This window comes from Parabacteroides sp. PH5-46 (assembly GCF_029892785.1).
Lineage (GTDB): Bacteria > Bacteroidota > Bacteroidia > Bacteroidales > Tannerellaceae > DFXE01.
In genome coordinates, this window is record NZ_JARXXA010000005.1 from 114,744 (window position 1) to 230,086 (window position 115,343).

Annotated in this window: 90 protein-coding genes, 1 other RNA gene and 5 pseudogenes (2 of these 96 cut by a window edge); 26 read left to right on the top strand and 70 right to left on the bottom strand. The window is 43.2% G+C overall.

Annotated features, from left to right (window positions below; all coding sequences use genetic code 11):
- From M2470_RS06890 to M2470_RS06920, 7 genes are all read right to left on the bottom strand, one after another.
- Positions 1 to 1,990, bottom strand: partial view of an alpha-glucuronidase gene (locus tag M2470_RS06890; protein ID WP_280744307.1) — the 5' portion only. Its footprint begins 71 nt before the window's first position; only the first 1,990 of its 2,061 coding nucleotides appear in the window; its start codon is at positions 1,988 to 1,990; its stop codon lies off the left edge, out of view.
- A 1-nt stretch (position 1,991) separates the two neighbouring features.
- Entirely contained in the window at positions 1,992 to 2,960 is a 969-nt protein-coding gene (locus M2470_RS06895) for a glycoside hydrolase family 43 protein (RefSeq protein WP_280744308.1), read from the bottom strand.
- Positions 2,961 to 2,976: 16 nt separating this feature from the next.
- Positions 2,977 to 4,110: an endo-1,4-beta-xylanase gene (locus tag M2470_RS06900; protein WP_280744309.1), complete on the bottom strand. Its 1,134-nt coding sequence runs from the start codon at positions 4,108 to 4,110 to the stop codon at positions 2,977 to 2,979.
- Positions 4,111 to 4,122: 12 nt separating this feature from the next.
- The gene (locus M2470_RS06905) at positions 4,123 to 5,607 is read right to left on the bottom strand and encodes an MFS transporter (RefSeq protein ID WP_280744310.1); all 1,485 of its coding nucleotides are present in this window, start codon (positions 5,605 to 5,607) and stop codon (positions 4,123 to 4,125) included.
- A gap of 29 nt (positions 5,608 to 5,636) precedes the next feature.
- Entirely contained in the window at positions 5,637 to 7,553 is a 1,917-nt protein-coding gene (locus tag M2470_RS06910) for a sialate O-acetylesterase (RefSeq protein ID WP_280744311.1), read from the bottom strand.
- Between the two features lie 135 nt (positions 7,554 to 7,688).
- Positions 7,689 to 9,593: a RagB/SusD family nutrient uptake outer membrane protein gene (locus tag M2470_RS06915; protein WP_280744312.1), complete on the bottom strand. Its 1,905-nt coding sequence runs from the start codon at positions 9,591 to 9,593 to the stop codon at positions 7,689 to 7,691.
- Positions 9,594 to 9,613: 20 nt separating this feature from the next.
- A complete protein-coding gene (locus tag M2470_RS06920) occupies positions 9,614 to 12,889 on the bottom strand; it encodes a TonB-dependent receptor (RefSeq protein ID WP_280744313.1) in 3,276 nt (1,091 codons plus the stop codon).
- 556 nt (positions 12,890 to 13,445) lie between these two features.
- Between M2470_RS06920 and M2470_RS06925 the strand changes: the two genes are divergently transcribed.
- Entirely contained in the window at positions 13,446 to 14,666 is a 1,221-nt protein-coding gene (locus M2470_RS06925) for a hypothetical protein (protein ID WP_280744314.1), read from the top strand.
- 5 nt (positions 14,667 to 14,671) lie between these two features.
- Here M2470_RS06925 and M2470_RS06930 read toward each other — a convergent pair whose 3' ends face one another.
- Complete coding sequence (locus M2470_RS06930) at positions 14,672 to 16,141, bottom strand: hypothetical protein (protein ID WP_280744315.1); 1,470 nt, start codon at positions 16,139 to 16,141, stop codon at positions 14,672 to 14,674.
- A gap of 14 nt (positions 16,142 to 16,155) precedes the next feature.
- Positions 16,156 to 17,889: a DUF6057 family protein gene (locus M2470_RS06935; protein ID WP_280744316.1), complete on the bottom strand. Its 1,734-nt coding sequence runs from the start codon at positions 17,887 to 17,889 to the stop codon at positions 16,156 to 16,158.
- 241 nt (positions 17,890 to 18,130) lie between these two features.
- On the opposite strand from M2470_RS06935, the gene M2470_RS06940 reads away from it, so the two are divergent.
- From M2470_RS06940 to M2470_RS06960, 5 genes are read left to right on the top strand one after another with little or no spacing between them, the layout of a single operon-like run.
- Complete coding sequence (locus M2470_RS06940; RefSeq protein WP_280744317.1) at positions 18,131 to 19,258, top strand: esterase; 1,128 nt, start codon at positions 18,131 to 18,133, stop codon at positions 19,256 to 19,258.
- A 58-nt stretch (positions 19,259 to 19,316) separates the two neighbouring features.
- Positions 19,317 to 21,836, top strand: coding sequence for a glycosyl hydrolase family 8 (locus M2470_RS06945; RefSeq protein ID WP_280744318.1), 2,520 nt, complete (start codon positions 19,317 to 19,319; stop codon positions 21,834 to 21,836).
- A 6-nt stretch (positions 21,837 to 21,842) separates the two neighbouring features.
- Positions 21,843 to 23,789 (top strand): sialate O-acetylesterase, encoded by a 1,947-nt coding sequence (locus M2470_RS06950; protein ID WP_280744319.1) that lies wholly within the window; start codon positions 21,843 to 21,845, stop codon positions 23,787 to 23,789.
- A gap of 12 nt (positions 23,790 to 23,801) precedes the next feature.
- Entirely contained in the window at positions 23,802 to 24,926 is a 1,125-nt protein-coding gene (locus M2470_RS06955; protein WP_280744320.1) for an alpha/beta hydrolase-fold protein, read from the top strand.
- Between the two features lie 22 nt (positions 24,927 to 24,948).
- The gene (locus M2470_RS06960; protein WP_280744321.1) at positions 24,949 to 26,505 is read left to right on the top strand and encodes a glycoside hydrolase 43 family protein; all 1,557 of its coding nucleotides are present in this window, start codon (positions 24,949 to 24,951) and stop codon (positions 26,503 to 26,505) included.
- 68 nt (positions 26,506 to 26,573) lie between these two features.
- On the opposite strand, the gene M2470_RS06965 is transcribed toward M2470_RS06960, so the two are convergent.
- The 5 genes from M2470_RS06965 to M2470_RS06985 form a co-directional block, all read right to left on the bottom strand.
- Positions 26,574 to 27,731 carry an MFS transporter gene (locus tag M2470_RS06965; RefSeq protein ID WP_280744322.1) on the bottom strand — a complete coding sequence of 386 codons (1,158 nt, stop codon included), beginning with the start codon at positions 27,729 to 27,731 and terminating at the stop codon, positions 26,574 to 26,576.
- Positions 27,732 to 27,798: 67 nt separating this feature from the next.
- Positions 27,799 to 28,284 (bottom strand): Cys-tRNA(Pro) deacylase, encoded by a 486-nt coding sequence (gene ybaK, locus M2470_RS06970; RefSeq protein ID WP_280744323.1) that lies wholly within the window; start codon positions 28,282 to 28,284, stop codon positions 27,799 to 27,801.
- 1 nt (position 28,285) lies between these two features.
- Positions 28,286 to 30,412: a Tex family protein gene (locus M2470_RS06975; protein WP_280744324.1), complete on the bottom strand. Its 2,127-nt coding sequence runs from the start codon at positions 30,410 to 30,412 to the stop codon at positions 28,286 to 28,288.
- Positions 30,413 to 30,445: 33 nt separating this feature from the next.
- Complete coding sequence (locus tag M2470_RS06980; protein ID WP_280744325.1) at positions 30,446 to 31,813, bottom strand: ATP-binding cassette domain-containing protein; 1,368 nt, start codon at positions 31,811 to 31,813, stop codon at positions 30,446 to 30,448.
- Positions 31,810 to 32,727: an ABC transporter substrate-binding protein gene (locus M2470_RS06985; RefSeq protein ID WP_280744326.1), complete on the bottom strand. Its 918-nt coding sequence runs from the start codon at positions 32,725 to 32,727 to the stop codon at positions 31,810 to 31,812. The genes M2470_RS06980 and M2470_RS06985 overlap by 4 nt, the downstream gene beginning before the upstream one ends.
- 320 nt (positions 32,728 to 33,047) lie before the next feature.
- On the opposite strand from M2470_RS06985, the pseudogene M2470_RS06990 reads away from it, so the two are divergent.
- Positions 33,048 to 33,925, top strand: a pseudogene (locus M2470_RS06990) (alpha/beta hydrolase-fold protein).
- 6 nt (positions 33,926 to 33,931) lie between these two features.
- Here the strand turns inward: M2470_RS06990 and M2470_RS06995 are convergent.
- Together M2470_RS06995 and M2470_RS07000 are read right to left on the bottom strand one after the other, a co-directional pair.
- Entirely contained in the window at positions 33,932 to 34,858 is a 927-nt protein-coding gene (locus tag M2470_RS06995; protein WP_280744327.1) for a cation diffusion facilitator family transporter, read from the bottom strand.
- A 43-nt stretch (positions 34,859 to 34,901) separates the two neighbouring features.
- Positions 34,902 to 35,804: a sugar phosphate isomerase/epimerase gene (locus tag M2470_RS07000; RefSeq protein ID WP_280744328.1), complete on the bottom strand. Its 903-nt coding sequence runs from the start codon at positions 35,802 to 35,804 to the stop codon at positions 34,902 to 34,904.
- Between the two features lie 144 nt (positions 35,805 to 35,948).
- Here M2470_RS07000 and M2470_RS07005 point away from each other — a divergent pair, with 144 nt between their 5' ends.
- From M2470_RS07005 to M2470_RS07015, 3 genes are all read left to right on the top strand, one after another.
- The gene (locus M2470_RS07005) at positions 35,949 to 37,016 is read left to right on the top strand and encodes a DUF4831 family protein (protein WP_280744329.1); all 1,068 of its coding nucleotides are present in this window, start codon (positions 35,949 to 35,951) and stop codon (positions 37,014 to 37,016) included.
- A gap of 29 nt (positions 37,017 to 37,045) precedes the next feature.
- A complete protein-coding gene (locus M2470_RS07010) occupies positions 37,046 to 38,587 on the top strand; it encodes a peptide MFS transporter (RefSeq protein ID WP_280744330.1) in 1,542 nt (513 codons plus the stop codon).
- 81 nt (positions 38,588 to 38,668) lie between these two features.
- The gene (locus tag M2470_RS07015) at positions 38,669 to 39,547 is read left to right on the top strand and encodes a creatininase family protein (RefSeq protein ID WP_280744331.1); all 879 of its coding nucleotides are present in this window, start codon (positions 38,669 to 38,671) and stop codon (positions 39,545 to 39,547) included.
- An 85-nt stretch (positions 39,548 to 39,632) separates the two neighbouring features.
- On the opposite strand, the gene M2470_RS07020 is transcribed toward M2470_RS07015, so the two are convergent.
- Both M2470_RS07020 and M2470_RS07025 read right to left on the bottom strand, forming a co-directional pair.
- A complete protein-coding gene (locus M2470_RS07020) occupies positions 39,633 to 41,192 on the bottom strand; it encodes a RagB/SusD family nutrient uptake outer membrane protein (protein ID WP_280744332.1) in 1,560 nt (519 codons plus the stop codon).
- A gap of 18 nt (positions 41,193 to 41,210) precedes the next feature.
- Entirely contained in the window at positions 41,211 to 44,168 is a 2,958-nt protein-coding gene (locus M2470_RS07025; protein WP_280744333.1) for a TonB-dependent receptor, read from the bottom strand.
- A 1,035-nt stretch (positions 44,169 to 45,203) separates the two neighbouring features.
- Between M2470_RS07025 and M2470_RS07030 the strand changes: the two are divergent.
- Positions 45,204 to 46,066: pseudogene (locus M2470_RS07030) on the top strand (DUF6377 domain-containing protein).
- Between the two features lie 125 nt (positions 46,067 to 46,191).
- Here the strand turns inward: M2470_RS07030 and glmM are convergent.
- From glmM to M2470_RS07075, 9 genes are all read right to left on the bottom strand, one after another.
- The gene (glmM, locus tag M2470_RS07035) at positions 46,192 to 47,580 is read right to left on the bottom strand and encodes a phosphoglucosamine mutase (RefSeq protein ID WP_280744334.1); all 1,389 of its coding nucleotides are present in this window, start codon (positions 47,578 to 47,580) and stop codon (positions 46,192 to 46,194) included.
- Between the two features lie 9 nt (positions 47,581 to 47,589).
- Positions 47,590 to 48,141, bottom strand: a complete 552-nt coding sequence (locus tag M2470_RS07040) for a DUF4827 domain-containing protein (protein WP_280744335.1) — start codon at positions 48,139 to 48,141, stop codon at positions 47,590 to 47,592.
- A gap of 53 nt (positions 48,142 to 48,194) precedes the next feature.
- Positions 48,195 to 49,244: a bifunctional oligoribonuclease/PAP phosphatase NrnA gene (locus M2470_RS07045; RefSeq protein ID WP_280744336.1), complete on the bottom strand. Its 1,050-nt coding sequence runs from the start codon at positions 49,242 to 49,244 to the stop codon at positions 48,195 to 48,197.
- A gap of 37 nt (positions 49,245 to 49,281) precedes the next feature.
- Positions 49,282 to 50,532: a ComEC/Rec2 family competence protein gene (locus tag M2470_RS07050; protein ID WP_280744337.1), complete on the bottom strand. Its 1,251-nt coding sequence runs from the start codon at positions 50,530 to 50,532 to the stop codon at positions 49,282 to 49,284.
- A gap of 43 nt (positions 50,533 to 50,575) precedes the next feature.
- Positions 50,576 to 51,229: a ribulose-phosphate 3-epimerase gene (gene rpe, locus M2470_RS07055; RefSeq protein ID WP_280744338.1), complete on the bottom strand. Its 654-nt coding sequence runs from the start codon at positions 51,227 to 51,229 to the stop codon at positions 50,576 to 50,578.
- Positions 51,230 to 51,344: 115 nt separating this feature from the next.
- Complete coding sequence (locus M2470_RS07060) at positions 51,345 to 51,518, bottom strand: hypothetical protein (RefSeq protein ID WP_280744339.1); 174 nt, start codon at positions 51,516 to 51,518, stop codon at positions 51,345 to 51,347.
- Between the two features lie 79 nt (positions 51,519 to 51,597).
- On the bottom strand, positions 51,598 to 52,191 hold the full coding sequence (locus M2470_RS07065; protein WP_280744340.1) for a sigma-70 family RNA polymerase sigma factor: 594 nt from the start codon (positions 52,189 to 52,191) through the stop codon (positions 51,598 to 51,600).
- Between the two features lie 199 nt (positions 52,192 to 52,390).
- Positions 52,391 to 53,971 carry an outer membrane protein transport protein gene (locus M2470_RS07070; protein WP_280744341.1) on the bottom strand — a complete coding sequence of 527 codons (1,581 nt, stop codon included), beginning with the start codon at positions 53,969 to 53,971 and terminating at the stop codon, positions 52,391 to 52,393.
- Between the two features lie 57 nt (positions 53,972 to 54,028).
- Positions 54,029 to 55,378, bottom strand: coding sequence for a hypothetical protein (locus M2470_RS07075; RefSeq protein WP_280744342.1), 1,350 nt, complete (start codon positions 55,376 to 55,378; stop codon positions 54,029 to 54,031).
- Positions 55,379 to 55,655: 277 nt separating this feature from the next.
- Between M2470_RS07075 and M2470_RS07080 the strand changes: the two genes are divergently transcribed.
- On the top strand, positions 55,656 to 56,618 hold the full coding sequence (locus tag M2470_RS07080; RefSeq protein WP_280744343.1) for a hypothetical protein: 963 nt from the start codon (positions 55,656 to 55,658) through the stop codon (positions 56,616 to 56,618).
- A gap of 54 nt (positions 56,619 to 56,672) precedes the next feature.
- Here M2470_RS07080 and M2470_RS07085 read toward each other — a convergent pair whose 3' ends face one another.
- The 10 genes from M2470_RS07085 to M2470_RS07130 all read right to left on the bottom strand — a co-directional run bounded on the left by M2470_RS07085 (position 56,673) and on the right by M2470_RS07130 (position 68,685).
- The gene (locus tag M2470_RS07085) at positions 56,673 to 57,602 is read right to left on the bottom strand and encodes a hypothetical protein (protein ID WP_280744344.1); all 930 of its coding nucleotides are present in this window, start codon (positions 57,600 to 57,602) and stop codon (positions 56,673 to 56,675) included.
- Between the two features lie 14 nt (positions 57,603 to 57,616).
- Complete coding sequence (locus tag M2470_RS07090) at positions 57,617 to 59,614, bottom strand: FISUMP domain-containing protein (protein ID WP_280744345.1); 1,998 nt, start codon at positions 59,612 to 59,614, stop codon at positions 57,617 to 57,619.
- Between the two features lie 345 nt (positions 59,615 to 59,959).
- Positions 59,960 to 60,820 carry a helix-turn-helix domain-containing protein gene (locus M2470_RS07095; protein WP_280744346.1) on the bottom strand — a complete coding sequence of 287 codons (861 nt, stop codon included), beginning with the start codon at positions 60,818 to 60,820 and terminating at the stop codon, positions 59,960 to 59,962.
- A 314-nt stretch (positions 60,821 to 61,134) separates the two neighbouring features.
- The gene (locus tag M2470_RS07100) at positions 61,135 to 61,596 is read right to left on the bottom strand and encodes an ATPase (RefSeq protein ID WP_280744347.1); all 462 of its coding nucleotides are present in this window, start codon (positions 61,594 to 61,596) and stop codon (positions 61,135 to 61,137) included.
- A gap of 39 nt (positions 61,597 to 61,635) precedes the next feature.
- Complete coding sequence (locus M2470_RS07105; RefSeq protein ID WP_280744348.1) at positions 61,636 to 63,456, bottom strand: V-type ATPase 116kDa subunit family protein; 1,821 nt, start codon at positions 63,454 to 63,456, stop codon at positions 61,636 to 61,638.
- Positions 63,453 to 64,067, bottom strand: coding sequence for a V-type ATP synthase subunit D (locus M2470_RS07110; protein ID WP_280744349.1), 615 nt, complete (start codon positions 64,065 to 64,067; stop codon positions 63,453 to 63,455). The genes M2470_RS07105 and M2470_RS07110 overlap by 4 nt, the downstream gene beginning before the upstream one ends.
- Before the next feature lie 70 nt (positions 64,068 to 64,137).
- Complete coding sequence (locus tag M2470_RS07115) at positions 64,138 to 65,457, bottom strand: V-type ATP synthase subunit B (protein WP_280744350.1); 1,320 nt, start codon at positions 65,455 to 65,457, stop codon at positions 64,138 to 64,140.
- A 6-nt stretch (positions 65,458 to 65,463) separates the two neighbouring features.
- A complete protein-coding gene (locus M2470_RS07120; protein ID WP_280744351.1) occupies positions 65,464 to 67,221 on the bottom strand; it encodes a V-type ATP synthase subunit A in 1,758 nt (585 codons plus the stop codon).
- Between the two features lie 2 nt (positions 67,222 to 67,223).
- Positions 67,224 to 68,093, bottom strand: a complete 870-nt coding sequence (locus M2470_RS07125) for a DUF2764 domain-containing protein (RefSeq protein WP_280744352.1) — start codon at positions 68,091 to 68,093, stop codon at positions 67,224 to 67,226.
- A gap of 1 nt (position 68,094) precedes the next feature.
- Positions 68,095 to 68,685: a hypothetical protein gene (locus M2470_RS07130; RefSeq protein ID WP_280744353.1), complete on the bottom strand. Its 591-nt coding sequence runs from the start codon at positions 68,683 to 68,685 to the stop codon at positions 68,095 to 68,097.
- Positions 68,686 to 69,038: 353 nt separating this feature from the next.
- Here M2470_RS07130 and M2470_RS07135 point away from each other — a divergent pair, with 353 nt between their 5' ends.
- The gene (locus tag M2470_RS07135; RefSeq protein WP_280744354.1) at positions 69,039 to 69,893 is read left to right on the top strand and encodes an AraC family transcriptional regulator; all 855 of its coding nucleotides are present in this window, start codon (positions 69,039 to 69,041) and stop codon (positions 69,891 to 69,893) included.
- Position 69,894: 1 nt separating this feature from the next.
- Here M2470_RS07135 and M2470_RS07140 read toward each other — a convergent pair whose 3' ends face one another.
- The 7 genes and pseudogenes from M2470_RS07140 to M2470_RS07170 all read right to left on the bottom strand — a co-directional run bounded on the left by M2470_RS07140 (position 69,895) and on the right by M2470_RS07170 (position 79,729).
- The gene (locus M2470_RS07140; protein ID WP_280744355.1) at positions 69,895 to 71,283 is read right to left on the bottom strand and encodes an MFS transporter; all 1,389 of its coding nucleotides are present in this window, start codon (positions 71,281 to 71,283) and stop codon (positions 69,895 to 69,897) included.
- A gap of 1 nt (position 71,284) precedes the next feature.
- Complete coding sequence (locus tag M2470_RS07145; protein ID WP_280744356.1) at positions 71,285 to 71,809, bottom strand: TlpA disulfide reductase family protein; 525 nt, start codon at positions 71,807 to 71,809, stop codon at positions 71,285 to 71,287.
- Positions 71,810 to 71,969: 160 nt separating this feature from the next.
- A pseudogene (locus tag M2470_RS07150) lies at positions 71,970 to 72,578 on the bottom strand (DUF1080 domain-containing protein); the annotation flags it as partial.
- Positions 72,579 to 72,735: 157 nt separating this feature from the next.
- Positions 72,736 to 74,502 (bottom strand): RagB/SusD family nutrient uptake outer membrane protein, encoded by a 1,767-nt coding sequence (locus M2470_RS07155; RefSeq protein ID WP_280744357.1) that lies wholly within the window; start codon positions 74,500 to 74,502, stop codon positions 72,736 to 72,738.
- A 20-nt stretch (positions 74,503 to 74,522) separates the two neighbouring features.
- Complete coding sequence (locus tag M2470_RS07160) at positions 74,523 to 78,002, bottom strand: SusC/RagA family TonB-linked outer membrane protein (protein WP_280744358.1); 3,480 nt, start codon at positions 78,000 to 78,002, stop codon at positions 74,523 to 74,525.
- Between the two features lie 152 nt (positions 78,003 to 78,154).
- On the bottom strand, positions 78,155 to 79,108 hold the full coding sequence (locus M2470_RS07165; protein ID WP_280744359.1) for a FecR family protein: 954 nt from the start codon (positions 79,106 to 79,108) through the stop codon (positions 78,155 to 78,157).
- Between the two features lie 9 nt (positions 79,109 to 79,117).
- On the bottom strand, positions 79,118 to 79,729 hold the full coding sequence (locus M2470_RS07170; RefSeq protein WP_280744360.1) for a sigma-70 family RNA polymerase sigma factor: 612 nt from the start codon (positions 79,727 to 79,729) through the stop codon (positions 79,118 to 79,120).
- A gap of 281 nt (positions 79,730 to 80,010) precedes the next feature.
- Here M2470_RS07170 and M2470_RS07175 point away from each other — a divergent pair, with 281 nt between their 5' ends.
- Entirely contained in the window at positions 80,011 to 80,910 is a 900-nt protein-coding gene (locus M2470_RS07175; protein ID WP_280744361.1) for a tetratricopeptide repeat protein, read from the top strand.
- 4 nt (positions 80,911 to 80,914) lie between these two features.
- Here M2470_RS07175 and M2470_RS07180 read toward each other — a convergent pair whose 3' ends face one another.
- The 6 genes from M2470_RS07180 to M2470_RS07205 all read right to left on the bottom strand — a co-directional run bounded on the left by M2470_RS07180 (position 80,915) and on the right by M2470_RS07205 (position 90,403).
- Positions 80,915 to 82,708: a hypothetical protein gene (locus tag M2470_RS07180; protein WP_348524213.1), complete on the bottom strand. Its 1,794-nt coding sequence runs from the start codon at positions 82,706 to 82,708 to the stop codon at positions 80,915 to 80,917.
- 41 nt (positions 82,709 to 82,749) lie between these two features.
- Positions 82,750 to 82,914 (bottom strand): hypothetical protein, encoded by a 165-nt coding sequence (locus M2470_RS07185; RefSeq protein ID WP_280744362.1) that lies wholly within the window; start codon positions 82,912 to 82,914, stop codon positions 82,750 to 82,752.
- Between the two features lie 721 nt (positions 82,915 to 83,635).
- Positions 83,636 to 84,532: a helix-turn-helix transcriptional regulator gene (locus tag M2470_RS07190; protein ID WP_280744363.1), complete on the bottom strand. Its 897-nt coding sequence runs from the start codon at positions 84,530 to 84,532 to the stop codon at positions 83,636 to 83,638.
- A 60-nt stretch (positions 84,533 to 84,592) separates the two neighbouring features.
- Positions 84,593 to 86,002, bottom strand: a complete 1,410-nt coding sequence (locus tag M2470_RS07195) for an efflux transporter outer membrane subunit (RefSeq protein ID WP_280744364.1) — start codon at positions 86,000 to 86,002, stop codon at positions 84,593 to 84,595.
- 2 nt (positions 86,003 to 86,004) lie between these two features.
- On the bottom strand, positions 86,005 to 89,172 hold the full coding sequence (locus tag M2470_RS07200) for an efflux RND transporter permease subunit (protein ID WP_280744365.1): 3,168 nt from the start codon (positions 89,170 to 89,172) through the stop codon (positions 86,005 to 86,007).
- Positions 89,173 to 89,272: 100 nt separating this feature from the next.
- Positions 89,273 to 90,403, bottom strand: coding sequence for an efflux RND transporter periplasmic adaptor subunit (locus M2470_RS07205; protein WP_280744366.1), 1,131 nt, complete (start codon positions 90,401 to 90,403; stop codon positions 89,273 to 89,275).
- A 273-nt stretch (positions 90,404 to 90,676) separates the two neighbouring features.
- Between M2470_RS07205 and M2470_RS07210 the strand changes: the two genes are divergently transcribed.
- Genes M2470_RS07210 through M2470_RS07220 form a run of 3 tightly spaced genes read left to right on the top strand, consistent with a single transcriptional unit; the run spans position 90,677 to position 93,334 of the window.
- Positions 90,677 to 91,789, top strand: a complete 1,113-nt coding sequence (locus M2470_RS07210) for a histidine kinase (RefSeq protein WP_280744367.1) — start codon at positions 90,677 to 90,679, stop codon at positions 91,787 to 91,789.
- Positions 91,758 to 92,489, top strand: a complete 732-nt coding sequence (locus M2470_RS07215; protein WP_280744368.1) for a LytTR family DNA-binding domain-containing protein — start codon at positions 91,758 to 91,760, stop codon at positions 92,487 to 92,489. The genes M2470_RS07210 and M2470_RS07215 overlap by 32 nt, the downstream gene beginning before the upstream one ends.
- Before the next feature lie 56 nt (positions 92,490 to 92,545).
- Complete coding sequence (locus M2470_RS07220) at positions 92,546 to 93,334, top strand: aspartate dehydrogenase domain-containing protein (protein WP_280744369.1); 789 nt, start codon at positions 92,546 to 92,548, stop codon at positions 93,332 to 93,334.
- Here the strand turns inward: M2470_RS07220 and M2470_RS07225 are convergent.
- The 20 genes from M2470_RS07225 to nrfH form a co-directional block, all read right to left on the bottom strand.
- Positions 93,317 to 94,201, bottom strand: a complete 885-nt coding sequence (locus M2470_RS07225) for a D-isomer specific 2-hydroxyacid dehydrogenase family protein (RefSeq protein WP_280744370.1) — start codon at positions 94,199 to 94,201, stop codon at positions 93,317 to 93,319. The genes M2470_RS07220 and M2470_RS07225 overlap by 18 nt on opposite strands.
- Before the next feature lie 56 nt (positions 94,202 to 94,257).
- Positions 94,258 to 94,563, bottom strand: a complete 306-nt coding sequence (locus M2470_RS07230) for a type II toxin-antitoxin system RelE/ParE family toxin (RefSeq protein WP_280744371.1) — start codon at positions 94,561 to 94,563, stop codon at positions 94,258 to 94,260.
- On the bottom strand, positions 94,545 to 94,781 hold the full coding sequence (locus tag M2470_RS07235; RefSeq protein WP_280744372.1) for a hypothetical protein: 237 nt from the start codon (positions 94,779 to 94,781) through the stop codon (positions 94,545 to 94,547). Before M2470_RS07235 ends, M2470_RS07230 begins: the two co-directional genes overlap by 19 nt.
- Before the next feature lie 128 nt (positions 94,782 to 94,909).
- The gene (gene atpG, locus M2470_RS07240; protein WP_280744373.1) at positions 94,910 to 95,770 is read right to left on the bottom strand and encodes an ATP synthase F1 subunit gamma; all 861 of its coding nucleotides are present in this window, start codon (positions 95,768 to 95,770) and stop codon (positions 94,910 to 94,912) included.
- 1 nt (position 95,771) lies between these two features.
- Positions 95,772 to 97,370, bottom strand: coding sequence for a F0F1 ATP synthase subunit alpha (gene atpA / locus M2470_RS07245; protein ID WP_280744374.1), 1,599 nt, complete (start codon positions 97,368 to 97,370; stop codon positions 95,772 to 95,774).
- Positions 97,371 to 97,378: 8 nt separating this feature from the next.
- Positions 97,379 to 97,927 (bottom strand): F0F1 ATP synthase subunit delta, encoded by a 549-nt coding sequence (locus M2470_RS07250; protein WP_280744375.1) that lies wholly within the window; start codon positions 97,925 to 97,927, stop codon positions 97,379 to 97,381.
- A gap of 20 nt (positions 97,928 to 97,947) precedes the next feature.
- Positions 97,948 to 98,448 carry a F0F1 ATP synthase subunit B gene (gene atpF, locus M2470_RS07255; RefSeq protein ID WP_280744376.1) on the bottom strand — a complete coding sequence of 167 codons (501 nt, stop codon included), beginning with the start codon at positions 98,446 to 98,448 and terminating at the stop codon, positions 97,948 to 97,950.
- Positions 98,449 to 98,452: 4 nt separating this feature from the next.
- On the bottom strand, positions 98,453 to 98,698 hold the full coding sequence (gene atpE, locus M2470_RS07260) for an ATP synthase F0 subunit C (protein WP_280744377.1): 246 nt from the start codon (positions 98,696 to 98,698) through the stop codon (positions 98,453 to 98,455).
- Positions 98,699 to 98,731: 33 nt separating this feature from the next.
- On the bottom strand, positions 98,732 to 99,787 hold the full coding sequence (gene atpB, locus M2470_RS07265; RefSeq protein WP_280744378.1) for a F0F1 ATP synthase subunit A: 1,056 nt from the start codon (positions 99,785 to 99,787) through the stop codon (positions 98,732 to 98,734).
- Positions 99,771 to 100,181 carry a hypothetical protein gene (locus M2470_RS07270; RefSeq protein WP_280744379.1) on the bottom strand — a complete coding sequence of 137 codons (411 nt, stop codon included), beginning with the start codon at positions 100,179 to 100,181 and terminating at the stop codon, positions 99,771 to 99,773. Before M2470_RS07270 ends, atpB begins: the two co-directional genes overlap by 17 nt.
- A gap of 29 nt (positions 100,182 to 100,210) precedes the next feature.
- The gene (atpC, locus tag M2470_RS07275) at positions 100,211 to 100,444 is read right to left on the bottom strand and encodes an ATP synthase F1 subunit epsilon (protein WP_280744380.1); all 234 of its coding nucleotides are present in this window, start codon (positions 100,442 to 100,444) and stop codon (positions 100,211 to 100,213) included.
- Between the two features lie 7 nt (positions 100,445 to 100,451).
- On the bottom strand, positions 100,452 to 101,972 hold the full coding sequence (gene atpD / locus M2470_RS07280; RefSeq protein WP_280744457.1) for a F0F1 ATP synthase subunit beta: 1,521 nt from the start codon (positions 101,970 to 101,972) through the stop codon (positions 100,452 to 100,454).
- A gap of 239 nt (positions 101,973 to 102,211) precedes the next feature.
- Positions 102,212 to 102,611, bottom strand: a transfer-messenger RNA (tmRNA) gene (gene ssrA, locus M2470_RS07285).
- A gap of 118 nt (positions 102,612 to 102,729) precedes the next feature.
- Positions 102,730 to 103,611 (bottom strand): alpha/beta hydrolase, encoded by an 882-nt coding sequence (locus tag M2470_RS07290; RefSeq protein WP_280744381.1) that lies wholly within the window; start codon positions 103,609 to 103,611, stop codon positions 102,730 to 102,732.
- A gap of 51 nt (positions 103,612 to 103,662) precedes the next feature.
- On the bottom strand, positions 103,663 to 104,340 hold the full coding sequence (locus tag M2470_RS07295) for a Crp/Fnr family transcriptional regulator (protein ID WP_280744382.1): 678 nt from the start codon (positions 104,338 to 104,340) through the stop codon (positions 103,663 to 103,665).
- A 51-nt stretch (positions 104,341 to 104,391) separates the two neighbouring features.
- Positions 104,392 to 105,687: an alginate export family protein gene (locus M2470_RS07300; protein ID WP_280744383.1), complete on the bottom strand. Its 1,296-nt coding sequence runs from the start codon at positions 105,685 to 105,687 to the stop codon at positions 104,392 to 104,394.
- A gap of 30 nt (positions 105,688 to 105,717) precedes the next feature.
- The gene (ccsA, locus tag M2470_RS07305) at positions 105,718 to 106,503 is read right to left on the bottom strand and encodes a cytochrome c biogenesis protein CcsA (protein ID WP_280744384.1); all 786 of its coding nucleotides are present in this window, start codon (positions 106,501 to 106,503) and stop codon (positions 105,718 to 105,720) included.
- 1 nt (position 106,504) lies between these two features.
- On the bottom strand, positions 106,505 to 107,527 hold the full coding sequence (locus M2470_RS07310; protein WP_280744385.1) for a cytochrome c biogenesis protein ResB: 1,023 nt from the start codon (positions 107,525 to 107,527) through the stop codon (positions 106,505 to 106,507).
- Between the two features lie 5 nt (positions 107,528 to 107,532).
- Complete coding sequence (gene nrfA, locus M2470_RS07315) at positions 107,533 to 109,017, bottom strand: ammonia-forming cytochrome c nitrite reductase (protein WP_280744386.1); 1,485 nt, start codon at positions 109,015 to 109,017, stop codon at positions 107,533 to 107,535.
- Positions 109,018 to 109,039: 22 nt separating this feature from the next.
- Complete coding sequence (gene nrfH, locus M2470_RS07320; RefSeq protein ID WP_280744387.1) at positions 109,040 to 109,624, bottom strand: cytochrome c nitrite reductase small subunit; 585 nt, start codon at positions 109,622 to 109,624, stop codon at positions 109,040 to 109,042.
- 159 nt (positions 109,625 to 109,783) lie between these two features.
- Here nrfH and M2470_RS07325 point away from each other — a divergent pair.
- The 9 genes and pseudogenes from M2470_RS07325 to M2470_RS07365 all read left to right on the top strand — a co-directional run.
- A pseudogene (locus M2470_RS07325) lies at positions 109,784 to 110,351 on the top strand (ORF6N domain-containing protein).
- Positions 110,352 to 110,365: 14 nt separating this feature from the next.
- Positions 110,366 to 110,938 carry an ORF6N domain-containing protein gene (locus tag M2470_RS07330; protein ID WP_280744388.1) on the top strand — a complete coding sequence of 191 codons (573 nt, stop codon included), beginning with the start codon at positions 110,366 to 110,368 and terminating at the stop codon, positions 110,936 to 110,938.
- Between the two features lie 14 nt (positions 110,939 to 110,952).
- Positions 110,953 to 111,524, top strand: a pseudogene (locus tag M2470_RS07335) (ORF6N domain-containing protein).
- Positions 111,525 to 111,756: 232 nt separating this feature from the next.
- Complete coding sequence (locus M2470_RS07340) at positions 111,757 to 112,254, top strand: YhcH/YjgK/YiaL family protein (RefSeq protein WP_280744389.1); 498 nt, start codon at positions 111,757 to 111,759, stop codon at positions 112,252 to 112,254.
- Positions 112,255 to 112,302: 48 nt separating this feature from the next.
- Entirely contained in the window at positions 112,303 to 112,605 is a 303-nt protein-coding gene (locus tag M2470_RS07345; protein WP_280744390.1) for an STAS domain-containing protein, read from the top strand.
- A 47-nt stretch (positions 112,606 to 112,652) separates the two neighbouring features.
- The gene (locus M2470_RS07350) at positions 112,653 to 113,033 is read left to right on the top strand and encodes an ATP-binding protein (RefSeq protein WP_280744391.1); all 381 of its coding nucleotides are present in this window, start codon (positions 112,653 to 112,655) and stop codon (positions 113,031 to 113,033) included.
- A gap of 2 nt (positions 113,034 to 113,035) precedes the next feature.
- Positions 113,036 to 114,154 carry a HAMP domain-containing sensor histidine kinase gene (locus M2470_RS07355; protein ID WP_280744392.1) on the top strand — a complete coding sequence of 373 codons (1,119 nt, stop codon included), beginning with the start codon at positions 113,036 to 113,038 and terminating at the stop codon, positions 114,152 to 114,154.
- On the top strand, positions 114,147 to 114,980 hold the full coding sequence (locus M2470_RS07360; protein ID WP_280744393.1) for a HAMP domain-containing sensor histidine kinase: 834 nt from the start codon (positions 114,147 to 114,149) through the stop codon (positions 114,978 to 114,980). Before M2470_RS07355 ends, M2470_RS07360 begins: the two co-directional genes overlap by 8 nt.
- A 12-nt stretch (positions 114,981 to 114,992) precedes the next feature.
- Positions 114,993 to 115,343, top strand: the 5' portion of a protein-coding gene (locus M2470_RS07365) for a SpoIIE family protein phosphatase (RefSeq protein WP_280744394.1). 810 nt of this gene lie beyond the right edge of the window; only the first 351 of its 1,161 coding nucleotides appear in the window; the start codon lies at positions 114,993 to 114,995; its stop codon lies off the right edge, out of view.

Sequence of the window (115,343 nt, forward strand, 5' to 3'; positions counted from 1 at the left end):
CGTAAGGGATCGGCATTTGAGAGAACGTCTGGAAATAAAGCAGGCAGGCATCATGCCACCATACGGCATCACGCGCCTGTATCTTTAGCTTAGACTGCACTTCGGAAAAACGTTGTTTGTCTACATATGGCTCCATCCGGTCCCATATCTGCTGAAACTCCCGGGTCTTCTTCATGCCCCGGTCATAGCTGTAGCAAAGATTATCCCAAAGTGTTTTATTATTCCGCATCCGGTAGTCCCAAGGTAGGTGATGAAACCAAAGTAAGTATTTATCAGGGCAGCTTGCCGGATCGGCATAGATTTCTTTTAAGGGGCTGTAATACTGGCTTACCGCATGACTGCCGGAAGCAGTCCTGTTAAAGCCTATTCCCGAAGTGTCTGCTTTGTGGTAATACACACAAGTCCAGTCCGGGCGTGGAGCCTTGTCGTACCAGGGCTGAGGTCCGTAGTGATGCCCCTCGGCAAAGATATGATGTAAGCCCAAAGGCATCATGTAATTAACGGCTGCTTCGTGTGATTCAAGCATCATTTGTTTGATCGGCTGGACAAATTCAGGCTCAGAAGTAAAAGTCATCCGAATCCACTCATCAGCAATCTGATCGGAGGATAGTTTGTTGTTCCATGCCAGACGGCCAAAAGCATACCAGTTGGCCTGTGCAAAATGATGTCCGTTCCAGTTGACATCTTCACCGATATTCGCAACACCCGCAATAGCACTCAGTTTGTGTTTGAAAAGCGTTCCGTCTGTTGTAGCTGCCACGGTAGACCCTTCCCCTTTGCAATAGGTATCAGTATTCAGGAACTCCTCCCATAAGGAGGCTAAGAATACCAGATGGTTTGAGAAGCCCAGATACTCCTGCGTAATCTGAAGCTCGGCCATCACCGGTGTTTTCTGCATAGCGCCGAAAAGCGGAGTAAAGGGCTCCCTTGGCTGGAAGTCTACCGGCCCGTTTTTAACCTGTATGATTACATTATCACGGAATTGCCCATCGAAGGGTGTAAATTCAAGATACGCCTGTTTCGCCCGATCGTCACTGGATGGGTTATACACAAACGCCCTCCACATCACAATCCCACCATAAGGCTTCAGGGCATCTGCCAGCATATTAGCGCCATCTACATGCGTACGCCCATAGTCGTGCGGCCCGGGCTGCCCTTCGGAATTGGCTTTGACTAGGAAACCTCCAAAGTCGGGAATATATTGATAAATCTCTTTCGCTTTATTCTTCCACCATTTTTGCACTTCCGGGTTTAAGGGATCCGAATCGGCTAAACCACTCAATACCTTAGGCGAAGAAAAGTTTACAGATAAATAAACCTTGATACCATACGGACGGAAGATATCGGCCAAGACCTTTACTTTCAGCAGATAATCTTCCTTTAATATGTCAGGCGAAGCATTTACGTTATTCAATACTGTAGCGTTGATCCCTATGGATGCATTTGCACGAGCATATGCCTCATAGCGGGGAGATACCTCATCGGGCAGTTGTTCCCATTGCCAGAGGGAATAGCCGGCATAGCCCCGTTCTATTGTACGGTTCAGGTTGTCCCAGTGGTTCAGTATCCGGATATCATAGTCAGGTGACTCTTCCACGAGGATCTTTCCATTGGCTTTCCCTGTTTCCTGCAAGCGGAGCAGATGATAGGCGGCATAGAGCAAACCCTGTTCACGAGAGGCACGGATAGTCACCCCGTTCCAGTTGCCTTCTATGCGGAAACCATCATTCCCCAACTTACGGATATCATCAGAGGAGGCAAGCTGTAGTTTCACCTCCCCTCCTTTCCAATGGATTTGCAGTTCTTTTTGAGCTATACCCCCCGGCCCCCTAAAGGGGGGGCTAACATTGCGGACATTGCTCTTCTCCCCCCCTTTAGGGGGTTGGGGGGTGGGTTGGTGTTTTGGCAGCCAAAGGCGGCTACCATCTTCCTGTTGAGCATAGGCCGTTCCTATGATCAAAGCTGAAAGTATGAATAAAAAATACTTCATTTCACTTTTGCTGTCCTTCTATTGTCTTTATTGTTCCATCCGGATTGTATTCCAACTCTATGACTTTCAGGCTACGAAGCCAGGTTCTTCCTCCGGAAGGTACACTGTCGTGATGGAAAAGATACCATTTGCCTTTGAATTCTGCAATCGCATGGTGAGTAGTCCATCCTACAACAGGGGTAAGAATCACTCCCTGATAGGTAAACGGGCCATAGGGATTATCGCCAATCGCGTAACACAGCAGGTGGGTATCTCCCGTTGAATAAGAGAAATAATACTTGCCGTTGTATTTATGTACCCAGGAAGCTTCGAAGAAGCGGCGTTCGGTATCACCGGCTGTCAGAGGCTTTCCGTTTTCATCCAGGATCACAACATCCCGGGGTTCTTCGGCAAACTCCAGCATATCATCCCGTAATTTGGCGATTTTCCCGCAAAGTGCAAGTTCATCTCCTTCAGGAAGAATGGCGCATTCAAGAGCCTTGTTGTTGCGGTAGCGCTGAAGCTGTCCTCCCCAAAGGCCGCCAAAATACATGTAATATTCGCCATTTTCTTCCAGGATAGCAGGGTCCATGCTGTAGCTTCCTTTTATCGGATCGGGTTGCGGAATGAAAGGTCCTTCGGGCTTATCGCTGATAGCTACCCCTATGCGGAAAATGTCATTTTTATCTTTCAATGGAAAATACATATAGTATTTCCCGTCTTTACAAGCTACGTCACAATCCCACAACTGACGACCTGCCCAGGGGATATCCTTTGTATCCAGTACCACGCCATGATCTACTACTTCTCCTTCTATATCTTCCATAGAGAATACATGGTAGTCTTTCATATTGAAGTGATCCCCATTATCGTTTTCTTCGATACCGCTTTCCCAGTCATGTGAGGGATAGATAAACAATTTACCGTTGAATACATGTACCGCCGGATCTGCCATATAATCGCCCGGCACTAAATATCTTGCCTTTTTCATGTTTGTATCTGTTTTATTATTTATTCATTTCTGTTGCTTCATCTATAATCATCTGAACCACCGCTTTAGACTGATGGTTACGGTCGAATAATAAGGGGTAATCGGTACGTCCTCTAACCGGGAAATTATTCTTCCAGGAGTCGCTGTCGGATATCCCCCACAAGGTAACACGTGATACAACATCAGAGTGTTTGAGGAATAGTTTGAAGAAATCATTCATCCGGTTGTCCCAGGCAGCCATGACCTCTTTGGGAACACCTTCGGTATAGGGGTTCAACTCTTTCTGATAGTCGAAATTAGTAGATAAATCGGCACCTACATCCTGACGGGGAGAAGGTAAGATAGACAGATCCAACTCTGTCACCATCACTTTTACCCCTTCGGCGGCATATTCCAGAATGGTTTCCTCGTATTCCTGAATGGATGGGCTATCCATGTTGAAATGCCCCTGCATCCCGATACCGTCGATACGGATGCCCCTTTCTTTCAGGGTTCTTATCAAGCGAACCACGGTCTTACGTTTCTCCGGATACCATTCGTTGTAGTCGTTGTAATACAGTTCGGCTTCAGGGTCTGCTTCCTGTGCATATTGGAACGCCAGGGGGATAAACTCTTCGCTCAGTATCTCATAAAACTTACTATTCCGGTAAGAGCCGTCTTCCATGATCGCCTCATTTACTACATCCCAGCCTTTAACGCGTCCTTTATAGCGGTTGATGAAAGTAGTGATATGCTCTTTCATCCGGCTTTTCAACACTTCCGCAGAAACGTTCTCGCCTTGTTCATCCACATAAAACCAAGCGGGTAACTGAGAGTGCCAGATCAGGGTATGTCCGGTAATAAACATATTGTATTTTTCTCCCAGTGCCACAAACTGATCCGGGTAGGTAAAGTCATACCGATCCTCTTCGGGATGTATTTCCATACTTTTCATGCAGTTTTCGGCTACAATGGCATTAAAGTGTTTTTCAAGGACAGCCACACCTTGACGGTCTTTCCCTGTAATCTGATCCAGATTCAGGGCTGTCCCAATATAAAACGCACCTTTTAATCCCTCTTTCAACGTTTTTTTCTCCTCTATAACTGGAGACGTACAGGCAAATTGCGCTACAGTCAGAGAAGCCAATAAGATTCTAATAACGATTTTCATATACTTCTACTTTTACTCATTTATTACATTGCGACGTTCGGTTAGTTCTGCTTGTATTTGTTCATTCTTTTTCTTGGATATCGGATAGAATAATAAGGTTATAGCCCCTATAAAGAAAGTAATGGCAGGTATAATACCGGAAGTAAGCCGGATTCCTTCTATAGCTGCCGACGACTGTACGGCATTTGCCACGAAACCAAAGGAGTCTATAATACCGCCACAGATAGCACCTCCGAGGCCTAATCCCGTTTTCAGAGCAAATACAATACCGGCAAACACAAAGCCTGTTGCCCGTCTATGATTCACCCATTCGGAATGATCTGCCACATCTCCCATCATAGCCCACAATAAAGGAACAGTCGGAGCATACGACAAACTTTTCAGTATATTAAGAATAAATATTCCGGTGATATTATCCGGTGAAACCACATAAAACAAACCTGTAAAGATAGCAGTCAGCGCCAGGCAGATGACAAAGACATTCCGTTTGCCGAATATACCCGACAGGAAGCCGGATAAAAGGATAACTCCCAACAGCTGGATGACAGAGCCAATCATATTAAACAAACTGAATCCGACAGCAAATACGTTTTCAGCATCATATACAATCAAACCGAAAGCATCCAGAATGCTTCCCCAGAAGCCCAGGTTGCCGGCATTTCCTGTCAGCCCCATATTCCCGAGGAATGCAAACAGGGCGTCTTTATCTACCACATAATTAAAGTAATAAGACATACTACTGCCCCACATGGCTAGTGTAGTGAAAAGAAATAAAGTAAGGATAAACATCGCCAACCATGGACGGCTGGAAAGAATGTCTTTAAAATCCTGCTTAACGGACGTTTTCTGATTGGGCGGTGGAGCAATACGTTCTTTTGTAGAAAAGAAGGTAATGACCATTAAAACGAGCCCTATAGCTGCAAACAAGGTAATTGTCCATAACCAGCCGGATGAAGAAGTGGTGCTGCCTCCAAACTTCGTAACCAAAGGCAATGTAAGCCCCTGTACAACGAAAGTAGCGATCGTAGCCGTAACAAAACGTATGGAAGAAATACTTGTTCTTTCTTTTATATCACTGGTCATTACCCCTCCTAAAGAGGAATAAGGGGTATTGTTGAATGAATAGATCGACATCAAAAGCGTATACGTAATCCCGGCATAAATGATCTTCCCCCTTTCAGACAAGTCGGGAGTAGTAAATGCCAACACGAAAAATACGGCAAACGGAAGAGCTGTCCATATCAGCCAGGGACGGTATTTTCCCCATTTGGTATTTGTCCGGTCGGAAAGTATACCTACCAGCGGATCAACAAATGCGTCAAAAAAACGGGCGAATAAGAGGATCATTCCTGCTGCTGTTGCTTTTATACCAAATACGTCGGTATAGAAGAAAAGCTGGAACATCATCATCATCTGGAAGATCAGGTTCGCCGAACCATCACCTAAGCTATAGCCTACCTTTTCTCCGAAGGATACTTTCTGTGAATTTGCTTTCATATTCATATTTTTTATTTGTTTTTCATGTATTATTCTGTCCGGAAAGGTGAGGCCGGAAGCCTCGTTCTATTCCGCAAGTTGGCCTCTTCCGGATTGTTCGCCCAGGCATATCTTACCTGAACAGGGTCAGCTATTCCGTCGTTCCAAACTATTATTTTTCCATTTTCTATCCGGGCTTTTGCTTCCTGGAATTCACCATCCCTTCCAGCAATAGCAAAGCCTTTTAACTCTTCCATTGGCATAAAGTCGTCAGTCCCTTTGCGGAACGTCAGAATTATTTTATTTCCTGCAATTTCTTTCGACTCATATAGAGGTCCGTCGACTATAATCGTATTCTCACCATACACCAAACGCCGTGCCTGCAATGACAGCCTGTATCCTACATCTTTCTTATTCAGCGGATGAATATCATTCCATTCGCCGACATCTATCGTTACGGCCAAGCCGGTATTCGGTGTATTCATACAAAGCTCCCGTTGTACATTCCGAAGTTCGGCCCATTCGCTCTCTCCCGGATAATTCCGCTGGAAGTTGGGTAATTGCACCAGCAAAAAGGGTAAATCCGGCTGCTTCCACAGCTCACGCCAATTATTGATCAGGGCAGAGAGAAGTGCGTTATATTCTTTATAACGGCTGGTGTTTGATTCGCCCTGATACCAAACGACTCCTTTTATCACATAATTTTGCAGAGGCGCAATCATCGCATTATATAATCCAACCGGTTTATACTGAAAAGATATACCTTCCGACATAGACGGCATGCGGTTAGCAAGCCGGTATTTCCACTCTCCTTCCAGGCTTATTTCTTCTTCCTCAAAGACTATTTTATACGGTTTTTCTTCTACAAAATGAGGAGTATCGCTATGGCTGATTAAGCGGATTGTGATTGTATTTTTTCCTTCTTTCAACAAGGTTTCGGGTATCGGGTATTTCCGGGGCGGATATTGATAGGAAGTAGCTCCTATAAAAACACCGTTTACAAATACAGAGTCGGCATCAACGATACAGCCCAGTCTCAGAGTTGCTTTCTTTCCTGCCAGGCGGACAGGTATATCCACGGCTTTACGAAACCAAAAAGAGCCGTTGATGGGTGATTGTTTTTCATCTCTTCCCCAGGAGTCAAACAGATCAGTCGTATCCCAGTTGCTGTCATTATAAGCCGGATCAATCCATTTTTCCAGCAATCCGCTGTCTCCTTCATTCAATACCTGATACCACAGCTTTCTGTTTGTATCCTGAAGTTGTTGGGCTTGCCGGATGTACTCGTCTGATTCGGCTATTTTCTTATCATTGAGGTAATAAGGAAATTCCCGAAGGTTTTCCTCATTCACCCAGGCTTCGGCGGGTGAACCTCCTACACTGGCGTTTATTAATCCTATGGGAACTTGGATCGTTTCATACAGGAAACGAGCAAAGAAATAAGGTACGGCTGCATAAGTCATTATTCCTTCAGGAGTTACAGGCATCCATGCTGCCGGACGTATATCGTCTTGCGGGCCATGAAAGTTATAACTCAGCGGAATCTTGATATGGCGGATATGTGTGTTAGTGTATGAACGTATTTCTTTTTCATATAGGTCCATCACCCGGGAGACGGGTGTTTCCATATTCGATTGTCCCGAACAGAGCCAGACATCGCCGAACAGGACATCTTTCAATACGATATCATTAATTGTGATTGTATAAGGGCCACCGGCTTTCGTAGGTGGAAGTTGTATCTGCCACTTTCCATCCATGCCGGTCTGTGTATGATACTTCTTTTTAAGGAATTGGATTTTTATTTCTTCTCCGGGATCGGCAAAACCCCAGATCAGAACAGGTTGTTCGCGTTGCAGAACCATTCCGTCGGAAACCAATACCGGTAGCTTCACCTTTGCTCCGGCATTAATTGCAAAGCAAAGGATACATCCCAATATAAGTATTACATATACGATTCTTTTTCTCATGGTTTCCTGTATTTTGAGAATGCAACACAACAACGATTCGTAAAAGAAGGCCATACCAGAAGGGTACCTTTTGATATGGCCTTGCCAAATAACTATTATATCAACAAAAAAATATACTATTTACAAATACGCACATTATCTATATGCCTCATTCTGATCGCAAAGCGGGTTCTTAATCAACTCGTCTGACGGAATTGGCATATCCATTCTGCGTTCATCAAATTCAAAGGTACGTACGGTTTGCCAGTCACTTTCCGGATCACCTGTTTGACTGTGTTTCGGATAGTTTACAGCCACGTGTTCTGCCATGAATCCAGACTTCAACATATCAGGACATAAGCACCATTCAGCACTGAACTCTTTACGACGTTCCATGTTTATAGCCACTTTCCATGCGGGAGAAGAGAAGCCCTTTGTTGATTTCAATTGACCGTAATAAGTTTGAGCATCAGGCACTTTTGCAGCTTCTGTGGCAAACGGAATAGGATAATAGTCACTAATAGAAACATAATAACCGAAACCACCATCTTGATAGAAAGAAGCCATATTGTCGCTGTAGTATTTTGAATACATACTAGTCAGAGATGTGGCATTACCTACTTCAAGGTTACCAAAAGCACGTTCACGTAGTTTATTGATTTGAGCCCAACCTTCAGCATCACCCTCTCCGTAAAGAATGAAACGGCATTCTGCATAGTCTAACATTACATTTGGCAGACGTTTTCTATAGATTTGAGCAGGAGCATGTTGGTCATTATTCCAGTGGCAACGACCCAAACGCCAGTATTTTGTAGTGTACACTGCCGGAGCATATTCACCACCGGTATCAAACTTATAGTTGTCATAAGCCACATATTCCTGAACAAACGGATTGAATCCATTAGGAGAAGCCAATGTTTTTTCAACATATCCTGCATTTTCAGGAGCATCCAACCATGCTTGTGGCACAGGGATTGTGCTCTTCCATTCGGGTTTTGCCAATTTATTTTCCGGAACGCTGGCAGTAACCAAAGAGCCGTCACGACGTTTGTCACCCGGTTCGAAAGAATCGTAAAGTTCCCATGATAAAGCGATAGTACCCCAACCTCCGTTGGCAGGAGCTGCAGAATAGTAGATAGTCCAACCATTAGCACCACTCAAAGCGTTGCCATCCCAGCTACCCCATTTGTCACCTTCATTCAATACTTGTTCGTAGATGGTTTCTTTGCTCCAAACGCCTGTAGCATCCCACAAAGTAGTAAATGATTTGTTCAATTCATATTCACCTGAATCCAGTACTTGCTTCAAAGCTGTTTCTGCTTTCTTGTAGCATTCGTTGGCCTGGTCGGGGCAACGATAGGCTTTCCACATATAAGCGTCACCCAGATAAGCCAACGCCATACCTTTGGTGCAACGTCCATACTGTCCGTTATAAGGCTTCCAGCTCAGCAAAGCAGCTGCTGCTTCCAGGTCTTCAATAATGAAATCCCACATTTCTTCATACGATTCTGCTCTTGCTTTGTAAGGAGTATTCACATATGTTTCACCGGTAGCCAACATTGGTACACGACCAAAGGTTGTTGCCAACCAGAAGTAGTGGAACGCACGAATTACACGGGCTTCACCTTCTGCCGTAGCAGCCACTTCGCTTGAGAAGTTCGCGGTATTCCCTGATAAATTCTGCAAAAAGTCATTACAGCGGGTAATACCATTATAAGCATGGTTCCAACCACTTTTCAACTCGTCTTTGTCAGCTGTCCAGCTCTGTGTCATAAAGTCCTTATCCCAACCGGTAGCTTGTGTATCCATCGTAGGATGGCAACCTGTGAAAATATAAGGTTTGAATGGGTCTTCATTTAACTTGTTATCCTCAGACGGAAGCATAGAGTCGTAGCATCCGTTCAAGCTTCTGAGTGCATGTTCGTCATTATCGTATCCTGAATTCAAATCCAAAATAGAATAATGGTCTACTGTCAGGAATTTGTCATTGTCACAAGAGGTAGTTCCTGCCAAGAGAACCGTACCTGCCAACAAACTGTATAATATATTTTTGACTTTCATATTATTTTTCATTTAAATTGTTAGAATTGTACATTCAGACCGAATGAATAAGTACGGGGAGAAGGATAACGACCTGTATCCAGACCTGTTACGAGTACACTACCCTGACCAACCTCGGGATCACCATATTTGTTATACGGAGAAATGGTTGCTAAATTAGCTACAGATAAGTAAAGACGTACATTCTCAATCAACAGTTTGCTTGCGATCGATTTCGGCAATGTATATCCTACCTGAATATTGCTAATTTTCAAGAAATTACCATTCTTTACCCACATATCAGAAGCACGCATATTGTAGTTGGCATCCAGTAAAGAAAGACGGGATAATGAACCATTGGTATTTTCCGGTGACCAAGCGTTTTTGGCAGCCTCTCTCAAGATGTTAGGAGTAGGGTCGTCAGCTGTAAACATGTTAGACAAGCGCATAGCTGAATAAGAGAATATATCCTGTCCCAATACACCGTAAGTGTAAAGAGAGAAATCCCAGTTCTTATAAGTCGCACCTAAATTCAAACCGAAGTTCAGATCAGGGAAACCATCTCCCAATACTTCCATATCGTTTTCGTCGATGAAACCATTACCGTCCAAATCTTTGAACTTGTAGTCACCGGCTTGTGTCTTATCATTCTGATAGTAACCACTATTACTTCCATTGGTAGCAGCATTAGCAGCGTCTACTTCGGCTTGATTTTTGAACACACCTTCCACACGGTAGCCATAGAAAGAACCTACAGCAGCTCCTTCTTTGGATACAGAGTGATTACCCCAGTGGTAACCGGCAGCTGCACCCACAGCTCCTGTGTTAGAACCATCGTCTGTTCCTTTACCGCTAGCATCGGAGTTGGTATAATAAACAGGTTCACCCATCTTCTTGATTTTGTTCTTCAAGGTAGAACCGGTCAAAGTAGCATTAATGCTCCAGTCTTTGTTCAAACGTTTGTTATAGCTGATGCTCATTTCAAACCCTTTGTTTTCAATCTCACCATAGTTTGTATAAACTTGTTGGTAACCGGTAGAAGGACGTACCTGGCGATAAAGCAATAAGTCTTTAGACTTACGGATAAAGTAGTCAGCCGTAATATTCAGTTCGCCTTGCAGCAAGCCGAAGTCAAGACCGATATTGGTCTGTTCGTTGGTTTCCCATTTCAGGTTGCTATCTACCAGTCCTTGGTATGTACCACCGGTAGCAGAAGGAGTAGAGCCCAAGCCCATATTTCCATTTTGGCTATAGAAGTTGTACTTTATACCTGCTAGAGTTAATGCAGCTACAGACAAGTCTGTGGCACCACCTGAGTTACCGGTCTGTCCCCAACCAACACGCAGTTTCAGGTTAGAAAAGATGTCCTGATCTTGCATGAAAGCTTCTTCAGAAATACGCCATGCAGCAGCGGCTGAAGGGAAAGTACCCCAACGGTTGCCAGCACCGAAATTAGAAGAACCGTCACGACGTATAGTACCGGTAAGGATATAACGATCCATGAGGCTATAAGATGCACGGGCAAAATAAGAGATAGCGCGTGATTCAAGATTCAAGGCGCCATTTGCACTTAATGTACTGATATCGGAAGTCAAAGAAACCTCTCTGATATTGTCACCAGGGAAGCTCTTAGCACCGGCATTTACCCACTGACCATAGTAGCGAGAAACTTCATTACCTGCCATAAGAGTAACATTGTGCATGTCATTCTTCCAGTTATATGTAAAATAGTTGGAGATAGAGAGTGTCTGACCTTCGTTGTTGCTCAGGTTGAACGTATTGGTGTAATCCAGCTTGTTCAAAGTAACTTCCACCATCTCACCGTTTATACTATTGAAACGTCGGTTGTTGTCACTTCCTACAAAGTTCTGGTGTGAACCTGAACTGTAATTATACGAAGCCAATGTTTTGAAACTCAGCCCTTCGAAGAAGGTTATATCTAAATAGGCACTAGCCAAAACACGGTTGTTACGATTACGTGAACGGTTGTTCATCTGGCTTGCATAGATATTATTGTATGCATCCAGAACCGCTTCGTTGGCATTTTTACCTAAAGCGGCACTACCGTATGTACCGTCAGGGTTCTCTACGTTGGGAGAAACATGTACTCCTTCAGCAGTAACATAGTCCAAAGTAGGAGAAAAAGTCTCCAAGTCACGGAAAGAAGACATGTTACCAAAGTTACCTACCGTGTTGTTTGAACCGTGAGAGTCTGTGTGAACATAGCTCAGGTCACCACCAAACTCCAAATACTTGTTAACTTTAGTCTTCACATTAGCACGAGCTGTAATACGTTGATACTGTGAGTTAACAATCAAACCTTTATTATCCAAATAACCGGCAGAGAAGTTAAACTGGCTCTTGTCGTTACCTCCGGAAGTAGAAAGGTTATAGTTTTGACGCAAGGCTGGGTTGGTCATTTGATCCATCCAGTCGATAGTTTTACGTTTGCCATCGTATTTTGCATCCCAAATCTGGTTGTAAAGACCGGAAGCATCGTTGATGTGCGCCTGGCGAATGTTGGCTGCATATTGGTCTAGGCTACCTACATCCATACGGCTTGAAATCGTTTGAATACCGAAATCGGCAGTCAGGTTCACTGTAGAACGGCCTTTGATCCCGTGCTTAGTGGTAATCATGATTACCCCGTTAGCACCTGCAGAACCGTAGATAGCAGTAGCAGAAGCATCCTTCAGGATCTCCATGCTTTCGATATCCGATGGGTTCAGGTGGTTAACATTGGTACCTACCTGCACACCGTCTACTACGTAAAGAGGATCGGCAGTACCGTTGATGGTGGCAACACCACGAATACGGATAGCTGCCTTGGCTTCCGGAGAACCGTCTTGTGAGGTTACCATCACCCCTGCAGCAGCACCTTGCAAACCTTGTGCAATGTTTATAGGAGTCTTACGCATCATGGCTTCACGATCGACAGATGCTACAGAACCAGAGATATCACTCTTTTTCATCGCACCATAACCTACTACCACAACTTCATCCAACGCCTGTGTGTCATCATTCAATATAACGTTGATTGTTGATTTACCAGCTACAGGTATAGTTTGAGTAATATAGCCGATAAAAGAAAACGATAACGTAGCATTAGAAGGGACATTAATCTGATAATTACCGTCAATGTCCGTAATAATACCGTTTGTCGTTCCTACTTGCAGAACGTTTACACCCGGTATACCATCACCGAAGGAATCCTTGACGGTTCCTTTTACTGTCACATTTTGGGCACATACCCAAACAGGTATCATCAACAATAGTGACAATAGCCCGATACTTTTCTTTAGATTAGTGATTTTCATATAAAAATATTAATAGGTAATATAAAAATGAATTCTACTTTCAAAGACGTAAATACTATGTCTTACATCTTTATAGGGGAAAAGGATACAATTTTTTATGTTTTCATTGCTGTATTTGATTTTTGGGGTTAAATAATTTATTCAGTTATTTATCTACTTTTAATGAATACAAAACTACTGTTTAAATGTTAATTGTTGCAAAAATATGATACATTTTGTTTTGCAAACGTTACATCATTGCTTACAAATGTTACAAAAACTATCACGCACGTTACATAATAACCGCAACACCATGTGTTATACGCTGTTAGATAATACCAAATGATGTTATAGAATGTTACAACAGCCCCCTGAATAAAAGACATCTGATAAGCAGGACGTTGAAAAGTTTCACTTATTTTTACCTAGTGAAACTAAAAGTTTCACCTAGGTGAGACTTTTTTCTCACCCGCATGAGAATTTTTTCTCATCGGCATGAGAATCTTTTCTCAACCGGATGAAATTTTCTCATTTTGGGTGAATTCTTAATCTTTGTTCCAGATAATTACAATGAGATATGAAACAAACAACAAGGCTATGGATGGGAATATATATTTTGCTTCTTTGTCTGACTGCATGCGGACAGAAGCAAATCCCTTTGGTTTACAATCATGAGAATACAGCCAATAGCTATTCGCGGCTGGACATGCTTCCGATGGATGAATTGCCCGAAATATATACACTGCCCGATCCTTTTGCATGGGCAGATGGTAGTGGCAAGTCTACAAGCTTTAAGGATTGGGAACGGCATCGTTCTGAGATTATTCAACAGTTGCAGCATTATGAGTTAGGAATAAAGCCTGTAGTATCGAAAGACAGTATAGAAGCTGTTCTGACAGATGATACATTACGGGTTACAGTGCATGAAAAGGGAGAAAGCCTGGTGTTGGTTGCACCGATCAAATATCCTGAAGGCGATGGGCCATTTCCTGCTGTTATCGGAATAGGGTTTCCTACAGGCTCTCTTCCTACTGAGTTGTTTGATACAAGGGGGATCGCACAAATTGCATTTGATTTTAGCCAGGTTATGTCGCATACGCAGACGCGTGGCAGCGAACCGATCAATCGTTTATATCCCGAACATACAGCCATAGGTGCCTATAGTGCCTGGCCATGGGGAGTAAGCCGTTTGATTGATGGATTGGAGATTATCGGCAAGAAATCGAATATTGATCTTTCCCACCTGGCAATAACCGGATGTTCGTTTGCCGGAAAAATGGCTTTATATGCAGGCGCTTTTGATGAGCGTATTGCACTGACCATTGCTCAGGAACCGGGCGGTGGCGGAGTGGATGCCTGGAGGGTTTCTGAAACGCTGGGGCATGTGGAGACTTTAGGCAATACCAGCCGTGCCTGGTTTCTGGAGAGTATGTTTCAGTTTGCCGGAGAGAACGTGAGTCGCCTGCCTGTCGATCATCATGAGCTGGCGGCATTGGTTGCTCCCCGTGCGTTGCTAGTGTTGGGAAATACAGACTATGAATGGTTGGCAGAGGAGTCTAATTACGTTTCCTGTCAGGCTGCCAGAATGGTGTGGAAAGTATTTGGCATAGAGGATCGTATGGGGTTTTCTATTCAGGGCGGGCATCAGCATTGCGCACTTCCTGAGAGCCAATATCCGGAAGTAGAGGCTTTTATAGACAAGTTCTTATTAGGTAAGCAAGAGGTCAACACCTCTGTTACGAAAGCAGAAATATTCAGGGATGTGGATTACCTGAAGTGGATGCCTTGGGCTGAATAACAGCTTTATTGAGGGGAGTAAGTGATGTCTGTTCCCCTCTCCTCTTTTGCTATCCGGCTAATCTCGTAGGCACTTGCGTTTACTTTTCCTGAGATAAACTCAGGGATGTTGTACGATTTCATCAGAAAATCATAATAATCTGTCTTCTTTTGCAGCAACAGGAAAGGCTTGTGTGCTTTTCCTGCTTCATCTACATAGGCTATGAAGGGGCGGGTATATAATCCGTCTATCCGGCGGCTGCTGAACACTACCCAACGGCTGTTACTGCTCCATGAATGGTAACTATCTACATCATCACTATTTAATACGGATAAGGGCTGCGTCTCGCTTGTTTGCAGGTTGGTTAGGTATAAGTCCGCATCTTTATGCCAGATAGAGAAATTGCCATAGGCGGAAAGGGTGAACATGAGGAATTTGCCGTCAGGTGATACGCGGGGGAAAGATACGCTTTTCCCCTCCTGGCAGGCATTGTACAAGGTATCTACCCGGTTACCGAACGAACGGGTGCTTGCGTCATAATTGATGGCGCAGAGGCTATATCGTACCTGGTCGTATTGGGCGGGTATATCCACACTGTCTGCCGAACAGAAATAGAGTGTTTTCCCGTCGGGAGAGAAGGTGGGGAATGTTTCAAAGGCTGTTGCCGAGGATAAAAGGGGGGAACTGACAATCTGTTCCCGCTTTACGTCATAGACCACTACATCCGACTTATAGTCCATGACCTCCACTCTGTTTCTGTCTGTAGTATGAAACATCTGCTTGGTATCGTTTACCGAGAAGGCCACAAAGTCGCCGGAAGGATGCCATGAGGGGTAAACTAATGCAGAGATGGTTTGTGGTGTTTTGGTATTCAGTTTCTGTATCTGTCCCTCTTGTATCAGATAGGTTCCTCCGTAATCGGAACGAAGATGGAACAGCATTTTATCCGGGTTTTGCTGACAGAAGGAATGACAATTCATACAACCATATCCCGTCATTTTATTGGTGATAATAGCTGTTTCTTCGTAGTTCTCCAGACAGCGTTGGTAGATACCCATTTCGTTCCAGGTTTCATATCCCGGTTCTATTAAGCGGTAGGCAATATAAGGATCTATTTTCTCTTCGGCAATGTAGAGATGGAAGGGGACATATTCTTCCCATTTCCCTCCCCTCCTGGCTTGTAGACAGACACTGATAGGTGACGAAGTGCTTACAAGTTTCTTCCATTGAGACGGGGAAATGCTTATCTGTCCATTTCGGGCTTTAATGAGGATTTCCTCATTGCCGGCCTTGCATATCGCGCGCAGCTCGGAAACCTGGCAGCTATCCGGCATACTGAAGCTGGGCGGAGCGATATTTGGAGGGAGCGTAACTTCTGTATAGTCGGGCCATATAGGAGGTAGCTGCCCTATGTGACGCTCAATCTGTACATCTTTTGAGCATCCTACCCATAATAGACAGCTGATTAGAAGCGATATATATCTTAAGATTCTCATTTTAGTTTCTGCTTTTATTTTCTGTATTTCAGGAAATGCCATAGGTTGCGGGTGTTTTTGGATGGCTCTTGCTTAAAGGCCTCGAAGCGCTGTACGGCAGATGCTTGTATGTTGTATTGCTTTATGACTTCCTGGTCTCCATCGGCAAAGACAAGTACCCCTTCCTGAAAACAGACAGGCAATACAGCGGGTAATGCAGCTGTATCATAGAAGGTTTCGAGAGTTGCCTTAAAACGTGGAATGTCTTTAGACAGCAAATACAATGAACCCAGGTATTGGATAGTAGCCTTGTGTTCAGGATTTTGAAGAACGATCTGTTTCAAATCATCATCCAGTCCTTTGATGCCCGAGAAGCGGTTATCAGGGAAGAGGCATCTTCGTTTGGCTCCTAAGACAGGATCGGCCTCTACAGCCGGATCATTCCACAGGAAAGGCTTGTGAGATGCCGCCCAATCTTTGTAGAAAAGACTCTCTTCAAGTATGTTAAGATACTTCTGCGCTGTTCCATACTGACCGTAAATGAGGTTGGTTTGAACCAGGCGCTGAAGCATACGCGGAGAGAAGTTGTTCATGGCTTCATTGGCCTCAAAGGCGTACCGCTGGGAAAAAGCGATGTGCCCCATCGAAAAGTATATATCACTGAGTAATGCAGAGATATAGGGCGTCTTGTTTGCTACCACATAAATGGTTTGTATATCTATGCAAGGCTGTTCAAACAGTTGATCTGCCAGCCTTCCTTTTTCGGCCAGTGCAAGGTTCAGATTGTTCTGAAAGAGCAGGTTATTCATAGGTAGTTGCTTGCATTTCCCGATGATATTTTCCCATTGACTGAGCCTTGCGTAATAGCTTAGTTCCTTGAAGCTTTCATTGTTTGCGTCTATATACCAGGATGCACCGATGAACGTGAATGCAATTGCACCTATAAGCAAGATTGCACAACAGCTTCTTTCTATCCATTCCTTCTTGATACGAAGCAACTTATATATCCCACCGATTGTAAAAACAGACAGTATCAGCCCCCAGGGTAAGTAAATGATGGATCCTGCCTGTAGCCTTAATGTAAAATAGCCATCAGGCAACAGAAGGTGTTTCCATTCACCGGAAAGTCCCAGCAACAAGCAAACCCAGGCAGCCAAACACACCATGAGTGGAAGCGAAATAAACCAAAGTGCCTGCCGTTTAAGACTGAACAACTCTATAATCAACAAGAGGCAACTATACAAAAAGGCAATCGGCCCGGCTACAACAAATAACAAAAAAGCACTTATCAGAGAATAAGTAAGTCGGGCAATAAGCTTATGCCATAAAAAATACAAGCGAAGACAAACCAGCATCAGCCAAAAGGCAATGGTTCCGGCATATAGATAATTGGTATTGTAGTGCAGAAACATCAATGCAGCAATAGGGAAAAGAGCTAAAGGGAAGATGAATCGACTACCTGTCCAACAGTATAGAATATCGGTAATCAGCAAAGCGATCCATGTAAGGAGCAAGGCTGTTATCAATATGCCGGTTATGGGATAAATAAAGAACTGAGTCAGAAAGCTGGAAGCAAGCTGTACACACCCACCGGGTTGTGCCAGGACATTGCTGATGTAGTTGGCATCATAAATGAAAGTATTCCATTGTTCCAGATAGCAAAAGTTGTAATAGCCCATTGTGTAGAGCAAAAAAGCAAGTAAGGCGAATAAGATGCTTCCCCCAATGGCGTATAAGGCTTTGCTATTATGGAATATCGTCTTGCTCATGTTATATAGATTTACTTACAAAAGTAAATAGAATAAGCGATAACAGAAAATTACTGTCTCTGATTTATTGAGCACTTGCAGCTGGATGTAACATGGACGAAAGCTTTTGTAACACCGGATACACCCGGGTAATGATAACAACATTTTGTGTTACAAAATTGTACCAACCACAAGAAGTGAATCTTTTACATTTGTAATAGAGATGTCTATTGATTTTGTTAACTAATATAATATCAAAAAAATGATTGGAATTATTAAAAAATTATCTACTGTTGCTTACTTTGCTTTTCTATTTTGTGCAATAACACAGGCACAGGGCAATCCCTGGAATAACCCGGTAGTTTCTCCTGAAGTATCCTCTGATGGTAATGTAACCTTTTCTATTCAGGCACCACTGGCTAAAGCAGTGGAACTGGAAGGACAGTTTATGGCTGAAAAAAAAGCACTCATCAAAGATGAAAAGGGTATTTGGCGTATCACTGTTAAAATAGAAAAACCGGATATCTATCCTTATTCTTTCTTTGTAGATGGAGTGCAGGTTTCGGATCCGAGCAATATACTCCTTTTCCCTAACGAACGTTTCAAAGCCAGTTTGCTCGAAATGCCGGATGCTGCTGCACTTTACACAGTGAACGATGTGCCCCATGGACGAGTGACTTATTGCACCTATTCGTCTGATGTATTGGGTATGAATCGCCCATTATTAGTCTATACCCCTGCGGGATACGAAAAGGAAAACAAATCGTATCCGGTATTATACTTGGTGAGCGGTACTACTGACACAGAAGAAACATGGTTTAAAGTAGGCCGTGTGAACACAATTCTAGACAACCTGATAGCAAGCGGAAAAGCCGAACCAATGATTGTAGTGATGCCCTACGGCTATATGATGAACGGTACACCCATGCCGTCATCCCCTTCGGCTGCTGATATGTATGCTGTGTTTGCAAAAGAATTGACAGGCTGTATTATTCCTTTCGTGGAAGCTAACTACCGGGTGAAGGCGGAGGCCGAAAGCCGTGCGATTGCCGGATTTTCAAGAGGAGGAGGACAATCGCTGTTTACAGCTTTCTCACATCTGGACAAGTTTGCCTGGCTGGCTTCATATAGCGCCCACCTCACCCCTCAGGTAATGGATACTCATTTTAGTGAATACATGAACAATCCCTCGTTACTGAAACAGCGTCTGAACCTGTTATGGTTCGGGATAGGAAAAGATGATTTTCTTTATCAAGACGTAGTGCGTAACCTGAACTATTTTGACGAAAAGAAAATTCAGTATAAGAGTCTACTGACAGAAGGTGGACATACCTGGATGAACGCCCGAACGTATCTAGCTGAAACTTTGCAGCTTTTCTTTAAGAAATAGTGATTATCTATTAGCAATCTATTCTAGAATCTTTGTAAAATCTATAAATAAATATGGTATGAAGAAATTAGTTTTATTCTCTGTCTTTCTTTGTTTTATTACCGGTGTAATACACGCACAAAACCCTATTATCCGCGACCAGTTCACGGCTGACCCTACGGCCAGAGTCTTTGACGGTAAGATGTATGTCTACTCCTCTCACGACATACCAAGCCCTATCGAACGGCTGAAAGAGTGGTTCTGTATGGCTGATTATCATGTATTCTCTTCCGACAACCTGACAGACTGGAAAGACCACGGGGTCATTCTCAGCCAGGAACGTGTACCCTGGGTACAACCGGACTCCTACTCTATGTGGGCACCCGATTGTGTTTATAAAGATGGTACGTATTATTTTTATTTCCCTTCCGCTCCTCGTGGCGTAGAGAAGGGCTTTGCCATTGGAGTAGCTACCTCAGACAAGCCTGAAGGCCCCTTTATGCCGCAAATGCGTGCCATAGAAGGTGTGCAAGGTATTGATCCCTGTGTATTAATCGATAGGGACGGACAAGCCTATATCTACTGGTCGGGACGTGGCATGTTTATGGCAAAGCTAAAAGATAATATGCTGGAACTGGCTTCCGAGCCTGTGTCTGTAACTGGACTGCCAGAAGGATTCAAGGAAGGTCCTTTTGTCTTCGAACGGAAAGGAAAGTACTATTACACCTTCCCTTGGGTGGAAGATAAGACCGAAACCTTGGCTTATGCTATGGGAGATAGTCCAATGGGGCCTTTTGAGTTTAAAGGACTCATCATGGATCAGTGGCCTTCGGAATGTTGGACGAACCATCATTCGATTGTAGAGTACCAGGGGCAATGGTATCTTTTCTACCACCACAACGATTATTCGCCTCAATTCGACAAGAATCGCTCTGTACGCATCGACTCTCTCTTTTTCAATGCCGACGGTACGATCCGCAAGGTAACCCCTACCCTACGTGGAGTGGGCATTACGGATGCACGTACACGCATTCAGATAGACCGCTATAGCAGCATCGACGCTTCGGGAGCTTCCATTGCTTTCCTAGACGAGAATGATACGTTCCAAGGCTGGAAAACCATCTTCGGTAAAAAGAATGCCTGGGTACAATACAATCAGGTAGACTTTGGCAAGGAAAAAGTAGAGGAAATAACAGTACGCGCCCGTTCTACATCCGGCGGAACGCTGCAAGTTCGTACAGGCGGAAAGAACGGCACACTGATAGCAACCGTCAACATACCCGCCAGCAAAGACTGGACGGAGAAACGTGTGCAGGTTACATCGGCTCCGGTAGGTGTACAAGACTTGTATATTTCGCTTCAGAAAGGCTCGAAGGTAGAGGTAGACTGGATCGGTTTTGATGCCCTTCCGTGGGAAGCAGGCGCTTTCCAAACCGATAAATACCGTAACATGTTCGCTGAGATGGGCTATAAGCAAGCTGACATTGATGCCAAATTGAAAGAAATATTCGACGGCTTATTCTACGGGCCTGACAAGGTTTACTTTGAAGTAGGAGACTCTATGGCATATATCAGTGATATTAAGAATAATGATGTACGCACCGAGGGTGTCTCTTACGGAATGATGATTGCTGTGCAGTTCGACCGGAAAGACATCTTCGACCGCTTGTGGCGTTGGGGGAAAAAGTACATGCAACATCAGGACGGCCCGTTAAAAGGCTACTTTGCCTGGAGCTGTAAGACGGATGGCACACGCAACTCTCAGGGAGCCGCTTCGGATGGAGAACTATACTACGTTACTTCTCTGATCTTCGCTTCCAACCGCTGGGGCAATGATACAGATATCAATTACCTGGCTGAGGCTCAACATATCTTAAATTGCTCTATGCAGAAGTCAGGAATGGATCGTTCGGCTCCTTTCATTAATCTGGAGCACAAACTGATAACATTTACACCTGACCCTTGGGGAGGACGCTTTACCGACCCTTCTTATCATTTACCTGCCTTCTACGAGGTATGGGCAAGATGGGCAGATGATGGCAGAACCGGCTTCTGGAGAGAATGTGCCAAAGAGAGTAGAGAGTATTTACATCGCAGTATCCATCCGGTAACAGGACTTAATCCGGATTACAACAACTACGATGGAACGTTACTTGGCAGTAACCGGATTATCGGTGACGCTTTCCGCTATGATTCCTGGCGTGTGCCTATGAACATGGCTTTGGATTATTCCTGGGCCTGCGAAGATGCCAAATGGCAGCAGAATTACGGAAATACAATACAGAACTTCCTGTACAACCAGGGCATAGATACCTTCGTAGATCAGTACAATGTAGACGGCACACAGGTGAAGGAAATTCTGGATGCCGGAGGCTATAGAAAACTTCGCCACTCCCTGGGACTGGTGTCTACTGCTGCGGCAGCATCTCTTATCTCTACGCATTGCAAGAACCGCGAGTTTATCGACCGGCTCTGGAATGCAAAGCATGTTCCTTACGAAGACGGGTATTTTGATGCGTATTACGACGGACTGCTTTACTTGTTTGCTTTTATGCACCTAAGCGGAAATTATCAGATTATTTTCCCTCAAAAAAATTAAACTACCATGAAACGATTTTTATCTTTAGGATTCGTATTATTGAGTTTGCTGCTGTTGAACATAACAGCTTTTGCACAGGATCCTAATTTCCATATTTATTTATGTTTAGGGCAATCCAATATGGAAGGAAATGCCCCTTATGAAGCACAAGATACGATAGTGAATCCACGCTTCCAAGTGCTATCTGCTGTTGATAACAAAGCGCTGGGCAGGGTAAAGGGTGAATGGTATCCGGCTCGTGCTCCGCTGTGCCGCCCCAACACGGGGCTAACGCCTGCGGACTATTTTGGGCGGACCATGATAGAGAACCTGCCGGAAAACGTACGGGTGGGAGTAGTACACGTAGCTATAGGAGGTTGCAAAATAGAACTGTTTCAGAAAGACAAACGCGAAGAATACGTTAAAACCGCTCCCCAGTGGATGCTCGGCATGCTGAAAGAGTATGACAACGACCCTTATGCACGTTTGGTAGAGATGGCGCGGATAGCACAGAAAGAGGGCGTGATAAAAGGTATCCTACTTCATCAGGGCGAATCAAACACCGGTGAAGAAGATTGGCCACTAAAGGTGAAAAACGTATACGAAAGCCTGTTGGCCGACCTGAACCTGAAAGCCGAAGACGTAACCTTGCTGGCCGGAGAGGTAGTGAATGCAGATCACGGTGGCACCTGTGCAAGTATGAACCCGATCATCGCCACACTGCCAAAGGTGATAGAAAATTCTGCTGTCGTGTCGTCTGCCGGACTGAGCTGTGCGAACGATCATCTGCACTTCGATGCTGCGGGCTATCGCGTATTAGGCCGTCGCTATGCCGAACAGATGCTCAACCGGATGGGTATAAAACTTCCTACAACGGAAGATGTATTGAAGCATACGGTTGAGGCATCGTCCAACATGCATGGCAGCAATTTCCCCCGATTGGATAAAGAAAACCGGGCGTACTTCCGGATCTATTCGCCGGATGTAAAGCGTCTTCAGGTGGATGTATGCGGCAAGAAATATGACATGAGCAAAGACGAAAACGGCTGGTGGACAGCAAAGACTGACCCGCTGGTGGTAGGCTTCCACTACTACTTTTTGTTAGTAGACGGATTTTCAGTTATTGATCCTATGAGCTGTACATTCTTTGGATGCAGTCGCATGGCCAGTGGCATTGAAGTGCCCGAAGGTAAGGAAGGAGATTATTATCGTACGCAGAACGTGCCTCACGGACAAGTACGTACTTGCACTTACTACTCCGAGAGTCAGCAGCGCTTCCGTCGTTGCCTGGTTTACACACCCGCAGAGTATGAAACAAACACGAAAAAGCGTTATCCGGTACTCTATCTGCAACACGGCATGGGTGAAGATGAAACAGGTTGGAGCACACAGGGCTTTATGTATAACATTCTTGATAATCAGATAGCCGCAGGCAAGTGCGAGCCGATGATTGTCGTAATGGAAAGCGGAGATATAGAAGTAGGCTTCCGCCCTCGTCCCGGAAAAGATGTGAATGCAGAGCGCGAATTGTATGGCGCTTCTTTCGCTACGCTGATGGTAAACGATCTCATCCCCATGATAGACAAAACATTCCGCACGTATACCGACCGGGAACATCGTGCCATGGCGGGATTGTCATGGGGTGGCAAACAGACATTCGACATTACACTTACCAATCTGGATAAGTTTTCATATATTGGAGGTTTCAGCGGAGCTATCTTTGGGCTGGATGTGAAAGATGCTTTCAATGGGGTATTTACAGATGCAGCCGCCTTCAACAAGAAAGTGCATTACCTGTTCCTGGGTAGCGGCACAGAAGAAAACATGGGTACTGAGCAACTGATTAAAAACCTTCGGGATATGGGCATCCGTGTTGCTTCGTACGAATCACAAGGAACAGCACATGAGTGGCTCACCTGGCGGAGATGCCTGAATGAGTTTATACCTAATCTTTTCAAAAAACAAAACAAATAAATAAAGATACTTATGAAAACATTTATTATTCACTTAATTCTCATGGGTATGGTATCGATTGCATATGCGCAATCGATGAAACCGGCTGACACAGATTTGCCCGGTAATCGTTCTGCACTGAACGTGAGAAGAGCTGAATATCCGCGCATACTGCCTGACAACCGTGCAGAATTCAAGGTGAAAGCACCGGAAGCTGCAAAGGTACAGATTGATTTAGGGCGCAAATATGATATGATAAAAAACAAGGAAGGCGAATGGAGTTGCACCACCGATCCGTTAGGTCCCGGCTTTCATTATTATTTCCTGATAGTGGATGGTGTTTCGATAGCTGATCCTGCAAGCGAGTCGTTTTTCGGCTGTGGCATGATGGCGAGTGGAATAGAAATCCCTTACCCGGAAGGTACTAAGCAGTTTTACTTGTCGGATGTTCCTCACGGGGATATCCGGATGAAACGTTATTATTCGACAACAGCTAAGGATTGGCGGAGAATGTTCGTGTATACGCCTCCTTGTTATGAAAAGAGCAATACCACTTACCCCGTGCTTTATCTTTTACATGGAGGTGGAGAAGATGAAAGAGGTTGGTCACAGCAGGGATTAACAGACATTATCATGGATAATCTGATAGCGAAAGGAGAAGCTCTTCCTATGGTTATTGTCATGACAGATGGCAACTCAGCAGACTTTACATCTGAGCTTCTGAACGATTGCATTCCTTTTGTAGAGAAAAACTTCCGGGTAAAAACCGAACGGGAACACCGGGCATTAGCTGGCCTTTCTATGGGAGGAATCCAGACACTAAATGCCGGAATTACGCATCCTGAACTATTCTCTTATTTGGGTGTATTTAGCTCCGGCTGGTGGGCAACGCCTCCTCAAGGGTTCCGGAATACTGATGATACGGAAAAGTATTATTCGCTCTTAAAAGAGAAAAAAGAGTTGTACAATCATAATTTCAAAAAGTTCTGGATCTCCATGGGCGGGCAAGAAGACATTGCTTATAACAATTGCCAGATCATGATGAAACGTTTTGACGAAATAGGAATAGCATATACGTATTATGAAACTCCGGGAGGACATACATGGCCTGTATGGAGAGAAAGTTTATATCGTTTTGCTCCTTTATTATTCAAGTAAAGGGCTAAAATAAATATTGAAAATGAAAAGAATATTAGTATCGCTTTGTTTACTTTCCGGTATATTATCGTTTGTACAGGCTCAGGAGAAAGCTTCTAATCCGCTGATTTACGCAGATGTGCCGGATATGTCAATGATCCGTGTGGGTGATACGTACTATATGAGTAGTACCACGATGCACATGGCGCCGGGTGTGCCGATTATGAAATCAAAGGACCTGGCAAACTGGGAACTGGTGAGTTATGTATATGATACCTTGTGCGATGATGTTCCTTCCATGAACCTGGACAACGGACAAAGTACGTACGGACGGGGCTCGTGGGCCAGCTGCATTCGCTTTCATAAGGGAACATACTACGTATCTACCTTTGCACAAACGACCAACAAGACATATTTCTTTACTACTAAGGATATTGAGAAGGGGCCGTGGAAGCGCATAGAGTTCTCGCCTTCCTATCATGATCATACGTTTTTCTTCGATGACGATGGGCGTATCTATATGATTTACGGCAACGGGAAGTTGTTTATAGTAGAGTTGAAAGATGATTTGTCGGGAGTGAAACAAGGCACGGAACGGGTGTTGCTGGAAAACGCCAGTGCCCCGGCAGGTGATAAGATAATGCTGGGAGCTGAAGGCTCGCAACTGTTCAAGATTAACGGGCAGTATTATATGTTTAACATTACTTGGCCTACCAACGGCATGCGTACGGTATTGGTATACCGTGCCGACAAGATTACAGGCCCTTATGAAGGAAGAGTTGCTTTTCAGGATCGCGGCATTGCCCAAGGCGGACTGGTGGATACACCGGACGGACGTTGGTTTGCTTACTTGTTTCAGGATTGCGGTTCCGTGGGACGCATTCCCTATCTGGTGCCTGTGCAGTGGCAGGAGGGTTGGCCTGTATTGGGGATAAACGGTGTGGCTCCTGATAAATTGGACCTTCCGGCAAGCAAAGGGCTTATTCCGGGAATTGTTAATTCGGATGATTTTACACGTAAGTCGGGAGAAGCGGCTTTGCCTCTTGTATGGCAGTGGAACCATAATCCGGATAATTCCCTCTGGTCTGTGTCTGCCCGTAAAGGGTATTTGCGTCTTACTACCGGGCGTGTGGAGTCTTCTTTCATGCAAGCTAAAAACACCTTGACGCAACGCACCATAGGCCCGGTTTGTTCGGGTTCTGTTTGTATGGACGTCTCCAAAATGAAGGAAGGAGACTTTGCTGGTCTTTCGCTCCTCCAAAGCAAGTTTGGACAGGTGGGTGTGAAGATCATAGATGGAAAGAAGTACATCGTGATGGTGAACGGGGAATCGAAAGAACCAGTAGAAGTAGAGAAAGTACCTTTGAACAAGAATAAGATTTATTTCAAGGCAGCATGCGACTTCAGAGACCGGATAGATATCGGCTATTTCTATTACAGCCTGAATGGTAAGGAATGGAAGCCGATTGGCAATTCTCTGAAGATGCAGTACACCCTTGTGCATTTCATGGGCTATCGCTTTGCGTTGTTCAACTACGCTACGAAAGAAACAGGCGGGTATGCCGATTTTGACTATTTCAGAATAGAAGATAAAATGTAGTCTGTGTTTAGGGTTTAAGGGACTTATAAAACATTAATCGTTCATCATTGAACATTAGACCTTAAACCCTAAACTTCTTCCCTGATTTGCAACAAAAGGAAAAGCAGCCCGGGAATAAAGATAACGAGAGAGGAGACCAATAGAGCGGTCTGAAGGGAGTAAGCGTCGTTGAGCCAGCCGATAAAGGGGGCGATAGCGGCAAACATCAGGCGGATGACAAAATTGCGGATAGACAAGACCGTTGCCCGCATATCCGAGAAAGTAAGTTGATTGATGTATCCTTTGAGGATAGGAGTAGCAAATCCGCGAAAAATATAGAAGACCCACAATACAGCAAGCCCCAGGTAGCTGAGATTATACGCCAGAGCCACATACCCACCTACAATAAAAACTAAGATCAGGATGTTCGACCGCTTCATGCCCAGCCGTTCTTCTATCCTGTCGGAATACAGCGCGGCGATACCGACCGTGAGGTTCAGGACGGTCCAGATAATCCCAAAATAAGAGGTAGGCGTCTCCAGATAAATAAGCAGGGGCTGTACAAACCAGGCCATCGTAAGGGTGGCAGCGCCTATGACTCCCGAAAACATGATATTGTAGCACAGTTTCCGGTTCGTAAACAAGGAATATTTGATGATGCGAAGAATTTCGGAGAGTGGGTTTTGCGTTTTATCCGCCAGCCGGATCTCTTTCAATGCAAAAGCAGCCGGAATACCTGTAAAGGCTATGACTGCCTGCCCGTAAAAAGGCAAGCGCAGGGAGTAAGCAGCCAGCAGTCCGCCAATGATACCGGCTACGGCTTCCGCAAAGTTGCCGATCATCGTGATCCGTCCCTCGTAGCGCAGATACAGGTTCTCTTTTTTGTAATGTACAGTGGTATCATATAATAGAGCCGAGTCTGCTCCATTCACTAAGGTTTGCCCGGCGCCCAGTAATACCTCAGCTACTAAGAATGCCGCAAAAGTGAAGGTAAACGAGTAACAAAGATATCCGCAGAAGAACAAAATACAGCCCAGGATGAGGCATTTGCGCCGCCCCCACACGTCTGCCAGATAGCCGGAAGGTATCTCCAAAGTGACGGCAACAATCGAATAGACACTTTTCAGTATAAAAACATCCTGCAAGCCCAGTCCATGCTCTCCGTAAAAGAGCACGATAATAGGCATCACCAGTGTAAACCACTTGGAAAGCTTTATCAGATAAAGCGACAGGATATTCCTTCTCATTCAGACGTTATTAAATTTTAATGGCTCACGAGCGAAAATAAATAGCTCACGTGCCATATGTATTGGCTCACGAGCGGTTGCTCACCAGGTCGCAGACGGTAGCTTTTGTAATGCTGATCAGGTCGGATGAGGCAAGGAATAGCTGGAGTCCGCGCTGTCCGGCGCTGATGTAAATCTGCTCGAATTGCCCGGCGCTCTGGTGGATGTACGTTGGGAAAGGCTTCTTCATCCCGATGGGAGAACAACCGCCCCGGATGTATCCGGTAAGCGGCAGCAATTCCTTCATGGGGATCATTTCGCAGCTCTTGTTTCCGGAGGCTTTGGCTGCCTTCTTCAGGTCTACTTCTTCGTCACCCGGTATGATGCAAACGAAATACCCGCTTTTGTCGCCGTGAAGGATGAGCGTTTTAAACACCTGCTCTACGTTTTCGCCCAATTGGTCGGCTACGTGGGTGGCACTTAAATCGCTCTCGTCTACTTCGTAGGGAACAAGCTGATAGGCTATTTTCGCCTTGTCCAGCAAGCGGGCGGCATTCGTTTTACTTACTTTCATATCAGAGTCCTTTCATGGATAGCTGTACGCGCTTCCTTTGCAGGTCTACACTCAGTACTTTTACCTTTACATGCTGATGGATAGACACTACCTCGGTTGGGTCGGAGATAAACCTATCGGCCAGTTCGGAAATATGTACCAGCCCGTTTTCTTTGATACCTATATCTACGAAGCAGCCGAAGTTGGTAATATTCGTTACAATGCCGGGCAATACCTGTCCGCTCTTCAGGTCTTCAATGGTTTTAATGGTCGGATCGAAGGAGAATACCTGGATGGCCTGGCGTGGGTCGCGTCCCGGTTTGTCCAATTCTTCCATGATGTCGAGCAAGGTAGGCATCCCTACCGTCTCCGTCATATATTTTTCTAATTTGAGCTTCTTTTTCAGTCCTTTGTCTACAATCAAATCTTCTACGGAGCAGTCTAAGTCTTTGGCCATAAGCTCTACTATCGGATAGCTTTCGGGGTGAACGGCTGAGTTGTCCAGCGGATTCTTTCCACCCTGTATGCGTAGGAACCCAGCGCTTTGTTCAAAGGCTTTCTCGCCCATGCGCGGCACTTTTTTCAACTCTTTACGCGTTTTAAACGGCCCGTTCTCTGTACGATAGTCTACGATGTTTTGTGCCAAGGTAGGGCCCAGTCCCGAAATATAGGTGAGCAAATGCTTACTGGCGGTATTGACGTTTACACCCACTAAGTTTACGCAGCTTTCTACTGTCGTGTCGAGGCTTTTCTTAAGCAAGCTCTGGTCTACGTCGTGTTGGTATTGTCCTACGCCGATGCTTTTCGCGTCAATCTTTACCAGCTCTGCCAAGGGATCCATCAGGCGGCGCCCGATGCTGATTGCCCCGCGCACGGTGACGTCATACTCGGGAAATTCATCGCGAGCCGTTTTAGAGGCCGAATAGATGGAAGCCCCGTTTTCGCTGACAACGAACACCTGTACTTTGCGGTCGTAGCGGATTTCGGTGATGAAGCGCTCGGTTTCGCGGCTGGCCGTCCCGTTTCCGATAGCTATGGCATCAATGGCGTACATAGACACCAACTGAGCCACTTTGGCGGCAGCCTTTCCTTTTTCATTCTGCGGCGGATGCGGATAGATGGTTTCGTTGTGTAACAGGCTTCCCTGTGCATCCAGGCAAACCAACTTACAACCGGTACGGTAGCCGGGATCTACACCCAATACCCTCTTTTGTCCCAAAGGAGGAGCCAGGAGCAACTGGCGAAGGTTCTCGGCAAATACGCGAATGGCCTCTTCGTCTGCTTTGGCCTTGCTGAGGTTGGCATATTCAGTCTCGATGGAAGGCTTGAGCAAACGTTTGAACGAATCATCCACTGCCTCTTCCACCTGATCGGCTGAGGCATTCCGTCCCTTTACAAACTTGCGGTGCAACCTGTCGAGGCAAGATTCCGTATCCGGTGAGATGCTAACCCTCAATACCCCCTCTGCCTCGCCCCGGCGCAAGGCCAATAGGCGGTGCGAACTGGCACGGTTCAGCGGTTCGTTGAAGTCGAAATAGTCCTGGTACTTGGCGCCCTCTTCTTCTTTGCCTTTCACCACTTTGGAAGTAATGATAGCCGTATGCTGGAAGGAGTTACGCACGGCATTACGAGCCTCTTCGTTTTCATTTACCCATTCGGCAATGATGTCCCGCGCGCCTTGCAGTGCCTCTTTCTCGTCTTTTACCTCGTCGTTGATAAAGGCCTGTACGCGAATGTCCAGGTCTCGTTCGTTTTGTTTTAGTATGATTTCTGCCAGCGGTTCCAAGCCCTTTTTGCGGGCTATCTCCGCTTTTGTCACCCGTTTGGGTTTGTACGGCAGGTAGATGTCTTCTATTTCTGTACTATCCCACGATTCTTCAATCCGCTTCTTTAGTTCGGGTGTCAGCTTGCCTTGCTCTTCGATGGAAGACAGGATGGTTTCTTTCCGCTTGGCCAGCTCCGTCAACTTGTCATACTGATCTTTGATATTGCCTATCTGTATTTCGTCGAGCCCGCCTGTTACTTCTTTACGATAGCGGCTGATGAAGGGGATGGTTGCTCCTTCGCTAAGCAATCCGACAGTCCTCTCAACTTGTCCGGAAGGAATACCCAATGTGCGTGATATCAGGGTATGGAATAATGTAGTCATATTATTGTTATTTCTTTTTCAGCCCAAAGATACTTATTTTGGGAAATAAATAAGTTCATCCGCTAATAGTTCCAACTCTTCTTTTTTGTGGGAAGTAAAGATAAGCAACTGATTTTTCGTCTGCTGCCTTGCTTTTATATAATCAGTAATTATGTATATCAGTTCTTTATCCAGCCCTTTAAAAGGCTCATCCATCAATAGGAAAGGAGAAGGGAAGGCCAGCGCGCGGACCATGGCTACCCGTTGTTGTTGTCCGTAGCTTAATTCGTCCGGCATACGATCGACATATTCTTCCATCTGAAACCTGGATAATATCTCCCTCACCCTACCCGTGGCCTTCTCTTTGGAATAGCAAGCGGACAAGGGAAGCAAACAATTCTCTAACACAGACAAATCCGGGAGTAACAAAGGCTCCTGAAACAGAGAGGCAATCCCCCGGGATCGGTCTATACAGAATATTCCTTTGTCGGGTATCAGGATGCCGTTTATCAGGTTCAACAAGGTTGTTTTCCCTGCCCCCGAAGGAGCTGATACACCATAGATTTTCCCTGAATGGAAGGTAAATGTAAAATGGTCTATCACCTTTTTATCGTTGTAGGAGAAGGCGATATCCTCCATCTGTATATCCGAATGAATCAAAGGTATCTCCCTGTCGATAGCCGGGAAAGAAAGCGGAAGTCTTAGCTTTTCAAGCCTGGCGATCCCTTTATCAAAGATGAAGCTGATCACGATAGCTATAATGGTCCAGGCCAGCAATTCGGGCACTTCTATGAACACTTGCGCCCGCTTCATTTCGCTACCGATTCCCCAGGTGCATTGAGCCAGCACTTCTCCCATGATAATGGCCCGCCAACCGAATCCCAAGGCAGAAGACAAGCCACTGAACAAAAACGGCTTTATCTGCGGATAGTAAATGTGCAGCAACCTCCTTTTCCCGGTAATGAGAAATACCTGCGCCATATGAGTATAAGCCGGTTTCAGATGTAATATCCCCTTGGTCAGGTTCTCGGTAAGCAAAGGAAACATCACCAGAAAGGCAATGATCAGCGGTATGCTTTCCGCATGCAGATAGATAAGCGCCAGCAAGATAAACGAGACGACAGGTATCGAACGCATCAGGGTAAGTATAGGCCTGAAGGCTTCGTACAAGTATTTATAGCGGGCAAAAAGAACGGCAAAGCTGCCCGCCAGAACAAGCGAAAACAGAATGCCTGTCAGCCCGCGAAGGATGGTAGCTCCCAGTGACTGATAGAACAAAGGAGTTATGAACAGCAAACCCAGCGTCTGAAGCGATTGAAGGACAGAAGGAAACAGCTCCGGATGGTTGATAATCTGTGCTGCCACTTGCCATACAACAAGCAGAAACACAATAGAAATCAATGCCGGCAGTTGTTTTTTCATCTTTCCGGGCCACTTATAAAGGCATCGTCGGGTAGTTTTCCTCCGATAGCCTTTGGTTCATAACTATAGATCACTTCCAGGAATTTACAGATACTTTCTTCCGAATCCTGAGCCGGAATGTAATTGATCTTGCAGCGTTTGATGCTCTCCTTCGTAAGCGCATCGGAAAAGAATACCTGACGGGATGTAAGGATGCGGATGGCCTCCTCGGGCTGCTCATTGGCAAAGCGGCAACTCTTTTCCAGGAGGCTGTCTATCTCGTGACGATAGTTTTCCAGCGCAGGAGAGAGCAAGATAGCCGTCTGTGCAAATCCGGCTGTATTTTCCAGCAGGTTGAGGTCTGCTACGATCTGTAGCGTACTGTCTCTTCGCAGCGCCATGCTTAAATAAGGCTCGCCCAAAACTACCCGGCTGGCTTTACCTACATACAAAGCCTGCATCACTTCCTGTACTGTAGCAAAGGAATAATCCAGGGAGTAGTCTAATTCCTGTTGCTGCAGGTAATAGCGGGTAAGGATGTCGGGATTCGTCCCGGCTCCGAAGACGAACAGCGAGCGATCATCCGCCGCCTTATCTTTCCTCTCCACCAGGTAGAGCGTTCCCCAGATAGGGCAACCGGCCAGTATATAGCGGATTTTCTTATTGTACAGGTTGGCAGCATTTATCATCGGTAATACGGCTATATCTGTCTTCCTCTTAATCATCTTAGCCTGCATCAAATCAGGAGAATCAATAATCCTGACAGACAGTTTCTTCCCGTCGAGCACAGGAGGATACTTCATCCATTCAGCCAGCGCAATAGCCGAAGGTCCCCGCAGAACCGATACATGGATAATCTCAGTTGTCTGCTCTGTTCCCTTACAACCACAGAACAGCATGAAAGCCAGCAAGTAAAAGCAAATATATTTGGGCATTTAATATAAAAGTTTGTGCAAATTTAGCCAAAAGAATCCAGTATTCGCCGGGCAAAACACCAAATTTCTTCTTCAAGCCGGATGAGAAGTGAAACGACAGGAAAAACGAAAGATATTAAATCCCACAGTTGTTGAACATGTGTTCAACATATGTAGAACATGAGTTCAACAATTGTAGAACACGTGTTCTACAGTTGTGGGACGATAAGGATGATAATTAAGATGTAATTACCTATTCCTCGAAAGCCTGTGATTCAACTATTGTTGGTAACTTTGTACAGGCATATAAGCCTGAAGAGTAACTCAAATAACAAGTAATCATGAAAAAAGCAATTCTCTTAATCATGGCAATAGGGTTCACCCTACCCGCTATTGCTCAATACGACTGGGGGGCACAAAGTAAAGTAGAAACGAAAACAATCAAAAGCCAGGTATTAGATGCCGAGCGGGATTACAACATTTTTCTGCCCAAAAGCTATGACACGGAGAAAGACCGGAAATACCCCATCCTCTATCTGCTGCATGGCATGATGGGCAACAACAAAGACTGGTTTGAACGGGGCTATGTAAAAGATGTGATGGACCAATTAGTGGCAAGCGGTGAAGCCTGCGAGATGATCATCGTTAGCCCGAATGCCGGAGGCAATATCTATGAAGGAGTCTGGAATGGTTACTTTGACATGCCGGGCTGGAAATATGAAACATTCTTCTATACAGAGTTTCTGCCTCATATTGAATCAACTTACCGGGTGATAGCCGATAAGGCGCATCGTGCCGTTGCCGGTTTATCCATGGGAGGAGGAGGCGCCACCTGCTATGCACAACGCCACAGCGATATGTTCTCTTCGGCATACGCCATGAGTGCTTTGATGTCTATACCGGAACAGGGAGCAGCTCCTTCGCAAAGTCCGGACGACAAGATGGCTATCCTCACCAAATCGGTGATCGAACATAGCTGTGTGAAATACGTGGAAGAGGCAGATGACGCCGGAAAGAACAACTCCGCAGTGTAGTATGGTTTGTAGATTGCGGCGACGACGACTTCTTGCTCGACAGAAACATCGAGTTTACACAAGCCATGCGCAAAGCACAAATCCCTTGCCAGTTCCGCGTTCGCGACGGAGGGCACACCTGGGAATACTGGCACTCTGCCTTGTACACCTGCCTACCTTTCGTAACCCGTAATTTTGGTAAATAAATAGAATTACCCCGGAAGGTTTTCTTTGCCTATGCCGAATTTTTCGGCGGGGTGGTGTTTGCCTTTGGGTTCGATGTGGACTACGATGTCGTAGACGTTTTCGATGGAGGCTTTGATGCTTTTTTCTACTTCGTGGGCGATGTGGTGTGCTTCGTTCAGGCTGAGGTTGCCATCGGCTTCTACGTCCAGGTCTATCATGTACATGTTACCGATCAGGCGGGAGCGTACGCGGTGTGGATTACTGGCGCCAGGTACTCGTTCTACGGCATCAAATATCTTGTTGTAAATGCTTACGTCTTTCACACCGTCCATCAGTTCAGCATTTGAATCCATGAAAATACTGATGGAGGTTTTAAGGATAAAGAAGCTGACGATCAATCCGGTAACCGAGTCCAGAATCGGCATCTTCAGGATAAACGTAAAGAATAAACCCAGCAATACACTGGCAGAGATAAGCACATCGTTACGCATATTCATGGCATTGGCTATCAGCATAGAACTGCCGATCTTCTTGCCCTGGCGGTATTGGTAGAATGCCAGCCCTAGTTTGCCGATAATAGAAAAAAGTGTAACATAGATGGCAATAGTGGCAGGAAGCTGTCTTGGCTCCTCTGAAAAGATACTTTGCACGGAGGATACAAGCATCTGAACCCCTGCATAAAAGATAACAAGTGAAAGGATTTTGGTAGCTATTCCTTCTGCCTTTTCATAGCCATAGACATACTTACTGTCGGGAGGGCGGTTCATAATCCGGGCTGTAAAGATCATCACAACCGAGATAACCACATCCGTAGCCGAATCAATACCATCCCCCAAAACAGCCAGACTGCCTGAAGCTAAACCAATAACGATCTTAGCGACAGACAGTATAGCATTGCCAATGGTACTAATCCAGGAAGTACGCATCAGTACCTTTTCTTTTGATGCAGACATATTCAATACGTATTAAGCCTGCAAAGATACAATCTTTTTTATCTTACCAGGCAACAAACCTTGCTGCTGCCAGGTAATCGTAACACATTTTTAGCGATTTAAGCGGTGTGTAGTTATATTCTTCCTGTTCTACATAATAGTCTTCAACCCCAGCATTAGAAAAAAGCTTAAACACATCTTCCAAAGCTACATGCCCATGCCCCATTTCTGTTGCCACCTTGGTTTTAACATCGGTATCACGAATATGCAGACAACCAAAACGTCCGGGATAAAGCTTCAGATACATCCGGTAATCCGCCATTTCATTCGCCACATGGCCGATATCCATCTGAAAAGCCACCAGGCGTTTCTCCGTTAATTCCAGATATAGCTGATACGGGATCTGATCTTCGATGGGATGGAATTCTTCCCGGTGATTGTGATAGCCAAACTTCAGGCCGAAGCTAGCTGCCAGTTCACCAACTCGATTGAAGATGTCGGCCAGTCGTTTTACTTCGTCCAGCTTGGTATAGTGTGCTCCCGGATAGCCGGCCTGTACAATCCACTTGCTACCGGCGGCCTTTGTGTCTTCCATGTTCTTTTTCACAGCATCCCAGGCTTTGTCCGAGTCGTTATCATAGATATTAAATCCGGTATGCGAACTGGTCATTTTCATACCTAAACTACCCACAAAATCAGCAAATTCCTTAGGACTTTTGCCAAAAAACTTCCCGTCACTATACCCGTATGTTTCTACAAAACTGTAACCCATCTTGGCTACTTCACGTAAGGTTGCTTCCGGGTTTTTAGCCATATCGTCACGCAGACTGTATAGCTGAATACCTATCTTCTTTTTTTTAGCCATAGAAGAAGTTGTAACAGGAGATGCCATCAATGAATGATCCGGCAGAATAGCCGTAGCTGCTACTGTGGCAGCTGTTGTTCTGAAAAAATGTCGTCTGTTCATGTTCTTAGATTTATACAAGATTGTAAATATCGTAAAAATATTCCGGATTTGTGGGAAAATTAAGCAGGTTCTATGCTTATTGCGCTATCATTTACAAAATATTTTTTAGTTTTGTGGAGAAGTTCTCTTTTTAAACAAATAAATATGAAGAATCTGATTATTGTCTTATGTCTGCTTATTAGCTTGCCGGCCTTGGCACAAACAAAAGTAACGAAGAAGGTTGCAACTAAAAGCAATAATTTCGGCATAACATATTCACTACCCAAAACTACGCTGATTGTAAACGCAGAAGTAACAAAAGTAACCTGCAAAGCCGGCCCATACTACAGATATGCAGAGAAATATCTGGGAGTAAAGAATCCGGTGGCAGAAGACAAAGTATATTACCAACTGGGCAAAATAACACTCATCAACAAAGGGATACCCGATCCGGAAAACACCTATATTGTAGAGTTCAAATCGGGCACGGTAGCCCCTTATGCATTCTTAACGGAAGAGGGCTTGCTTTGTTCTATTAATGCGGATTATACCCCACCGGCATCTGAGCTGGAGACAGTCCGCAAGGATAAAACAGGCTCCGCGAAAGTAGAAGACATCTCTGTTTTCTCGGAAGAGCTTTTAATGGCCGGTTCTACAGCCAAACAAGCCGAAGTAGCCGCCAAGCAGATCTATCGTATCCGTGAAAGCCGCATGAATATCTTAACCGGCGAGGCCGACAACCTCCCACCCGACGGAGAAGCCATGAAACTGGTGATAGAGCAGTTGGAAAACCAGGAAAAAGCGCTGACCAACCTTTTTACCGGTATTTGCTCAAAGGAAACAGACTATTACGATGTAACAGTAGAACCGAACGATAATATGGAAAAAGACGTATTATTCCGCTTTTCCGAGCTATTGGGAATTGTTCCGGCCGACGACCTGGGAGGTACGCCCGTTTACATGAATCTGAAAGCCATCGAACGTGCTCCGGTTTTAGACGCCAAAGAAGCTGAAAAGAAAGAAAAATCACTCAAAGGTATTATTTATAACGTTCCGGGTAAAGCATCCGTAGAAATTGTCATGAACAAAAACGCATTATTCAGGGGAGAAGTACAAATTGTACAGTTCGGAAGCCGTGAAGGCTTGGCTCCTGTTATGTTTGAAGATAAAAAGGCTCCGGTAAAAGTACTCTTCTATCCGGAGACCGGCGCCATTAAACAAATCATTCAATAAATTATTAACTTTAAAACATTCAAAAACACATGTTCAAAAATCATCCTAAAGGACTAATCGGAGCGGCCTTGTCTAACATGGGCGAACGTTTCGGTTTCTACATCATGATGGCTATATTGTCATTGTTTCTCATGTCTAAATTCGGATTAGAGAAGACAGAATCTACCATCATTTATTCCATATTCTATGCTTTAATCTATCTGCTGGCATTGGCAGGTGGTTTTATTGCCGACAAAACAAAAAAGTATAAAGGTACTATTCTGGCAGGTTTGTTATGTATGTCTATCGGGTATGCTCTGATTGCCATCCCTACTCCTACTCCTGTTCCTAATCTGCCTTTGTTTCTTACATTAACCTGCATAGGTTTGTTTGTTATTGCATTTGGTAACGGTTTATTCAAAGGCAATCTTCAGGCTGTAGTAGGGCAAATGTATGATGATCCTAAATACTCTGATAAGAGAGATACCGGATTCCAGATCTTTTATATGTTCATCAACATCGGTGCTTTGTTTGCTCCGCTGATTGCTGTAGGTATCCGTAACTGGTGGGTAGCTGCCAATGGATTTACATACAATCCGGACCTTCCCGCTCTTTGTCATCAATTCCTGAAAGGAACCATTTCCTCTGATGCTGCCGTACGCTTTGGAACATTGGCTTCAGATGTCAGCCAAGTAGCCCCTGCTGACCTGACTGCATTTGCCAATCAGTATCTGAATGTATTTAATACAGGCTTCCATTATGCTTTCGGTGCTGCTGTGGTTGCCATGCTTATATCATTGGTTGTATTCCTGTCTAATAAAAACAGTTTGCCTGATCCGGCTCTTAAAGCTGCTGCAAATAAAGCCAGTGGAGTTGCCGACAATCAGCCTCAAATGTCTAGCCAGGAAATACGTCAACGCCTATACGCTCTTTTCGCAGTATTTGCAGTTGTTATCTTCTTCTGGTTCTCATTCCACCAAAACGGAGTAACATTGACTTTCTTTGCTAACGACTATACAAACCTGAGCTGGTTGAAGTTCGACCTAGGGTTTACCACCATAGAAGGAGCCGAAGTATTCCAATTCTTCAATCCTTTCTTTGTAGTATTCCTTACGCCTGTAGTTATCGGGTTCTTTGGTTGGTTGAGAGCTCGCGGCAAAGAGCCTTCTACACCTCGTAAGATAGCCATCGGTATGGGTATTGCCGCTATTGCTTTCGTAGTAATGGCAATCGGTTCTTTCGGACTTCCTAGTGCAGATGAAGTAAAAGCGATGGGAGGGCTTTCCGATGCAATGCGTGTAACCCCATTCCTGTTGATCGGAACATACTTTATCCTTACGGTCGCTGAACTGTTTATCAGTCCGCTTGGACTATCATTTGTTTCTAAAGTAGCTCCTCCGCAATATCAAGGTATTATGCAAGGTTGCTGGTTAGGTGCTACAGCCCTTGGAAACCAGTTGCTGATATTGGGAACTGTATTCTACGAAAACATTCCTATCTGGGCTACCTGGTGTGTATTTGTAACAGCTTGTCTTATCTCTATGGGTACAATGCTTGCCATGTTGAAATGGCTTGAAAGAATTGCAAAATAAATCCTTATCATAACTATAAGAAGGTCACAGGTCGGATTATCGGTCTGTGACTTTTTTTCTCTCACTAAATTATAAACCACAATGAAACAGTTACTTTTATTATTTGTTTTTTTATTCTCAATCGTTGGCATTAAAGGACAGAACCTGCCGATTGGTTGGGAAGAGCTGACAGCTCCTGATTTTAAAAAGGCAGTAGAGCTATCAGAAGGTGTTTGTGTGATCCCGATGGGAGTAGTAGAAAAACACGGTCCGCATCTGCCCTTAGGAACAGATGTTTACACAGCGCGCGAAGTAAGCAAGCGGGCTGCATCCAAGGAATATTGCATCGTATATCCCTACTATTTCGTAGGGCAGATATTTGAGGCACAGCAGCAACCGGGCACCATCGCCTACAGCTCAGAGCTGATATACAAGATGCTGGATGAAACCTGCCGCGAGATATCCCGCAATGGTATCAAAAAGATTATCCTGATGAACTCGCATGGAGGAAATACCACCTTCCTGCAATATTTCTGCCAGACCCAACTGGACAAACCGAAAGATTATGTAGTCTACCTTTTCACTCCTTCCGTAGACGCTGAAACTCAAAAGAAAATAAGCTCGATGAGGAAAAGCACTACCGGAGGGCATGCTGACGAGGTGGAATCAAGCTCTATGATGGCGATCCGCCCCGACCTGGTGAAGATAAACCAGGCAACCAGCGAACCGGGTGTAGATATGAACCGCCTGCAACAGAAGAATGTATATACCGGTATCTGGTGGTATGCCAAATATCCGAACCATTATGCCGGAGATTCTAAAGATGCGAACGCAGAACTGGGAGAGATAAGCCTGGAACAAAGAGGCCAACAACTGGCAGAAGTAATCAAAATGGTAAAAGCAGACCAACAAACACTTAAGCTGCAAAACGAGTTTTTCAAAGAAACGCTGTCTCCATTGAATACACCGATCAGACGCTAAAAAAGAAAACAGAGCGTTCGGTAGCACTACGCCGACGCTCTGTTTAACAAAGGCTTATAACGAATTGAAAATCAAACCTGAGACATTAATTCGCAGATGAAAACACCGGATAACCCGGGTTCTGTACCAGATTAGGATTTCTTTCCCATGCTGTTTGAGGAATCGGGAATAACAAACGATATTCCGGACTTCTGTCGGGCTTCAGATAAGCAGGATCCAGGAACTTACCGAAACGGATCATATCCTGGCGACTATAATTCTCCCAAGCCAGCTCCAGCCTTCTTTCCAGATATAAGTTATCAAGCGTAGTAGTGGCATAGTTATGATCTGCATTTCCATACCCTCTTTCGCGGACAAGGTTGATTAGACGGGTAGCTTCTGCATTATCCTGTCCTAAACGGAGTAAGGCTTCCGCTTTCATCAGGTAGACATCAGCCAGGCGGAAAATAGCAAAATCATTTTCCATTTCCGAGCTTGACAAACCAACTTCCCATTCCCATTTGTTCACGCGGCCTCCATCTTCCTGGTTTACTTCTCCCCATTGAGTTCCTTCTTTCAAAGAACCGTCAAGCATCGTAAGATCAACCGTATGGATAAGCGGTCGGTTATGAGCCGTAGTGATAATTTCACCTGTTTTCGGATCATAGAGTGCCCCAAGTAAGAAAGAACCTTCCTTACGTTGGTCTTCATCGTCAAACTGTTTGATATAATCCGGTTGGGCACAAATTCCATTCCAGGTACCAAAGCTCATGCCTAATGCAGGAGGAGCCAAATAGTGTAGCGTTCTATAGTTTAAGTGATTGCCACCATCAGACTTACCAAAGCATATCGGAAGTATAATTTCTTTTGAATTCTGGTTCTGAACAGCAAAACTGGCTTTCCAATCCGGTTCAAAAATGTAAGGTAAGCTCATTACTACATTACAAGCATCGATAACGCCTTGCCAGTTCGGAGTACCTATCCATACTTCAGCATTCAGGTACATTTTTGCCAATAAAGTATAAGCAGCACCTTTTGTGAACTTTCCATAGCTAGCACCTGACACATCATCACGCAGAGCATCTTTAATTTCGTTTAGTTCCTTGATTACGAAATTAAACAGTTCTTTCCGTGGGGTAATACCCGGAAGTGAAGTGTCGTTAAAGTCTATAGCCAGAGGGGCATTTCCGAAGTTATCAATCAGCATATAATACCAATAAGCACGAATACCACGAATTTCATACAAGGTTCTTGCTTTCAGATCGGCATCCATTTCTGTTTTCTCAATAATGCTGTATACCTGGTTACAAGTAGAAATACCTTCCGTACATGCATTCCAACCATTACGAACCAAGTTGTTACGTGCTGTCCAGGTATGTAGTTTAGCTTCCATGTGAGCACCACCATCCCACCAGTCACCACCTCGACGGGTTGGACTGATCGCCATATCAGACGTTTCTTCAATCAAACAAAAGAAGTCGCCCGGCCAAGCACTCTTCAACGTCTTATAGATCGGAGCAATAATTGAATTGATCTGGGCAGATGTTTGTCCGAACTGGTCGGCAGGGATGGAGTCGTATACATCTTCGTCCAGATCGGTACATGCCGGCATACTCCACAACAATGTACATCCTATAATCAATGATAATATATGTATCTTTTTCATATTCTTATTTTTATAATATTAGAAACTCAAACTTACACCTACAGAGAATGTTCTGTTTTTAGGATAGAATTCACGGTCTTGAACACCAGGAGCCGAACCGTCACTACGTGAGAAGTCTACTTCCGGGTCTAATCCGCTATATCCGGTGATCACAAATAAATTTTGAGCTGTTACATAAACTCTTGCGCGATCCAACCAGTCCAACTTCTTTGTATTGAAAGTATAGCCAATAGACATATTGTCTAATCTGGCAAAAGAGGCATCTTCAATATAGTATGAGCTGTATTCCGGTACTTGTTTCAGTTGATAAATCAACGGATCGTTCAGAGCATTGGCTCCAATCAGATAACCCGGTTGGGCATAAGCCATACGCATGTGATTCAGTACATCGTTACCGATACTTCCGCGCAAAAAGATTGACATATCCCAGTTTTTATAAGAGAATGTATTATTCCATCCGAAAGTTACATCCGGATAAGCCGAACCTATATAGGTACGATCTTCTTCCGAGATTTGTCCCTCACCGGTCATATCTTGCATAATATAGTGTCCTTCGGCATCTAAACCTAAGCATTTCCAGCCATAGAACTGACCGAGTGGATAGCCGGTTTCAAGTACGTGAGTGGTATTGGCAGAACCTCCACGAATCCAGGCATCACCAATCAGGATACGGTCTGCCGTATAGATATCGTTGGATAAACGAGTGATTTCGTTCTTATTATATGCCATATTTAAAGAGGTAGTCCAGTTAAAGTCTTTCGTACGTACAGCATCTACTGTAAAGGCCAATTCAAGACCAGTATTCTTCATGTCTCCTACATTCGCCATCATCTTATTATGTAAATAGGGAGGAGTAGGTACATTATATTCATATAGCATATCCTTGGTTTGCTTGTCATACCATTCAATCGTACCGTTCAGGCGTCCGTTGAACAAGGTAAAGTCAAGCCCTACATTAAGCATAGATGTTTCTTCCCATTTCAAGTCTGCATTAGCATTTTGCTTAATCTTATAAGCTGTCAACCATGCATTATTGTCGTAATACGTACCATCCGAACCATATAACTCTAATGATTTGTATGGATCAAGCCCGTCCTGGTTACCTGTTACTCCATAACCTACACGCAATTTCAAATCGCTTACCCAATTGATGTCTTGCATGAAATCTTCTTGTGAAATACCCCAAGCTGCAGATGCTGAAGGGAATGTTCCCCATTTATGATTAGCTCCGAACTTAGAAGAACCGTCGCGACGAAGTGTAGCTGTAATCATGTAACGCTCTTTATAGCTGTAATGTGCACGTCCGAAGAAAGAGATCAGCTTATTCATATTACGTGCCGATTCTACATCTTTAGGTCTTAATCCTTGTCCGGCCTGCAAGTTATCGGAAGCCAACATATCTGTTACGAAATCACGGTTAGCCACCTGTACATGTGTATAATCGTTTCTTTCCCAGGAATATCCGCCCATAACATCCAACTTGTGTTCTTCCTGACCGCCAAAAGCTGTATTATAATTAGCCGTTAGCTCCATCAATTCCTTATCCCAAATTCTGTTTCTTCTTTCAGCCCAACCGTTATTGTCACGTCCGGCTTGTGTTTGGGAATTTTCATACCGGCTTCTTTCTTCTGTATGGCGGCTCTTGTAAAGATTAGCCTTCACATCCAGCCCGTCAATGATAGTGAATGAGATATCGCCATTACCGAAGAAGTACTGGTTCTTGAAATGATCTTTATTGTAGTCTTGATTTCTTACCGGGTTACCCTGATCGTATTCACGGGTATCAAACCATGAACCATCGGCTAGTTTTACAGGATATACCGGAAGCATGTTATAGGCCAATACGAAGTTACCTCCACGGAAATTATCTCTGTCGGTAAGCGTTGTTGATCCTGTCAAACCAATACGCAAACGGTCATTAATAGCACGTTGCTGGAATTGGAAACGGAAGTTGTAACGTTCCATCGCATTATCACGTAAAACACCTTCTCTGTTCAAGTAAGTGAAAGAAGCGCGATAGTTATTTTTTGAACCACCACCCGACATAGAAACTGCATGGTTATGAGAGATAGCTGTACGGGTTATTTCATCTACCCAATCTGTATCCGCACCATACTGGTCGTATACAGAACCATCTTGTTCTGTTTTTCTCACATACTCCCGCCATTCGTCGGCTGTTAATAAATCAGGTTTCTTGGCTATATTAGACATAGCAACATAACCGTCATACGATACCTGTGTCTTGGAACCGGAGCCTCTTTTAGTTGTAATCAAAATAACCCCACCGGCTGAACGAGAACCATAAATAGCTGCCGAAGAAGCATCTTTCAATACAGAAATAGACTCAATATCCTGTGGAGAAACAGTAGACATATCTCCACCCGGAACACCATCAATTACGATGAAAGGCCCTTTGTCTTTCTGAATAGTAGAGGTACCTCTCAAGCGAATCGTAGGTTCGCCCCCTACATCACCGGTACCCATATTGATCATCAAACCGGCTACTTTACCCTGCAACAGGTCAGCGGCATCACGGGTAACCCCTTTGTTAAAGCTTTCTTCTGTAATATTAGCTACAGATCCGGTGATTTCGCGGCGTGTTTGCGTACCATAACCAATGGCAACAACCTCGCCTAAGTTTACAACAGAAGGATCCAAAGTTACATCAATAGAGTTTCTTCCATTCACGGTTTCTTCCTTAGTATTATACCCGATAAAGGAAAACTGAAGGACTGTTCGCTGGGAATTACTAATACTTAGCGTATAGTTACCTTCCATGTCGGTAATTGTACCATTAGTAGTACCTTTTTCTACGATATTGGCGCCAATGATCGTCTCGCCGAATTCGTCTAAGACCTTACCTTTTACAGTAAACTGAGCAAAGGCAGCCGTCGCACACATACTCATCATTAAAGAAAAAATAATGAGCCTCTGGATAGAGTAAAACGAGTAAATAGCTTCTTTTAGCTGTTTCATAAATGATAATAAATTTAATGTTTAACAAATACTAGCCGAATGTAAAATTATATCTAAACGAAACAGATTTTATCACAAATAATCTAAAAGTAGCCCTCAAGTAAGTGAATGGTAAATTCAAAAGTTCATTTTTAACTGTATTACAGTAATTTAAAGATTTGAAAGAAAGATTTTTAGTAAACAATTTGAATATAAAAAAAGGACGAAAAAGTTATATTTCAAGTATTTGAATAAAAATAAAAATATTTTTTTATATTTGTTGGAAAATTTTGTCACATGAAAAACCTCGCTTTGTTAATCTTTCTGATTTCATGCTGCTTAACAAACTTATCCGCCAAAACTCCTGTCGACTCTCTATTGAAGGAATTGGATCATGTTTTGCTAAACGGGCATATATATATGGAGCAAAAAGAACACCGGTTAAACAGGATGAAAATTCAATTGGAGCAAGAAATGTCTCCAGATAAGCAATTTGAACTCACTTATCGCATAATAGAAGAGTATCAGAGCTATGTAAGCGATTCTGCGTTTGTATATATAAAAAAGAACATCCGGTTGGCCGAACAAGAAAACAATAAGGAATGGCTTATTCGTACGCAACTGCAATACTCATTTATATTGTCTTCAACCGGGCTTTTTATCGAATCCGAGTCTGTACTGAATAGTATCCCTCTGGACAATCTGGACAATGAATTATTGGTAAAATATTATCAATACATGGGATCGCTATATATCAACATAAACACCTATCAGAAAGGTATGCAGATTACAGCCAACTATGAAGAGCTGATCCACGAATCACAAGAAGCCGTAGTGCGCTATCTACCGAAAAACTCCCTCGACCGACTATATTATAAATACTTAAAAGCCAGAGACAAAAAGGACCTGGATAGTGCAAGAATATACCTGGAATCCTATCTGGAATCAACTCATCCCGGAACACATGACAATGCCAAGAAAAACTATGATATGTCTCAATTATACGAACAAATGGGAGATTCGGATACACAAATTAAATATCTGATTTTGGCTGTTATGTCGGATGTAAAAGATGCCGTAAAAGAGAATAGAGCCTTGTTAGACTTGTCGATCTGGCTTTATAAACACAACGATGTGGAGCGGGCATTCGACTATATAATACACGCTTTGAATGATGCCAATTTTTATGGAGCTCGTTTCCGATATCTCGAAATAGCGGAAACACTCCCTATCATAACCCATTCGTACCAACAGCAAAACATCCAACAAAGTAACCAGCTAAAACTGATACTTACCTTTACAATCGCTCTCTTTATCATCCTCCTGGTGATGATGATTTACCTGAACAAGCAAATGTTGGAACTCAAACTTGCCCGAAAAAAGCTCAAAGAAAGCAACAACAACCTTGAAGAGGTAAATAACCAACTAAGCCGACTAAACAGCGAACTACGAGACGCCAACATTATCAAAGAAGACTACATTGGCCACTTTCTCGACCTCTGCGCCAAATATATCAGAGACCTTGAAGACTACAAAAAGAGTGTAAAAAACATGGTGATGGCCAAACGCTTCAACGAACTACTAAAGAATGCTCTCCAAAGAAAGTAAGCGAGATGAAGGAGCTGTATAACGACTTCGACAAGGCATTCCTGAGTATCTATCCGGGCTTTGTTTCCGCTATCAATGAACTGTTACTGGAGGAGTATCGCTTTGACAATAAGAGAGAGGAGCTATTAAACACCGAACTGCGTATCTTCGCCTTAATCAGGCTTGGCATATCCGACTCAAACAAAATAGCCTCCTTCCTGCGCTGCTCTGTTCAGACAGTGTATAACTACCGGAGCAAAATAAAACGAGCTTGCATTAACGAAGCAACCGACATCGAAGATCAGATCAAGAAAATAGGCATCATGGCCTAAATCTAAAAAAAGTTTCATCTGGATGAGAATTTTTTCTCATCGGGGTGAGAAAAAGTTCTCATCCTAATGAGAAAAAATTCTCACTAGGATGAAATTAAAATATCTTTGGAATGATTAGAGGTACCTTAACGGCACATTTCGTGTATGATACTGATGAGTTGTCCGCCCAATTCTTCGGCTTCTTTCATGGTGGGAGCCTCTGAGTAAATACGGATAATCGGTTCGGTATTGCTCTTGCGAAGATGTACCCATTTGTCGGGGAAATCAATCTTCACTCCGTCAATATCCGTAATGTCATATTGAGCAAATTTCTCTTTTACTTTCTCCAGTATAGCGTCTACATTGATTTCCGGAGTCAGTTCCACCTTCTGTTTAGAAATAAAATAAGGAGGATAAGAGGCGCGTAACTCGCTTGTTTTCATTTTCTTTTTAGCCAGATGGCTCAAGAAGAGAGCAATACCCACCAAGGCATCCCGTCCGTAATGGCTGGAAGGGTATATAATACCGCCATTGCCTTCGCCTCCTATTACGGCATGAGTTTCTTTCATTTTGGTTACTACATTCACCTCTCCTACAGCTGCGGCAGTATATTCGCCGCCATGCATACGGGTTACATCGCGCAAGGCACGGCTCGAACTCAAGTTGCTTACGGTATTACCGGGTGTATGGCTCAATACATAGTCGGCTACTGCCACCAGGGTGTATTCTTCGCCAAACATTTCGCCATTTTCGCATACAATAGCCAGACGATCCACATCCGGATCCACCACAAAACCAACATCAGCCTTGGCTTGTGTCATCAGTTGCGATATCTCTGTCAAGTGTTCGGGTAATGGCTCCGGATTGTGCGAGAAGTTTCCGTGAGGTGCACAATGTAGCTTGAATATCTCCTTCACGCCCAAAGCATAAAGCAAGTCGGGAAGTACAACACCTCCTACTGAATTTACAGCATCAATGGCTACGCGGAAATTGGCAGCCTTAATAGCTTCTACATCTACAAGAGCCAGGTTTAAAACGCTTTCTATATGTTTTTGTTTGTAAGTAGCATCTGTTGTTACTTTTCCCAGATGGTCTACATCTGCAAATACAAACTGTTCGGATGCTGCCAGATCCAGTACTTCCTGTCCTTCGGCGGCATTCAGAAATTCCCCCCGTTCGTTCAGAAGTTTCAAAGCGTTCCATTGTTTCGGATTATGGCTGGCTGTCAGTATAATGCCACCACAGGCTTTTTCCATAACAACTGCTATTTCGGTTGTGGGAGTTGTAGCCATATCCAGGTCTACCACATCAAAGCCCATTCCGGTAAGCGTACCCAGTACTACTTGTTTTACCATGGAGCCTGAAATACGGGCATCCCGTCCTACTACAATTTTGTTTGACGTTGCTTTAGCGTTTTTTCGTATAAATGTAGCATAGGCTGCTACAAATTTAACAATAGCTAAGGGGTTTAACCCTTCATCCGGATTTCCTCCGATTGTACCACGGATTCCGGAAATAGATTTAATAAGAGTCATAAGTTATGATTATTTTTCAAAAATGAATCTCACCCTGTCATAAAAAAGAGCGTATCCGTACTTAGATTGATAGGAACTTCCTATCTTAAAAGGAATGATTAACCGAACAACCGAACTGTCACCTACATAATCCAGAGCACTTACCAGGCCGCCGCTATAATAATATTGATCGGCCGACGGAGAGCTACCGTAGTACTTGAACTCAAGCGGATATGGCCAAACATGCGGATTAAAACCATCAAAATAAGTTGTATCATCATCGATAAGGAAACGTCCCTTAGCACGGCATAAAATATTAGTTGTTCCCGCTGTAGCGCGGTTGCCGTTGCCGGAATCTATTACACACAGGTAAAGACCGGAACTCAGGTGTACAAATTGGTTTTCTTTAAATACTCCGTTTTCGGGGTATTTGTCCAGTATTTCAAAATCTTCGGCATCAATCAGGCGATTAATCGCTTTCTTCTCATCTTTCAACATGTCTGAGTACGACCTGTTCTTACTACAGGATAACGCGAATAATGCAGCACTCAAAATCAACAATATATTAAAACCTTTCTTCATCTGTTATCTATCTATAAATACCTGTGACAAATGTATGTATAATCAGCCAAAAATCAGGCATGTTTATTCAATTCTTCAACATTATTAGGATTAAATTCGTTAAGCCCCTTCTCAAAATTGGCTATCGAGTCGGTCAAAGAGCCATAAAATTCCCCTCCGGATGCATTCTTGTGGCCGCCTCCGTTAAAATATCTGGAAGCAAACTCATTACATGGGAAATCACCTACCGAGCGTAACGAGACCTTTACATAATCCTTATCTTCACGTATAAATACAGAGAAGACGATACCGTCAATACTCAGCGGCAGATTAACAAAGCCTTCCGTATCACCGGTAACGTACTGGAAACGATCCAGTTCTTCCTGAGATAGCGTGATTAAAGCCGTATGCTGTTCCGGATAAATACGCATTTTTTCATACAACACATAGCCCATCAGACGCAAGCGAGACTCGGAATATACTTGATTTACTTTCCTGTAAATGGCATCTTTGTCGATTCCTTTGCGCAGCAGTTCGCTGATGATTGTGTATATCTCGGGATGGTTGGAATTGTAGGTAAAAGCCCCCGTATCCGTCATCATACCTGTGTAGATACATTCTGCAGCGGATCTGTTTATCAGGTCAAAGAGCCCCATTCGGCAAATAAAGCGAAACACCAACTCGCTTGTAGACGATATTTGCGGATACGACATCACAACCCTGCAAAAATCAGCGGGATTCAAGTGATGGTCTATCATCACCTTGCGTGCATCCGAAGCTACTACTGCCGGAGCCAACCTTTCAATACGTTTCGGTTCGTTGAAATCAAGACAGAAAATCACGTCTGCTTCACGGATCAGTTGTTCGGCAAAATCGGGATACTTTGCATGAATCACAATATCTTTTGCTCCCGGCATCCACTTGTAGAAAGATGGAAAATCATTCGGTACCACAACATTTACCTGCTCTTTGCTGAATTCATTCAGGAAATGATACAATCCCAAAGAAGAACCGATTGCGTCACCATCCGGAGTTACATGTGTTACAACAACAAACTTATCTCCTTTTTCTATGTACTTTTTGGCTTTTTGTATTTGTTCTTCGAGAATGATTTTCGTTAGCATATCATAAATTATTATTGGCCTCAAATGTACGACTTTTTTAGATTTTAATATGCAAATATTTATCAATTAGCAACAGGAGTAAGAACATCAGACACAAAAAAAGAAACAAAAGCAAATAGCCTGCCCGATGGCGTGTGCGATATAAAAGGTATGAAAGCAGTGCCGGATAGCTGAGTAACAGCATACCCAAAGTGAAACGAAACGACAACGAGCTCCCCTCCCGGCTGAACGCCTCTACCACCCACATCATGCCACGGGTGAGGTATTCAATACCGGATTGCAACAGCTCTATCCCAGGCAAGCCTGCCGGAAGGAGCATCCACAAAAGCGTCAGGGGGATCAAAAGGGTAGCTATCAAGGTGAGAGGAAGATTGGTAAAGATAAAAACCAACGAGAAGTAACCGAAATAATATAAACACAAAAACGTTACCCCGATTTGGGCAGCCAAAGTAACAGTAAGCCAGCTCCAGGGAGCCGCCAAGAGCGGATTTCGTACCTGAAGCACTTTATTCAAACGGGGTTGCAGATACAAGATAAACCAAACGGCCGTATAGCTCAGTTGGAAACCAACGTCAAACAGATATAAAGGATTATACACCAGCATACAAAAGGCAGATGCCGCCAGGGTATTATAGGAATCGGTAGTACGATATAACTGCCTACCGCTAAGGTATAACGAGAGCATAATCCCTGCACGTACAGACGAAGCTGCCAGTCCGGACACTAATACAAACGTCCAAAGCAATGCCAGCGTCAGCAAATATTTCGTCCACCTCCCTACCCTGCTTCCTGACAAAAAGACTAATATCCAAGAGATAAAGCTACAGACAATCGCTACGTGGAACCCACTTACCGCCAGGATATGCACCACACCTGTTACGGAAAACTGCTTGCGCACCTCCTTCGGCATCTTCTCCCTGGCTCCCAGGCTAATTGTTGCCAACACAGATTTTTCTGCATCCGACAAGGATAGATGCTCGAGTGGACGGATCGCACGTTGTTGCAAGCGGTAAGCCTTTTCCTGCAAAACACTTACCGACGAAGCCTCCAAGCGCCCTGCATGGTAAGCTGTCTTATGTACAGACAAAAACAATAATAAACTAAGGAAAATAGCACCCCATAGCCAACGAGCATCATAGGCCCGTTCAGACTTCCAAAACATCAACAGGGGAACAAACAAGAACACAAACGAAAAGATATATCCCAGCTGAAACGACTGCATAACAATCCCCGCTATCCATACAGCCAGCGGACGTACAAAAGGACGTTTCCGTATCTCCAAAATCATAGTTAAAGTCTTTTTAAAATGAAGAATGATGGGTATTCTTCATTTATTCAAGCGCTTTCAGCGCAGAAATTGTTTGTATGGGGTTGGGTGATTTGAATACGAAACTGCCGGTTACCAGCACATCAGCTCCGGCTGAGAGGAGGCGCTTGCCTGTTTCCAGGTTTACCCCGCCATCTACTTCTATCAGTGTATGCAAGCCTTTGCGGGTTATCATATCTTTCAGGCGAGCGGTCTTTTCTACCGAATGTTCAATAAAGCGTTGTCCGCCGAAACCGGGATTCACAGACATCAGCAATACCATGTCGAGGTCTTGTATGATATCTTCAAGTACATGTATCGGAGTATGGGGATTCAAGGTTACAGCTGCTTTCATTCCGGCATCTTTAATAGCCGAAACGGTACGGTGTAAATGGGGAGACACTTCATAATGTACATTCATCATATAAGCTCCGGCAGCTGCTACTTCATGAATAAACTTTTGAGGCTCTACAATCATTAAGTGCACATCCATCGGCTTTTTCAGCAGCGGTTTAACCGCTTCGAGTATCGGAAAGCCAAACGAGATATTCGGTACAAACACACCGTCCATCACATCCATGTGCAACCAGTCGGCCTCACTATTGTTTATCATTTCTATCTCTTCCTGCAAGCGAAGAAAATCCGCCGCCAACAAAGAAGGAGCTATTTTATGTTTCATCTTCCGGATATTTTCCACAAAGGTACAAAAAAAACATCTTGGAGGACAGGTAATCCTTCAAGATGTTTTAGGGTAAAAGCGAGGCCAAAGCCTCAGATTTCCTTTGTGCAATTCGTTAGTTCATCACAAAACCGCAAAGTTTTTCCTGCATCGCAGGTTCCGCATGATAGACGCGGGCAAATTGGGAAAGAAAATCAAGTGTCTTCTTTTGAGGAATACTTTTTTCCGTTCCCCATTCTTTCTTTGTTTTATTTACAGTTTCCATGCATCGAGTAGAAAGTTTCCTCATAGGCTACATTTTATCTTGTTTACTAATAAAACGTAAGCACTATATTCTTATTGCATGGAAATGAAAAAAAATATTATAACTATGTTAATGAAAGTTCCATATTGTGTTCGGCAGCCATCCGGCGCATATTCAGGATAGCGTAGCGCATACGTCCCAGTGCTGTATTGATGCTCACACCCGTCAGGTCAGCTATCTCTTTGAAACTTAAATCCTGGTAGTAACGCATCTCCAACACTTCGCGTTGGCTGTCGGGCAAATGGTTGATCAGTTTCTTTACATCGGTAAGAACCTGTGTATGTATCAAGGAATCTTCGATGGTTCCGTCACACAATTTCACATTGTTGAAAAGGTCCACTTCCACTTCATCATTTGAGATAGTGTTTTCGCTTCTTTCCTGGCGGAAGTTATCTATAATAAGATTGTGAGCGATACGGGTAATCCAGGCTTTAAATTTCCCGTTTTCCGTATAGCGGCCTTGTTTGATGGTCATGATAACCTTCACGAAAGTTTCCTGAAAGATATCTTCCGTCAGGTCTCTGTTGCGCACAATAAAGTAAATATATGAGTGGATACTGCTTTTGTAGCGATTCAACAACACGTCAAAAGCTGCATTTTCACCTTTAGCATAAAGAACCACCAACTCCTCGTCGGTCATCGTTTTTAATGTGTTCATTACTTCTTATGTTAAAATTACGGAGTAATGTTATGCTATAGGCTATAGGATTTTAATTGTTAAACAAACTTTTACGATGAGCAAAATAAAGAAAAGAATTTCAAACAAGCAAATGTTTAAGCGGTATTTCAACAAAAAATACCCCTACTCTGTCTTTTCAAGGACAAAACAGGGATATTCCTGAACAAAACTTATTTTATCAGAATTTGCATCCGAGTGTTAATGCCACACGGGTGGTATTGGTTTTCAGCGTTGCTGAATTAGAGTCCGTAATCAGCTGTCCATTATCGTATATCTTCGAGAATGAATAGAAGTCTTCTTTCTGCGATTTCAGGATACAAGCCAAGTCCATATAGAAGCTGGGAGTAAAACGATAACCTAGTCCTATTGTATAATTGGAGATGCTGTTTTCGATTGTATAATGAGGGATAGTACCTACGGTTTTCACCTCTTCGGTAGCGTTTTTCAAAGCATCCTTCATAGGGTTGCCAATCCACGCGGCACCGGCTCTTACTGCAAACTGAGGGGTAACCTTCACTTCAGCACCTATGCGCAAAGTACCTGCATTTCCAAAATTCCGGCTGATGTCTGAGTTTGTATTGGTGTTCTCTATGCCATTTTCATTATACATTTTCATGCGTTTGTAATTAGTCAGCTCATAATCCACACTTATCAGAGCAGTCTGTCCCAGGATGGCAGCAGCACTGAATATCCAGCGGTCGGGAGAACGAAATTCATAATCCGAAAACGCCCTGGGAGAATCGGCTACGTATCCGCCATCTACCCAATAATCTGTATGAGAAACAGCTGTAGCACTGTATGTATCCGTCAATTTATACCAGGTAGGTGAGTTATAAGCTACACCCAAGCGCAGGAAATCTGCCGGACGAACAATGGCTCCCAAATTAAAGCCATAGCCTGTTCCGTCAGTATCCAACCAATTTTCCAGCTCCATGTAATTGGAACCTTCAAAGTCTTCGGCATAATAGGAACTATAATGATAGTTTATATCCGTAATAGCTACTGTAGCGCCCAGCATAACCAGGTCTGAGATATTCACTCCGAAAGCAATATTATATTGGTCGATAGCGCCGCGTTCTGTCACATCCAATTCTGTAGCAGTCAACTGATAAGGAACCCAGCCTCCTGTTCCGTCATTACGTCCGAAGGTGCTGGTATATTCTGTATTACTGTTGCTCATGTGGTCTATCAAACCGGAGTTATAACCTAATACTGACAACCAATCGTCTTGTGCTCTATAAGGATCATAATTATCTTCCGATTGAAGATCATTGTAGTCTAATCCGAAAGCACGTTCTGCCATATAATCCGTCATAGAATAATCAGGATTTCCAACGCCTCGTAATGAGTAAGTCCGGTTAAAATTTTTCAGCCGGTTATAGGAGAAACCTACATTCCAGCCTACGATACCTTCGTCATTTGCCGTTGGGAAATAACCTACATAAGCTATATTGTCAAAGTAAACGCGCGTACGGCTACCATCGGTCTTTATATTGGCCCAATTAGATTCTGCCGAGGCAGAGTTTATACTCAGGGTAGCCACAGCTTCCGAGCTACGGTAAACAGCCAGTCCGGCAGGGTTTGCACTCATCACGGAAACATCTCCTCCCAAGGCTCCGAAAGCGCCTCCCATACTTAAATAACGGGCTGTACCAAACAAATCTGTCTGGGATAGTTTATACGCATCTAATTGTCCTTGAGAAAAAACAGCGCTACTAGCCAGTAGCAGCGCTGATGTTATTAGCATTATTTTTTTCATCTTTATCTCTTTTTATCAACCTATACAAAACACCTTCTTACCTCTCGAAACAGTATCTTATCTACGGCCACTACTGCTTGAACGACCACCACCGCCGCCTGAAGAACCGCTTGAACGACTTCCGCCTCCACCACCTGAGCTGATAGAACCGCTACTTCTGGATGATGAAGAAGAGGAAGATGGAGCAGAATAGCTTCTGGACGAAGAAGAACTACTTCTGGACATACTGGACGATGAACGACCGGAAGAAGCAGAAGGAGCTACACCCTGACGAGTACTACTGCCGGATGAACGGTTGCTGCGACCTACGGATGACGAAGAGTTGGAGACTCTTGTACGACTGGAGTTGGTGCCTACACTACTGTCTGTTGCACGGCGACTCGTTGTCGCAGTTGACGTTCTTCCTACAGAAGAAGAAGTCCGGTTTGAAGTAGAGGTACGTCCGGCTACCGATTCGCGGGTAGAAACAGACGAGCGTCCGCTGCTAACAGAGGATGAAGCACGTCCGCCGGAAGATGATGTTCTCAACGATGACGAACGACCGCTTGTTGAAGTCCGGTTACTGCTTACCCTGTTACTGGAAGAAAGTGAATTAGATTTTCGTCCTCCATATGAGCGCCCGTTGCTATAATAGTTACTGTAGTAATTGTTGTGACTGTAATATCCACCATGATGATGTCCCCATCCGCCATAGTATCCACCATAATAACCTCCGTAATAGCCACCCCAGTGGTGTCCATACCAGGAAGAATAATACCAGGGGCTATGCCATCCGGAATAGAAACCACCCCATCCCCAGTTCCATCCCCAGCTCCATGAGGGGCCATAATACCAGGATGAATAGTACCAAGGGTTATACCAGGGATCATACCATCCGTAATACGATGATGGTCCCCAGGAGTTACCTATATTGATATTTAGACTAACGTTCGCGCTTCCTCCGGAATAATCCGTATCATAGCCATAAGCATAATAACCATCGCTCAGGTATAAGTCTACCTGGTCTGCTCCGGTAATCGTAACCTTGCTGGGCGAATGGTAGCGGATAATCCTTTCGGTATATTCGGTATCCGATCTGCGTTTTTTCTCTTTTGAAATAACTACATCGTCTTCCTCATCTTCGTAATAAGGTTCTTCCGAGTCAATCGTCACATTTCTACGGTTATACTCATCCACATCACGGCTATTCGTATATTGAACCTGTGATGGTTTATTCTCTGCTTCCGCGTATGCTATTACTTTTTTCTGAGTTTCCTTTGGTTGTATAACTTGCTTTTCCTCTTCTTTCTTTTTGTTTTTACCGGAAGAGAAATACACATCATCGAAAAACTCATTCTGGGCAACCGAACTCACACTGAAAGCAGCCAGAAGGATGACAATCAAAGATGTTAATTTCATGGGTTTCATTTTCGTTTCTCCTCTTTTTTAAAGTAAATACTCTTTTGCTTTTTGATTAGACTCCTTCAACGTATAAAGGGTTTAATATAATACATACAAATGTAAACAATTCTATGGCACCACCACCTTTTTACATATTCTTTAACTTAAACCAAAGGCATAACCCGCCTTCGATACCTAAAAGATGCACCTTCTCCCCCAAAAGCTGCAACAATAAGTCTTTAAAGGTGATTTTTTATACACATAGGATGTTTCACAAAAAAAATCACTACTTTTGAAAAAAAGTATGAACGATAAACTTGCTGAAATGATGAAACATTTAAAGCTATTAATAATCCCACTTTTATTCATCTTCGCATCATGCGATAATGATAATAAATATGAAGAGAAATACGACATTCCGGAAGATGAAGAAATAAAGACAGAAATATCCGGTAGTGAAAACCGTTCCGGATATGAGCTAGCATTTACCGTAGCTAATAAGGAATGGGATTCTGATATGTTGAACATTTACTCCATGTATAATATTATACCGGATATTAGTGTAACATATAACGGGAAAACATACACGATTGACGAAGATACTACCTCGACATCAGGCTTTTTAAAGGTTACATATAATCAGGAAACAGATAAAAACATTCTGGTTATTGATGGACTGAATCCCGAAACTAAGAATGAAGAGTTAAGCATCGATTGGGGAGATGGCACAAAAGATGTTGTAAAAATTCAATATGCCAATAAGGCCGAAAAAAAGGTGTATTATAATGATAAAGATTGTGGAAATATTTCGTTGTTAAACATCAAAAGGCCTATTAATCCCCTATACGATCGAATCTGGGATTTTATTAATTACAGCATCGTTTTTCTCGTACAGGATAAAGATGGAAACGACCTATTGAATTCCGGAACAAAAAATCACATCGATACCGACAAAATAGTCGCTTTGTACAAGGATTGGAGATACAATCTGGTCGACCAAACAAAAGCCCTTCTTCCCAGAGATTTAGGTTTAAGATTGGAGTACGTAGATGCATACAACAGTTATGCCATCACCTTTGGCGAATTTGCCCCATTTAAATATAAACAGGAAAGTTTTACAATTGATTGGGGAGACGGAACCTCCGACGAGATAACCTTCGATCTCTACATGATCTGGAAAAAGGGGGATCCGATTGTTAAGAAAGCCCTTCATCTGAACGATGAGTTTCTATCAGACAAGTCTTTCCTGATTACTCTTACCAAATAAAACAAACCTCCTTCAGATAATAGAAAAGCAGCCGGATTTCAGCTGCTTTTCTTATTAAGGATCATCCTCGCCATCACCTATTTCTATGTCAAAATTGGCACCTGCTTTCTTTATCGACAGGATGTAACGTTTGTTGGCTTCGATGAGCAGGTCTTTTTTCAGGCTATAGATGCGCCTTTCACCGTTAAGTTCTCCTTCAAACCAGATAACAGTCTTATCAGCCCCTATCTCGGTAGGATAAAAACAGAAAAGATTTTCAATCAGATTGGCTCCGTTATTACCTTCTATAGCGCCGAAATCAATCAGTGGAAGGGTACCCGTAGCCAGCGGCGGCGTGTTGGCGGCATAATCAAAAAGAGGACATTGCAGATTTATATTATCTGCCAGTATTTTATCTATTCTAAAATTGGTAACTAAGGAGTCATTGTCTATATCGAATCGCGCTACACGTCGCTTCAGGAGCACTTGTATTTCTGTGTCGGTGGGATATTTTATATTATTTATTTCCTGACGGGCAGTCATCAGATATGGAGGCTTGAAAAAGCCGGACTGTACATCCGATACGAGTCGTTGAATATCAGCCTCGGTAGTGAGTTCTATGCTGACATTTTCAAGCGCCGAGGCTTTGTTTTCGGCATTAGCCACAAAGTAAAAGATGCGTTTACCCGAGCGGTTGGTTACATCTATAGTTGCCGTCAGGTTGGTTCCCGCCTGCCCCAGGCTGCTTCCTTCCAGATGAAAGACCTTTTCCAGCAAGCTGGGCGTACCCTCCCTAAACATAAAGATATCCAACTCAAGCACAGTATCATCATTGTCCAAAGATGCATAACTGACAAAATGTTTCCTCCCGGGAAGCGTAAATGTAATCGTACGCTCCTGCTCCTCCGGAACACTCCCCGGAAGGACTTCATTGCTGCAAGCAGACACCAGCATAAGCAGGCAGACTGCAAGCAGTATATATAGTTTAAGTAGTCTACACCTCATATCTATTCATTTCCTTAGTCTTTAATACAACGTACGGAATAGCCATACGAACGGGGGGAAGCTTGTCCATCTATGTGACCATCTACAAAGAAAGTGTACTTGTATGAGTGCCTTTCACTGGGAGTTGCCGTCCAATAGTAACCCATCCCGTCAGTATATGTTTTTCCTGTCGAATATTGCCGATTTCCGACAGCAGGAAAATATAGCTTATCTACACCATTGTCTCCCGTTATCGCAAAAGTACCGGTAGAGTTATCGCGAGTAGCCTTTCCTTCATTATAAGCTATTGTAATCGACGAAAAGTCTTCACTTGTAGGCACATGCCAGCCATCCGGGCAAGGTCCCTGCCGTTTATCTCCAGACCATAAATTGTCATCTTGGGTAGTCAACCAGTCGTAATATATAAAGGCTCCTCCTTTAATAAACAAGCCGGCGGCTACACCTGCTGTCGCATCATACATACTTACTCCTCCAGCTACGGGGTACACATCCTTTGGATCATCGTCTTCACCTCCGGATACAAAGCCAGTATTACGTCCCCACTGATAAAGATATCCCATGTGCTCAACGGTATAGACTCCACTGGCAATATCTATTTTCGTTGCACCCACGTTTACAGGAGCCCAGGTTTTACCACCAAGTATCACAGGTAGCAAGGTTGTTTCAGGGTAGTATTCCACATCGGTAAAAATTGAAAGCCCTAAGCGTTGATCGGTATTCAATTGGTTCACAATCTCTATACGGATATCTATGTTCACCTGAGGGTTGATAGGCGGAGGAATCAGAATCTCGAAATCTTGTGTGTAATACATACTGTAGGTAAGAACAGGCTCTTTTGTATTTACCTTAAATCCGGGCAAATTGTCTACATTACCTACCACCACCGCACGGGCACCCGGCAGGTTGTAGGATGATACTGTAACAGACAGCTTCAGCGGCTGAATCATCCGTGTGATATCATATATATGGTAAAAAGTAAGCAGACCATCTCCCCCCTCTTTCGTTATGTCCGAAAATACCACGTCATTTGTTTCTGGCTCTATAACGTGGCTGCCTCCGTCATCTACCCAGTCGTCTACCACAATTTCAAGATCGGTTGCTTCCGTACTCACCTTCGTTACTTTCAGGGTATAGCGTTTATTGGGTTTAATAGACAGTTCGTTTTTCAGGTGGTAGATGCGCCTTTCACCCATAAATACACCTTCAAACCAGATACCACCCTTACCCTGCCCTATCTCCGTAGGGTAAAGATAGAAAAGTCCTTCAATAGAACCACTTCCATTGGCACTCTCTTGGCTGCTGCAATTTATAATAGGAAGATTACCCACCTCTGGAACCTGTCCAGCCGTGCCTGTAGCATTGCTAAAGATATAGGCTTGCAGATGTATATCCTTTATCAGTATTTTTTCGATTTGGAAGTTGGTAACCGAAGCATCATTATCTACATCAAAACGAGCAACTCGTCGCGTGAGGGTTACTTTTTTCTCGTCTTCAGTAGGAAATTCCACATCTTCAATTTCTTTGCGACTCGTCATCAATAAAGGCATACTGAGGAAGCCGTTTTGTACATCCGACAAGCGTTCTACAAACTCCTCTTCCGTAGTTGTCCCTACGTTAATATCAGAAAGAACCGAGGCGTTGCCCTTTCCATTAGCAACAAAATAAAAAACGCGTTTACCCGAGCGGCCTGTTATATCAATCGTAGTAGTCAGGCTTGTACCCGACTGCGAAAGACCCGCACGTCCGATTCTGTAAACTTTTTCCAGCAAATTAGGTGAGTTCTGATCCGTCCCATCAGCAAACATGTAAATTACCAAAGAATCTACTGCATTTTCATTGGCAGATGCTGTAACATAACTGATGGGTTGCTTTTTCCCCGGGAGCGTGAATGTTATAAATCCCTCACGAACCGGAGGAACAGCTCCCGGAAGCTCCTCATTACTGCATGATAGCGCCAGCATAAGCATTGCAGCAGTCCATACAATATATTGTTTTAGGATTTTACTTTTCATATACTACCTGTTTTCTTCTCTCCTTTACGTAGGTTGGTTTGTCTATTACATATAGGAAATCGGTTAATCATTAACGACTAACGCCAAGTATTAACAATTTAATAATTAAAGGCTTGAAAACAGCTAAGGCTCAATGGTCAATTATTAAGGATAATAGTTAAAGCAGCTAATGGTTAATGGTAACGACTAATATATAATCGCCAACCTATTGTTTACATCTATTTCTCTCTGTTTCTTTTGTTTTCTTTGTTTTTAAATGGTTATTGTTTTGGGGATTCTCTCTGTAACTTAGAGCAAATGTATGGGTTTTCCTTTGCTCCATTATTAACAATACAGTTCGTTTATTTAACCAGACAAGGCTTCTCTCGACTTTCCCGCATAAGATAACTTATACGTATTGCCTTTGCGCCGGAGCGCGCCGGGTGCATCTCCTAGGTTTTTCCGGCAAAAAGCCGTAAATTGCGGCAAAGAGCCAAAGCCGGTACGAAAACTTATTTCCGTGAAACTCAATCGACTGTGATGAATCATATACAGGATACGCATGGCCTTCTGCCGCTTCATCCACTGATAAGGGGCTTCACCAAAAGATTCCTTGAAACGGCGCTTGAATACAGACAGACTGTAGGGGGAAAGCTTTACCAGATCACTGATCGTAGCTACCGCCAGATAGTTGTCCATCACAAAATCTGTAAAAGAATGGTCGCGCGAAATAAGCGGACGGAAGAAATCTACAGCTTCCTTCACACTGTAATTCGCCTTTAGTATCTGGCATAATTCAAATACCTTGACTCCTAAGTATTCATGACTTTCCGAGGCATCCTGCAAAGAAATTTCCACTGTTTCCGCCAGGTTCCATATCAGGCGGCTCATCGGCAGTTTTGAAAAGCGGGGTATTCGAGATTTTCGCCCCTCGTAAGCTTCGGCCTTTAGCTGGGGGAAAATCTTTTCGGGTATCTCCCTGCCTATGCGCATGTTAAAAACTAAGGTAGATACGTCTTCTTTTACGTACATCTCGTAAGGTGTACCTTTCTGAAGAATAAAAGCATCTCCTTTACCCACTTTGTATTCCGTATCCGTTTCAAGTGTAATAAGACTGAAACGTCCGTTCGTAACAAAAACGAGTATATCGTCTAATGTTCTTGCTTCCCTTTTTGGCGCTACAGGAAAGAAGATTTCTTCAATCAATGAAGCATTTAAACTTCTCATAGCAATATTTTGGTTTATAGTTTTGCGTTTCTGATCTAATCCCGCTACAAAGATAGTAAAAAAAACGGAAATATCATACATTTTTACATATATCAGACAAATTATATGATTATAATCATAAACACAAGGCGAGAAAATGACATTTTTTAAATCCCACAACTGTTGAACATGAGTTCAACATATGTAGAACTCGTGTTCAACAATTGTGGAACTCATGTTCAACAGTTGTGGGATTTTGAATAGATTACCAAAAAAAAGAGGTGAAAGGGAGGATACACCTCACCTTCACCTCTCATTCTTTATCTATTATTTATTTATACTATAGGTGCGGGAAGAGTTCCACCTATCAATATAACAACCAATAGAGCCAAGATAGCATATAATTCGGGGAATACAGCCATTACCATAGTAGCACTAAATACATTATGGCCGGCTCCTATACCTGCAATACCATTAGCACAAACCTGCGCCTGACGGATGGATGAATAAAAACCTGAGAATCCCATCATCAAACCGGCGCCCAGAATAGCACATGCCGATATCAGAGGAATACTTTCCACAAGGTATTGCTGCAACAAGAAGTAAGCAACAAAACCATACAAACCCTGTGAGCTGGGAAGAGCACTTAAGGCAATATAACTACCTAAAGCATCCGGATTTTTCTTCATCGCTCCTACTACTGCATTTCCTGCAATTGTTACACCATACGCACTGCCAATAAATGACATACCTGTCAGAAATCCGATCCCGATGTAAGCTAATAAAATTGGTTCCATAACTAAATGTGTTTTAAATTATTTGAGTTTATTTATTTTTTATGCTTTTTTGAATGGAAGGTATTCTTTACCTCCTCCTTCATACTCTGAATTCTTGAAGTATTCTACAAACACCAGACGCAAAGGATGCACCAGCGAACTGATCATACAAAGAGCAAAGTTCAGGCTATGCCCAACCAGCAGAATCAACAACATAACGATAACTTTTGCTACCACCGGAAGGCTCTCTGTCATGGAGACAGCCAGTGAGTTAAACACACTACCCAGGATAGAACCCGTAAGGCCGATAGCAAACAAACGAATGTATGAAAGAACGTCGCCCAATACACCCGAAGCCATATTATAGGTATTCCACAGCCCACTTCCGAAGTTCAACAATATGTTTTTGCCCGGGGTATTGTAGAACAGAGCCACTAAAAACCCGACAGCTGCTATACCCAAACATGCGTATATCACGATTTGAGGCAAATGTACATTCAGCATGGGCAGGCCTAAACCTATTGATGAAAAGGTAAGAACAAACACCCATGCAAAAGGAGCAATACTATGCTTCAGTCCTCGCTGCACCTTGGTTTTATAGGCAGCAACGGCTTTCCCCAGAATTACATGGAAGATACCTATCACAATAGAAAGCGTCATCAGGTTGTCACTACTCAGAAAGTATTTTTTTACCGACTGGAAGGCCGGAACATCAACCAATGCAACGCCAAAGAACGAACCTGTAAGCGTTCCGACAACAATCGTCATCCCACCCAGCCATTGGAACAAGGAGAGGAATGGCTTATAATCGGCACTTACTTTTGTCTTCAAAAATGTACACAACAGCAAGATGATCAGTCCGTATCCCCCGTCTCCAAAACATAAGCCGAAAAACAGCATAAAGAAAGGAGCAAACAACGGAGTAGGATCCAACTCCAGGTAATTCGGAAGGGAGTACAACTTGGTGATCGGCTCATACAGCTTAGCAAAACTATTGTTCTTCAGCTTTACAGGTGTCTTCTCCCCTTCTTCTTTTTCTACTTCCTGGAAGAAATAGCCTTGTTTGTCCAGCTCTTTCTCCAATACTTCGGTATTGTCTTCCGTAGTCCAGCCTTCGAGGAACATCAGTCTGTCTTCGGCCTGGCGGTCGGTTTGTACAATGGCATTCATCAAATGGAACTCATTTGATAAATGTTTATCCAGCTCAAGCAGAGTATTAAATTGGGAAACAGCCATTTCCTGCAATTGTGTATCTACTGCCTGCATGTCTTCCTTCAGCTGCTCATTTCTTGCCTGCAGCTTTGCCAATCCCATGTCAGGCATCTTCGGACGCTCCGCATCTATGTCAATAAGGGTTCCTTCCTTTGTAATGGTAATAAAGTAAGTTACCGACTGGAAATTATTGATCAAAACAGCGTTGTATTCGTCTACCCATTTGGGTTCAAACTTAGCTGTAGGACAGGTATAGAAGGTAACATTGTAGCCGACTTTCTTCAGTTGCTTAATGCTGGTATAACTGAAATCGCCCCACAAGTCCATGTACTCTATTTCCTTGTGCAAAGACTGCCTTTGTGCCTGTAGCTGAGCCCTTTTATCCTGCAATTCTTCAATCTGTCCGACAAGCTGCAAGCCGTCTTCTTTTGACAGTTCCACAGCAGGAGAGAAGGCGAGGTCTTTTTTCCCTTCATTCAGCCTTTTAAAGGAGCGTATAGCAGCAGATACCCTTTTCCGTTCGGCTATCATTTCCTGCAGCTCCGCATTATCGGCGATAGACTTCGTTTCCTTTATATGAACGACACCCAGGTCACGAAGTGTAGAAAGGAACTGATCATACTCCCGGTGAAACACCATGAAGGCATATTTCTTCATTTTTACAATCATGATCCGGCCTCCTCTTTATCTTTACGTTTCTCCAGATTGGCTCTCATGATCTTTTGCGACGATTTGGAAAGGCTTTCTTCGTCTTCCATAAACCGTTTCACTTTTCTGATCGCATCTTTGTATCCCGGAATCTGAACTTTCTCAAAAAGGTTCACCTTTTGAGTGGTTTTCTTCCTCGCATGTTCCAACAACTCCAGCTTCATTCCCGAAAATTCCACTTCAATACCGGCTCTTGCCAGGCCTTTCAACAGTTCGATACCGTCTGTTGTCCAGGCCGGGGCATTAAACAAGCTGTAATGTCCTACTTCAAACTCGATATCATCGAGTACAGGGACTACAACACCTGCAATTTTCTTTGTAGAAAGAGATACGTCGAGCACTTTGATCAGGTCGGGTTTAAACTCATTCCACAAAGCCACCATATTTTCGTAACTCTGAATCTGTTTCTCAAGCTGAAGTTCCAATTTTCTTACCTCATCCTTGGTTCGCTTCACCTCCAGGCGTAAGGCGCTCTCCTTGCTCTTAATCGTAGGCAGGGAGCGTTCACGCATCTTCAGTTGCTTTTCCAATTGCTGAAGTGATGTTTTATTATATTGAAACTTTATTGCCATTCTTTTTTAATTGTTAATTATCAATGGTGAATTATTAATTCATTAACCATTAATAATTTATCATTAATAATTATTTCTTCCAGTATTTATCTACAAGTTCCTGCTTAATATTTACTTCAGCCGGGGTGAAGTACTTAGCGAATAAATCCCAGGCTACGTCAAGCATTTCTGTTGTATTGAGGTTTACGTCGATAGCCAACAGCTTTTCGGAATAGTCTTTGGCAAATGCCAGGGTACGGTTGTCGTAATCCGTCAAGTCGAAACCGTTCTCCAGTTTGGTTTTCGCATTGGCGGCATCGGCATACAGACGTACAGCAGCATTCATCACCTGCGGATGGTCTTCGCGCGTCTTCTTACCAATCACCAGCTGTTTCAAACGAGACAAGCTTCGGAACGGGTCTACAATTACCTTTCCTACATCACTATCCTTACGTAGATATAACTGTCCTTCTGTGATATATCCTGTATTATCAGGTACGGCGTGTGTGATATCTCCACCCGACAAGGTAGTTACGGCAATAATTGTGATAGAGCCTCCGTCGGGGAATTGCACCGCTTTTTCATAAATCTTAGCCAAATCCGAGTAGATAGAACCCGGCATGGAGTCTTTGGACGGGATCTGGTCCATACGGTTCGATACAATGGCCAATGCGTCGGCATAGTTCGTCATATCAGTCAGAAGCACCAGTACCTTTTCATTCTTCTGAACAGCAAAATATTCGGCAGCCGTAAGCGCCATATCCGGTATCAACAAACGTTCTACGGATGGGTTTTCCGTTGTATTGATGAAACTTACGATACGATCCAATGCTCCGGCATTACTAAATGTATTTTTGAAGAAGAGGTAGTCATCATTGGTCATCCCCATTCCCCCCAGGATAATCTTGTCTGATTCAGCCCGTAAGGCTACCATTGCCATTACTTGGTTGAAGGGTTGATCGGGGTCGGCAAAGAAAGGAATCTTCTGCCCTGTTACCAATGTGTTATTCAGGTCGATACCGGCAATACCGGTAGCGATCAGCTCAGAGGGTTGCTCACGACGTACCGGATTAACCGAAGGCCCGCCGATTTCGATTTCCTGACCCTCCGGCACAGGCCCGCCATCAAGCGGATTGCCATAAGCATCGAAGAAGCGTCCGGACAATTGATCACCCACCTTCAACGATGGCGCCTTTCCCATAAATACGACTTCTGCATTCGTAGGAATACCTTCTGTTCCGGAGAATACTTGCAAGGTAACTTCGTCACCGCTAATCCTCACTACTTGAGCCAGCCTGCCATCTACAGAGGCCAACTCGTCATACCCTACTCCCGACGCTTTCAGCGAACAGGTAGCTTTTGTAATCTGGGTAATCTTTGTATATATCTTTTGAAATGCTTTTGTTGCCATAACTCATTAATTTTCTTTTCTTTCGTTCAGAATCTTTTCCAATTGGTCGTTGAACTTGTTGAATTGTTCACTCTTGTACTCAGAATAGTTCATCTGCTTAAAGACATTTATCAGATTCTTAAAGTAATCCATTACCTCAGAGAAGCCATCGAATTTAAACTCCGTATGGCAGATATTAACTACTTTATCCAACATGAATTCCTGACGTTCCAGAGAGGTTACGGCATCGATCTCATCAAAAGCATCCTGTTGTAAAATCACAAAGTCTATCAGTTCCGATTTCCAGAAGGTTACATGATATTCTACCGGTACGCCATCATCACCCAGAATGTTGATCTGTTCTGAGATTTCCTTTCCACGTAACATACGGGTCTTGATTTCATTCACCTTATCAATCCAGGAGGGAGAGATATGTTTGGAGATATATTCCTGAAATTCGGGATACTCCAGGTATTTGGAATAGCTGTCAATCGGGTTAACAGCCGGATAACGTTTCTTGTCGGCACGTTCCTGCTCTAAGGCATAGAAGCAACGGGCTACTTTCTTCGTATTTTCCGTTACAGGCTCTTTCAGGTTACCACCGGCCGGTGATACAGTCCCTATAAAGGTAACCGAGCCGGATGCGCCATTATCCAGTTCTACATAACCTGCACGGGCATAGAAGTTGGCAACAATAGCCGAAAGGTCCATCGGGAAAGCATCCGGACCGGGAAGCTCTTCCAAACGGTTGGACATTTCACGCAAAGCCTGCGCCCAACGAGAGGTAGAGTCTGCCATCAACAGCACTTTCAAGCCCATGCTGCGATAGTATTCCGAAATAGTCATAGCTGTATACACAGAGGCTTCACGAGCTGCTACAGGCATATTAGAGGTATTCGCAATAATAATGGTACGTTCCATCAATTTGCGTCCGGTATGAGGGTCTACCAGGTGAGGGAATTCTGCAAAGATTTCCACTACCTCATTGGCACGTTCACCGCAAGCTGCCATAATTACAATATTAGCTTCCGCCTGTTTGGATATAGCATGCTGCAACACGGTCTTACCTGTACCGAATGGTCCCGGAATAAAGCCGGTTCCTCCTTCTACTATCGGGTTCAGAGTATCGATGGTACGAACGCCTGTTTCCAGTAGTTTATAAGGACGCGGTTTTTCTTTGTAGCAGGTGATAGGTTTCTTTACCGGCCATTTCTGAGTCATGGTAACTTCCACATCCTCACCTTTTTCATTCGTAAGTATAGCTATTTTATCGTTCACAGTATAGGAGCCTTCCGCTACAAGACTTTTAATCGTATAGGTTCCTTCAAACACAAAGGGAACCATGATTTTATGCGGTTGGAAGTTTTCGTCTACTTCGCCCAGCCAGCTACCAGCTTTTACCTGATCACCGACTTTTGCCAAAGGTTTGAACTCCCATTTCTTTTCCGCATCCAGCGGGAATGTGTACTCTCCGCGTTTCAGGAAAACACCCGTCATCTTGTCCAGGTCATTCTGCAAACCATCATAATTTCTGGAAAGCATTCCGGGACCCAATGTTACTTCCAACATATGTCCCATAAATTCGGCCTCGTCTCCTACACGCATTCCACGGGTACTTTCAAACACCTGTACAAAAGCATTCTGACCGATTACTTTGATCACCTCCGACATCAGCTTTACGCCTCCGACGGAAATGTAACAAATTTCATTTTGAGAAACCGGCCCATCCACTTCTAATGTTACCAGGTTGGATACGATCCCTTTAACTAATCCTTTCGTAGCCATAATTATTTTTTATTGTTTCTTTTAAATTCTTCCAGGGCATTGCCGCTACCTTTCTTCATGGTACCTACCAGTTCGCGGAAGGTTTTTTCGCCGGTAGCCCTATCCAACACTACCCAGCGTTCCATCATTTCAATCTTCAACAAATAAGCAAATACGCTTTCAATATCAAAGGTTTTAAAGAATGTATTATCTTCCAGCCATTGCCATTTCAGTTGATCGGTTTTCTTTTCACGCAGGAACAGATCCGTTTCTTCGGCGATACGCTGTACTTCCGTCAGATACTCTTCGGTATCTCCCAGTCCGAAGTCGCGGGCGTTAGAGGTACGCAAAGACTCGGCCACCTGATTGTTGCCCACAATGTAATCCGATCGGTCAAAATCGTACTTCCGGCAGGTTATAGCCGTAAACATATTATTGATATTGAGGTTCATTTCAAACCACTTGGCAACAAACTCGTTTTTGCACTTCATGGCATAGTCATAATAAAGAGCTGCCAGCACATCATCCCAGGGAACGATTTTCTTTTCGTCCTTGGATTCGGACGCCAGATATAACTTAAAGAACTCCTCAAAATAAAGAGGAATCCGCTTGTTTACCGGAGGCTTCTCTTCTTCTTTCAACGCCTGAAACAAGTCGTTAAACTCATGGTAGGTGATCATTCCCCTGGTATCCGGATCAAAATCCGGATGTTTCGCCTGAGTGATTAAATTCTTGTTGTCGAACTTCAGGAAGAATAAATCAATCAGTTTCCTATCCGCATCAGTCAAAACACCATTCAACTCTTCCCTGAATTCGGAAATCGTAAATGGGATTTTGGTATCGTCTAATGAGATATTGGGGAGTCCTGCAATTAAGCAATAATATTTACTCATATCAGAATAGCATTTCTACTAATTGGGGGCGTAAGAACTCCTTAAAGAAAGAGATAAATTCCTCTTCGCCAAAGGTTACCTTATAGGAACCATCAGCCGGAACAATTGTAAACGAAGCATTTTTTCCGTTTACTTTCTCTATCTTCACGCCTTTATCTAATAAATCCTTGGCATTAGACTCAAAATAGCTGGTGAGTTCTTCTGCCCCGGATGCCTGAATTGTCAGTTGCTCGTTTTTCGACCATTCTCTGGCTATTTCCAATATAACCTTTTGCATAAATGCTTTATCAGCAGCAACTGCTTTTACATTAGAGGATGTAATCTCGCCGTTAATTAAGTTTGTCACTTCGCTTTTCAAGGCTTCAACAGACTGAGAGGCGAACAATTTCAACTCGGCTTCTGTGTTCTTCTTAAGTTCCGAAGCCTGCTTTTCGGCAGCGGCAATAATACGCTTCGCTTCAGTTTCCGCTTCACTTATCATCTTCTGTTTCTGAGCGTTTGCATCGGAAATTATCCGATTAGCTTCTTCATTTCCCTTTTCTACTCCTTCACGATAGATTTTGTCGGTAAGTTCCTGAATCTTTGTATCCATTTCCGTTCTATAAATTATTTTTAGATTGTATCCTGCTGTTTTAATGCCTACAAAGTTATTATTTTCCACGAATTAACATAAAAATAAATGTGAAATCAATAAAAAAAATCAATAGCAAAAGATAATTTTTAATTGTACTCGTCCGAAACATGCAATCTTTGTTCCTAATCATGCTTGCCCTATTTAAGCCTGTTTATCGTACATTTAAGTGAATTTTGATAAAAAATAGAAGAAAAGGAGCATTTTGTGATAATAAATGAAATAATTATAATAGAAGTTATCCAAAAAGTATTGTATATTTGTGGACAAGAATAAAAAAACAATTAATTATACACAACTAACTTTAATTATATATGAAATCACTATACCCTAAAGAACATATAGCCCAAGGCTATTACATCTCTGATTTCAGTGTAGGGTTTGTTTTGAAACAAGAAAAAAAGGGAAAGACGATACAGATCAAAGAAACGCATTTGAATCATCTTCTCTTTTTACTGGAAGGAGAACTGAACGTTTCATATAACGAATTCAAGAACCATCTTTGCGTAACCGACGAGATGATATTTGTGGCAGCTGATTCAAGCCTGGTTATCGAAACCTATACAGAGGTCAGATACCTGCTACTCAGCTTTAATAATCAACTGAGCCTCTTGGAGCAATTAGACCTACAAGAGCTCAAAGAGTTTTGTAACGAACGAAACATTTTCAACAAATTAGATATACGTCCCCCCTTACACGGTGTATTGGAAAGTATTATTTTCTACCAGAGCAACAAGATACATTCGCGCCAGTTAGACGAAGCCAAGCAGAAAGAAATATTCCTTGTGTTGAAATCATTTTACACCAAACAGGAACTGGCTCGCTTCTTGAAACCCATCCTGAATCAGGATATGGACTTCAAAGCCTTTATCATCAAACATTACATGGATGCTAAGAATGTAGAAGAACTGGCTCAGATCTGCGACTTGTCAATTCGCTCCCTTACCCGCAAGTTCAAGCTGCATTTCAATGATTCACCCTACCGCTGGATGCTCAGACAAAAGTCTCATCATGTGAAAACAATGTTAGCAGACCGGAAGATTCCTATGCAACAGATTATTAAAGATTTCGGATTCAGCTCGCCTGCCCATTTTACGACCTATTGCAAAAAACATTTCGAAATGACTCCTTCTGCTTACAGAAAAGAGTTGAATGGGGGTGGAAAATAATTCAGACCTTTCTATCCCCTCGTATAGAAGACATATAGACTCCTACCAAGCATAATACGGAGCAAATAATAAAAACGACCCGCATACTGGCAAGTAATTGGGCATGTACATCAGATGATATAGGTACATTGCCCATCATCAATGACATCGCCATGATGGCAATCCCCATACTGAAGGCCTGGCCTGTCAAACGCATTGTCCCGGCTGTAGCCGATGCCATGGAATAATCTTTCTTCTCTACCGAGCTCATAATAATGTTCGTATTGGGCGACGAAAATATACCAAAGCCAAGTCCCAGAAGTACCAATAAAGCAATCAGGAAAAGTAAACTGCTTGTTTCGGAAAGAAAGCATAAGCCCAATAGACCAACGGCAATAATCCCCATTCCTAAAGTAGCCAGAAAAGTAGCCGATATTTTATCGGACAGCCTTCCCGACACAAGCGTAGCAAGCGTCTGCACGATAGACTGGGAGATCAATACCAATCCAGCATCGCGCGGAGAAAGCCCTCGGATATACTGAAGATACAAGCTAAGCATGAAAGCTATTGCAGAGGTAGACGAGTAATTGATCAATGCAGACAAGGAAGACAAGCGAAATACCCTGTTACCCAGAAACTCCCGGATATTAAAAACCGGATATGCCTGCAACTTTTCATACATAGAAAAGAACACCAAAAGAAGCGAACCTGCCCCTATCATAATAAAACTCCTTATAGCCGGAAGTTCCGAGAAGCCGTAAATCAACAGGAAAAGCCCGGCAGCATATAGTATAGAGCCTAGTACGTCAAAGGTACTCTTGGTCTCCTCTTTCCATTCATTTTTCATTATAAGCAATGCTCCGGTAACAACTACCAAGCCAATCCCTCCGGCTACGAAAAAGATACTATGCCAGTTAAAATACTGTGTAAGTAATCCGCCCAACAAAGGCCCCACAGCCAGCGATATATACACACATGCAGTATTAATACCAAAGGCACGTCCGCGCCGCTCCGGAGCTACCGACGAAGTAAGGATAGCCATACTGGTTCCAAACATCATGGCACTACCCACGCCTGACAGGCAGCGGTAGACAATCAGCTCCATTCCGGAACTTGCCAATCCGCTGGTAAACGAAAACAAGGTAAAAAGCAACACCCCACAGATAAAAACCTTCTTCCGTCCCACCATATCCGCCAGACGGGCACAAGGAACCTGAAATACGGCAGATACCAACAGGTAGGAAGTAGGGATCCAGCTCGACGTAACTACATCCAGCGAAAGGGCTTTATTAATGTATGGCAAAGCCAGATTTAGCGACGAACCCATAAATGGCACCAACGAAGATGCCATACAGATAACAAACAGTATGGAATTACTACTATTCTCTCTCGCCTTGCCTCTTGTTTCCATTTTATTGTTTTATAATCTTATAGAGCAGTTCTTCGGGTGAAATTTCAAGGGTTTCAATCGCTTTCCATTCAATCTGCCCGGTTTCGTTTATAACATATAAACGGGGGATGGTGCTATTGGCAAAAAGGGAAAAGACATCCCTCTTGGGGTCAAGATACTTAGGCATCGTATAGCCTTGTTCCGCCCAATAATTATTAACTGCCGATGCGGTTTCCTCTCTTGATATAGTTATCAGCAGGTAGTCCGGATTGTCTTTCAGATACGGCCATACGTATTTATCAATCTGGGGCAATACTTTCCGGCAATCCGGACAGGTAGAGGCAAACAATATAAGCAACGAACGTTTCCCTTCAAAAGCGGAAGACATAAAGGTATTACCCTCATCGTCCGATACCGTAAAAGCGGGAACCGAATCACCTACATCTACATAATCAATAATTTCGTAAAGCCTTTCTCCTCCGTCTTTTACACACGACGTGAACGCAAAAAGCAAGACTCCCAAACACACTATATACCTATTAATCATATCAATATATTTGCTTATTCTTCATTATCCTGCAAAGATACGCTTTACTTTCTAAAAATAAACCTGTCGAAACTTTTCCTATCTTTGGCGATAGTTTGAGAATATAAAAAGAAGGGTGTGTCAAAAGCCTGCTTTTGACACACCCTTCTTTTCTTTTTAATTATTTACTTTTCAATTCCTTTATCCGGATATTTCTGAATTTTACAGGTGAACCATGACCTAAAAAGGCGATATGCCCTTTAACGTTAAAAAGGCCCGGGTGTTCTCTTCCATCTGCCGGTCCATTTTTCGTTGCTTCTCGGATATTTCCATCTAGGATTATCTCTCCATTTAAAGAAATTTTAATCTGATCGCCATCTGCAATCACCTCTTGCTCATTCCATTCACCAACCGATCTAAGATATCCCCGTTTGGCTGGTATTATACCGTATACGGAACCATGATATTGATATTCTTTCAGGTCTTTGTACATCGGATGTTCACTGTCGAGTATTTGTAGTTCCATTCCTACGTAAGCAGCATCTCCTTCGAGAGGCGTACGTATTCCCAAACCGTTGTTAGCACCAGGTGTTAACTGGAATTCAAAGCGTAATATAAAATTATCAAATTCATCCAGGGTGTATAGATTACCCCCTGACCCACTACCGGGAACTAAAGAAATCACCCCTTCCTCTACCGTATAATCGGTTTTATTACCTGTCCATTGGTCCAAGTCACAACCATTGAACAGTATATGAAATCCCTCCGTCTTTTCTTCCGGTTTCAATTCTATCTTATTATTCTGCGCCACACCTATACTTACAGCGGATAAGATAAGCGCACAACTTATCAAAAATAGTCTCATAAATATTCTTCACTGAGGTTATTAAATGATGGGGCTGTTCTTATAATTCTTTTAAAAAGAACAGCCCCATCCGATTTATAGATTAATCGAGTGCAGGATTAAAAGTTCCGCCCCAGTTACTATTTTGTTCCAGATTCGGATTTTTATCAATCACTCCCTGTTGGATCGGGAAGAAATAGTAAGTATCAGGCAAAGTATTTATCTTGACACCCGTTTGAGGCACTTGCAATAAACTATATACAAAGTCCTTTTCGGTTAGTTCATTCCGTTCAGCTTTTGCTTTAGCTTCTCCGATTGGCATTTCAGTTCCGTCCGGATTGATTGCGATAGCCTCCACTCCGTATTTGGTTTTATTATCTAACCGATCCAGCATTCTTAAACGGCGTAAATCCCAAAATTGATGTCCTTCAAAGCAGAACTCAATATTCCGCTCAGCAAGTATCAATTCACGAACGTCTTCTCTGTTTGTAGTCGAAATTCCGTAATTGCCATCAACTCCAGGTTCGATACCTGCCCGTTGACGGATTTCTTTCAATAGGGAAATGGCAATATCCGTTTTACCAGTTTCATTAGCGGTCTCTGCATAATTCAGCATTACTTCCGCAAAGCGCATGATAATATAATCCAGATCATATTGCATTATCTCCGACTGTTTCAAAGATAAATCACTTCCTTTTCGGACAAAGAATCCGCTATATCGGTCGAGATTGGCTGAGTTTATTCCTGCACTTGGATTTACACCAAAATTATCCAGATCTGCTGCTACGCCCAATGAGGTGTATTGCCGGTTACCGGTTTTACCTGCAACTTCATAAAGTCCTCCATTCCACACGATAGAATTTTCAAAGCGTTTATCCCTGTTTTTCCAGTAATTTTGCAGGAATGCCTCATCAGTCATATAATATTTAGATGTGGGATCATTATACCGTTTCCCATCCAACATGAGAAAATCTTTAATTATATCCCAGCTGGGGGTAACTAAAGCCTCATTATTACTTTCAGAACCCGGTCTCACGCGTTCCCAATTTGTCGTTTTATTGGGATATGCATTAATCACGGAAAATACGACTTCCGGGCCTCTTTCGACAGTGAAGATATCACCAACATCAGCGGTTAAAGCATAGCCTAACCCCTTTAGTTTATTATACGCCTGTTCGTTTGCCGTATAAGCCTCTTGCCAGTAAGCATTATTCCAGGGATTATTCGGATTAAATTGTGGAGAAGCTTTGTATAATAAGACCTTTGCCTTGAATGCAGTGGCAAAACAAGCATCTATTTTACCATAATCGCCAGATGTCGAATTTATCCTTTCAGGAAGAAGTGCTATTGCCTTATCTAAATCCTGAATCATAAAGTTGAAACACTCTTTTGTCGTATTTCTTTTTACATATAAGTCATCCTCATCTTTGTCTTGCGGAACGGTAAGATAAGGCACACCTCCGTGGTAGTAAACCATTTTGAAATAAACATAAGCTCTGAGGAACAATGCCTGTGCTATTATTTCATTTTTAAAACCGGATGACAGATTACCTGTTTCCACTTTTTGCAAAGCTTCGTTGATCAGTCGGATCTTACTATACTCCCATAGTTTAAATTCACCATTACTTATCGTGATCCGGTCCGGATAAAAGGCAATACCAATCAGTTGCTGGTTTTTCTGATCTTCGTAAAGATTCCAATTGCCAAAAATATTCCCGTATAAATTGGCCATGTAGGCATTTACCAGTTTCTCATCATTCCAAACCAGATCCGCATCATAATTATATATATTATCGATATCCAGGGTATCGCAACTATGAATAGAAAAAAGTGCGGAAACCCCAATTAGCAGATATGCTATCTTTTTCATATATTTCATATTTTATATTTTTAGAATTTTATATCAAGCCCGAAAGTGAACGATTTCATCAAAGGATAAGAATCGTAACACTGTTGTTCAGGATCGTGGTATTTGTTCATCGGAGAAATAACAAACAGGTTGGATCCATTGAAAAATATTTGCGCATCGATTAGTCCGATAAACGAAATAAGATTCTTAGGAAGCTGGTAGCCTATATTCAGATTCTTCAATCTTAAATAAGCGCCATTTTTAATCCAGAAAGATTGTTCACCTGTACCCGACTCATACCAGTTGTTACCAATTACCCGAGGGTATTTGGCGTTCGGATTCTCCGGAGTCCAGACATCATCCGTCCAGATCGGATAATAAGGACGCTCTGTACCACCATGCTGACGAATACCCGGGCCATCTGAATTACTTACCATTCGGTCATACATACCTACACCCTGGAAGTGAGCATCTATGGTTATACCTTTCCAGGTTATACTACCTCCAAAACCATAATTAATACGTGGGGAACCATTCTTGGAAAGAAGTTGAATATCATTCCCGTCTATTTTACCATCCGGTCCATCCGAATATCCGTCTCCCCTGATATCTTCAAAATAAAGTCCTCCCAGATACGGATCACGGCCAAACTGTTTAAAGCCTTTTGCCAGTAGTTCGTCCAGCTGCTCTTGCGTACGTACCATTCCCAGGGTTTTATATCCTGTAAGCATGTTTAAAGGTTTGCCTACTTTGGAAAGCGATTCAAGCCCCCCTCCGGAAAGATAAGTGGCCGATTCATCTAATTTGTCCCATTTATCCTTAGAATATCCGATATTCCCATATACCGAATAATTGATCTCTCCATTCAATGCTTTATCACGCCACATGGCATTAAATTCCCATCCACGCCAAGACCTTTCCGCATAGTTTTCTGGAGCCAGCTCCTGACCGTAATTATCCGGGATTGTTACGATCCGGGATCCTAAGATATCCGATTCTTTCCTGTAAAACGCATCAAACGAACCCGACAAACGATTCTGCAATACCGCAAAGTCCAATCCGCCATTATATGTTTTTGAAGTTACCCAAGTTAAGTAGGGATTAGGAGTTGCTCCGGGCTTGATCCCCAGATTCTGGTTATTGCCCCATATATAAGAGGTTCCGGACACATACGAATTGATATAAGAGAACGGAGAAATACGTTTATTGTCTACATTTAGGTCATTCCCTGTTGTTCCATACGACGCTCTGATTTTCAAATTATCCAACCAATCTCTTGTGCTTGCCATAAAGTTTTCCTCACTGATTCGCCAGGCGGCAGATACCGAGGGGAAGAAGCCCCAACGTTTACTTTTCGGAAAAAGAGAATTTCCATCATAACGGAAGGAGAACTCAGCAATATACTTTTGCGCATACATGTAATTGAAGCGACCAATCCAAGACAAACGGCCACCGTTTACTTCATTGGCATTCCCATACCTGCGTTCGGTATCTGTGGAATAAACGAACATCTGGTCGAAGTTTGTCAACGGATTCTCTGCTTTTGCATGTACTTTTTCTCCTCCATTGGATGCCTGTTCCCAAACAACAGTAGCGGCCACATCATGCTTGCCGAAGCTGTTGTTGTAATTCAGAAACCAGTTTAATTGTTCGCTCCATAATGAATGAACATCATAGCTCAAGAACTCCTGACTTTGCCCAAATGTAAAAATATTAGTTTTATTCAAATCGGGAGGAGCAGGTATAAACCGATTATCGCTTGCATTTAGTGGCGCCCATACATAATTCTCCTGAAAAGTAAGAAACTTCTTTCTCATCATGTCATTTCCAATATAGTTGGCTGCAAATTTCGTAGACAAACCCGGAATTAATGAGCTTAAATCAATATCCAAAGATAAAATAGCATTCATTTCCCGTTTACGTGTCTTGATATACCTGTCACCTAATACCTGATCAATCACACTCCATGCTTGCCAGCTTCCCATAGGCGTTTGCACCGGATAATTCGTTATATGATCGGCTGGTGTTCCATCAGCGTCGAGATAAAACGGATAGGTTTTAGGCCAGTTGAATGTACAACGGTATAAATCGGATACATTTTGATCATCATCACCTACAAATGGCCAATAAAATCTTTTTTGATTCTGTTGATTCGCTGAAATATTCAGATTCATCTTTATCCAATTGGTGATCTTAGCCGTTACATTGGAACGTAGATTGAATTTGTCATTCTCCAGAGATTTATAAGACCCCTCTTCTCCGATATAACTAAATAATGCATAATAAGTGATTCTTTCACTTCCACCGGAAACATCAATGGAATGTTTCGTATTCCAAGGATTTTGCCAAATGTAATCATTTACGTTATAATTTCTGTCTTTAAAATATTCAAATTCTTTTTCTCCGTTAGGAATGGCATTTCCCTTATATTCTGCTACACGATTCTGATAGATCAATTCATCTACAGCTGTAAACTTATCAGAAAACAATTCCTGAGTCGGATTCATAAACGTATAAGATCCCTGATACCTGAATGTGGGTTTTGAAAGGGAGTCACCGGTTTTTGTCGTAACTAAAACGACTCCGTTACCAGCCTGAGAACCATAAATAGAGGCGGTTGCCGCATCTTTCAAAAAGCTCAACTGGTCTATTTCATTGGCTTCCAACGCATCAAAAGCATCTTTATCACGGACAATTCCATCAATAACAAACAGAGGTTCACCAAACCCTCCACGCATACGTATGGTAGAAGAAGAACCTATTAATCCGGAGTTTCCGACAATATTTACACCAGGCGCCCTACCGGCTAAGGTATTAGACAGGTTGGTAGCCGATATATTACTTAGCTCAGATGTTTTTATAGCTGTTATAGCACCTGTCATATTTACCTTTTTCTGGGTTCCATAACCAACCACCACCACTTCATCTAATGTTCGTGAATCTTCTTTCAAAGTGATTTGGAAATCAGTCTGACCTTTTATCTGAATCTCCTGATTGAGATAACCGATATAAGATATTTGCAAAATTCCATTTTCAGAAACAGAAAATAAAAATTCTCCATCCATATTGGTAATAACACCATTGGTCGTTCCTTTTTCCACGACATTCGCGCCAATTACAGGCTCACCATGTTCATCGGTAACCGTTCCGGTTATATTCTTTTTAGTATCTGTCTCGAACTGTTTTCTTACCGACAGATAAATTTGATTATTTTCTCTCTTTTCATAAATCAAACCTGTCTCCTTCAACAAGTTGCCTAAAACAACATCTATCGATTGGTTATTGACTTCGAACGATACAGTTCTATCTAAATCAGGTAGCTGATTACTGTAGAAGAAACGGTAATCGGTGGATCGTTCGATCGTTCGCAAAGCCTGTTTGATGGTTTGTTGTTTGACTCTTACTGTTACCTGTGAGAAAACAGAAGTAGAAATGAATAGAAATAAGAGGGCGGAACCAAGCGCTCTCATAACCTTTCCTTTTTCGGGAAAGGGAGAAATGGTTTTTAATTTTTTATTCATACTTTTGTGTAATAAATAAAGGTTAATTAATAGAGAACGGCGATTTTACGTTGCACTGTTCTCGTGATTGACTAATGACAAGGGAAGGTGTTGCAAGCACTTTCCCTTTTTTGTGCTGTTCTTTTCTATGTCATACATATCGTTTTTAAGGGTTAATCACTTGATAATTCTATCACATCGTTCCGCTTCTTATAGGTAATCGAAGAGGTAAATTGTAAAGCATAGAGCGTGGATTGCAGGCTGGCATTTTTCAATGTTCCTGTGAATGTGATGTCTTTCAGTTTCTCGCTTCTGACTTCAAACTTCACATTGTAATTTCGTTCCAGCAGTCGGATAATATTTAACACCGGTTCGTCATCGAAAACCATTTCGTCATTCATCCATGCGATGAACAATCGGTCATCTTCCACTTTTTTCTTTGCCATCTGAATACCCGATGGAGAATACATCGCCACTTCACCCGGTTGTAAGTAGAAAGATTCGTGTGGAGACGAGACCAGTACACTACCCTCCGAGAGGTAAGTCTGGATATCCTCCGCAGGATAAGCCTGAATATTAAAGGAAGTGCCTAATGCCTGTATCTGAATGTCACCGGCATTTACGACAAAGGGGGATTGCGAATCTTTGGCCACTTCAAAATAGGCTTCGCCAATCAGCTCTACCTGTCGTTGTTTCCCGTTGAAACGACTACCATAGCGCAATTGGGAGTCGGCGTTCAAATGCACTTTGGTTCCATCGGGTAAAAGAATATCCGACTTCTGCCCCTGCCCTACTTCCACAATCATATCAGAATATTTAGTTAACAACCGGTTTTCATTCCAAAAGAATAGCGCTACCACACCAACGCCAACGATAGCTGCGCAGGAGGCTACCCGCATCAGTATTCGCCGTGTCATTTTCTTTTTCGGATGAACGGCTTTGCAGATCGCATTATACACACGCTCATCCGATGATTCGGGGATCTGCCCGAAAGAGCTGTTCCATATTTCCTCGAAATCGTCTTCCCAGATATCCGGATTATTCAACATACCGGCCAGCTGTCGTTTATCATTGACAGTCGCCTTGTCTTCATAGAATTTATCGAGGAGTTTGATATGTTTGTTCATAATCTTTTTCTAAAATAATTGTAAAACAATGAAGTAAAATAACAAGAGAATAGAATTGACCAAGTCTCCCCGGGTTGTTTTCAACATCCGGACCAGGAATTTAGTAGATTGCTTCAAATGGCTTTCCACCGTATTTTCCGATATATTCAGTCGATTGGCTATTTCTTTCTGTGAAAGATGTTCGATATGTTTCAGCCGGTAAACTCTTTGCCGGGCAGGTGGCAACATGGAAATAATACGCTCTACCTCTTCGAGCAACAAATTCAACTCGACTTCGTTTTCAACAAAATTCTCTGCTTCCCGGACGTTCTCTATTTCAGCGATCATCAGTTGTTCCTGGACCCGCTTGCCGGTTTCCCTCAAAAACAGATTCCGGGATATTTTTTTCAGGTAGCTCTGAAAGGAATATTCGATAACGATTTTCTTCCGGTTCTCCCAGATAATAATAAATGCTTCCTGCACAATTTCCTCTGCCATGGAATAGTTTCCATGCGAAAGTCGGATGACAAACTGGAAAAGAACATGTTTGTACCTGTTATAAAGCTCTGTAAAAGCTTTAAAGTTATCAGACATGATCTCCCTCATTAATTCCGGGTCTGATAATTGCCTGATTTTACGCATATGTGGTTCTATTACTATGCATGACACATTCTATCATTTATATATAAGAGACTTTAAGTCGTAGGTTTCCGTGATTCTAAAGCAAATAATTAACTTTATTTCACATATAATATAAATAGGGTAACGAAAGATTTTTTCAATTCATGACTCACTATATGCAAACATACAGAAAAACAATTACTCTTTGCCGCTTGAAAAAGATATGTAAGTTCATTTTTCATGAATCGAAAACAGACTACATGTCATAACTCTCCTTATCTTTGGCGGAGAAAAGAAAAATAATGAAATCAGGAATACAACAGTTTATTTTGCTTTGCATGCTTCTGGTGGTTGCTCCGGGCATCTACGGGCAGGAGAAGGCAGATAGCCTTATCCTGCAGGGTATCCGCTTTCATGACGCGCATAAATACAGGAAAGCCATCGAAGCATACAAGCAGGCATTAGAGATAGAGCCTGATTCGCCCACAGCGCTTTATGAGCTCTCCTTATCCTTACTTGAAACAAAGGATTACCCGTCTGTCATCCAATATAGCGACCGCCTGATAGCTCTGAACAACGAGCATTCGCCTTTGGCCTACAACCTCAAAGGATCGAGCCTGAACTACCTGAAGCGAACGGAAGAGGCCATCGAGGTGTATATAGAAGGGATTAATAAATACGACAATATCGCTTTACTACACTTCAACCTGGCAATAGCCTACTTCACCCAAAAGGATTTCGAGAAGGCCAGAGATACCTTTGTGGAGGCTATTTTCCTCGACCCTCAGTATGCAGGAAGCCATCTGAACCTGGCTCGTACAATGGTGAACCTGGACAGATGGCCGGAAGCCCTGCTCTGCTTTTATTACTTCCTGCTGCTTGAAAACGATACGCAGCGAGGCATTATTGCTTACGAAAGCATCCTTGAGCAGTTGGATATAACGACTGCCAACATGGATTTGTTCCGCTTGAAAACAGAAGAATTCCTGGAGAAAGCCAGAGGCCTGAAAGAGCTAAAAATAATGAGCGGTTTCTGGTCTGACTTCTATATACCCTTCTTTGAAACAGCCTATGAAAAGGGCCTCCTCGAAGATTTATGTTATTACATCAGCCTATATTTCAATAAGGATGCCAACAACTGGGGCAAGAAAAATGAAGCCCGCCTGGATCATTTCACTTCCTGGTTGGAAAATTGGCAATAACATCTTAGTCCAGCACACAGCGCACAGAAAAAGCGAATGCACTAGGAGTTATATTCGTAGTTACTTTTGCTGAAGAAAAGGATAGATTGTAGCCAAACATATTTAAAGATAAAACCGAACTCGCTGCCCAGAGATTACCTTCTAAACCTTGATTATTAGCCACACCATTTACCCTATTTCGATTCCCGGTTACCGGTAGATAAAGTATATCTTTCCCATCATCAGATTTGATTTCTAAGCGTTTATTGTTTATATCCCATTTTATCCTACCCGTTTCAGAGTAACCCTCATTTTTGTAGATAGTCGTTATAGCCGTTAGTTCATCCAACGTAGGTACACGCCAGCCATCCGGACAAGGTCCCTGGCGATTGTCGCCCGACCAAAGGTCATCTCTGAGATCAGTTAACCAACTATAGGTAGTTTTCGACCCATTAATAAACTTATCTTTAGCAGTCCCCGTTGTAGCTGTTACCAAATCCAAAGGACCTTGAATCGTATCGGTAATGGTTCCTGTTCCTGCTGCGTAGGTGAAGCCTATATTACGCCCCCATTGGTAAAGTAAACCATGATGTTTTACATCCGTAGTAATGCCTACTTCCGATGCTCCTACGTTCACCGGAGCCCAATAAACGCCACCAACCAGTACCGGTTTTTCTTTCGTGCTAACGTAAGCGGGGATACTTTTAATGTAGAAGGTATCTCTTTCTTCCGGCTGGGCATTGTTTACGATTTCTATCCGTGTGTGAAGAAGAGTCTTTTGTACAGGAATACTTATTTGGTGTTCCTGCAAATAACCTGCAGCATATGTCAGAATAGGTTCCGGGGAAGTAACTGTTACTTTTTCGGTTCCATCACCTGTGCCGTATAAGTAAGTGACATCTACGCGTGTACCGGAAAAGTTATAGGTTTTAACCGGAATTTTTAAGGTGGCTGTAGCTGTGGCATTCGTAGCATCACAGATATTACCACTCAGTATAGTACCCGCTCCGATAACAGTAGCAGTACCTACTATCATTTTGTCGGTTTCAGGTACAGCTGTATGCTCGCCGCCATCATCCGCCCAGTCAACAGCAGAGATCTCAAGATTGGGTTTATTAGCCTCTATTGTCTTTACACTCAAAACGTAACGCTTATTGGCTTCTATTGTCTGCTCACTTTTCAGGCTGTAGATACGGCCTTCACCCATAAACGTACCCTCAAACGAAATGACCAACTTGTCTGCCCCCATCTCTGTAGGGTAGATATAGAAAAGGCTTTCGATAGGGGTAGCGGTGTTAGCATTTGCCTCAGCCGCATAATCTATCAAGGGCAGAGTACCTGTTGCCAGCGTTGGCTTAGGACTACCCGTAGCTCCTCCAAACACATAACCCTGCAAGTTTACATTCTCTATAATAATTTTTTCTACTGTAAAATTGGTTTGAGTCGCATCGTTTATAATATCAAAGCGGGCTACACGACGTGTCAGTTTTACTTGCAAATCGCCTGCTTGAACGTTTTCCACATCGTTTATTTCCTTGCGGGCTGTCATCAGAAGCGGAGTTTTCAGTAGTCCGCTCTGCACATCCGACAGGCGTTCCAGAAAGTCGGCTTCCGTAGTAGCTCCGGCATTGATATTTGCCAAGGATGAGGCATTACCCTCTCCGTTCGCTACAAAATAAAAGATATGTTTACCCGTACGTCCGGTTACGTCTATCGTAGCCGTAAGGTCTGTACCCTGCTGCTTAAAGTCACTTCCACCTACACGGAAGACCTTTTGCAAAAGGCTAGGTTTGCTTTCTGCAGAATTATCCTTAAACATATATATTTCAAGGGAATCTACTGCATTTTCATTGACTGAAGCTACGGAGCATAAGTAATCGCTTGTCTTTTCCCCTGAAGCCGGAAAGTAATAAAGCCTTCGCCTGATGGGATAGAAGAAACATCTACATATTTTTCCTCTTCATTACAAGCTGTTAGTAATACTGCACTCAGCAAAAACGTATAAAAAATGATTTTGTTTATCATCTGCGTTAATGGTTTATGATTAATTATAACTATTTGAAATCAGCCGCAAAAGTAGTCCTGTTACGGCTCTCAATTATTAACAAAAACGTCCGATTATTTAAGCAGACGGTTCCTTTTTCCGAGTAGTTTCCCCGCCTTCACTAAGCTAGAACAATATGTCACATTTTTGACAAAATGTTAATTCAGCTCTTTCATACAGGCCATATTTCGACACAAAACCGGGAAAGTTTGCAAATAAAGCCTCTAATCAGCACTTAAGCATTATCATTTTAAAAGTAATTAGTGATAAAGGAAAATAAAAAGACATATAAAATTAAAGCCATCCATTCATCATTATACATTATTCATCCAGAATACATCTTTTTGATAATTAAAAAAGAACAGCTTTTTAGGCTGTATTTTTAGTTAACAAACCTTTCAATTTATATATTTCTGCCACGTTTTTCATCACTGGCGGAAATATATAAAGAAGTCATCAAGGTGATTTTAGTAAATGATCCAAATGACTTGGCTAAATCACTTAGATCATTTACTAAAATCACCTTGATAAATTTGAAGAAAAGCACCATTTTAACTAAATAGTAGTTAAATTCACTTCAAGTTTTATTAAAAACTGTTTTGATTTTTATTTTTCCGACACTTTTCAAGGATATTGTTGTTATTCAAAAAGGTTATTTCTCGAAATTATGCAATAATATAAGGTATTTTAACATCAAAAAGATCACAATCTGCGGTATACCAAAGGAGAAACGCCGATGCTCTTCTTGAAAAACTTCCCGAATGTAGATTGATCGGAAAAATTCAAGGTATATGCAACAGCTTGAATGGTAGAATGAGGTGATTTGATGAGCTTTTTGGCTTCCATAATCAGAGCATCAGCGAGCCATTTACTACCGGTTTTTCCGGTCTGCTCCTTCAGGGTAGATGATAGATATTGCGGAGTAATAAAAAGCTTATCAGCATAGAAGGTAAGCGGACGCCTCTCTCTGGTATACTTGGAAAGTAACTTTAAAAATTCGTCTACAATTTCTTCTTTTCTCGAAAGTATGGGTTGTACTAAATCATTGTTTTTCTTTACAAAGACACCCAGAAGTTCCAATAACAACCCGGTAGTAGCATTATGCACCACCTCTTGCTGAAAAGCGTGTGTGCGAGACCTGATCTTCTCCTGTAGCAAAAGGAGCGCTTTTTGCAGACCGGCATTTTCCTCTGGCTCCAGGGGTGTAACAGGTTTTCTTTTCAAAGACATATAATTGTAAAAGCCCTTTTTTTCATGTACCACCTCTCCCAGAAACAGCTTGTCTATTATCAGGAATTGGGCATTGAAATCATCGCTCATTTCTGTAAGCTGAAAAATATGGCTCGGCATGATAAATGCCAGTTTATCAGGTGCAATACGATAGGTTTCATAATCCAGTTTGATCTCTGCCTGCCCGCTCCGGACAAGAATCAATAGGAAAGAGTTTACATCCCTTACCTCTGCCGGCATTCTCTCTTCCAGCTCATTTGCCATATGTATTGCATCTATGTGACCCATTGTCAGGACATTCTGAAACTTATCAACTCTTGTCATCTTATCAACAAATGCAAATGTTTTAAAAACAAGTTCTGTATCCATAATATTTGTTTTTCCTGATTATTTAACTTTTATATAAAACAATAATGCACTTAAATTGTTTTACTCTATTCCCCCGCCCAGGGCCTTATAGAGATTGACAGTGCATTGCAATTGCTCCAGCCGATCGTTTACTCGGCTAAGCTGTGCAGATAGTAAGTTTTGCTCGGCATTCAACACCTCTGTATAGTTGGCTACACCAGCTTTCAGGAGTTCCTGGGTAAAGGAAACAGACTTTTTACAGGCTTCTATCTGTTGCTCTCTTGTTTCGTTTTTTCTCAGGGAAGAATCGAAAGAATAGAGTATATTAGTCACCTCCTGTCCTGCCTCCAAGACGGATTGCTCAAACGTCAACAAGGCTTCCTGTTGCTGCGCCTTCGCTATTTTCAGATTGCCAATCAGTTGCTTCTTTGCAAAAAGAGGCTGACTCAGCCCTCCGACAATACTGGCAAACAGGTTTTCCGGCTTAAAGAAATTAGACAGCGTATTGGCTGTTGCATACCCTAACGAGCCAGTACTGAGCGCAATAGAAGGATAAAAACTGGCCTGTGCCGCATTGGTAAGCTCGAATGCCGAGCGAAAAGACAACTCCGCCTGTTGTACGTCCGGACGCCGGGCCAAGGCCTGCACAGGGATACCATACTCCAGCTGAGTAGGATATTGCTGCTCGGAGATGTTGCGACGGCTTATCTCTCCCGGTTTGCGTCCAAGCATGGTAGAGAGGGAGTTCTCCAGTTGCCGTATCTGACTTTCCAGGTCGGGTATGCTGGCAAGTGTGCTGTACAACAATGACTTGCTTTGCTCTACAGCTGCTCCGTTCTGCAAACCGGCGTTCTTGAGGTCTTCCATCGTTTGCACGTTTTCCCTCATCAGTTTAACGGTTTCAACAGTGATAGCCAATTTCTCATCCAAGGCCAAGAGCGAATAATACGAGGTAGCGATATTTGCTACTAAAGACGTCTGAATAAGGTTCTTATACGCGTGGCTATTGAGGAATTGCGCGTATTTAGCCCTCGATTGCCTGTTGAGTTTTCCCCAAACATCCAGCTCCCAGCCAACCGATATGCCAAGGGAGTAATTGGTAGAGTGATATCCCAGTACATCTTTCCCCTGGGCTCCGTTACTGCTACGCGAATGGTTCACCTGCCCTACCAAGGCTACATCAGGAAAGTAGGCTGCTTTTGCCATACCCAGGCTGGCTTCGGCCTGCTGTATACGGGTGTAGGCTATCTGCAGGTTGTAATTGTTCTCTATCCCTTCTTCGATAAGGGCTACAAGAGAGGGGTCGGAAAAATACTCCTTCCAGGGTATATTGGCTATAGTAGTCGTATCGGAAGAAGTCCTTTCTCCATATAAGTTATCTGTATCTATGTCAGGTGTTTTATATTGATTTGTCACCTGACAGGAGGATAGCCCTACCAGGGCAACAAGCCCCAGTAGAACAACTCCTTTTGTATATCTGTATTGCTTCATAATTACTTCTTTCTTAATCGATTGATGGTTTCATCGTTTGAATTTATCATTCCCGATTTGCTGAACCTGTCTTGTATAGACTGGAATATAATATACAGGGAGGGGATAACCAAGACGCCGATAAGCGTACCGATAAGCATACCTCCAATGGCACTGATACCGATAGAACGGTTACCGATAGCCCCTGCACCTGTAGAAATAGCCAATGGCAACAGACCGAATATAAAAGCAAAAGAGGTCATCAGAATAGGACGGAAACGGGCTACTGCTCCATTTACAGCCGCCTCAACGATACTCATGCCCTGCTTGCGCCGCTGGATGGCATACTCAACAATAAGGATGGCATTCTTTGCCAATAATCCGATAAGCATAATGAGGGATATCTGCACATAGATATTGTTTGTAATTCCCTGGCTTAATCCGAAGGCTGACAAGAAGATAAACACACCTGCCAAACCAACAGGCAGCGAGAAAATTACACCTAACGGCAGGATATAACTCTCATACAAAGCAGCCAACAAGAGATATACAAATATCAGACAGAGGCCGAATATCAAAACAGTTTTGCTGCTACTTTCAGACTCTTCACGCGTCATACCGGAGAACTCATAGCTATATCCCGACGGCAATGCCTGCGCTTTCACTTCTTCAATCACTTTGATAACATCCCCTGAACTGTAACCCCCATAATAGTTAGGAATAATAGTCAGTTCCATAGACGAGTAAAGGTTAAATCGAGTACGGGTTTCAGGCCCTGTAACGTCTGTTATAGTCAGAAATTCCGTTACCGGAGCCATTTCTCCACTTGCCGTCTTTACGAACAGACCGTCCAAGTCGTCTAGCTTAGACCGATATTCGGGTGATGCCTGTACCATGACGCGGAATTGCTTCCCGTAGAGGTTGAAGTTGGATATATACTGGCTACCTATATAGGCCTGTAAAGTCCCCATTACATCGCTCAGGGTTAAACCGGCATCCTTGATCTTGGGCATATTAGCCTCCAGTTGCTTCTGGGGGAAGTTGGGGTTGAAAGTCGTCATAGCTATCATTACCTCTTCCCTTTCGTTCATACGGGCCAGGAAATCATTGGTTATATCGTAAAACTTATAGATATCGCCACCGGTACGGTCTTGCAGGTTTACCGACACCCCACTACTCAGTCCAAATCCCTGAATGGTAGGCGTACCGAAGAACATGAAAGTAGCGTTGTTTATAGACTTGGTCTTCTCCGTCAGCATGGCAGCGACTTCATTGGCTGTAATCTTGCGGTTGTTCCAATGGTCCATCTTTATAATGACAGAACCATACGAGCTACCCATCCCGCTCATGAAGCTTATACCATTAATACTACCTACATGCTTTACTTCAGGAATCTCGTTCGCCATTTTCACAACTGCCTGAAGTACGGAATCGGTTCTTTCAAGTGAAGAGCCGGGAGGTAGTGTAATCATACCCATAACACCTCCACTATCTTCTTGCGGAACGAATCCGGTAGGTAATATGTTCATTAAACCGAAGAGTATGGCAGCACTTACCCCTATTATGGCAACTGTAATCCAACGATGCCCTTTCTTACCCAGGAAGACGAGAGACTTTCTGTACTTAGAGGTAGTAGCCGTAAAGCCCACATTGAAGTAATAGTAGAAGCGTTGGAGGAAGTTCTTTTTCTCCAGTTCTTCGTCATGCGGCTTCAGGAAAAGGGCACATAAAGCAGGACTCAACGTCAAAGCATTAATCGCCGAAATACCGATAGCAACTGCCAGTGTAAGACCAAATTGCTTATAGAATATACCACTTGTTCCGCCAATAAAGCTAACCGGGATAAATACCGATGCCATCACCAATGTAATAGAGACAATAGCCGGAGCAATCTCTCCCATAGCTTTGATGGCTGCCTCTTTCGGGTCTTTCGTTCCGCTTTCGAGTTCGGCATGTACCGCCTCGACGACGACAATGGCATCATCCACCACTATACCGATAGCCAACACCAAAGCAAACAATGTCAGCAAGTTGATAGAGAATCCCATGATCCAGAGGAAGAAAAATGTCCCTACAATAGCTACCGGTACGGCAATAGCCGGTATAAGCGTAGACCTGAAATTCTGCAAAAAGATAAAGACAACAAGGAAGACAAGTAGGAAGGCTTCAATCAATGTTGTAATAACCTTGCTGATAGAGACATTCAGGAAGTCGCTTACGTCCATCAGGTAGGTAAATTTCAATCCCGGAGGAAGGTCTTCCGCAGCCTTGTCCAATTCGGCTTTTACATTGGTAAGTACTTCCTGCGCATTAGAGCCTGCCGTCTGCGTAATAGCCATCATAATAGATGCTTTTCCATCTGTGGTGGTAGATACACTATACATAAGCGATCCCAACTCTACATCAGCCACATCACTCATCCGTACGATCTTTCCATCCTGCGAACGCACAATGATGTCTTCAAACTCTTCCACAGAAGAAAGCCTTCCGGTATATTTCAGGGTGTATTGAAAAGCCTGGTTACTGTTCTCTCCCAACTGACCGGGAGCCGCTTCTATATTCTGGTCTCGCAAAGCTGCGATTACCTCGTTAGTTGATATCTTATACGATGCCATTACATCGGGTTTCAACCAGATACGCATCGAATAGTCGTTTGCTCCATATACCTGGGCATTCCCTACTCCATACACACGCTTAATCTGGGGAATGATGTTGATATTGGCATAGTTTTGCAGGAATTTGGAGTCATAATCGGGATTCTCCGACACAAATGACATCATCAGAATATTACTTGTCTGCTGCTTGCGGACAGTTACTCCGGCTTGTGTTACCTCTGCCGGCAACAGGGAGGAAGCCTGATTTACCAAGTTCTGCACGTTAACCGTCGCCATGTCGGGGTTGATCCCCTGTTTGAAATAGACAGTTATATTCGCAGAGCCGGTTTCAGCAGACGATGTCATATACGTCATACCTTCCACCCCGTTGATGGCCTCTTCCAGTGGGATAATCACACTGTTCATCATCACGTCGGCATTGGCTCCGTTGTACGAGGCTTCCACTTGTACAGTAGGCGGAGCGATGTCCGGATATTGCTCTATGGGCAACATATTTAGCCCGATAATACCCAATACTACTATAATAATGGATATTACGGTAGATAATACAGGACGTTCTATAAATGTTTTAAGCATAATTCTTGGTTTTTATTTCCTTTCCAAGAGGGCATAACATACCCCCTATCCCCTTTCAAAAGGGGGAGTCAGGATGCTTTATTCTCTATGTATTTATCTATTAATTGGAGGCTGTAAGCTCTCTTTTTACAGCTATCTTCATGCCGTTCCGAAGGGTAGCAACACCGTCTGATACGATTTTGTCGCCATCCGACAAGCCTTTTGTTACAGCATAATCCAGCCCGTTCGGCATGGATTGAACCGATATAAGATGTTGTTTTATCGAATCACCTTCCATCTTATATACCAATACTTTATCCTGCTGATTAAAGGTGGCATGCTGTGGGATAACAAACACTTCGCTGAGGGTTTTCGGTATGACAATCTTTCCGCTTGTACCGCTTCTCAGCTTGCCGGATTTATTAGGAAATTCTGCGCGGAAATTAGCAGAGCCGGTTGTAATATCTACTGTTCCGGTGATGGTTTCTATCCTACCTCTATCTTCATAGATGGAACCGTCAGACAGAATAAGAGTTACAGGAGGCATGTTCTTTATTTTCTCGTATTGGGTAGTACCTTCCACTCCATCCAGAAAGTCCATTAACTTGCGTTCGTTCAACGAGAAATAGGCATACACACTCCCGGTATTGGCTATACTGGTCAACGTACTGCTGCTGTTCACCAAACTACCTTTACGATAGGGAATAGATCCTACCACTCCGTCTACAGGGCTGGTAACAGTTGTCCAACTCATCGTGGCCTGTGCGTTCTTCAGTGTGGCTTCTGCCTGTTCAAGCACAGCCTGTGCTGTTTTGTAGGCATTCTCGTAAGTTTGCAACTGAACTTCGCTGACAATACCTTTTTCCGCCAACGGACGATAGCGTTCCACATCTACTTTGGCTGTATTCACCCGTGCCATCTCGCTGTTTACCGCAGCTCTGGCCGATGTAAGCGCTTGCTCTGAAGAAGGAGAGTTGATTTTAAACAATGCCTGCCCTGCCCTCACTACCGAACCTTCGTCTACATATATAGCGTCTATATAACCATCCACACGAGGTTTGATTTCTATATCCTCTTGCCCTCTGATGGTAGCAGGATATACGGATTGCATATTTGCATCCTGTTTTTTTACTACCATTACCGGATATTCCTGAGCAGTAGTCTCATGATTTGCCGTTTGATTGTTATTCCCACACGAGATCATCATTACCATTAACATGATTACTCCGATTGTAAATTTTAGTAGATCCATGATATTTCTATATTTGAATTTTTTCTTTTCAAAGGCGAAAGTCTGCAAGAATTCCGGTTTAACAAAAAAAACTCAACATACCCGGAAACTATCTGTACCAAAAGGGGATATTCCTTCAACAATACCGTTTGCTGATAGGAAACCGGCGGATAATCCGTTTGGTTGAAGATTCAGGGGATTTGTTTGAAAACATGGGGTAGTTAGTTGAATAATTTATTTTTGTATAATGATTATTATTACTTTTAAATCGTTTTAATATCTTATGCTTACAACATGAATAAAGTAATTGAATATATACGAAACAAGATAGGCTTTCAGGCACTTATTCTGTGGACCTTGGTTTTTATACTGGCCTTTCCGCATAACCTCTGGATAAGTGTGAAGTTATCCTTTGTAGTGGCCGTAGTAACACTTGTTAGTGTTATGACAGTCTACTATTTTAATCAGAAAGTGCTTATCCCCCGCCTGATGCTGAAAGGCAGAAAAGGTACCTATATCTTCTCCTGCATCATCATGCTTCTTGTGATGGTAAACCTGTCGGCCCATCTTGAAACAACTATTTATTATATGATTATAAAAGAGCCTATAGCTGATATAATGAGAGACGGCATACCTTTTTATGAATATAAAGACTTTTTTTCCACCTCTAAATACGTTGCGCTTCTGACCATGAGTTTTGCTCTTTCCAGCATCGTAACCTTTGGACAGAAAGCGAAGGAAACCGTCCGGCAGAAAGAGGAACTATTGTCTGAAAGGAAAACATTGGAAGCCCGGGTGCTGAAATCGCAAATCAATTCGCACTTTGTGTTCAATGCCTTGAACAACATTTATTCGATGACGTACTTTAAGGACGAGTACACATCCGGCTATGTCTTGAAACTGGCTCAGATGATGCGCTACCTGATGGAGGATTGCGAAACCGAACTGACACCGTTGATCAAGGATATCGAATATATCGAGAACTTTATCGACTTTCAGAAACTGCGCTTTGAATGTGCCAAGGATATCAGTTTCAGCTGTAGAGTAGATGAAAATGCAGCCCTCTCCATCCCGCCGATGATCTTTCAGCCGCTAGTAGAGAATTGCTTTAAACACACACCTTTAGAGGTGGACAAAAACAGCTATATCCACATCTCGATGGAAGCGGATGCAGATAAGGTATATTTTGTTGCTGAAAACAGCCAGCCAATGATCAAACAGACTACTGTAGCAAAAGACCCCGGCATAGGTATCGAGAATGTAAAGAGGCGCCTGGATATCTATTACGACGACAATTATAAGTTGGATATCTCCAATACGCCTGACTCGTTCAGAGTTCAATTATCTATTACCTTTACAAACCCAAAAGACAGTTATGAACGAACTCCTGCATGTTCTTATTGTTGATGATGAATATCATGCCCGCAAGCTATTGTCGGAGTATGTATCCAAACTTCCGTTCCTGACGCTTACCGGAATGGCTTCCAATGTGTTTGAAGCCATGACAATACTGCAAAAGGAAAAGATCGATATTCTGTTGCTGGATATTCAGATGCCGGAGATTACCGGTTTGGAATTTGCCCGCCGCCTGAAGAATCCGCCAGCCATTATCTTTACAACAGCCTACTCGGAATATGCTGTTGAAAGCTACGAGCTGGATGTAGTGGATTACTTGCTGAAGCCCATTGCTTTTCCTCGATTTTTGCAAGCGATAAATAAGGTTACCGAAAGGAAAGGAATTCCTGAAACATCCCCTACCCCTGTTGTGAACGTCATTCAGCAACCACCGGCTACGCCCGAAGAAGACTGTCTGATTATTAAAAGTGGATACAAAGTGTACCGGATTAATTACGAAGAATTGATATACATTGAAGGACAACGGGAATACGTAACCTTCCATACCACCAAACAGCGGATTACGACTCTATTCTCCCTCAAAGAGCTGGAAGAAAGGTTGCCCTCCGATCAGTTTATCCGGATACACAAATCTTATATTATATCCTTAAAGCATATTGATATGATAGAAAGGAACATCCTTCAGATAGCCGGTAAAAAATTACCCGTAGGAGGGAGTTATAAGGATAGCCTGATGAGTTTGTTTAAATAGCGGAGCCCCCTATTAAAAGTTTTGGCTTATGCGTTAAATGCAGTATCTTTGGCTGCATGAAAAAATTAGTAATTGCCGGATGTGGACGGCTTGCGGAAATTGTTGCAAATGCAGTTCTTAACGACTTATTACCTGAGTATAACTTAGTCGGGGTTTATTCACGTACAGTTTCAAAAGCAGATAATCTTGCATCCAGGATGCAGCAACATGGCAAGCCCTGTACCTCATGTGCAACACTCGAAGATTTGCTGGCGCTAAAGCCTGACTATTTAGTGGAAGCAGCCTCTCCCGCTGCCATGAAAGAACTGGCTTTGCCTACTTTAAAGAATGGCACTTCGATTATTACCCTGTCTATCGGTGCGTTTGCCGACACGGCCTTTTATAATGAAGTAAAGGAGATGGCGAAGGCTCATGCTACGCGTATATACATTGCATCCGGCGCTACCGGAGGCTTTGATGTGTTGCGGACTGCCGCTCTGATGGGAAATGCGTCTGCCAGCTTCTTCAACGAAAAAGGGGTCAATGCATTGAGAAGATCAGCGGTGTATGATCCGGCTTTGGAAACCGAGAAACGTGTCGTATTTTCAGGAACTGCGCGGGAAGCCATATCCGTATTCCCGACAGGACTCAATGTATCGGTAGCCGCTTCATTGGCTTCGGTTGGCCCCGAGGCTATGCACGTTACGATGCAATCCACTCCCGGATTTATCGGAGATACCCAACGAGTTGAGATAAAAAACGATCAGGTGCGTGCTGTTGTGGACGTATATAGCACCACACCTGAAATTGCCGGTTGGTCGGTGGTGAGTACACTTATCAATATCGTTTCACCCATCGTATTCTGACAGGTTCTTCAGCACCTTTTCGCTCAGACGATCGAATGCCTGTCGTGTGCGACCCGTAGATGTCTTCATACAGCGTACGTGTGGATGCGTAAGCAGGTGTTCTCCTCCAAGCGCTCCTACCGTATCGCAGAAGCAAAGGTTATCACCTTCCAGCCACTTTGCAAATGCAGCTTCGTCCCATGCGGGCGAAAGTCCGGTATTGAAGAGTATTTTCTTGTTTCCTAAACAGTTAAACTCGTTTTCGTATAGCAATACTGTATTTTTGTTGAGACAACAGCAAACGACTTCACTTTGAGCCAGCAACTCATTAAGTGGTAAGAAGCGATAACCTTTATCTTTGGCCTCCTTCTTCTCGCTGCGGGCAAAATAAGCAATATCTGCCCCGAAGAACTTTAAAGCATCAGCTATCATTCCGCCTGATTTTCCAAGCCCTATTATACCGGCTTTCAATCCTGTGATTTCGCGAGGCATCCCATCCCATGGTTCCTGTCCGAATCCATGTAGACAACGCACCAGTTCACTGACTACATATTCTACGACACCCTCATCACCATAATCCCTGATGCCCGTTACCGTAATACCCCGTTCGTTTGCATAACGGATATCCACATTCGCACTTTCCGGGGAATATAGGGAGCAACACATACCTATGTATTTCACATTCGGACACTTCTCTAATGCCGCCCGGTTAATCCGGGAAGTATAGCTTAACAATACGGCATCAGCATCTCCAATGCGGCGTGCCACCTCCATATCATCCGCAGGTATATCCTGGTACATGACAACCTCCTCAGCGAAAGAATAAAGCGCTTTTTCCGCCGAAGGAATAAGACTGACAGGCTCTATTGCCACAAGTTTCTGAAACATATATCTTTGATATTTATTAAATCACAAAAGAAAAGTAAGTTCTTCTTCTTTGCTTTCTACACGAAAGGTACACTCAATGTCTTTTCGTCTCGTCTGCTATCCCATATTGTCAGAACAACGAGGGTTGTTTTGTTTATTTCGTAAAACAACAGATAATCACGAACAATCTTTACCCTGACATTTTCCAACGTTGTTTTTCTACCTGTGTTGGGATATTGAGCCGCCAATTGTACGGAGTCTTTTATTAATTTATTCAGTTTTATGCTATACGACTTGGAGTGATTTCGTTTTATCCAATAAGCCAGTATATCCTTGCGTTCTTGATTGGCTTTCCGAGTCCAGACTATTCTTCGTTTAGCCATTGTTCAATTATTTCATCAGCTTGTTGCTCCGGTAAGATATGTCCCGCGCGGTACTCGGCTTTTGCTTCACAAAGCCTTTGCTCCTGTTCAGATGTAAGCAGATACGCTTCTTTCTCAAGTTCGAAGTCGAGTAATTTGCGAAGTTCCTTTATAATGCCGAGGTCACTCGTATTCACAATGCGGCTTATTAAGTCTATTTTTAATCCATCTGTACTCATTGTATCATAGTTTAATTCGATTACAGACCTTTTTAATCAACGTCCAAACAAAGATAACCACAACTAATCGATTTCGCCCAATCTTCGATAAACAAAATCAGAAATTAACCTAAATTCCTTATCCTCTTTTAAGCAAAGGAGCTGCTGTTGATGTCTAACAGGTCGTTAGTAATGTTGTTCTGCCGCAGCTTATTGAAGCTGGTCTGTAGTTCGGCCAGGATATCGTCGGCATTTTCGCTGGCTATCTGCATAGCAATGGTGCGGGCGGCATGTTCCGAAGTCTGGTTATCCATCAAGGCTGTATGAAAGTCTGCATGGATACACATTTCCACCAAAGTTTCGGCCAACTCCTTCCGGGAAGGTTCCAGGATATAATCATCTGTCTCGTCGTTTATCCTCCTTTCTTCTTCCGGGGTGAAAGTATAAGGTAACAATGTTTTATATGTGATTAGTTGTGTAGAAACTGTTTTGAAATGATAATAAAGCATTTCCACCTGCTTAACCTTCCGGCTGCGGAACAACTGCATCAAGTGCCGGGAGAGCGAACGGCTTTCTTCAAAAGACGTTTTTTCCGCCAGGTGGTCAAAGTTTTCTTCTACCTCAAAGCCCTGATGCAAGACCGCTTCGCGGATTTTCTTCCCTATGGGGAAAAAGAGTAATTCCTGACCCGGATACAAACTACTAAGGCCAGATAACTCCTTTTCCATCTTTGCATTGAAGGAGCCGCACATCCCTGAGTTGGATGCCATAATAACAACAGCAATCACTCCCCCCTCCTGCTTCTGAAGGTAAGGTGAAGTTAAGTCGCTATCGGAAGCTACTAATCCGCACAGCATCGAATCCAAGGACTCTTTGTAAGCAACAGCCTTCTCCAGGACACTCTGCGAACGATGTAATTGTGCAGACGAGACCATTTGCCGGGCCTGCGTAATCTTACGCGTACTCTGGACCGATGCGATTCGTCTTTTTACTTCTTTTAATGAAGCCATATTATGATGAAATTCTGTCTATATATTGATCACTAACAGACGCTGCCGTCTCTTTAATAAGTGCTTCTATCTTTTCGTTTATTTCGCCTCTTTCCAAAGGAGCAATGATGGTTTCCTCGTGGGATAGGCGCAACTGCTCCAGGAAGCTCCGCTCAAAATCGCGAATCTTATCCAGCGGAACTTTATTCAGCAGATTATGTGTGCCGCAATACAGGATAGCAATCTGTTCACCGGTTCTGAGTGGCTGGTATTGAGGCTGAATCAGCAATTCGGTATTCCTCCGTCCTTTTTCAATTACCTGCAGGGTGATGGCATCCATGTCTCCACCGAAGCGGGCAAAGGATTCCAGTTCGCGGTATTGTGCCTGATCCGTTTTCAGCGAACCGGCTACTTTTTTCATCGACTTGGTTTGTGCGTTTCCTCCCACACGGGAAACGGAGATACCCACGTTGATGGCCGGGCGATTTCCCTGGTTGAACAGATCCGTATCTAAAAATATCTGCCCGTCGGTAATGGAAATCACATTGGTGGGAATATAGGCCGATACGTCGCCAGCCTGTGTTTCAATGATCGGTAATGCAGTCAGCGAACCACCTCCTTTCACCTTTCCGACAAGGCTTTCCGGCAAATCATTCATTGTACGGGCAATCTCATCTTGATTGATGATCTTCGCCGCCCGCTCCAATAGCCGGGAATGAAGATAGAATATGTCTCCCGGATACGCTTCACGCCCGGAAGGACGACGCAGGATCAGAGAAATTTCACGGTAAGCTACCGCCTGCTTCGACAAATCGTCATACACCACCAGCGCGTGACGTCCCGTATCACGGAAATACTCACCAACGGCTGCCCCGGAAAACGGAGAGAAATATTGCATCGCCGCCGGGTCTGACGAAGGAGAAGCAATCACCGTTGTATAATCCATCGCCCCTTTTTCTCGCAATACATCGACGAGAGAGGCTACACTGGATGCCTTTTGCCCAATGGCCACATAGATGCAGTAAACCGGTTTGCCTTCTTCATAGCCTTTCCGCTGATTGAGGATAGTGTCGATCGCAATCGACGTCTTTCCGATCTGGCGGTCACCAATGATCAGCTCACGCTGTCCGCGCCCTACAGGTATCATGGCATCAATGGCTTTTATGCCTGTCTGTAATGGTTCGTTTACCGGCTGACGGAAGATCACCCCGGGGGCTTTCCGCTCAAGCGGCATCTGTATCCGGTCTCCAGCGATCGGACCTGCTCCGTCGAGTGGCTCTCCCAAGGGATTGATCACACGACCTATCAGTCCTTCGCCTACGGGCAAGGAAGCGATCTGTCCGGTTCGTTTCACCATATCACCTTCATTGATTAGTTCGGAAGGTCCCAGCAAAACGGCCCCTACATTGTCTTCCTCCAGGTTCATGACAACTGCCTTTATACCGTTATCAAACTCCAGTAATTCGCTGGCTTCGGCATTTCGCAGACCATAGATACGCGCCACGCCGTCGCTTATCTGGATTACTGTCCCTACTTCTTCCAGTGTTTTATCCGGATCATTCTCTTCCAGTATTTTGAAAAGAATCTCAGGTATCTCGCTTACTCTGATATTTTGTGCCATTTCTTTCTTTAATTATTCGTTGTATCGATTAATCTTTTCTCGATGCGCTTCAGCCGCGACGCCACACTGGCATCCATCCGATAGGTATCCCACAAGACCGCGTAACCGCCGATCAGGGCAGGGTTTACCTTCGTATAAAGATTAACCGTTCCGTTTATGTACTTTTCCAGTCTTCTTTTTAGTTTCTGTTCTGTTTCTTCCTCTAAGGGTATTGCTGTTATGACATGAACATCATGCCAGTTGTTTGCTTCCCGAAACAGTTTTTCATAACTCAGGCAAATCTCCTGCAGAAATTCTTCCCGCTTCTCCCGGATCAGCAAACGCAAGAAATGCCCCATCTCGTCGCTGAGTTCTTCCGGTGTGCAAGCGTTGATTATCTCCACTTTTTTAGTGGGTGTCAGCATCAAGTTACTCATCACCCGTCTCAGGGCAGGATATTCCCGATAGACACGACTAACCATGCGCGCTTCGTAATAGACATCCTTGTCTTTGCCACGCTTTTGCGCATACATCAGAAGCGCTTCTGCATATCTTCGGGAGATCATTCCTATGTCCATAACTTACTAATGATTAATGGTTAATTATTAAGTGTAAGTTCCTCGTCCAGTAATCGGTCTATCAAACGGTTCTGCTGTTCGCTTTCTTTCAACTCATTAGCAAGCACCTTTCCCGCAATAGCTACCGAAATACCGGCTATTTGATCCTTGATCTCTCCCAGCGCCTTTTTCTTTGTTTCTTCTATTTCTACGGCTGCCCTCTCTTTCTGAAGGCGGACTGTTGCTTCTGCTGTCTCCTTGGCATCGCTGATGATTCGTTGTTTCATTTCCTGTGCCTCATGCAACAGGGCGTTTCGCTCACTACGTGCCTGTTCGAGGATGGCGTCACCCTCGGCATTCAGCTTCGCGAGCCGGGCTTCCGCTTCCCGGGCTGCCTGGAGCGAATCGTTGATATATTGATTTCGCTTCTCGACAGCTCGGCTAATAACGGGAAACCCATATTTTGCCAATATAAAGAAGACAATTCCGAATGAGAGCGTCATCCAGAATAAAAGCCCTATATCCGGAGTTAGTAACGACATACGCTTAAATAGCCAAGAAACATACTACAACAGCAAAGAGGGCTACCCCTTCAATAAGCGCCGCAATAATAATCATATTCATACGAATATTATCCGTAGCCTCCGGTTGACGAGCAATCGCCTCCATAGCGGAAGAACCTATCTTTCCAATTCCAATACCTGCACCAATAGCAGCCAAACCAGCTCCTAATGCTGCACCTAACGTCCCGAGTCCTGCGGTTGTTGCCGCTAATAATGTTGTCAATAACATAATTTTTAATGATTAATGATTAATTGTAAATTCTTAATTCTTTACATGTTTCACCTTTGCCAGGCCTATGAAAACGGCCGACAAGAGTGTAAATACATACGCCTGTATATAAGCAACAAGCAATTCTACAAAGTTCATAAATATGGTAAACACAACAGACAGAGCAGACATCCCTATATTAATGCCTACACCCATAGATACAGTAATAAAGATAACACACACCAGACTGATGATTACCGAATGCCCCGCCATGATATTGGCAAACAAACGAATCATCAAAGCAAAAGGTTTGGTAATTACTCCGAAGATCTCCAAGAGAGGCATGATGGGTGCCGGTACCTTCAGCCAAGCAGGTACATCAGGCCAGAAGACCTCTTTCCAGTACTCCTTGGTGCCACTAAAGTTCACCACAAGGAAGGTACATAGAGCCAGGAATAATGTGATCGTTATGTTCCCTGTGATGTTGGCTCCTCCGGGAAAGAAAGGGATCAGCCCCATCACATTATTGACAAAGATGAAAAAGAAAACCGTCAGAAGATAAGGCGAATAGCGTCTGTAATCTTCTCCGATGCAGGGCTTAATCAGTTCGTCCTGCACGTTTGTTATCAACATTTCCACCGCTCCCCGAAAGCCTTTCGGAGGCTCAAACGTATGCCGTTTGTACCAACGGGCTACCGGGAGAATCACCAATAGTAATACAATGCAATTGATCCACAGCCCCAATACATTCTTTGTAAAGGATATATCTATTGAAGGACGTACCTCCTCGCCTGTACTGTTCCGTTCTACTATCTTCCCTTTGTAATCTCCCTCGACGGCAATACGGAAACCGTTATATTCAGCCCCATGACTCAATCGGGAAGACGAAAAGATATGCCATCCACTATTCTTCCCCCTGACAATCACCGGAAGATGAATACATATCTCCTTTTCCCCCACAGTAGCGATATGCCAATTGTAAGCATCGCCAATATGTTCGAAAACAATTTCTTTCACACTAAGTTCTTCTTCCGCATGGGCGGATGGAATAAGAAAAACAAGGAAAAAGAGGAAGATATACAGACGTATTCTATTATTTTTTACTATCATATTTTTTCTCTCTTTTATTATACAGATAGAAAATGTATAATTCAAGACCAGTGTAAAGTAAATAGTTAAACATAATCGAGATAGCAAAACTCTTTCGGTCGTCTCCTACGAAATGGATGCACACCAACAGGAATATGATTGTAAACAGGAATTTAATCATGCGACACATCATATACACATTTGTCAGTTGGCCGGGATTCCACGAACGGCAACGATCGAGGGCATTATTTAATATCATTCCTGTCAACCAGTAAAAAACAGGGATTACAGGATACAACTCAAAATAATCAAGTATGGGTATCAGATAGATAAAAACAAGCGCTCCAATAATACCGGTTGCCAGATAGGCAGCAGATAAAAGGCCATATAACCTGATATTTAGTTTGTACTTCATTTCTTCGTATGTTATCTCTTCTATTTATGTTATCCCAGTATTACCTGGATATTATTTTGCTTTACTTCAGCAACCCCAGTCTCCACCTCTATTGTTTCCGTTTGCTCTCCGGTCACAATGTAAATAGTTCCTTTCCGCAGGGAGGTTAGGATCGGTGCGTGATTCTGAAGCACAGTAAATTCTCCAAGCGTCCCCGGAAGTGTTGCACTGCTTACTTCTTTATCACAAATCACTCCCTGTGAGGTTATTATTTTGAACTTCATCTCCCTTTCAATTTACCGATTCGGCATTAATCTTCTCACCTTTGGCAATTGCATCCTCTATCGTTCCTACATTCAGGAATGCTTGTTCCGGCAGATGGTCTACCTCGCCATCCATAATCATCCGGAATCCCCTGACTGTATCTTCTATATCTACAGTAACGCCGGGAATGCCTGTAAATTGTTCAGCCACAGTAAACGGCTGAGACAAGAAACGCTGTATCCTGCGAGCACGGCTTACCAACAAGCGATCTTCATCCGACAGTTCTTCCATACCCAGGATAGAGATAATATCCTGCAATTCCTGGTTTCTCTGCAATACCTGCTTCACCCGTTGAGCCGTTTGGTAATGGTCTTCACCAATCACCAGCGGATCCAGGTTACGGGAGGTTGAATCCAACGGGTCAACCGCCGGATAGATCCCCAACTCTGTTATCTTACGACTCAATACCGTCGTGGCGTCCAGGTGGGTAAAAGTAGTTGCCGGCGCCGGGTCTGTCAAGTCGTCTGCCGGTACATACACTGCCTGGATAGAGGTGATAGAACCGTTCTTAGTGGATGTGATACGCTCCTGCATCGCTCCCATCTCGGAAGCCAGCGTAGGCTGATACCCTACTGCCGAAGGCATACGCCCCAATAAAGCGGAAACTTCTGAACCCGCCTGTGTGAAACGGAAAATATTGTCGATAAAGAATAGGATATCCTTGGGTCCTACATCGGGATTGTCACGAAACGATTCGGCAATCGTTAATCCGGACAAAGCAACTGAAGAACGGGCTCCCGGAGGTTCGTTCATCTGACCAAAAACCAGCGTTGCCTGCGATTGGGCTAATTCGTCATAATCAATCTTCGACAAATCCCAATGGCCTTCCTCCATACTTTTCTTAAAAGCCTCTCCGTAACGGATCACACCACTTTCAATCATCTCTCGCAATAGGTCGTTACCTTCACGGGTACGTTCGCCAACTCCTGCAAAAACAGAGAATCCATTATGCTTTCGGGCTATATTATTGATCAGTTCCATAATAAGAACCGTTTTACCAACTCCCGCACCACCAAATAAACCAATCTTTCCTCCTTTAGAATAAGGAGTAAGCAGGTCTATCACCTTAATACCTGTAAACAGTACTTCTCGCTTTGTATTCAGTTCGTCGAACTTCGGCACTTCTCGGTGAATAGGCAAACCGCCTTCTTTGCTCAAAGCGGACATTCCATCAATCGAATGTCCTACAACATTCAGCAGACGTCCTTTCACCTGCTCTCCTGTCGGCACCTGTATCGCCGAACCGATAGCGTACGCAGTTAATCCCCGCCTCAGCCCATCCGTACTGTCCATGGATATCGTCCGCACGGTATGTTCACCGATATGCTGCTGTACTTCCAGTGTCAGCACATCCGTTTCCGAGCGATAAACCTCCAATGCATCATGAATATGAGGAAGTTTTATCCTTTTGCCTTCTTCCTTCTCAAAACGTACATCAACCACAGATCCGATTACCTGAGTAATATACCCTTTCCGGTACTTACTCATTTTTTCATTAGTCATCTCAATAACCTATTAAAATTCTAAAACTTGCCAAAGGTGGGCAAAAACAAAGAGTTTACTTGGTCAATATCAAACCTAAACTGGTTAAATTATCAATTTTAACCATTTTTGCCCTAAAGAATCTTTCGTATTAACAATTTCACGTTAAAAATAGTTTTATTAAATCAAAAAGTAACCCTGTAATTCAAAGAACTACAGGGTTACTTTTTGATATTCATTCTTAGTTGTGGAGCTGGAGAGATTCGAACTCTCGTCCAAACGAGGAACTAATTTGCTTTCTACATGTTTATCTTCGCTTTATTTGTCGGGAGAGAGCAAGACCGAAGCTACCAACTCTAACCTTATCCTCTAAATTTTCGCCTAAAGTCCGAGGCTTCCTTTAAGCTATCTCCGATATTGCTGCACCACCTGATCGGAACGCTTCGGAGCAACAGCATCCGGGTGATGTCACGTTCCAGCACCTAGTGCCGGAATTAAGCTAAAATCTACTATACTTCGATTAAGCAGCGAGAGCGTAATTATTTTCGCCAGTTAAATGGTCGTTGTCTGAGATTCAAGTGCAAGCCAACCACGCACTACATGCTTACAAACCACTTCTACCCGCTGTCAAAACCGGTCAGCCCCATGGTTTCATAACGGGGACAAAGATATGCATTTTTTGTATACAAACGAGAAAAACGCTCACTATTCCGAATATTTGCACTTCAAAACACAACTATGAAACCTCGTCGTCGGGTAAGATTTATTCAATGACACCTATTTCGCGGAACCAGTCTTCGGCTCTTTCCGGCCACTCATTGACTGTAGCACCAGTATCCCGCAAGCCATATCCATGTCCTCCTTTGCTATATAGGTGCATCCAGGCAGATACCCCGGCCTCTTTTAAAGCATAATAATAGAATAAACTACTGTTTATGTATGATTTATCATCTTCCGTCTGAATAATCATGGTAGGCGGAGTTTGTGATGTAACCTTTAATTCCGGAGCAATCCCGAAGTTTTCACGATCCAGGTATGCGGGGTAAACCAACAGACAAAAGTCCGGACGACAACTTACTTTATCGGTAGCATCAATATAGGGATAGGTACGTTGTTGGAAATTATTACTAGCTGTTGCCGACAGATGTGCTCCGGCAGAAAAACCCATCACACCAATCCGCTCTTTATCGATACCCAAGTTGTCTGCATGGGCGCGAATATAGCCGATAGCTCTTTGCACATCTTGAAGAGGTGCTTCATGTTTTTCTTTACCTTCTCTGCGGGGAACACGATACTTTAATAAGACTGCTGTAATACCTATGCTATTGAGCCATTCGCACACCTCATCTCCTTCCAGATCATAGGCTAAAATATTGTAACCTCCACCAGGACAAACAATCATGGCAGTTCCTACAGCAATATCCTCAGGAGCTTGATATATGGTAACAGTTGGTTCACAAACATTTGAAATACGCAAAACTGGCTCTCCTCCGGTTTTTGCTCCGTCCGTATCTGCCTTTTCAATTAAATCAACTGTTTCTCCGGGAGCTCCTCCAGGGAATAATAACACAGGGCTATCTTGTGCCATAACAGTATATACCATACAAGCTGTTCCAACAACTAAAAGTATCCCTTTTTTGAACATAACATTGACTATTTAAGGTTAATTCATAATTACTCATTCCTCACTATATGGTTACAGCATACACGAAAGTGCATGCCGATCAAGAATCTTCACTTTTCTATTCGAGATACTGATTAGACCTTCTTCTACTAATTTTCGAATTTCTTTAGCCAATGCCGGACGGGTCACTCCGAAATACTCGGCCAGTTGCACCTGGTTATGCTCCAACTCTACAACATCAGTTCCCTCCTGTACATTATCAAAAAGGTAATAGATAAAACGGTTTCTGATACCACGGAAAGTAAGTACACGCAAACGTGTCATCGTGCATTTATTACAACTGGTACTTACACACAGGAAATTTTGAAGAAACAGCGGCATACTATTCATCAACGCAAAGACTGATTCTTTAGTAGCACGCAATAAAGTCACATCTTCTATTACCGTAAATGTAGCTGGAAAAAGATTTCGTTGAGCGAAAATGTGAGGAGTTGCAAACGTCCGGGGGGCTCTGATTGTTTCTACACGAACCTTTCCCCCGGAAACGTCAAGCACATCTACATATAGTTTACCCTTCAGCAAAATGTGGAGATAGTTACAGACAGTTCCCTGTCTGATTATCACTTCGCCTTTGCGGTAGTGGTCAATTCTGTATTCCAGGCGCTCCAGGACTTCTTCCTGCATTTTTCCGGTAAAATTACGAAACAGAGGAATCGTAAAAATATCCTTCAGCTCATCTAATTCTATCATTTTAACTGAAAAGTTTGAACTTCTACAAATGTAAAACTTTTCAGTTTAAAATCACCATTTCGAGAAAAATACTTTCGGGTTAATATTCAGCGATACCCAGCCCCAGTCTTGCCAACTGTCGGGATGTCCTCCCTTTACAGCTTGCATGGCATCTGTACCAAACATCATTGAATAACCGGCAGAAAGAGTTACATCTTTCATGATACTCCAGTTGAGCTGGAGGTCTATTTCCGAACCAAGCCCTTTGTCTTGTTCCTTATTATCTACATAAACATCTGCTGTTGTAAGGAAGTAGTGATAATTCAACAAGCAGGTTACTTTAGGGGATGCTTTATACGTTATCCCGATCTGGTTATCCCATAAGCCCGGATTCATCCCGTTAATAAATGGCGAAGCATAGAAATAGTCCATTGTTCCATAGAATTTATGATGCGTGCCATACAAGGGGTTAAATGCTTTATAATCGCCCGGATCCCCTTCGTCTCCGCTTAAATAGTCCGTTGCAACCATAAGTTTCCAAGTAGAATTTATCTGATAAGAGGCATTCAGGGCAAACATATAAGCAGAGACATCCTTGCTGGCAACGGTTTTGCCAAACTGGTAATAGAACGTTCCGTACAAGGAGAATGCGTTTGGCTGGTAAGAGATGTTCGTTCCTAAAGTTTGCAGATACTTGGTGTCAGACTTTTTCTCTTCGGTACTGCCAGCCTCCTGTCCGAGGTTCATCAACAGGAAGGAGGCATTGAATGCTTTACTTCCAATATGCTGATACCACAAGGTCTGCATATTTTTATACGGCTGAGCGCCGGGAGCATAATAGGTTCCTCCTATCGTCTTCTCGTCATTCTGGTTGAAAGCCAGTATCAGGTGTAGTTTGTTTTGCGGATTTTCATATCCCAGCTTTAGGGCATCATGAAAGCGCCCTGCTACGTTCCAATCTAAGCTACCCAGGATACGGTCGTCGTCGTACACCAGAGACTGACGTCCCAGTTTGGCGAAAAAGCCATTGCCCAAATCCAGGTTTGCCCAAGCCTCATTCAAGATGAAACGTCCGTTTTTATCAATCTGAGGGTCTTGTCCCCAAACTCCCACATGCTGAGCAGAAAGCCCCAACGATAGTTTGTCCCTTTTATAACTCATAGACATACGTGCCCGGTTATTGATAAACCCGACAGGCTCGGCACCCTCGGCGCGAGGATATAGTACACCGTTGCGGTATTCGGCACGCGGACGAATCTGCACACCTATAGTAAACTCATTTTCTTTTGAATCATTCGCTTCATTTCCTTCTGCAAAAGCGAAGTGACACATCAATAATCCCCAAAAAAACATCATCCATTTTTTCATAATATCATCTATTTAAGTAATTATTTATTGTTAGTTATATACATGTATGCTGCCTTGCGCTGACGGCAGGTAGTTGACGCCAAACCAGCAAATCTGCAGCAAAAGGAAAGAGAAAAGAATCAATCCCAGAGCTGTCCGATGGTTAGCCTGTCGGTATAAGCGGAAGTGGATATAAAGCAGGTAGCCCAGCCAGGTAGCCGCCGCCCAGGTTTCCTTGGGATCCCACGACCAGTAATGCCCCCAGGCTTCTTTGGCCCATAAGGCTCCGAACAGCATCCCTATTGTCAGAAAGGCTGTCCCAACATAAACCAGGTTATCACACAATGACATGATGGAGCGATCAATCGTTACTTTACGTTTGCTCACAAGTAAATAAAAAGCAATAATAGCCGAGGCTCCAAGCATGGCATACGCAAACATATAGACGATTACATGCGGAGCAAACCAAGGGCTTTGCAAAGCCGGCATCAAGGCTTTATTGTGTATTTCGGGCTTTAAAAGGTTGATACAGATAAAGACAAACGATAGTAAGGTACTGAAAGACAATATCCACTTATACCGCCAACGCACATACGTAATCAGTCCCGCTATCGGCAGGAAGAACGAATACCAAAGGCGCGTTTCGCCCATTGTACGCATAGGAGGCCTCTCCAGCGACATCCACATTCCAATGATGAAAGAAAAGAAAAGGAGTAATCCCGCGACAGTAAATGCAATAGCCTTCTTATAACCAGTTGCTTTATAAGCAAAATAAGCCCCTGCTATCCAGCACAGGACAGACGGTAATGCGATGTATATAAAATAATCCCAACTCATATCAATCTTTCTTTACAGGAGCAGAAACAAATAGATAAACAGCACCTGCCAGCATCATCAAAATCCCCAGATACACAGTAGGAAGCCAAGGATCTCTTACAAGTTCAAAGACGCTTGTACGACTCCATTTCCCCATGCGCTCGTCATAGCTCAACTGGTATATCTTCCATCCGGCCACTGACATCGGCTTATTCACTTCCAGCATGTATTCTCTTGTGTCTTTGTCTTTTGCGTAAACGATAATATCAGAGGCAAATCGTTTGGGTTCACGATCCGGCATAATCAGGCTTACCCTATCATCCAGCCGAAGCGCCACGTATTGAAACATAAAATTACCACAACTCACCCAGCCTTCGCGCCGAGTGTCATCTGTCATATTATGCGCTTTCACATATACGGCAGAGGTAGCTCCTTCAGAATGAAAAGCTTTGAACAGGACGGTATCTTTCGTTATCATGGCGGCAGCCGAAGGCAAGTAGTCGGTAACCTCTATCTCCCAGTCCAGCAAACGGCTTGTCAGCGGACAGTCTTCTACCAGCAAGTTCTGTGGTTGCTTCTCCGGCAAGACCTCTCCTGTGGTATTGTCTACAAGGAATAGCTTTGGCGGATACTCATCAATGGTAAACGATTTCAGCTCAATAGCTAAAGGAAGCTCCACCATCTCTCCCTTTTCATCCGTCACCCTCCATTCGGGAAAGTCCGTTGTTACAGTCATATGCAGGCGTTGCAGGTCTCCGTTTCCCAGCATGGCAGCCAATAACGCAATAAACAAACCCACGTGATTCAACATAAAACCAGTATCCCTTTTCCACCTAAAATGTTTGAGTCGGCGGAAAATAACCAATCCCAAAACAATCTGAAAATAGATGAATGACAAGACAAAGAGCCAGGAAGAAATACCGATCAGACCGAAACCCAACAGGATAACAAAAAACAATAATGAAGATAGCGCTGTAATAGCCGCTACCCGGCCGGAAAGCCATCTGGCTGCTACAGCAGCATATCCCCATAGTTGCTTCACCATATAAATCAACTTCTATCTACCAGACGGTTATTAGCCTTTGCTTGCTTCAGCCATTCCGGTACGATTGTATTTAAGAACTTTTCTTTCGCTGCTTTTTCGGCCGGAATATCCAAACCTATATACTTCTGAGCCTTCTCCTTTGTAGAGATATCAGGCATCGGCACATCAGCAGTATGGCCTAAGTTGGCTAAGACTTTCGAAATAGCCAGACGCGCTTGCAAGGCCTTATCTAGTCCACCACCTAAGATACGCTGGATTTCCTGCGGAGCATGGAACGAACCACCATGAGACGCCACCCCAAAGTCCCAACGCCATTGTGCCTGGCGAAGCAGCTTCAGTACATCCTTCATTTGTGTATCAGTGGCCCCTTTCTCCCAGGCAAAGGCAGCTTCTATGTGAGCTTTGGCCAATTCGTCTTCCAGACGGTTGCGTGTTTCGTTTGCTTTGATCTGGCGTTCATACACGTTGTTACGTAGGGTTTCTTCGCTCTCGCGGTGGCATACCTGACAGGTACGGTCTATCATATTCAGAGGGCTCTGGATATGATGGTCGCTATACTTGATTCCACCTTCGCTCTTATATGGCATGTGGCAATCAGCACAAGACACACCGCGTTGTCCGTGAATACCCATTTCGGCTATTTCCCAGTCAGGGTGTTGCGCTTTGATTATCGGCGTTTTGCTCAGTTTATGTGTATAGTCGGCAAACGCTATATTATCGTAATAAGCCTCCATGTTTTCAACCGTCAGCCCTTCATCCCAGGGGAAGGTTACATATTTGCCGTCTCCTTTAAAGTAATACTCCACGTGGCACTGGGCGCAGACTAAGGAACGCATCTCTTGTTGAGTAGCATTCTTAATGTCTTTCCCCTGACGCTCGAAAGCCTCTATTAAGGCGGGACGACTGATTTGCAGATTCATATTCTCCGGCTCGTGGCAATCGGCACAACCGATAGGGTTTACCACTTCTTTACCCATAGCCGCCCAGGTAGCCTTATAAAAGTTTTCTACCCCCACAGCTTGCATCATACGAGGCACATCCGGGCTTTTACATGTCCAACAACTGGCCGATTGAGGCCCTTCGGCATCTGTCATCGGAGAACCTGTCCGCAACGTATGCCACACATCTTCTATAGCGTGCATGTGTCCACGGGGAGAGATATAATCTTTAGAGAAAGCATATCCAGCCCACAAGATAACCATGTTGGGACGTTCTTCAAGTACATCCACCTGCTGGCTACCATTAAACATCGTTTTGGTATCCGACTGTTCGGTTTGTTTCCAGGTTTCATACTCTCTGGGATAGTTGTCGGCAAACACCTCGTTCTTTGCTTCAATGCCTGTTATCTCTACCTTCTTATTATTAAATACACTTGCTATTTCCGCCCTTCTTTCGGTAACAGAAGCAGCCAGCATACCCAGTACAAAAACAACAATGATTGTCCCCAGAAACAACAGCCAACCTTGCCATGATTTTAAATTCTTTTCCATATATGTATTGATTTTAAATTTGTTATTTTTTCTTCTTTAGCCAATCGGGAACATTGGTTTTAGGGTATGGGATAAGCGCCGACGGAGTAGACGACAAACTGTTCTTCCCTCCATGAGGTACCTCCCGATGGCAATCCCAACAAGCCTTACCTTCACCCATCTTCACATCATGATAGTCTACTTGTCCGGTTTTTACAAATTCCGTATTCAATTGTGTATGACAGCGAATACAGTTGTTCATGATTACTTCCGAACTTTCGTCAATGGCTTGCATCACCTGAGGCTCACCCCGCATGGTAAATACAGCCGCGTGCCGCAGACCATCTTTTCCTTTGAAAAACCATTTATTTACAAAGTTGTCTTGTGGCACATGACAATCATTACAAGTAGCATCTCGCCCATGCGAACTATGACTCCAAGTAGCATAGTAAGGAGCCATGATATGGCAATTCACACACGTAGCCGGTTCGTCGGAAAGGTAACTCCACGCCCTGGAAGCATACACAGTATAAGCCCCCAAGCCACAAGCAACTCCCAGCAGAACAATTGCCAGCAGTTTCCATTGCTTCGTAGGGAGGAGGATGTTTATGATTTCATGTATTCTCATAAATATTGCCGTTTAAGGATTATGGCACAAATATCAGGAATCAGAAAAGTATAAAATGTAATAATTATTACACTTCCTCTTTTTTCCTTAACAGAAAATCACCTTTCATAAAGGCACACTCTCTTAAAGGTGCTATATTTGCACCTCAAAACACTAACTATGGAATTACAGGTAATCCAAAACAAGATTTACGAAATTAGAAGTCAACGGGTGATGTTAGACTTCGACCTGGCCGAGATGTATCAAGTAGAAACAAGAGTTCTAAACCAAGCAGTTAAGCGAAATATGAAAAGGTTTCCATCTGATTTTATGTTTCAACTAACAAAGGATGAATGGAGCATCTTGAAGTCACAATTTTTGATTTCAAGATGGGGAGGTAGCCGTAAACTACCTTTTGCATTCACAGAGCAAGGACTTGCCATGCTTTTCCGGTGTTCTTAACTCTGATATTGCTATTCACGTAAACATCAATATTATGCGTGCCTTTGTTGCTGTCAGACAATTATTACATAACCCTCCTGCTGATAAATATTCGGAACTCCAAAAAGAAGTCAGAGAACTCAAGGAATACGTTGAAGAGGTATTTACCGACTACAACGATATAAACGAGGACACAAGGATGCAATTAGAACTTATCAACGAATCGCTGGCGGAACTTCAGGCGAAAAAGAAGTTGGATGAGAAGCCACGCAGACCAGTTGGGTTTGTCAAACCGGAAAACAGATGATAATCAAAAAAGCTATGGAATTACAGATTATACGAAACAAGATATATGAGATAAGAGGGCATAAGGTGATGCTAGACTTTGACCTGGCCGAGATGTACGGAATAGAGACAAGAGTGCTCAAGCAAGCTGTTAGGCGTAATCTTAAGAGATTTGAAGGTGACGATTTTATGTTTGAACTTACCAAGGAGGAACTTTCAACATCACAAATTGTGATCTTGAATAAAGGACGAGGGTATAACTTTAAATATGCCCCTTTTGCCTTCACGGAATTAGGCGTAGCGATGCTTTCCTCAGTTATCAATTCAGATACTGCCATTGAAATAAACAGGAGTATTATGCGTACCTTCGTGGCTCTGCGCCAACTCGTTTTTAATGCTCCGACAGATGAGGTAAAGGAACTCCAAAAAGAAGTCCGGGAACTCAAAGAATACGTTGAAGAGGTATTTACCGACTACAACGATATAAACGAAGACACTAGGATGCAATTAGAACTTATCAACGAATCAATGGCGGAGCTTCAAGCCAAAAAGAAGTTGGATGAGAGGCCGCGTAGACCTGTTGGGTTTGTTAAACCGGAAAACAGATAATAATCAAAAAAGCTATGGAATTACAGATTATACAAAACAAGATATATGAGATAAGAGGGCATAAAGTGATGCTAGACTTCGATCTGGCAGGCTTGTATGGCGTTGAGACACGAAGACTGAAAGAGCAGGTAAAACGTAACATAGAACGTTTTCCTGCAGACTTCATGTTCCAACTTACTAAAATAGAATGGAACGGGCTTATCGCAAATTGCGACAACCTTCCCGAAAATGCTAAGTACAGCCCTGCCACACCTTTTGCTTTTACCCAGGAAGGCGTAGCCATGTTGTCCGGAGTCTTACGTTCGCCAAAGCTGTACAGATCAACATCAGTATCATGCGTGCTTTTGTCGCTATTCGTCAGCTATTAACTAACCCACCCATCGACAGGATTGCAGAACTACAAAAAGAAGTTCGGGAACTCAAAGAATACGTTGAAGAAGTATTTACCGACTACAACGATATAAACGAGGACACAAGGATGCAATTAGAACTTATCAATGAATCGCTGGCGGAGCTTCAAGCCAAAAAGAAGCTGGATGAGAGGCCGCGTAGGCCGATTGGGTTTGTTAAACCTAAAGATGCGTGAATAGCATTTTATACCATTATATATCAAATCATTAAAGCATAGCAAAAAATCGCATGCGTACTTCTTGAAAATTGCAGCCATGCGTTTTTGAAATTGCATGCATGCGTTTGGAAAAACGCACGTATGCGATTTTTACGTCATGCAATATATTGTTATATTTGGTTGAAACTTAAAGTGGCTTAAAATAAAAAAACTATTTTTGACACCTGAAAACTACTAATAGCATAATATCATGAAAGAAGATTGGAACAACTTAGCTTGTAAACCGGATGCCAGTATTAATCAGCAACAGTTTGAAGTACAAATAGCAAAGAATAGAGGAGCCTGGCAGGTAGCGCTCGATTTTATTAAAAAAGGAGGTTTGGAGCAGTTGGAGAATGGGCGTTACGACTTGTCGGACGGTACCTATGTTGCCGTTTCCGAATATGAAACAAAGGATCCGGAAGTAGCCAGATATGAGGTTCACCGCAAGTACATAGACATTCAATACGTAGCTAATGGTGAAGAGTTTATTGAGCTGTTACCTCTGAGTTTATTTAAGGAAGAACAGCAGTACAATGCAGAAAAAGATATCATTTTCTTTAACGAAAATCCCAAGGGAGAAAAGCTATATGCCGACAAAAACCACTTCTTTATTTTCTTCCCGGACGAGGCTCACAAACCCGGTTTACAGACAGAGATAAAAGGAAAAGTCAAAAAAATAGTCATAAAGATACCCTTTATTGGCTAATCGTTCCGTTTTATTCTTATTTTTGTTATTTACAAACCATACATGTAAATGAAAATAACAATTGAAAAAGGAGAAGATCTGGTAATCCGTCTTTCCGGCCAATTAGATACACTTGCCGCCACAGAGTTTGAAAAGGAAATAAAGGAAGTGTTGAAAAGTGATTCCAACCATATTATACTGAACGGAGAAGAACTAACCTATGTTAGTAGCGCCGGACTCAGACTGCTTCTTACCTTGCAGAAAGGAATGAAAACCAAAGGAGGGACGTTGCGCCTGAAGAATATCCGCCGAGAAATCATGGAGATTTTTAACATTACCGGCTTTTCTTCTATACTGACTATCGAACAATAAGTGATCCGCTCCGGTATATGGTTAAATCAATGTATATCAAAAACGAAATGGATCAGATTCATGTCCTGAACCATTTCATTGAAGAATCGATGACTGACTTCGGCCTGAATGAGACCACCTCTATGAATATAAAGCTGGCTCTTGAAGAAGCTGTTGTCAACATTATTTCGTATGCCTATCCCGGAGAGAAAAACAAGAAAATCCATATCCGGCTGGAGTATGACAACAACCGGCTGACGATTGTAGTGACCGACACCGGTGTCCCTTTCGACCCGACAGAGATGAAAGAACCGGATATTTCGTCGCCACTTGAAGAACGGCCCATCGGAGGACTGGGTACGTACCTTGTCAAACAACTGATGACGGAGGTTTGCTACCAACGTACCGACAACAAAAACATATTAACCCTGATAAAAGAGATTCACTAATTATGCCGGACTTCAACATCAAAGACATAGAAAAGTTAAAGCTAAAGATACAGCTTATAGAAAAAACCTTCATAGGCTGTGTCATATTAGTGATACTCTCTCTCTATTATGATTGGGACGCAGTAACAGGTATATCGGTTGTTGCTCTGATCATTATCCAGATTATCAAGTCAAGGCTGAGTAAACAGCTGAAACAAAAAGAATATCTGGCAAAAATAGTAGAAGAACGAACCATCGAACTCCGGGTACAGCGTGACCAAGTACTAAAAGAATCGGAACAGCTGTCTAAGACGCTGGCAGCTCTTGCCGAGGCACAAGACGAACTGGTTCGTAAAGAACGCCTGGCTACCGTTGGGCAACTATCCAAAGGTTTGGTAGACAGAATTCTGAACCCGCTGAATTACATCAACAATTTTGCCTCGCTGTCAGTAGAACTGGCTAACGACCTGAGGAAGAACATTCAGAACGGAGAAACAGCGATGAATAAAGAGCTGTATGCCGATACTACCGAAATTCTGAACATGATAACCAGCAACCTGAACAAGATAACCGAACATGGCGTTAATACCGTACGGATCGTAAAAGCGATGGAAGAGTTGCTAAAGGATCAGAAACTTAAAATGGCATCTGCCGACATCAACAACCTGTGCAAAGTAAATATAGATGTTATAACCAAACTGTTTGCCAAAGAAATTGAAGAGAAAAACATCGACATATCATTCCAGGGACTGACGCTCTCATTGATGATCGATATGAATATCGAACAGATGAGTAAAATGTTCCTTAATGTAATGAAGAACAGCATTTATGCCATTCTTAAGAAAGCAGAAAAACAAACCTTCGAGCCCAAGATTATTGTCAAGCTGGAGAAAGAAGGATCCCAGATTATCATCAGTATACAAGACAATGGCATCGGTATTGAAGACAGTATAAAAGACAAGGTATTTGAACCCTTCTTCACGACCAAACCTACAGCCGAAGCCTCCGGTATAGGGCTGTATGTAAGCCGCGAAGTAGTACTTAGTCATAAAGGTAGCATCGCTGTAAAAAGCGAAAAAAATAAATATACGGAATTTACCATCACAGTTCCCATTCATCAAAACATAGAACCTAATGAGTGATTTGAACAAGCAAATAGAATATTTGAAAAAACAGATCAGCAATCAAGATCGCTTATCTTCACTTGGAATGCTCAGCGCCGGGATTGCACATGAAATACAGAATCCTTTGAATTTCGTGATCAACTTCAGCAAGTTGTCGCTTAAGCTATTGCAGGACATGGAAGAGATACTGTCTGAAGTAAACTACCAACTGCCGGAAGACGTAAAAGAGGAGATACAGGATATCATGTCTGATTTGAAAGGTAATATGAACAAAATAGAGGAAAACGGCAACCGGGCATCCAATACGGTACGGGGAGTACTTCTCTATTCCAGAGGGAAAGATGATGAATATATGCCTACCGACCTGAAGCAACTGCTTCACGAATATATCTGGCTATCCTATCATGCTATCAGAGCCAACAATAAAAGCTTCAATGCTTCGATAAAAGAAGAGTACGGTGAGGATGTACCCGAACTAAATATCATTCCGCAAGATCTGAGCCGTGTGATTATCAATATTATGAACAATGCCTGTTATGCCGTATTCAGCAAGGCAAAAGAGGCGTCCGACCAGCCGTACAGCCCAACTATTACCGTCAGCCTGAAAAAGGAAGACGAGTGGGTAAAACTGATTATAGAAGACAATGGTACAGGTATGTCGGATGAAGTAAGCGGGCAACTGTTTACACCCTTTTTTACAACAAAGCCGGTAGGTGAAGGAACCGGACTGGGTTTATCTATCAGTAAATCCATTATAGAAAGTAAGCATAACGGAAAAATTGAGGTAGAAACAAAAGTGAATGAATTTACCCGCTTTATTATTTCCCTTCCCATTGAAAAATAAAAGAAAAGAACTATGCCTGTGAGAATTTTAAGTGTAGACGACGAGCAAGACCTGGAGATATTACTGACACAGTATTTTCGGAGGAAAATAAAGAAAGGCGAATATGAGTTCTCTTTTGCCCACAATGGAGTGGAAGCCTTGCAGATGATACTCACCCAGCCCTACGATATTATACTGAGCGACATTAATATGCCGGAAATGGACGGACTTACCCTCCTGACCAAAATAAACGAAATGCGCAATCCGGCCCTGAAATGCATCATGGTTTCAGCCTATGGCGACATGGAGAATATCCGCACCGCCATGAACCGGGGAGCATTTGACTTTACCACCAAGCCTATCAACCTGGAAGATATGGAACTT

Coding starts and splice junctions, on each gene's coding strand:
- M2470_RS06895 (WP_280744308.1), bottom strand. CDS start 2,960: ATGAAAAAGGCAAGATATTTAGTGCCGGGCGATTATATGGCAGATCCG.
- M2470_RS06900 (WP_280744309.1), bottom strand. CDS start 4,110: ATGAAAATCGTTATTAGAATCTTATTGGCTTCTCTGACTGTAGCGCAA.
- M2470_RS06905 (WP_280744310.1), bottom strand. CDS start 5,607: ATGAAAGCAAATTCACAGAAAGTATCCTTCGGAGAAAAGGTAGGCTAT.
- M2470_RS06910 (WP_280744311.1), bottom strand. CDS start 7,553: ATGAGAAAAAGAATCGTATATGTAATACTTATATTGGGATGTATCCTT.
- M2470_RS06915 (WP_280744312.1), bottom strand. CDS start 9,593: ATGAAAGTCAAAAATATATTATACAGTTTGTTGGCAGGTACGGTTCTC.
- M2470_RS06920 (WP_280744313.1), bottom strand. CDS start 12,889: ATGAAAATCACTAATCTAAAGAAAAGTATCGGGCTATTGTCACTATTG.
- M2470_RS06925 (WP_280744314.1), top strand. CDS start 13,446: ATGAAACAAACAACAAGGCTATGGATGGGAATATATATTTTGCTTCTT.
- M2470_RS06930 (WP_280744315.1), bottom strand. CDS start 16,141: ATGAGAATCTTAAGATATATATCGCTTCTAATCAGCTGTCTATTATGG.
- M2470_RS06935 (WP_280744316.1), bottom strand. CDS start 17,889: ATGAGCAAGACGATATTCCATAATAGCAAAGCCTTATACGCCATTGGG.
- M2470_RS06940 (WP_280744317.1), top strand. CDS start 18,131: ATGATTGGAATTATTAAAAAATTATCTACTGTTGCTTACTTTGCTTTT.
- M2470_RS06945 (WP_280744318.1), top strand. CDS start 19,317: ATGAAGAAATTAGTTTTATTCTCTGTCTTTCTTTGTTTTATTACCGGT.
- M2470_RS06950 (WP_280744319.1), top strand. CDS start 21,843: ATGAAACGATTTTTATCTTTAGGATTCGTATTATTGAGTTTGCTGCTG.
- M2470_RS06955 (WP_280744320.1), top strand. CDS start 23,802: ATGAAAACATTTATTATTCACTTAATTCTCATGGGTATGGTATCGATT.
- M2470_RS06960 (WP_280744321.1), top strand. CDS start 24,949: ATGAAAAGAATATTAGTATCGCTTTGTTTACTTTCCGGTATATTATCG.
- M2470_RS06965 (WP_280744322.1), bottom strand. CDS start 27,731: ATGAGAAGGAATATCCTGTCGCTTTATCTGATAAAGCTTTCCAAGTGG.
- ybaK (WP_280744323.1), bottom strand. CDS start 28,284: ATGAAAGTAAGTAAAACGAATGCCGCCCGCTTGCTGGACAAGGCGAAA.
- M2470_RS06975 (WP_280744324.1), bottom strand. CDS start 30,412: ATGACTACATTATTCCATACCCTGATATCACGCACATTGGGTATTCCT.
- M2470_RS06980 (WP_280744325.1), bottom strand. CDS start 31,813: ATGAAAAAACAACTGCCGGCATTGATTTCTATTGTGTTTCTGCTTGTT.
- M2470_RS06985 (WP_280744326.1), bottom strand. CDS start 32,727: ATGCCCAAATATATTTGCTTTTACTTGCTGGCTTTCATGCTGTTCTGT.
- M2470_RS06995 (WP_280744327.1), bottom strand. CDS start 34,858: ATGTCTGCATCAAAAGAAAAGGTACTGATGCGTACTTCCTGGATTAGT.
- M2470_RS07000 (WP_280744328.1), bottom strand. CDS start 35,804: ATGAACAGACGACATTTTTTCAGAACAACAGCTGCCACAGTAGCAGCT.
- M2470_RS07005 (WP_280744329.1), top strand. CDS start 35,949: ATGAAGAATCTGATTATTGTCTTATGTCTGCTTATTAGCTTGCCGGCC.
- M2470_RS07010 (WP_280744330.1), top strand. CDS start 37,046: ATGTTCAAAAATCATCCTAAAGGACTAATCGGAGCGGCCTTGTCTAAC.
- M2470_RS07015 (WP_280744331.1), top strand. CDS start 38,669: ATGAAACAGTTACTTTTATTATTTGTTTTTTTATTCTCAATCGTTGGC.
- M2470_RS07020 (WP_280744332.1), bottom strand. CDS start 41,192: ATGAAAAAGATACATATATTATCATTGATTATAGGATGTACATTGTTG.
- M2470_RS07025 (WP_280744333.1), bottom strand. CDS start 44,168: ATGAAACAGCTAAAAGAAGCTATTTACTCGTTTTACTCTATCCAGAGG.
- glmM (WP_280744334.1), bottom strand. CDS start 47,580: ATGACTCTTATTAAATCTATTTCCGGAATCCGTGGTACAATCGGAGGA.
- M2470_RS07040 (WP_280744335.1), bottom strand. CDS start 48,141: ATGAAGAAAGGTTTTAATATATTGTTGATTTTGAGTGCTGCATTATTC.
- M2470_RS07045 (WP_280744336.1), bottom strand. CDS start 49,244: ATGCTAACGAAAATCATTCTCGAAGAACAAATACAAAAAGCCAAAAAG.
- M2470_RS07050 (WP_280744337.1), bottom strand. CDS start 50,532: ATGATTTTGGAGATACGGAAACGTCCTTTTGTACGTCCGCTGGCTGTA.
- rpe (WP_280744338.1), bottom strand. CDS start 51,229: ATGAAACATAAAATAGCTCCTTCTTTGTTGGCGGCGGATTTTCTTCGC.
- M2470_RS07060 (WP_280744339.1), bottom strand. CDS start 51,518: ATGAGGAAACTTTCTACTCGATGCATGGAAACTGTAAATAAAACAAAG.
- M2470_RS07065 (WP_280744340.1), bottom strand. CDS start 52,191: ATGAACACATTAAAAACGATGACCGACGAGGAGTTGGTGGTTCTTTAT.
- M2470_RS07070 (WP_280744341.1), bottom strand. CDS start 53,971: ATGAAAAAAATAATGCTAATAACATCAGCGCTGCTACTGGCTAGTAGC.
- M2470_RS07075 (WP_280744342.1), bottom strand. CDS start 55,378: ATGAAACCCATGAAATTAACATCTTTGATTGTCATCCTTCTGGCTGCT.
- M2470_RS07080 (WP_280744343.1), top strand. CDS start 55,656: ATGAACGATAAACTTGCTGAAATGATGAAACATTTAAAGCTATTAATA.
- M2470_RS07085 (WP_280744344.1), bottom strand. CDS start 57,602: ATGAGGTGTAGACTACTTAAACTATATATACTGCTTGCAGTCTGCCTG.
- M2470_RS07090 (WP_280744345.1), bottom strand. CDS start 59,614: ATGAAAAGTAAAATCCTAAAACAATATATTGTATGGACTGCTGCAATG.
- M2470_RS07095 (WP_280744346.1), bottom strand. CDS start 60,820: ATGAGAAGTTTAAATGCTTCATTGATTGAAGAAATCTTCTTTCCTGTA.
- M2470_RS07100 (WP_280744347.1), bottom strand. CDS start 61,596: ATGGAACCAATTTTATTAGCTTACATCGGGATCGGATTTCTGACAGGT.
- M2470_RS07105 (WP_280744348.1), bottom strand. CDS start 63,456: ATGATTGTAAAAATGAAGAAATATGCCTTCATGGTGTTTCACCGGGAG.
- M2470_RS07110 (WP_280744349.1), bottom strand. CDS start 64,067: ATGGCAATAAAGTTTCAATATAATAAAACATCACTTCAGCAATTGGAA.
- M2470_RS07115 (WP_280744350.1), bottom strand. CDS start 65,457: ATGGCAACAAAAGCATTTCAAAAGATATATACAAAGATTACCCAGATT.
- M2470_RS07120 (WP_280744351.1), bottom strand. CDS start 67,221: ATGGCTACGAAAGGATTAGTTAAAGGGATCGTATCCAACCTGGTAACA.
- M2470_RS07125 (WP_280744352.1), bottom strand. CDS start 68,093: ATGAGTAAATATTATTGCTTAATTGCAGGACTCCCCAATATCTCATTA.
- M2470_RS07130 (WP_280744353.1), bottom strand. CDS start 68,685: ATGGATACAAAGATTCAGGAACTTACCGACAAAATCTATCGTGAAGGA.
- M2470_RS07135 (WP_280744354.1), top strand. CDS start 69,039: ATGAAATCACTATACCCTAAAGAACATATAGCCCAAGGCTATTACATC.
- M2470_RS07140 (WP_280744355.1), bottom strand. CDS start 71,283: ATGGAAACAAGAGGCAAGGCGAGAGAGAATAGTAGTAATTCCATACTG.
- M2470_RS07145 (WP_280744356.1), bottom strand. CDS start 71,809: ATGATTAATAGGTATATAGTGTGTTTGGGAGTCTTGCTTTTTGCGTTC.
- M2470_RS07155 (WP_280744357.1), bottom strand. CDS start 74,502: ATGAAAAAGATAGCATATCTGCTAATTGGGGTTTCCGCACTTTTTTCT.
- M2470_RS07160 (WP_280744358.1), bottom strand. CDS start 78,002: ATGAATAAAAAATTAAAAACCATTTCTCCCTTTCCCGAAAAAGGAAAG.
- M2470_RS07165 (WP_280744359.1), bottom strand. CDS start 79,108: ATGAACAAACATATCAAACTCCTCGATAAATTCTATGAAGACAAGGCG.
- M2470_RS07170 (WP_280744360.1), bottom strand. CDS start 79,729: ATGCGTAAAATCAGGCAATTATCAGACCCGGAATTAATGAGGGAGATC.
- M2470_RS07175 (WP_280744361.1), top strand. CDS start 80,011: ATGAAATCAGGAATACAACAGTTTATTTTGCTTTGCATGCTTCTGGTG.
- M2470_RS07180 (WP_348524213.1), bottom strand. CDS start 82,708: ATGTTTAAGGATAATTCTGCAGAAAGCAAACCTAGCCTTTTGCAAAAG.
- M2470_RS07185 (WP_280744362.1), bottom strand. CDS start 82,914: ATGATAAACAAAATCATTTTTTATACGTTTTTGCTGAGTGCAGTATTA.
- M2470_RS07190 (WP_280744363.1), bottom strand. CDS start 84,532: ATGGATACAGAACTTGTTTTTAAAACATTTGCATTTGTTGATAAGATG.
- M2470_RS07195 (WP_280744364.1), bottom strand. CDS start 86,002: ATGAAGCAATACAGATATACAAAAGGAGTTGTTCTACTGGGGCTTGTT.
- M2470_RS07200 (WP_280744365.1), bottom strand. CDS start 89,172: ATGCTTAAAACATTTATAGAACGTCCTGTATTATCTACCGTAATATCC.
- M2470_RS07205 (WP_280744366.1), bottom strand. CDS start 90,403: ATGGATCTACTAAAATTTACAATCGGAGTAATCATGTTAATGGTAATG.
- M2470_RS07210 (WP_280744367.1), top strand. CDS start 90,677: ATGAATAAAGTAATTGAATATATACGAAACAAGATAGGCTTTCAGGCA.
- M2470_RS07215 (WP_280744368.1), top strand. CDS start 91,758: ATGAACGAACTCCTGCATGTTCTTATTGTTGATGATGAATATCATGCC.
- M2470_RS07220 (WP_280744369.1), top strand. CDS start 92,546: ATGAAAAAATTAGTAATTGCCGGATGTGGACGGCTTGCGGAAATTGTT.
- M2470_RS07225 (WP_280744370.1), bottom strand. CDS start 94,201: ATGTTTCAGAAACTTGTGGCAATAGAGCCTGTCAGTCTTATTCCTTCG.
- M2470_RS07230 (WP_280744371.1), bottom strand. CDS start 94,563: ATGGCTAAACGAAGAATAGTCTGGACTCGGAAAGCCAATCAAGAACGC.
- M2470_RS07235 (WP_280744372.1), bottom strand. CDS start 94,781: ATGAGTACAGATGGATTAAAAATAGACTTAATAAGCCGCATTGTGAAT.
- atpG (WP_280744373.1), bottom strand. CDS start 95,770: ATGGCTTCATTAAAAGAAGTAAAAAGACGAATCGCATCGGTCCAGAGT.
- atpA (WP_280744374.1), bottom strand. CDS start 97,370: ATGGCACAAAATATCAGAGTAAGCGAGATACCTGAGATTCTTTTCAAA.
- M2470_RS07250 (WP_280744375.1), bottom strand. CDS start 97,927: ATGGACATAGGAATGATCTCCCGAAGATATGCAGAAGCGCTTCTGATG.
- atpF (WP_280744376.1), bottom strand. CDS start 98,448: ATGTCGTTACTAACTCCGGATATAGGGCTTTTATTCTGGATGACGCTC.
- atpE (WP_280744377.1), bottom strand. CDS start 98,698: ATGTTATTGACAACATTATTAGCGGCAACAACCGCAGGACTCGGGACG.
- atpB (WP_280744378.1), bottom strand. CDS start 99,787: ATGATAGTAAAAAATAATAGAATACGTCTGTATATCTTCCTCTTTTTC.
- M2470_RS07270 (WP_280744379.1), bottom strand. CDS start 100,181: ATGAAGTACAAACTAAATATCAGGTTATATGGCCTTTTATCTGCTGCC.
- atpC (WP_280744380.1), bottom strand. CDS start 100,444: ATGAAGTTCAAAATAATAACCTCACAGGGAGTGATTTGTGATAAAGAA.
- atpD (WP_280744457.1), bottom strand. CDS start 101,972: ATGAGTAAGTACCGGAAAGGGTATATTACTCAGGTAATCGGATCTGTG.
- M2470_RS07290 (WP_280744381.1), bottom strand. CDS start 103,611: ATGTTCAAAAAAGGGATACTTTTAGTTGTTGGAACAGCTTGTATGGTA.
- M2470_RS07295 (WP_280744382.1), bottom strand. CDS start 104,340: ATGATAGAATTAGATGAGCTGAAGGATATTTTTACGATTCCTCTGTTT.
- M2470_RS07300 (WP_280744383.1), bottom strand. CDS start 105,687: ATGAAAAAATGGATGATGTTTTTTTGGGGATTATTGATGTGTCACTTC.
- ccsA (WP_280744384.1), bottom strand. CDS start 106,503: ATGAGTTGGGATTATTTTATATACATCGCATTACCGTCTGTCCTGTGC.
- M2470_RS07310 (WP_280744385.1), bottom strand. CDS start 107,527: ATGGTGAAGCAACTATGGGGATATGCTGCTGTAGCAGCCAGATGGCTT.
- nrfA (WP_280744386.1), bottom strand. CDS start 109,017: ATGGAAAAGAATTTAAAATCATGGCAAGGTTGGCTGTTGTTTCTGGGG.
- nrfH (WP_280744387.1), bottom strand. CDS start 109,624: ATGAGAATACATGAAATCATAAACATCCTCCTCCCTACGAAGCAATGG.
- M2470_RS07330 (WP_280744388.1), top strand. CDS start 110,366: ATGGAATTACAGATTATACGAAACAAGATATATGAGATAAGAGGGCAT.
- M2470_RS07340 (WP_280744389.1), top strand. CDS start 111,757: ATGAAAGAAGATTGGAACAACTTAGCTTGTAAACCGGATGCCAGTATT.
- M2470_RS07345 (WP_280744390.1), top strand. CDS start 112,303: ATGAAAATAACAATTGAAAAAGGAGAAGATCTGGTAATCCGTCTTTCC.
- M2470_RS07350 (WP_280744391.1), top strand. CDS start 112,653: ATGGATCAGATTCATGTCCTGAACCATTTCATTGAAGAATCGATGACT.
- M2470_RS07355 (WP_280744392.1), top strand. CDS start 113,036: ATGCCGGACTTCAACATCAAAGACATAGAAAAGTTAAAGCTAAAGATA.
- M2470_RS07360 (WP_280744393.1), top strand. CDS start 114,147: ATGAGTGATTTGAACAAGCAAATAGAATATTTGAAAAAACAGATCAGC.